The sequence below is a fragment of the Mucilaginibacter flavidus genome, from assembly GCF_024055575.1.
In the GTDB taxonomy this organism is placed as follows: Bacteria; Bacteroidota; Bacteroidia; order Sphingobacteriales; family Sphingobacteriaceae; genus Mucilaginibacter; species Mucilaginibacter flavidus.
Genome location: NZ_JAMXOE010000003.1, coordinates 1 through 115,343 on the forward strand (window position 1 = coordinate 1; position 115,343 = coordinate 115,343).

At 43.3% G+C, this 115,343-nt stretch carries 104 protein-coding genes and 1 pseudogene; 62 read left to right on the top strand and 43 right to left on the bottom strand.

All coding sequences use genetic code 11. The features are described from left to right. Positions 1-129 precede the first annotated feature (129 nt). A pseudogene (locus NAF19_RS07870) lies at positions 130-798 on the top strand (glycosyl hydrolase family 95 catalytic domain-containing protein); the annotation flags it as partial. A 6-nt stretch (positions 799-804) separates the two neighbouring features. Further along, the gene (locus NAF19_RS30920; RefSeq protein ID WP_440347862.1) at positions 805-1,035 is read left to right on the top strand and encodes a glycoside hydrolase family 95-like protein; all 231 of its coding nucleotides are present in this window, start codon (positions 805-807) and stop codon (positions 1,033-1,035) included. Between the two features lie 80 nt (positions 1,036-1,115). On the opposite strand, the gene NAF19_RS07875 is transcribed toward NAF19_RS30920, so the two are convergent. Further along, positions 1,116-1,397 (bottom strand): hypothetical protein, encoded by a 282-nt coding sequence (locus tag NAF19_RS07875; protein ID WP_252789302.1) that lies wholly within the window; start codon positions 1,395-1,397, stop codon positions 1,116-1,118. A 183-nt stretch (positions 1,398-1,580) separates the two neighbouring features. On the opposite strand from NAF19_RS07875, the gene fbp reads away from it, so the two are divergent. From fbp to NAF19_RS07890, 3 genes are all read left to right on the top strand, one after another. Beyond that, complete coding sequence (gene fbp / locus NAF19_RS07880; protein WP_252789304.1) at positions 1,581-2,624, top strand: class 1 fructose-bisphosphatase; 1,044 nt, start codon at positions 1,581-1,583, stop codon at positions 2,622-2,624. Next, positions 2,590-3,852 carry a DUF1015 family protein gene (locus NAF19_RS07885; RefSeq protein ID WP_252789305.1) on the top strand — a complete coding sequence of 421 codons (1,263 nt, stop codon included), beginning with the start codon at positions 2,590-2,592 and terminating at the stop codon, positions 3,850-3,852. Before fbp ends, NAF19_RS07885 begins: the two co-directional genes overlap by 35 nt. 179 nt (positions 3,853-4,031) lie before the next feature. Beyond that, positions 4,032-5,966, top strand: a complete 1,935-nt coding sequence (locus tag NAF19_RS07890) for a PAS domain-containing sensor histidine kinase (protein WP_252789306.1) — start codon at positions 4,032-4,034, stop codon at positions 5,964-5,966. Between the two features lie 119 nt (positions 5,967-6,085). Here NAF19_RS07890 and NAF19_RS07895 read toward each other — a convergent pair whose 3' ends face one another. From NAF19_RS07895 to NAF19_RS07915, 5 genes are read right to left on the bottom strand one after another with little or no spacing between them, the layout of a single operon-like run. Then, the gene (locus NAF19_RS07895) at positions 6,086-6,748 is read right to left on the bottom strand and encodes a 4'-phosphopantetheinyl transferase family protein (protein ID WP_252789307.1); all 663 of its coding nucleotides are present in this window, start codon (positions 6,746-6,748) and stop codon (positions 6,086-6,088) included. Beyond that, positions 6,745-7,002 carry an acyl carrier protein gene (locus tag NAF19_RS07900; protein ID WP_252789309.1) on the bottom strand — a complete coding sequence of 86 codons (258 nt, stop codon included), beginning with the start codon at positions 7,000-7,002 and terminating at the stop codon, positions 6,745-6,747. Before NAF19_RS07900 ends, NAF19_RS07895 begins: the two co-directional genes overlap by 4 nt. A gap of 1 nt (position 7,003) precedes the next feature. Next, on the bottom strand, positions 7,004-8,281 hold the full coding sequence (locus tag NAF19_RS07905; RefSeq protein ID WP_252789311.1) for a beta-ketoacyl-[acyl-carrier-protein] synthase family protein: 1,278 nt from the start codon (positions 8,279-8,281) through the stop codon (positions 7,004-7,006). After that, positions 8,274-8,741, bottom strand: coding sequence for a 3-hydroxyacyl-ACP dehydratase FabZ family protein (locus NAF19_RS07910; RefSeq protein WP_252789312.1), 468 nt, complete (start codon positions 8,739-8,741; stop codon positions 8,274-8,276). Before NAF19_RS07910 ends, NAF19_RS07905 begins: the two co-directional genes overlap by 8 nt. 18 nt (positions 8,742-8,759) lie before the next feature. Then, positions 8,760-9,575: an SDR family oxidoreductase gene (locus NAF19_RS07915; RefSeq protein WP_252789314.1), complete on the bottom strand. Its 816-nt coding sequence runs from the start codon at positions 9,573-9,575 to the stop codon at positions 8,760-8,762. 255 nt (positions 9,576-9,830) lie between these two features. Between NAF19_RS07915 and NAF19_RS07920 the strand changes: the two genes are divergently transcribed. Genes NAF19_RS07920 through NAF19_RS07955 form a run of 8 tightly spaced genes read left to right on the top strand, consistent with a single transcriptional unit; the run spans position 9,831 to position 16,114 of the window. Then, complete coding sequence (locus tag NAF19_RS07920; protein WP_252789316.1) at positions 9,831-10,325, top strand: hypothetical protein; 495 nt, start codon at positions 9,831-9,833, stop codon at positions 10,323-10,325. Positions 10,326-10,337: 12 nt separating this feature from the next. Next, on the top strand, positions 10,338-11,240 hold the full coding sequence (locus tag NAF19_RS07925) for a hypothetical protein (protein ID WP_252789317.1): 903 nt from the start codon (positions 10,338-10,340) through the stop codon (positions 11,238-11,240). 11 nt (positions 11,241-11,251) lie between these two features. Continuing rightward, positions 11,252-12,400 (top strand): dialkylresorcinol biosynthesis protein DarB, encoded by a 1,149-nt coding sequence (darB, locus tag NAF19_RS07930; RefSeq protein ID WP_252789318.1) that lies wholly within the window; start codon positions 11,252-11,254, stop codon positions 12,398-12,400. 9 nt (positions 12,401-12,409) lie between these two features. Next, positions 12,410-12,817, top strand: coding sequence for a flexirubin biosynthesis protein DarG (DarG, locus tag NAF19_RS07935; RefSeq protein WP_252789320.1), 408 nt, complete (start codon positions 12,410-12,412; stop codon positions 12,815-12,817). Beyond that, positions 12,807-13,820 carry a BtrH-related acyltransferase DarH gene (gene darH / locus NAF19_RS07940; protein ID WP_252789321.1) on the top strand — a complete coding sequence of 338 codons (1,014 nt, stop codon included), beginning with the start codon at positions 12,807-12,809 and terminating at the stop codon, positions 13,818-13,820. Before DarG ends, darH begins: the two co-directional genes overlap by 11 nt. Continuing rightward, the gene (locus NAF19_RS07945; protein WP_252789323.1) at positions 13,811-14,572 is read left to right on the top strand and encodes an ABC transporter ATP-binding protein; all 762 of its coding nucleotides are present in this window, start codon (positions 13,811-13,813) and stop codon (positions 14,570-14,572) included. The genes darH and NAF19_RS07945 overlap by 10 nt, the downstream gene beginning before the upstream one ends. Next, the gene (locus NAF19_RS07950) at positions 14,565-15,842 is read left to right on the top strand and encodes an ABC transporter permease (protein ID WP_252789325.1); all 1,278 of its coding nucleotides are present in this window, start codon (positions 14,565-14,567) and stop codon (positions 15,840-15,842) included. Before NAF19_RS07945 ends, NAF19_RS07950 begins: the two co-directional genes overlap by 8 nt. 8 nt (positions 15,843-15,850) lie before the next feature. After that, positions 15,851-16,114 carry a phosphopantetheine-binding protein gene (locus NAF19_RS07955; RefSeq protein WP_252789327.1) on the top strand — a complete coding sequence of 88 codons (264 nt, stop codon included), beginning with the start codon at positions 15,851-15,853 and terminating at the stop codon, positions 16,112-16,114. 127 nt (positions 16,115-16,241) lie between these two features. Here NAF19_RS07955 and NAF19_RS07960 read toward each other — a convergent pair whose 3' ends face one another. The 9 genes from NAF19_RS07960 to flxY form a co-directional block, all read right to left on the bottom strand. After that, the gene (locus NAF19_RS07960; protein WP_252789329.1) at positions 16,242-16,613 is read right to left on the bottom strand and encodes an ApeI family dehydratase; all 372 of its coding nucleotides are present in this window, start codon (positions 16,611-16,613) and stop codon (positions 16,242-16,244) included. A gap of 8 nt (positions 16,614-16,621) precedes the next feature. Continuing rightward, a complete protein-coding gene (locus NAF19_RS07965; RefSeq protein WP_252789332.1) occupies positions 16,622-17,677 on the bottom strand; it encodes a beta-ketoacyl synthase chain length factor in 1,056 nt (351 codons plus the stop codon). Positions 17,678-17,679: 2 nt separating this feature from the next. Next, the gene (locus tag NAF19_RS07970) at positions 17,680-18,879 is read right to left on the bottom strand and encodes a beta-ketoacyl-[acyl-carrier-protein] synthase family protein (RefSeq protein ID WP_252789333.1); all 1,200 of its coding nucleotides are present in this window, start codon (positions 18,877-18,879) and stop codon (positions 17,680-17,682) included. Between the two features lie 8 nt (positions 18,880-18,887). After that, the gene (locus NAF19_RS07975; RefSeq protein WP_252789335.1) at positions 18,888-19,508 is read right to left on the bottom strand and encodes a hypothetical protein; all 621 of its coding nucleotides are present in this window, start codon (positions 19,506-19,508) and stop codon (positions 18,888-18,890) included. A 149-nt stretch (positions 19,509-19,657) separates the two neighbouring features. Beyond that, on the bottom strand, positions 19,658-20,800 hold the full coding sequence (locus NAF19_RS07980; protein ID WP_252789337.1) for a beta-ketoacyl-[acyl-carrier-protein] synthase family protein: 1,143 nt from the start codon (positions 20,798-20,800) through the stop codon (positions 19,658-19,660). Between the two features lie 3 nt (positions 20,801-20,803). Continuing rightward, positions 20,804-21,247, bottom strand: coding sequence for a hotdog family protein (locus NAF19_RS07985; RefSeq protein ID WP_252789339.1), 444 nt, complete (start codon positions 21,245-21,247; stop codon positions 20,804-20,806). After that, positions 21,228-21,956, bottom strand: coding sequence for a flexirubin biosynthesis SDR family reductase FlxB (gene flxB / locus NAF19_RS07990; RefSeq protein WP_252789340.1), 729 nt, complete (start codon positions 21,954-21,956; stop codon positions 21,228-21,230). The genes NAF19_RS07985 and flxB overlap by 20 nt, the downstream gene beginning before the upstream one ends. Further along, positions 21,953-23,503, bottom strand: coding sequence for a flexirubin biosynthesis tyrosine ammonia-lyase FlxA (gene flxA, locus NAF19_RS07995; RefSeq protein ID WP_252789341.1), 1,551 nt, complete (start codon positions 23,501-23,503; stop codon positions 21,953-21,955). Before flxA ends, flxB begins: the two co-directional genes overlap by 4 nt. A 304-nt stretch (positions 23,504-23,807) precedes the next feature. Continuing rightward, positions 23,808-25,100, bottom strand: coding sequence for a flexirubin biosynthesis putative acyl-CoA ligase FlxY (gene flxY, locus NAF19_RS08000; protein ID WP_252789343.1), 1,293 nt, complete (start codon positions 25,098-25,100; stop codon positions 23,808-23,810). A gap of 125 nt (positions 25,101-25,225) precedes the next feature. Between flxY and NAF19_RS08005 the strand changes: the two genes are divergently transcribed. Both NAF19_RS08005 and NAF19_RS08010 read left to right on the top strand, forming a co-directional pair. Further along, positions 25,226-26,140 (top strand): alpha/beta hydrolase, encoded by a 915-nt coding sequence (locus NAF19_RS08005; RefSeq protein WP_252789345.1) that lies wholly within the window; start codon positions 25,226-25,228, stop codon positions 26,138-26,140. A 78-nt stretch (positions 26,141-26,218) separates the two neighbouring features. Further along, on the top strand, positions 26,219-26,473 hold the full coding sequence (locus tag NAF19_RS08010) for a hypothetical protein (protein WP_252789349.1): 255 nt from the start codon (positions 26,219-26,221) through the stop codon (positions 26,471-26,473). 638 nt (positions 26,474-27,111) lie between these two features. On the opposite strand, the gene NAF19_RS08015 is transcribed toward NAF19_RS08010, so the two are convergent. From NAF19_RS08015 to NAF19_RS08030, 4 genes are all read right to left on the bottom strand, one after another. Continuing rightward, on the bottom strand, positions 27,112-27,981 hold the full coding sequence (locus NAF19_RS08015) for an SdiA-regulated domain-containing protein (protein ID WP_252789350.1): 870 nt from the start codon (positions 27,979-27,981) through the stop codon (positions 27,112-27,114). A 147-nt stretch (positions 27,982-28,128) separates the two neighbouring features. After that, on the bottom strand, positions 28,129-29,127 hold the full coding sequence (locus NAF19_RS08020) for a Hint domain-containing protein (RefSeq protein ID WP_252789351.1): 999 nt from the start codon (positions 29,125-29,127) through the stop codon (positions 28,129-28,131). A gap of 153 nt (positions 29,128-29,280) precedes the next feature. Continuing rightward, a complete protein-coding gene (locus tag NAF19_RS08025; protein WP_252789353.1) occupies positions 29,281-30,450 on the bottom strand; it encodes a pyridoxal phosphate-dependent aminotransferase in 1,170 nt (389 codons plus the stop codon). 39 nt (positions 30,451-30,489) lie between these two features. Further along, the gene (locus tag NAF19_RS08030) at positions 30,490-32,076 is read right to left on the bottom strand and encodes a flavin monoamine oxidase family protein (protein WP_252789354.1); all 1,587 of its coding nucleotides are present in this window, start codon (positions 32,074-32,076) and stop codon (positions 30,490-30,492) included. Between the two features lie 259 nt (positions 32,077-32,335). Between NAF19_RS08030 and NAF19_RS08035 the strand changes: the two genes are divergently transcribed. Together NAF19_RS08035 and NAF19_RS08040 are read left to right on the top strand one after the other, a co-directional pair. Next, complete coding sequence (locus NAF19_RS08035; protein WP_252789356.1) at positions 32,336-34,162, top strand: M61 family metallopeptidase; 1,827 nt, start codon at positions 32,336-32,338, stop codon at positions 34,160-34,162. Positions 34,163-34,612: 450 nt separating this feature from the next. Further along, positions 34,613-37,225 (top strand): BamA/TamA family outer membrane protein, encoded by a 2,613-nt coding sequence (locus NAF19_RS08040; RefSeq protein ID WP_252789358.1) that lies wholly within the window; start codon positions 34,613-34,615, stop codon positions 37,223-37,225. Between the two features lie 24 nt (positions 37,226-37,249). On the opposite strand, the gene NAF19_RS08045 is transcribed toward NAF19_RS08040, so the two are convergent. After that, positions 37,250-39,637 carry a GAF domain-containing protein gene (locus NAF19_RS08045; RefSeq protein ID WP_252789360.1) on the bottom strand — a complete coding sequence of 796 codons (2,388 nt, stop codon included), beginning with the start codon at positions 39,635-39,637 and terminating at the stop codon, positions 37,250-37,252. 432 nt (positions 39,638-40,069) lie between these two features. Between NAF19_RS08045 and NAF19_RS08050 the strand changes: the two genes are divergently transcribed. Both NAF19_RS08050 and ppk1 read left to right on the top strand, forming a co-directional pair. Further along, entirely contained in the window at positions 40,070-41,362 is a 1,293-nt protein-coding gene (locus NAF19_RS08050; protein ID WP_252789362.1) for a Pycsar system effector family protein, read from the top strand. Continuing rightward, positions 41,363-43,390, top strand: coding sequence for a polyphosphate kinase 1 (gene ppk1, locus NAF19_RS08055; protein WP_252789364.1), 2,028 nt, complete (start codon positions 41,363-41,365; stop codon positions 43,388-43,390). It begins immediately after the preceding gene. 735 nt (positions 43,391-44,125) lie between these two features. Here the strand turns inward: ppk1 and NAF19_RS08060 are convergent. After that, positions 44,126-44,395, bottom strand: coding sequence for a hypothetical protein (locus tag NAF19_RS08060; RefSeq protein WP_252789366.1), 270 nt, complete (start codon positions 44,393-44,395; stop codon positions 44,126-44,128). A gap of 117 nt (positions 44,396-44,512) precedes the next feature. On the opposite strand from NAF19_RS08060, the gene NAF19_RS08065 reads away from it, so the two are divergent. The 8 genes from NAF19_RS08065 to NAF19_RS08100 all read left to right on the top strand — a co-directional run bounded on the left by NAF19_RS08065 (position 44,513) and on the right by NAF19_RS08100 (position 53,017). Beyond that, a complete protein-coding gene (locus NAF19_RS08065; protein WP_252789368.1) occupies positions 44,513-45,568 on the top strand; it encodes an AAA family ATPase in 1,056 nt (351 codons plus the stop codon). A gap of 137 nt (positions 45,569-45,705) precedes the next feature. Then, a complete protein-coding gene (locus tag NAF19_RS08070; protein ID WP_252789369.1) occupies positions 45,706-46,587 on the top strand; it encodes a DUF58 domain-containing protein in 882 nt (293 codons plus the stop codon). Continuing rightward, positions 46,587-47,561, top strand: a complete 975-nt coding sequence (locus NAF19_RS08075; RefSeq protein ID WP_252789371.1) for a BatD family protein — start codon at positions 46,587-46,589, stop codon at positions 47,559-47,561. The genes NAF19_RS08070 and NAF19_RS08075 overlap by 1 nt, the downstream gene beginning before the upstream one ends. Further along, on the top strand, positions 47,554-48,552 hold the full coding sequence (locus NAF19_RS08080) for a vWA domain-containing protein (protein WP_252789373.1): 999 nt from the start codon (positions 47,554-47,556) through the stop codon (positions 48,550-48,552). Before NAF19_RS08075 ends, NAF19_RS08080 begins: the two co-directional genes overlap by 8 nt. A 3-nt stretch (positions 48,553-48,555) precedes the next feature. Further along, positions 48,556-49,596, top strand: a complete 1,041-nt coding sequence (locus tag NAF19_RS08085) for a vWA domain-containing protein (RefSeq protein WP_252789374.1) — start codon at positions 48,556-48,558, stop codon at positions 49,594-49,596. Continuing rightward, entirely contained in the window at positions 49,593-50,363 is a 771-nt protein-coding gene (locus NAF19_RS08090) for a tetratricopeptide repeat protein (protein ID WP_252789376.1), read from the top strand. Before NAF19_RS08085 ends, NAF19_RS08090 begins: the two co-directional genes overlap by 4 nt. 73 nt (positions 50,364-50,436) lie before the next feature. Beyond that, positions 50,437-52,254 (top strand): BatD family protein, encoded by a 1,818-nt coding sequence (locus NAF19_RS08095; RefSeq protein ID WP_252789379.1) that lies wholly within the window; start codon positions 50,437-50,439, stop codon positions 52,252-52,254. A 4-nt stretch (positions 52,255-52,258) separates the two neighbouring features. Continuing rightward, positions 52,259-53,017, top strand: a complete 759-nt coding sequence (locus NAF19_RS08100) for a tetratricopeptide repeat protein (protein ID WP_252789381.1) — start codon at positions 52,259-52,261, stop codon at positions 53,015-53,017. Positions 53,018-53,180: 163 nt separating this feature from the next. Here NAF19_RS08100 and NAF19_RS08105 read toward each other — a convergent pair whose 3' ends face one another. The 3 genes from NAF19_RS08105 to NAF19_RS08115 all read right to left on the bottom strand — a co-directional run bounded on the left by NAF19_RS08105 (position 53,181) and on the right by NAF19_RS08115 (position 55,720). Beyond that, positions 53,181-54,629 carry a hypothetical protein gene (locus tag NAF19_RS08105; RefSeq protein ID WP_252789382.1) on the bottom strand — a complete coding sequence of 483 codons (1,449 nt, stop codon included), beginning with the start codon at positions 54,627-54,629 and terminating at the stop codon, positions 53,181-53,183. A gap of 72 nt (positions 54,630-54,701) precedes the next feature. Next, positions 54,702-55,166 (bottom strand): hypothetical protein, encoded by a 465-nt coding sequence (locus NAF19_RS08110; RefSeq protein ID WP_252789384.1) that lies wholly within the window; start codon positions 55,164-55,166, stop codon positions 54,702-54,704. 317 nt (positions 55,167-55,483) lie between these two features. Beyond that, entirely contained in the window at positions 55,484-55,720 is a 237-nt protein-coding gene (locus NAF19_RS08115) for a hypothetical protein (RefSeq protein ID WP_252789385.1), read from the bottom strand. A gap of 156 nt (positions 55,721-55,876) precedes the next feature. Here NAF19_RS08115 and NAF19_RS08120 point away from each other — a divergent pair, with 156 nt between their 5' ends. From NAF19_RS08120 to NAF19_RS08175, 13 genes are all read left to right on the top strand, one after another. Next, positions 55,877-57,205 (top strand): MFS transporter, encoded by a 1,329-nt coding sequence (locus tag NAF19_RS08120; protein WP_252789386.1) that lies wholly within the window; start codon positions 55,877-55,879, stop codon positions 57,203-57,205. Positions 57,206-57,222: 17 nt separating this feature from the next. Further along, the gene (locus NAF19_RS08125) at positions 57,223-57,717 is read left to right on the top strand and encodes a cupin domain-containing protein (RefSeq protein WP_252789387.1); all 495 of its coding nucleotides are present in this window, start codon (positions 57,223-57,225) and stop codon (positions 57,715-57,717) included. Positions 57,718-57,819: 102 nt separating this feature from the next. After that, entirely contained in the window at positions 57,820-58,347 is a 528-nt protein-coding gene (locus NAF19_RS08130) for a DinB family protein (RefSeq protein ID WP_252789390.1), read from the top strand. Positions 58,348-58,602: 255 nt separating this feature from the next. Then, positions 58,603-58,734 (top strand): hypothetical protein, encoded by a 132-nt coding sequence (locus NAF19_RS30555; RefSeq protein WP_256484250.1) that lies wholly within the window; start codon positions 58,603-58,605, stop codon positions 58,732-58,734. A gap of 135 nt (positions 58,735-58,869) precedes the next feature. Continuing rightward, positions 58,870-59,853: a YncE family protein gene (locus NAF19_RS08135; RefSeq protein WP_252789392.1), complete on the top strand. Its 984-nt coding sequence runs from the start codon at positions 58,870-58,872 to the stop codon at positions 59,851-59,853. A 437-nt stretch (positions 59,854-60,290) separates the two neighbouring features. Further along, positions 60,291-61,844, top strand: coding sequence for a beta-N-acetylhexosaminidase (locus tag NAF19_RS08140; RefSeq protein ID WP_252789393.1), 1,554 nt, complete (start codon positions 60,291-60,293; stop codon positions 61,842-61,844). Between the two features lie 4 nt (positions 61,845-61,848). After that, complete coding sequence (gene nagA / locus NAF19_RS08145; protein ID WP_252789394.1) at positions 61,849-63,030, top strand: N-acetylglucosamine-6-phosphate deacetylase; 1,182 nt, start codon at positions 61,849-61,851, stop codon at positions 63,028-63,030. Next, positions 63,020-63,805 carry a glucosamine-6-phosphate deaminase gene (locus NAF19_RS08150; RefSeq protein ID WP_252789396.1) on the top strand — a complete coding sequence of 262 codons (786 nt, stop codon included), beginning with the start codon at positions 63,020-63,022 and terminating at the stop codon, positions 63,803-63,805. Before nagA ends, NAF19_RS08150 begins: the two co-directional genes overlap by 11 nt. 130 nt (positions 63,806-63,935) lie before the next feature. Beyond that, positions 63,936-65,348: a glucuronate isomerase gene (uxaC, locus tag NAF19_RS08155; protein WP_252789398.1), complete on the top strand. Its 1,413-nt coding sequence runs from the start codon at positions 63,936-63,938 to the stop codon at positions 65,346-65,348. After that, positions 65,345-66,376 carry a sugar kinase gene (locus NAF19_RS08160; protein WP_252789400.1) on the top strand — a complete coding sequence of 344 codons (1,032 nt, stop codon included), beginning with the start codon at positions 65,345-65,347 and terminating at the stop codon, positions 66,374-66,376. The genes uxaC and NAF19_RS08160 overlap by 4 nt, the downstream gene beginning before the upstream one ends. Next, complete coding sequence (locus NAF19_RS08165) at positions 66,373-67,032, top strand: beta/alpha barrel domain-containing protein (protein ID WP_252789401.1); 660 nt, start codon at positions 66,373-66,375, stop codon at positions 67,030-67,032. The genes NAF19_RS08160 and NAF19_RS08165 overlap by 4 nt, the downstream gene beginning before the upstream one ends. A gap of 20 nt (positions 67,033-67,052) precedes the next feature. Beyond that, a complete protein-coding gene (locus tag NAF19_RS08170; protein ID WP_252789403.1) occupies positions 67,053-68,345 on the top strand; it encodes an MFS transporter in 1,293 nt (430 codons plus the stop codon). 2 nt (positions 68,346-68,347) lie between these two features. Continuing rightward, on the top strand, positions 68,348-68,515 hold the full coding sequence (locus tag NAF19_RS08175; RefSeq protein ID WP_252789405.1) for an alcohol dehydrogenase catalytic domain-containing protein: 168 nt from the start codon (positions 68,348-68,350) through the stop codon (positions 68,513-68,515). 148 nt (positions 68,516-68,663) lie between these two features. Here NAF19_RS08175 and NAF19_RS08180 read toward each other — a convergent pair whose 3' ends face one another. Continuing rightward, positions 68,664-69,482 carry an alpha/beta fold hydrolase gene (locus NAF19_RS08180; protein ID WP_252789406.1) on the bottom strand — a complete coding sequence of 273 codons (819 nt, stop codon included), beginning with the start codon at positions 69,480-69,482 and terminating at the stop codon, positions 68,664-68,666. 74 nt (positions 69,483-69,556) lie between these two features. Then, complete coding sequence (locus NAF19_RS08185; RefSeq protein WP_252789408.1) at positions 69,557-69,781, bottom strand: CDGSH iron-sulfur domain-containing protein; 225 nt, start codon at positions 69,779-69,781, stop codon at positions 69,557-69,559. 219 nt (positions 69,782-70,000) lie between these two features. Between NAF19_RS08185 and NAF19_RS08190 the strand changes: the two genes are divergently transcribed. Then, positions 70,001-70,756: a peptidoglycan-binding protein gene (locus tag NAF19_RS08190; protein WP_252789409.1), complete on the top strand. Its 756-nt coding sequence runs from the start codon at positions 70,001-70,003 to the stop codon at positions 70,754-70,756. A 128-nt stretch (positions 70,757-70,884) separates the two neighbouring features. Here the strand turns inward: NAF19_RS08190 and NAF19_RS08195 are convergent, their stop codons facing one another. From NAF19_RS08195 to NAF19_RS08220, 6 genes are all read right to left on the bottom strand, one after another. Beyond that, positions 70,885-71,568 (bottom strand): arylesterase, encoded by a 684-nt coding sequence (locus NAF19_RS08195; RefSeq protein ID WP_252789410.1) that lies wholly within the window; start codon positions 71,566-71,568, stop codon positions 70,885-70,887. A gap of 161 nt (positions 71,569-71,729) precedes the next feature. Then, positions 71,730-74,285 (bottom strand): ABC transporter permease, encoded by a 2,556-nt coding sequence (locus tag NAF19_RS08200; RefSeq protein WP_252789412.1) that lies wholly within the window; start codon positions 74,283-74,285, stop codon positions 71,730-71,732. A gap of 7 nt (positions 74,286-74,292) precedes the next feature. Beyond that, positions 74,293-74,982, bottom strand: a complete 690-nt coding sequence (locus NAF19_RS08205; RefSeq protein ID WP_252789414.1) for an ABC transporter ATP-binding protein — start codon at positions 74,980-74,982, stop codon at positions 74,293-74,295. Between the two features lie 263 nt (positions 74,983-75,245). After that, entirely contained in the window at positions 75,246-76,616 is a 1,371-nt protein-coding gene (locus NAF19_RS08210) for an acetylxylan esterase (protein WP_252789415.1), read from the bottom strand. Between the two features lie 111 nt (positions 76,617-76,727). Beyond that, entirely contained in the window at positions 76,728-77,345 is a 618-nt protein-coding gene (locus NAF19_RS08215) for a GNAT family N-acetyltransferase (protein WP_252789417.1), read from the bottom strand. Positions 77,346-77,353: 8 nt separating this feature from the next. After that, positions 77,354-78,859, bottom strand: a complete 1,506-nt coding sequence (locus NAF19_RS08220) for a pyridoxal phosphate-dependent decarboxylase family protein (protein ID WP_252789419.1) — start codon at positions 78,857-78,859, stop codon at positions 77,354-77,356. Between the two features lie 150 nt (positions 78,860-79,009). On the opposite strand from NAF19_RS08220, the gene NAF19_RS08225 reads away from it, so the two are divergent. From NAF19_RS08225 to NAF19_RS08260, 8 genes are all read left to right on the top strand, one after another. Further along, positions 79,010-80,458 carry an aminotransferase-like domain-containing protein gene (locus tag NAF19_RS08225; RefSeq protein WP_252789421.1) on the top strand — a complete coding sequence of 483 codons (1,449 nt, stop codon included), beginning with the start codon at positions 79,010-79,012 and terminating at the stop codon, positions 80,456-80,458. A 43-nt stretch (positions 80,459-80,501) separates the two neighbouring features. After that, positions 80,502-80,966, top strand: coding sequence for a DinB family protein (locus NAF19_RS08230; protein ID WP_252789422.1), 465 nt, complete (start codon positions 80,502-80,504; stop codon positions 80,964-80,966). A gap of 118 nt (positions 80,967-81,084) precedes the next feature. Further along, entirely contained in the window at positions 81,085-82,836 is a 1,752-nt protein-coding gene (locus tag NAF19_RS08235) for an ABC transporter ATP-binding protein (protein WP_252789423.1), read from the top strand. Continuing rightward, positions 82,817-84,586 (top strand): ABC transporter ATP-binding protein, encoded by a 1,770-nt coding sequence (locus NAF19_RS08240; RefSeq protein ID WP_252789424.1) that lies wholly within the window; start codon positions 82,817-82,819, stop codon positions 84,584-84,586. Before NAF19_RS08235 ends, NAF19_RS08240 begins: the two co-directional genes overlap by 20 nt. Before the next feature lie 162 nt (positions 84,587-84,748). Then, a complete protein-coding gene (locus NAF19_RS08245) occupies positions 84,749-85,453 on the top strand; it encodes an NUDIX hydrolase (RefSeq protein WP_252789426.1) in 705 nt (234 codons plus the stop codon). Positions 85,454-85,585: 132 nt separating this feature from the next. Further along, positions 85,586-88,480 carry a YVTN family beta-propeller repeat protein gene (locus NAF19_RS08250; RefSeq protein ID WP_252789427.1) on the top strand — a complete coding sequence of 965 codons (2,895 nt, stop codon included), beginning with the start codon at positions 85,586-85,588 and terminating at the stop codon, positions 88,478-88,480. A gap of 89 nt (positions 88,481-88,569) precedes the next feature. Then, the gene (locus NAF19_RS08255) at positions 88,570-92,997 is read left to right on the top strand and encodes a YVTN family beta-propeller repeat protein (protein ID WP_252789429.1); all 4,428 of its coding nucleotides are present in this window, start codon (positions 88,570-88,572) and stop codon (positions 92,995-92,997) included. Positions 92,998-93,278: 281 nt separating this feature from the next. Continuing rightward, positions 93,279-94,295 (top strand): PorP/SprF family type IX secretion system membrane protein, encoded by a 1,017-nt coding sequence (locus NAF19_RS08260; protein ID WP_252789431.1) that lies wholly within the window; start codon positions 93,279-93,281, stop codon positions 94,293-94,295. 136 nt (positions 94,296-94,431) lie between these two features. Here the strand turns inward: NAF19_RS08260 and rpoN are convergent, their stop codons facing one another. Next, positions 94,432-95,904 carry an RNA polymerase factor sigma-54 gene (gene rpoN, locus NAF19_RS08265; protein ID WP_252789432.1) on the bottom strand — a complete coding sequence of 491 codons (1,473 nt, stop codon included), beginning with the start codon at positions 95,902-95,904 and terminating at the stop codon, positions 94,432-94,434. A 156-nt stretch (positions 95,905-96,060) separates the two neighbouring features. On the opposite strand from rpoN, the gene mscL reads away from it, so the two are divergent. Continuing rightward, the gene (gene mscL, locus NAF19_RS08270) at positions 96,061-96,477 is read left to right on the top strand and encodes a large-conductance mechanosensitive channel protein MscL (RefSeq protein WP_252789434.1); all 417 of its coding nucleotides are present in this window, start codon (positions 96,061-96,063) and stop codon (positions 96,475-96,477) included. A gap of 96 nt (positions 96,478-96,573) precedes the next feature. On the opposite strand, the gene NAF19_RS08275 is transcribed toward mscL, so the two are convergent. Then, positions 96,574-97,659, bottom strand: a complete 1,086-nt coding sequence (locus NAF19_RS08275; RefSeq protein WP_252789436.1) for an SGBP N-terminal domain-containing protein — start codon at positions 97,657-97,659, stop codon at positions 96,574-96,576. A 131-nt stretch (positions 97,660-97,790) separates the two neighbouring features. Continuing rightward, a complete protein-coding gene (locus NAF19_RS08280; protein WP_252789437.1) occupies positions 97,791-98,669 on the bottom strand; it encodes a ChaN family lipoprotein in 879 nt (292 codons plus the stop codon). 220 nt (positions 98,670-98,889) lie between these two features. On the opposite strand from NAF19_RS08280, the gene rpmH reads away from it, so the two are divergent. The 4 genes from rpmH to tsaB all read left to right on the top strand — a co-directional run bounded on the left by rpmH (position 98,890) and on the right by tsaB (position 100,527). Beyond that, a complete protein-coding gene (gene rpmH, locus NAF19_RS08285; protein ID WP_252789439.1) occupies positions 98,890-99,048 on the top strand; it encodes a 50S ribosomal protein L34 in 159 nt (52 codons plus the stop codon). A 73-nt stretch (positions 99,049-99,121) separates the two neighbouring features. Continuing rightward, positions 99,122-99,505 (top strand): ribonuclease P protein component, encoded by a 384-nt coding sequence (locus NAF19_RS08290; RefSeq protein WP_252789440.1) that lies wholly within the window; start codon positions 99,122-99,124, stop codon positions 99,503-99,505. Further along, positions 99,502-99,744 (top strand): membrane protein insertion efficiency factor YidD, encoded by a 243-nt coding sequence (gene yidD / locus NAF19_RS08295; RefSeq protein WP_252789442.1) that lies wholly within the window; start codon positions 99,502-99,504, stop codon positions 99,742-99,744. The genes NAF19_RS08290 and yidD overlap by 4 nt, the downstream gene beginning before the upstream one ends. A gap of 96 nt (positions 99,745-99,840) precedes the next feature. Beyond that, on the top strand, positions 99,841-100,527 hold the full coding sequence (tsaB, locus tag NAF19_RS08300) for a tRNA (adenosine(37)-N6)-threonylcarbamoyltransferase complex dimerization subunit type 1 TsaB (RefSeq protein ID WP_252789443.1): 687 nt from the start codon (positions 99,841-99,843) through the stop codon (positions 100,525-100,527). A gap of 160 nt (positions 100,528-100,687) precedes the next feature. On the opposite strand, the gene NAF19_RS08305 is transcribed toward tsaB, so the two are convergent. Together NAF19_RS08305 and NAF19_RS08310 are read right to left on the bottom strand one after the other, a co-directional pair. Continuing rightward, positions 100,688-102,115: a DUF5723 family protein gene (locus NAF19_RS08305; protein ID WP_252789445.1), complete on the bottom strand. Its 1,428-nt coding sequence runs from the start codon at positions 102,113-102,115 to the stop codon at positions 100,688-100,690. A 127-nt stretch (positions 102,116-102,242) separates the two neighbouring features. Next, positions 102,243-103,835: a hypothetical protein gene (locus NAF19_RS08310; protein ID WP_252789446.1), complete on the bottom strand. Its 1,593-nt coding sequence runs from the start codon at positions 103,833-103,835 to the stop codon at positions 102,243-102,245. A gap of 215 nt (positions 103,836-104,050) precedes the next feature. Between NAF19_RS08310 and NAF19_RS08315 the strand changes: the two genes are divergently transcribed. From NAF19_RS08315 to NAF19_RS08340, 6 genes are all read left to right on the top strand, one after another. Further along, a complete protein-coding gene (locus tag NAF19_RS08315) occupies positions 104,051-104,437 on the top strand; it encodes a DUF423 domain-containing protein (protein WP_252789448.1) in 387 nt (128 codons plus the stop codon). A gap of 5 nt (positions 104,438-104,442) precedes the next feature. Then, entirely contained in the window at positions 104,443-106,929 is a 2,487-nt protein-coding gene (priA, locus tag NAF19_RS08320) for a replication restart helicase PriA (RefSeq protein ID WP_252789451.1), read from the top strand. Between the two features lie 7 nt (positions 106,930-106,936). Continuing rightward, a complete protein-coding gene (locus tag NAF19_RS08325) occupies positions 106,937-107,707 on the top strand; it encodes an AraC family transcriptional regulator (protein ID WP_252789453.1) in 771 nt (256 codons plus the stop codon). Between the two features lie 59 nt (positions 107,708-107,766). Continuing rightward, entirely contained in the window at positions 107,767-108,237 is a 471-nt protein-coding gene (locus tag NAF19_RS08330) for an OsmC family protein (RefSeq protein WP_252789454.1), read from the top strand. 68 nt (positions 108,238-108,305) lie between these two features. Then, positions 108,306-108,710, top strand: coding sequence for a GxxExxY protein (locus NAF19_RS08335; protein ID WP_252789456.1), 405 nt, complete (start codon positions 108,306-108,308; stop codon positions 108,708-108,710). A gap of 87 nt (positions 108,711-108,797) precedes the next feature. Beyond that, the gene (locus NAF19_RS08340; RefSeq protein WP_252789458.1) at positions 108,798-109,454 is read left to right on the top strand and encodes a protein-L-isoaspartate(D-aspartate) O-methyltransferase; all 657 of its coding nucleotides are present in this window, start codon (positions 108,798-108,800) and stop codon (positions 109,452-109,454) included. 112 nt (positions 109,455-109,566) lie between these two features. Here NAF19_RS08340 and smpB read toward each other — a convergent pair whose 3' ends face one another. Genes smpB through NAF19_RS08355 form a run of 3 tightly spaced genes read right to left on the bottom strand, consistent with a single transcriptional unit; the run spans position 109,567 to position 112,594 of the window. Next, a complete protein-coding gene (gene smpB / locus NAF19_RS08345) occupies positions 109,567-110,016 on the bottom strand; it encodes an SsrA-binding protein SmpB (protein WP_252789459.1) in 450 nt (149 codons plus the stop codon). A 17-nt stretch (positions 110,017-110,033) separates the two neighbouring features. Then, positions 110,034-111,947 carry an Nramp family divalent metal transporter gene (locus NAF19_RS08350; RefSeq protein WP_252789461.1) on the bottom strand — a complete coding sequence of 638 codons (1,914 nt, stop codon included), beginning with the start codon at positions 111,945-111,947 and terminating at the stop codon, positions 110,034-110,036. Next, complete coding sequence (locus NAF19_RS08355; RefSeq protein ID WP_252789462.1) at positions 111,944-112,594, bottom strand: metal-dependent transcriptional regulator; 651 nt, start codon at positions 112,592-112,594, stop codon at positions 111,944-111,946. The genes NAF19_RS08350 and NAF19_RS08355 overlap by 4 nt, the downstream gene beginning before the upstream one ends. A 129-nt stretch (positions 112,595-112,723) precedes the next feature. On the opposite strand from NAF19_RS08355, the gene NAF19_RS08360 reads away from it, so the two are divergent. Further along, a complete protein-coding gene (locus tag NAF19_RS08360) occupies positions 112,724-113,194 on the top strand; it encodes an Lrp/AsnC family transcriptional regulator (RefSeq protein WP_252789463.1) in 471 nt (156 codons plus the stop codon). A gap of 66 nt (positions 113,195-113,260) precedes the next feature. Here NAF19_RS08360 and ung read toward each other — a convergent pair whose 3' ends face one another. Continuing rightward, a complete protein-coding gene (gene ung, locus NAF19_RS08365) occupies positions 113,261-113,941 on the bottom strand; it encodes a uracil-DNA glycosylase (protein ID WP_252789466.1) in 681 nt (226 codons plus the stop codon). A gap of 76 nt (positions 113,942-114,017) precedes the next feature. On the opposite strand from ung, the gene NAF19_RS08370 reads away from it, so the two are divergent. Then, complete coding sequence (locus tag NAF19_RS08370) at positions 114,018-114,566, top strand: tetratricopeptide repeat protein (protein WP_252789467.1); 549 nt, start codon at positions 114,018-114,020, stop codon at positions 114,564-114,566. A 56-nt stretch (positions 114,567-114,622) separates the two neighbouring features. Here NAF19_RS08370 and NAF19_RS08375 read toward each other — a convergent pair whose 3' ends face one another. Further along, entirely contained in the window at positions 114,623-114,838 is a 216-nt protein-coding gene (locus NAF19_RS08375) for a hypothetical protein (RefSeq protein WP_252789468.1), read from the bottom strand. 120 nt (positions 114,839-114,958) lie between these two features. Continuing rightward, positions 114,959-115,216: a hypothetical protein gene (locus NAF19_RS08380; RefSeq protein ID WP_252789470.1), complete on the bottom strand. Its 258-nt coding sequence runs from the start codon at positions 115,214-115,216 to the stop codon at positions 114,959-114,961. Positions 115,217-115,343: the final 127 nt, after the last annotated feature.

Sequence of the window (115,343 nt, forward strand, 5' to 3'; positions counted from 1 at the left end):
CAATTATCGCTTTTTAAAACTTGAGGGGGTGTGTTTTTCAATATTTACCAAAAAAAGCTTCTATTTAACACAAACCCCATTTTAATTCTATTTTTTATTTTTACCGGACAACAGTGATTTACGAATGATAAAGCCTACCTTAAAAATACTGCTTATCCCATACTAAAAGAAATTTGCCAGTATTGGGAAGATCGGTTAAAAGTGATGCCCGATGGAACATTGATGGTGCCCAACGGATGGTCGCCGGAACATGGCCCGCGGGAAGACGGCGTGATGCACGACCAGCAACTGGTATGGGATCTCTTTCAAAATTATGCAGAGGCCGCAAAAGCACTGGGTATTGATGTTGATTATCAGATAAAAATTGCAGATATGCAGGCTCATCTTGCCCCCAACAAAATTGGCAAGTGGGGGCAGCTGCAGGAATGGCAAGCCGACAGGGATGACCCCGACGATCAGCATCGTCATACATCGCATCTGTTTGCTGTGTATCCGGGACGTCAAATTAGCTTAAACGAAACACCCAAACTTGCTAAAGCGGCGATTATTGCACTGCGGAGCAGGAGTGGTAACTATGGAAAAAATATTAATACACCATTCACCCTTGAATCAACAGTTGGCGATAGCAGGAGGTCATGGACATGGCCCTGGCGTTGTGCATTATGGGCTCGTTTAGGAGATGGCGAAAAGGCGGGCATGATGATTAGAGGGTTACTTACCTACAATACCCTGCCCAACCTCTTTACCAGTCATCCCCCTTTTCAAATGGATGGTAATTTCGGTATAAGCGGCGCAATTGCCGAAATGCTTTTGCAAAGCCAGGCAGGTGAAATACAACTGTTGCCAGCTATTCCAAAAAATTGGGCAACTGAAGGAGCCTTTTATGGGTTTAAGGCACGCGGCGGATTTACAATTAACTGCAAATGGGTTAATGGCAAAGTTATCTTTTATCAAATTTACTCTGAAAAACCTGAAAAGGTAAAGCTCCGGGTAAATGGTCAGCTCAAAGAAGTTTTATCGGAACGATTGAAATGAGCACCAATTTCAAATATGTTTCCAAGGGCATTTGCATTAACGGAGAGTTTGGTTACGCCGGGGGGGGGGATCTTTGCTAGTTACAAGCGGGCGGGCGAAGTTAAGACCGGTACAATAGGTGCTTGAGAGAATGGCCAAAAGTCATTTTCAAATGATGCACTTTCCATAATAAGGCCTCCCGGATTGCCCGGAGGCTTTGCTGTTTTATGGATTTTGTGAGGCAGTTTTTGCGCTGTGCATTTTCCAGATGTTTCAAAATCCACAACATTTGCTGCAAACCCAGTATTCTTTGTTAATAAAGGCCACTTTTTAGACGGCGTTTTGAGGAGAAAAATTCCACCCCCGTTTTTCTGTTTAATCACCTTTTAAATCATTTAAACCAAATATTTAGTTTTTATTTCAATACACTTAGTGTTTATTTAACACGTCATAAATTACAAACTGTTAGCATTATTTTGCTTTATAATTTTGTTTTTTGGCATGTTATCTGCTTATCTTCGCCCATAAACTATATCGAATATTTATGTATATTATACACTAAGCCTATGAAAAACTTCATGACTTTAGGGCAATTTATTATTGAAAAACAGGCCGATTTTCCTTATGCCAAAGGTGAGCTTTCACGCTTGCTGCGCGATATTGGCATTGCCGCCAAAATTGTTAACCGCGAGGTTAACAAGGCCGGTTTAATGGACATTTTAGGAAATGCAGGCAGCACCAACATACAGGGGGAAAGCCAGCAAAAACTTGATGTATATGCCAACGAGCAGTTTATATCAGCCCTAAAAAGCGGTGGTGAATGTTGTATTGTAGCATCCGAAGAAAATGAAGACATTATCCGCCTGGATACCGATGTTTCAAAAAATGCCAATTACATCGTCGCTATCGACCCATTGGACGGATCTTCGAATATCGACGTTAACGTGCCTGTAGGTACCATCTTTTCTATTTACCGCAGGCGTTCGATAGACGGCCCCGCTACTATTGACGATGTGCTGCAAAACGGAACAGCACAAGTGGCAGCTGGCTACGTAATATACGGCTCATCAACCATGCTGGTGTACACCACTGGTAAGGGCGTAAATGGCTTCACACTTGATCCCTCGATAGGTGAATTTTGCCTGTCACACCCAAACATGCAAATGCCCGAAAGCGGGCTTATCTACTCCATAAACGAGGGCAACTATGTCCATTTTCCGCAAGGGGTTAAGCGGTATATTAAATATTGCCAGGTAGAGGATAAAGCCACCAGCAGGCCATATTCATCACGTTATATCGGTTCGATGGTGGCTGACATTCACCGTAATTTAATAAAAGGCGGTATATTTATTTACCCTGTTACAGCTTCGGCACCTAGCGGCAAGCTGCGGTTGGTTTATGAGTGCAACCCCATGGCCTTTTTAATAGAGCAGGCGGGAGGAAGAGCAACCAACGGCGCTTCACGGATTTTGGACATCGATGTCACAGAGCTGCATCAGCGTTCGCCAATTTTCATTGGCTCGGAGCAAATGGTTCGCAAGGCGGAGAGTTTTATGGCTGGGGAATTATTACCGGATGTTAAGGAACACGAAACAGCAAACGCTTTTTAAACAGCTGATGGCAAATATTTACCCATTTAGCGCCATCAGGCCCAGCCCGGTTTACGCCGACCAGTTAGTGTTTACCACCATGCAGGCCGAATCAGTAGCCGGCAATTTAAACAAAAGTGGGGCGCTACCACCGCTTAAAACTTTGTTAGAAACTGTAGCAAGGCAAAGGCCCGAAATACCCGAACTACAGGCGGATGCTTTTGAAGAGGTGAAGAACAAGCTCCAAAGTTTGCTAAGTAACAACAGGCTTTGGCAGGATGCAAAACCCGGCATATACGTTTATGAAATAGCACATAAAAACTACCGCCAAACCGGCATTTGGGCGCTCACCGGTTTGGCGGATTATACAACAGGCAAGGTGAAAATACACGAGCTTACTCTTGACGACAGTGTGCGCAGGCTTAAAAACTACAGGCAACACACAGGGTTGGAGGGTAACCCGGTATTATTAACCTATCCGCCAAGCATGGTAATAAACCGGATAATTGCTGAAACCAGGGAGAAAACGAAAAAAACAAGTTTTGGCAACCGCGAAGCTTTCCACAGGCTTTGGAAAATTGAGGACGAGGCGACAATTAAAAAACTAACAGATGCTTTTGCACAAGTGGATGTTGTGTATGTTGCTGACGGGCATCATCGGCTTAAATCGGCCAGGATGCTGGCGCAGGAACAACAGGCTGCCGGCTTACCGGTGTTTGATACCATCACATCGCTTTATATGGCTACCGACCAATTACGGATGCAGGAATATGACCGCGTGGTATTACCTGCGACGGCGATAGACAAACACGAAGTATTAGATAGGATAATGGAAAATTTTGATGCTAAGCGTATACACGGTAACAAGCCTTTGCAGCCGAAAGAGAAAACCCAAATGGGGATGCACCTGGCAGGCCGCTGGTTTAGCCTGGCGCCGATTATTCCGCCTGCCGGGGAAAATGCTGATAGCCTTGACGTATCGATACTTCAAAACCAGGTTTTGGCCCCCATATTTGGCATCACTGATCCTGGGGCCGACACCCGTTTAAAATGCATTGGCGGCGATAAAGCTATTGAAGAAATACAAGCCTTGCTGGAGGAACACCCGCAAGCAGTGGTCTTTACACTTTGTCCGCTTTCTGTTGAGCAGTTGCTTAAAGTAGCCGATGCCGGCGAGATATTACCCCCTAAGTCAACGTGGATTACACCAAAGGTACCATATGGCCTTTTAATGTTCAGGCATAGTTAACCCCGTTATTTCACCCGCCTCGCACCGTTATTTCACCCCCTGTAAATACCGTTATAATACCCGTTGCACTGCAGATTTTTAGTTTCTAAATTTAACCATTCATTAATTGATATGTTGTTAAACAAAAGAATACCAAATCGCTGCTCTATAAATACTTTAACCTAAACCTTATCACAATTTTGCAAAACTACAGTCCCGAACCGCCATCATTAAACCAAAGCGTCGACGAAAAGCTTTTTCGCCTGCTTGTAGCAAACGTAAAGGATTACGCCATCTTTATGATTGACCCCAACGGCTGCATAATGAGCTGGAACCCCGGTGCAACCAACATTATGACTTACCGCGAGGATGAAATTATCGGCAAGCACATAACCATTTTTTACACCGCAAAAGATGCTGAGAATAACGAACCACGCAATCACCTGAATAAGGCGCTAAAGTTTGGTTCGTTTGAAAGCGAAGGCTGGCGGGTGCGTAAAGATGGGTCGGCATTTTGGGCGAACGTGGTTTTTACCACAGTTTACAACGATGCGGGGCATTTGGCTGGTTTTGCAATAATTGTGAGAGACATAACCGAGCGTAAGTTGCAAGACGAACGGCGCGAAGGACTGCATGCCGAACTGGAAAAGAGGGTGCGGGAAAACACCAAAAAAATAATAACCAACGAACTGCGTTTTCGCAAACTGATCGAAAATAGCTATGACGGTATTACCCTGTTCGATCAAAACCTGCATATTGTTTACCGTAGTATATCGTCGGAAGAGATAACAGGCTGGAGCAATACGGCCCGCGATGGTTATGAATTTACAGGACTCATTCATCCGGATGAAAAAGAACAGGTAGAGCAATTGTTTACCGATTTAATACTGAACCCAAGGGTGCCAATGGTGTGCAGCTTTAGGGTGATGCATAAAAATGGGCACTACTTATGGGTTGAGTGTATTTTTACCAATATGCTTAACGACAAAAGCATTGCGGCCATTGTTTGCAATTTTAGGGATATAACCGGGCGGAAAAATGCCGAGGAAGAAATACAAAAAAAAAATGCGCAGGTGGAAAATATATTAGAAAGCATTACTGACGGCTTTATAGCTTTGGATACCAATTTTTGCTATACTTATGCCAATAGGAAAATCGGCGAAATGCTGGGCTGCACTCCCGAATCTTTGGTAGGACGTAATGTATGGGAAGTTTTCCCGAAAGCAGTTGGCTCGCATACCCACAAGGCCTTTAATGCGGCCATGAAAAAGCAGCAATATACTTGTCACCAGGATTATTATGCCCCCTTGAATCTATGGCAGGAAAATCATATTTATCCTTCGCCTTCAGGCTTGTCAGTGTTTATCAGGAACATCACTGAAAAGAAAATGGCTGAGCTTGAGCGGGAAAAAATTACTGCCGACCTGGTTAAACGCAACAATGACCTGGAGCAGTTTACCTACATTATATCACATAATTTACGATCGCCGGTAGCGAATATAAAGGGGTTGTCGGATTTGCTGAATTGTTTTGACCATGCCGACCCCGATTGTATAACAGCGATCGACTCGCTTGCCCTATCAGTGAAAAATCTCGATAAAGTAATTATGGACCTCAACCAGATTTTACAAACAGGTAACCAGTTAAACGATAAAAATGAGTTGGTATCGCTTCCGGTATTGATTACCGAAATAAAGTCGGGTTTGCAGGATATGATAGCGGCTAACAACGTATCCATCTTCTATGATTTTAGCTGGATTGATGAATTGTATATCCTTAAAAGCTACATATACAGTATTTTTCAAAATCTAATTGTAAACAGCATTAAGTATCGCCGCACCGAGGTCGACCCGATAATCCATATCAGCACTGTGCTAAAAAAAGACAAGGTGATCATCAGCTTTAAAGATAACGGCAAAGGCATCGACCTTGATAAAAACAGCAAACAGTTGTTCGGCCTTTATAAACGCTTTGACCACAGTGTAGAAGGCAAGGGCATGGGGCTTTTTATGGTAAAAATGCAGGTAGAAAGCCTTGGCGGAACGATAAGCGTTGAAAGCGAATTGGGCAAATGGACTGAATTTAAAATAACGTTGCTGCTGGAGAAGGGAGCGTATAAAAGTAAAGCTGGTTAAAATAACCACGGAGTGACAGAGGATGCACAGAGAACACAGAGCCTGTCAGTTTGATATTTTTTCTCTGTGTGCTCTGCGTTTTTCCTCAGTGTCTCCGCGGTTAAAGAAAAGCATGCATATCAACCTCGAAAAGCATAACCAATTATATTTTCATGGTGAGATAACGAAACAGGGACGCTCGTTTCCTCGTTTCCCTTAAACAAGATTGGACAGCCATTTTTATTTTTATCTATCCTGAAATCAAATTCGCCGTAAAGACATTTCATTCTTTCAATTAAAAACTGCCTTACTTCGTTTGATTGGTTTTCATGGGCGGTGTCAGAAACCAGCTTAAATCCCCAATAGACATTTAGGAAATCGTCAGTATCATTAATTACCGTCGATATTAATTTATCATACAATAGTGAGCAGGAGTGGAGCTCGACTTTCCCAAATGTTACAATGCCGGTTAAAGCCGGATATCCGTTAAATCCAGCTCCCTCTTCTGTAATACCATCGAATTTTTCAATGATATAAGCAGGCTGCAGGTGTAATTCTTTAACTACAAACTTTACCGGTGTAAAAACCAAACCGGCGTCATGCCTTTGCAGGAATTTATAGGCCGATTCTTTTATCGACCATAATAACCACACAAAATCTTCGAAAGGTATTCCAGCTAAACTGAGCTCGTTGTAAAGGGGAGTTTCGGACTCAGTGAGTATTTTGGAGTAAAATTTATGTTGATTGGTGCGGGCAGCGTTTATTGCACTTAGTGCTACAATATCGTTACCCGTACTAATCATGCCTTTTCATTTAGTTTTTCGCTTATCACATCAATACAGGTACCTACGTTCACCATTTTATCTGCCGAATCGTAGTCAATTTCGATATCATATTTAGCTTCTGCATCTATAATTATATCAACCAGGTTTGCCGAATTGATTTTCAAATCTTTGATGAGGTCAGTTTGCTCATTGATGCTTGCAAGCATCTCCTTGTTAGTAGTATAGGGCGCAATTACCTTTTTGAGCTCATCTAAAATTTCCGTTCTTGTCATTTTATTTGTTGTATTTACTTAGTATTAAACAGGAGTTCACATCCCCAAAGCCAAAATTTGCTTTAGCTGCAATGTTAACTTCTTTTTTTATCATTTTAACCGGCAGTTTTTCCAAACTTACCAGGTTTGCTATCTCGGGGTTTGGATCCTCAAAATTTATATTCGGATGTACAAACCCGTGCACTATCTGCAATATGGATGCCACAGTTTCAATGGAACCTGCCGCGCTAAGCGAATGGCCTATCATCGACTTCAATGAGTTGGTCAGCGGAAAATCATCCCCGCCCCGGCCCAAAGCTGTTATCCAGTTTTGAATTTCCTGCCTGTCGGCATTAGTTGCGGTTAAATGGCCGCTTATTAAATCAATTTGATCGGACCCGATGCCGGCCATTGACATTGCTTCCGTAATACACCTTACCACACCGGTAGAGTTGGCTGCTGTCATTGTTCCGCCAAGCCTTTGTCCGCCCGAATTGCTCGAACCGCCCAAAACCTCGGCGTAAATGTGCGCGCCGCGTTCCAGCGCAAAATCCAAATCCTCCAACACCAACGCACCCGACCCTGAACCAGGCACAAAGCCACCGGCCGTAATACTCATTGGCCTCGATGCCTTTTCGGGGGTATCGTTAAATTTGCGCGAGAGGACCCGCATCGAGTCGAACGCACCATAAACGTAGGTGTCTACATGTTCTGTGCTGCCCACCAGCATCCGTTTGGCATAACCATCTTTTATAAATTCATAGCCCATTAAAATAGCTTGCGTGCCTGTGGCACAAGCAGATGAATTGGTCACTACTTTATTTCCGAGGCCCAATCTGCCCGAAATATAGGACGTTACCCCGCTATTCATAGCCTGCTCAACTACCCGCGAACCAAGCTTTTTGGCTTCCTTGTTGTCGACCTTGGCGATAACATTTTTCATAGCCTCGGTATCGGCAATACTGTTACCAAAAACACAGCCTGTCTCCCAGCGCGGTTCCTCAGTTTCGCAATCCATTCCTGAGTCGGCCCAGGCATCCATGGCGGCGACTAAGCCGTAACCAATGTTAGTACCTTTAAGCCCGTGAAAAACCACTTCAGAGATATAGTTTTTTGTTTTTAAGCTCTCCCAATCAAAAGCGGGCATACCCGCAACCTGGCAGCTAAAGTTAAGCTCCTGGTAGCGCGGCATAAACTTTATACCCGATATGCCGTTTTGTATAGCATGTAAAAAAGCCGGGATACCTACGCCGTTTGGCGATACTACACCCATCCCGGTTACCACTACACGCTTACCCATTTTTTTTCAAGTCGATATTTTTTATAATCCCCGAAAACATCCCGCTTGCAACTAATTCGTGCTCGCTGTCAAGCATCTCCACATAACATTTTAATTTGCCGAAGCGAAAATATTGCTTTTTAGAAACCACTGTTACTTTTTGCCCCGGTAAAACCATCTTAAAAAAGGATACGTCGGTTGATGTGAGCAGGGGAAATAAATTGTCATCATCGTCAAAATTCAAATCAGTCTCCTTCAAAATTAAAAATATACCTAATACCACCAGGCCAATTTGCGCCATAATTTCAGTGATAATCACCCCGGGTGTTACCGGGTTGCCTGCAAAATGGTCCTCGTAAAAAAACGAATCCTGTTTTAGCGTGTACTCGCCTCTAACCTCGTTTTCACTCAGCAGTGATATATTATCTACAAAACGGAAAGACGATTTATAAGGTAAATGGTTTAATATATGATTGTTCATGTATGCATTTAATTATTACTACCGGCAGTGCTCGCCTCCGTCTGCATGAATAATTGAACCATTTATCCAGGCGGCCTCGTCTGTGCACAGCAGGTAGATAACACCGGCAACGTCATCTGGTTTTGTTAATCTTTTAAAAGGATTACGTTCAGCGCCGATCACTAATAATTTTTCGCTCCCGGGGATCATTTTTAGCGATGCCGTTGCAGTTACGCCGGCTTGTATTATGTTGGTTTTCAATCCATAAATACTAAACTCAACCGCCATATATTTTGCCAGGCTTTCCAGCGACGCCTTAGCGATAGATACTGCTGCGTAACCTTCCCAGTACTTGTGTGCGCCTTCGCTGGTGAGGCCTATAATGCGCCCGTCATTATTAAAAAGGCCGGCATTTAAAATAGATTTTGTCCAATCCAGCAAACTGTTGCTCATGGCGTAGGTAGTCATTTGGATATCGTCAATTGACAAGGTGTTATACGCCTCATCGCCTTTATTACCCTTAATGGTGAGTGGTTTTAAATTACCGCGGGCAATACTGTGAAGCAATAATTTCACGCTGCCTTCAGAAGCGATAGCAGCAAATTCGGTTACAAAGGATTCCCGCGCGGTAGCATCCAACGCATTAATGTTGTACGGTAAAATTTTTACGGAATTGGACTGCGCAATTTGAACGAGCTGTTCTTTAAGAGCTTTATCGGCGGCTTTATTCTCGCGGTAAATAACAGCTACGTTCATACCGTGCTTGGCCAGTTTTTCGGCCGCGGCAAAGCCGAATCCACCCGAACCACCCAAAATAACCGCCCATAAATCTTTAAATTGTAGATGTTTATCCATTAAAACTCCTTAAACCTTTGCAGTTTTAACCTGTCTTTGTTATGTTAACGTTAACTTATTGGGTGCAATACTCCTTAATTAGCCGTCAAAGTAAGCAAAAATAGCTTAAATATAGTGTATGTATTACATATATTATAACAATTGGCGGGCTTGTATGTTACATGTCAGTAACAATTATGGTGGATTTTGGCAAACTGCCAATTTTTGCATTTAATTGAGTTGCCGAAACTTATATTTTATTTATGTTTGATAGCTATGAAAATTGTTTATAAATGGAAAACGGTCTTTGTTTTCCTGTTGATTGCCGGGTTTGCCAAAACAACATCTGCCCAGCAAAAATTTGAAAAAGCCGAATTTTATAAGGTGATGGATGAAGGCAATTTGACGGCTATAAACAGCCAGATTGAAATTGTACAAGCTTCATCATCGCCAAATAAAGAAGGATACGACGGTGCCCTGTTGATGCGTAAGGCAGACAAGGTAGCGGTACCGGGGCAAAAGCTGAAATTCTTTAAGGCCGGCCGGATAAAATTAGAAACGGCATTATTGGCAGACAATGATAATACTGAATACCATTTTTTGCGGTTGGCGATTGAAGAACACGCGCCGAAAATTGTAAAGTATCATTTTGATATTGAAAAAGACAAAGCATTTGTGCTGAAGAATTTCAAAAGCCTGCCTGAATCGGTGCAGCATGCTATCAGAGATTATTGTAAAAAATCAAAAGTTCTGCATGCGGAAGAATTGTAACTTTGTGCCCCAATGAGTAAAAAAGTCCTGGCAATTTACTATACCCAATCAGGCCAGATGGGTGAAATTATTGACACGTTTACCGCCCCGCTTGTTAAAGCCGGCGCCTCTGTCGAAAAAGTACAGGTAAAGATGGTAAATAGCTATGATTTCCCATGGACAGGCAAGCGCTTTTTTTCGGTTATGCCCTCATGTGTGTTGGGTATCCCGGAGCCTATCGAGACCCTGAATTTAAAAGAAACTAACTACGACTTGGTTATTTTAGGCTACCAACCCTGGTTTTTATCGCCAAGCATCCCGACAAATTCTCTGCTGCAAAGTGATGAGTTTAAAGCAATGATAAAAGATACACCGATGGTAACCATCAGTGCCGGCCGTAATATGTGGATAAACTCCTACGTTAGGGTGCGCAATATGATAAAGTATGCCGGTGCGAATTTGGTTGGCAACATCGCGTTGCTGGATAAGCATCCAAATCCCATAAGTTTCGTAACCATTTTTTATTGGATGCTAACCGGCAAAAAAGATAGGTATTTAAATATCTTCCCCAAGCCGGGTGTTTCCGAACAGGATATTGCTGCAACAGCTGTATACGGCGCAACGGTAGCTAGTCATCTTGAAAACGGCAGCTGGGACACGCTGCAGGACGAGTTAATAGCCCAAAAAGCCGTCGAAATTAACTATAAGCTGATGTTTATTGAGGCACGGGCCAAACCGATATTTGCTGTGTGGGCAAAGATTATTGCCGGACGAAAGAACCGCACGCCCTGGCTTAGCGCATTTAAATATTATCTTTTTGTTGCATTATTTTTGGGCGCGCCTGTTTTATTAACGCTCGATGCAATATTTTTAAAACCTTTTTCGTCAAAACGAATTAAACGTAATAAATTAAAATACTTACAAGTAATAAATTAAGATTCCCTAAAATGTCTGATACCAAAGTTTATATCAACCATACCGCTGCGTTTTTCCCAAACGAGCCTGTTTCGAACGACGAAATGGAGCAGTACCTGGGGTATATTGATAATAGGCCATCAAAATCGAAAAAAATTGTGCTGCGCAACAATGGTATAGTAAACCGTTATTATGCGCTTGATAAGGATCACAAATCTACCCATACCAATGCCCAGATGACTGCCGAAGCGGTAAGGGCTTTATTTGATAACGACCCCGAAAAAATGAAAGGCCTCGAATTGCTTTCATGCGGTACTTCGTCGCCCGACCAGATGATGCCGAGCCACGGCGTAATGACACATGGCTGGATACCCGAAGTTGGGGGGATCGAGGTGGTATCGCCGTCAGGTGTTTGCTGTGCAGGGATGCATGCTTTAAAATATGCTTACCTGGCTATTAAATCGGGCGAGGTTACAAAGGCGGTAGCAACGGGTTCGGAACGGTTTTCAGGTTTGTTGGTATCTGAAGTTTTTGAAGAAGAAGCGCAAAAGCTTAAAGAAATGGAAGAAAACCCTTTCATTGCTTTCCAAAAGGATTTTTTAAGATGGATGCTAAGCGATGGCGCATCGGCATTTTTAATGACGGATAAACCAAACGAAGAAGGGCTTTCACTGCGTGTTGAGTGGATCGAGGGCGTATCTTACGCAAACGAAATGGCCACCTGCATGTATATGGGTGGCGAAAAGCAGGAAGATGGCACCTTAAAAGGCTTTATGGACTATACGCCCGAAGAGATCATGACCAAATCCATCTTCAGCGTAAAACAGGATATTACATTGTTAAGTGATAATATCGTACCGCTTGGAGGCAGAAAGATTAAGGAGATATTTGAGAAAAAAGGGCTTGGCGTCGACGATATAGACTACTTTTTACCGCACATCAGCAGTAACTTCTTCAAGAGCAAGATTTACGATATGATCGAGATTTATGGCGGCGGCATCCCTTACGAAAAATGGTTTATCAACCTTTATACTGTGGGTAACGTGGGTGCAGCATCAATTTACCTGATGATTGACGAACTGTTTAAAAGCGGCCGTTTAAAGAAAGGTGAGAAAATTCTTTGCCTGGTTCCTGAAAGCGCGCGTTTCTCATATATGTACGCCATGCTCACCGTTTGCTAAGTAGACCAAATGAAGAAGGATGAAGTGCCACAGGATTTAAGCTCGCTTGGAAAAATTACCAAAGAAGTTTGCTATGCAACGGATAACGATGGTAAATATGTAACCAAGCTAAGCAGCGGCTGGGAGGTAAAAATCACAGCGCTTGATACAGCCTGGAGCGACATTGAAAAACGGATTGCAGCCGCGAGGCAGCAGGTTTTGGAAGGCAAGGCAAGTCCCCTTTTATTTTTTATGGAATACAGGCTGATGGACGTCGCAATTTTAGCAGGCTATACCGGCTTTTGGAAGTGGCAGGTAAAAAGGCATTTAAAGCCGGAAGTATTCAACACATTGTCCGATAATAAACTACAAAAATACGCCGAAGCGTTTAATACAAAGGTGGATGACCTTAAAACTATGACCGTGCATGAAGATTGATTTTGAACATCGTCAGGCTGCACATTGTGAATCGGGCGTAACCAGCAACTTATTGTGGAGTGCATCCGGCGGTAAAATTACCGAACCGCTGGCCTTTGGCATAGGGGCTGGGTTGTTTTATGTTTACGTACCGTTTATAAAGATTAATAATGGCCCGGCGATAGCTTTTCGCACGTTCCCGGGGCATATATTTAAGCGTACCTGCAAATCGCTGGAGATTGCGGTGGTCAGCAAAAAATTTAGCTCGAAGGAAAAAGCTCAAATTTATCTGGATGAGTGCCTGGTTAATGGCCACGCAGTTGGCTGCCAGGTAGGGGTTTACTATTTACCTTATTTCCCAAAAGAGTACCGTTTCCATTTTAACGCGCATAATTTAATTGTTTACGGAAACGACGGCGACAACTATTTAGTTAGCGACCCAATAATGGAGGGGACAAACGTGATGGATAGTTACCAATTGGAAAGGGTTCGTTTTGCAAAAGGTGCGCTATCGCCTAAAGGGCATATTTACTATCCAAAAGAAAATAAAACCATTACCGACGACCAGATAAGGCAGGCCATTAAAGGCGGTATCAAAAAAAATGTATACAATATGTTGAATATTCCCGGCAGCTTTGCCGGCGTGAGCGGCATAAAAAATACCGGCCTTAAAATAAAGAAATGGCGCGATAAGCTTGGGCTGGAGAAAGCCGGCTTGTACCTTGCACAAATGGTGCGCATGCAGGAAGAGATTGGCACCGGCGGTGGTGGTTTCCGATACATATATGGCGCATTTTTGCAGCAGGCAAATATTTACCTGCCTGAAAACGGTTTGTGTGATATATCTCGTATATTCACTAAATCGGGCGATATGTGGCGCACAGCCGCCGTTCATGCAGCGGGGATTTACAAGGGGCGCCTTAGCACCCAGGAAGAATTTAATGCCATGGGCGATTACCTCCTTGAAATTGCAGCAATTGAGAAAACTGCGTTTGAAACTTTAAAGCAAATAAAATGGCGGTAAGCACCCCTTTAGCTATAGATATTGAAAATATTGGTTTTAAATACCCGGGCAATTCCGTGGTGTCGTTTTCTAAGCTGAATTTGCAGATAGCTAAAGGTGAGCGCTTTGGGTTATTCGGCCCAAATGGGGCAGGAAAAACCACGCTCATTAGCCTGATGACGGGCCTGCTGTCGGTAGATGAAGGACATATCAAGCTTTTAGGCCAGGAAGTTGGCAAACATAACAATGCTGTTAATAAGCTGTTTGGCTTTGTACCGCAGGATTTCTCATTTTACCAGGAACTCAGCCCGGTGGAAAACCTGCAGTTTTTTGGCGCCTGGAGCGGTTTAGACAAACAAACCATTAAGCAACGTTCGGATGAACTGCTTGATATTTTAGGACTGGATGAGGTGCGCAATAAACCGGTCGACAAGTTTAGTGGCGGTATGAAGCGAAGGGTTAATTTAGCCATCGGCGTAATACATAAACCTGAAATTATATTTTTAGATGAGCCGACGGTAGGGGTGGATGTGCAAACCCGCCACGCGATTATTGCTTATCTGCTGGAATTGAATAAAGGCGGCACAACGCTGATTTATACCTCTCACCAGCTAAGCGAGGCCGAAGATCTTTGCAAACAAGTTGCCCTGATTGACAATGGCAAAATTATAGCACAAGATAGCTTAGACAAATTAATGGCCGATCATAAGCAGGAAAGCCTTGAACAGATGTTTTTGAACTTAACCGGAAAGGATATAAGAAACGATGTTTAAGTTAAAGGCCACCATAATAAAGGATATCCGCATTTTGCTGCGCGACAAGGTGGGCATTTCGCTGATGTTTGTGATGCCCATTATTTTGGTGGTGGTGGTTACCAGCATCCAGAACAGCACTTTTCAACTGGTTAACAAAAACCGGCTGTCGATACTCATCAATAACAGCGATACAGGGCAGGCAAGCAAACAACTGGTAAAAGCCATCGATAAAATCGGGATGTTTAGGGTATCGCAGGTAAAAGGCCCCCAAACTGAAAAATCAATAACAGAAATTATGCACCAGCGAGATGCGATGCTGGGTGTTATTATTCCTGCAAATTTCTCCGCCCGGGTTTCGGCAAAATCAAAAAATATTGCAGGCAAAGCACTAACAAGCTTTGGGCTGCAGGGCGATACGGTAAAAAAAGTTTACGATGTTGACCCGTTAACCTTGTATTATAATCCTATTCTGCAGGAATCAATCAGGCTATCGGTAAAAGGCGCAGTAGGTAGTGCCTTGCAACTTGTTGAAAGTCGGGAGACTTTAAGGAGCCTCTACTTTTCTATCAATGAAAAGCAACTGCCCGAAAGCCTTGAAAATGAAATGCTGAATAACAAAACTGCGATTAACGAAATCGCAGTAAGTAAAGACGGCACACGCATCACCCCGAACGCTACCCAACACAACGTGCCGGCATGGACTATTTTTGCCATGTTTTTCATCATTATGTCCTTAGGCGGCAGCGTAGTAAGGGAGAAGGTAAGCGGCAGTTTTATCCGTTTAAAAACATTGCCTACTAATTATATGGTTGGCCTTTTATCCAAACAGATAGTTTACCTGCTGGTTACAATTTTGCAGGCCGCCGTGATATTCTCAATGGGTATCTGGTTGTTCCCGTTTTTTGGGTTGCCGGCGCTCAATTTACCGTCCGACTTGCTGGCGTTAGTAATTGTTACCATAATTTGCGGCTGGTGCGCGGTTAGTTATGCCATTTGTGTGGGCGTATTTGCCGATACGCAGGAACAGGCTAATGGCTTTGGTGCGGTATCGATAGTAATACTGGCGAGCATAGGCGGTTTAATGGTGCCGAGTTTTGCCATGCAGGGCTTTTTTAAGTCGGCGGCGGATATTTCGCCGATGCACTGGTGTTTACAGGCCTACTACACTTTATTCCTCGAAGGTGGGAAATTAAAGGATGTTGTAAACAATATCATACCTTTGTTTATTATTACACTTGTGTTTCAATTTGTAACCTTTATCGGGTTAAAACGAAAGAATTTAATATAATTGCCTCAATGGAGACCACAGCACTCAAAGAACAACTAAAAACCCAAATCATAAAGTTTTTAAACCTTACCGACCTTACCCCAGTCGACATAAAAGACGATGAGCCACTATTTGGCGATGGCCTGGGACTGGATTCCATTGACTCTCTCGAACTTATCGTACTGCTGAAAAAAGAATACGGCATAGATATCCGCGATCCACGTGAAGGCCGCAAAGTGCTGGTTGATGTGGCTACCATGGCGGATTATATCCAGGAACATTCAAGCAAGTAATTTTTTGTCTTAAAATTTTGTTTTTGCGAGTGAGGAACGAGCGTGGCAATCTCGTCGCAATGCATGGCCGCCATGTATAGCTATGAAGTTGCCTCCGCTAATCATCGGGACGCGGTGACAAAGTTGATTAAGTGCAAATGAAACTGCCTTGGAATTTAAAACAAACCCGATCTCCATCAACCAACTTAGCATTTACATTAATCTCATCGACGATTAATTTATAGTCAATTTTCAACAGAATAGCATTTGTTGCTGCCGGGACAATCATCCCAACAAATTTTAAATTACCCGCTTTTTTAAGCTGAACGGAATATCCAAGAGCGCTTTCTAAAACATCTTTTACAAGCTGTAACATACAAGCTCCCGGCACCACCGGCTGTCCGGGGAAATGACCTTTAAAAATAGAACTGCCGGGGTTGATGGATAAATTAGTTTTTATAACCCCATCTGTATGGATTAAGCTGTCTACAATAAATAAATCATCATTTCCTGCCGCCATGTCCCCAATTAAATAGCTGAAACCAGCATTAATGAATGATATTTATTTTGATAGTGGTTGTATAGCAATATTTTTTTCGAGGTAGCTGTAAACTCAGGGGTTTGCAAAACAGCCTTGGGTACTACTCCTTTTTTTACAATGTTCGCTGCCAACCATAAGGCAAATGTTGATGCCACAGTATATTCACCACAAAGGTGTTTGTAGGCGGCTAAAGTGGTGTTTTTAAACAGCGAATCGCAAACCTGGGTATAAACAGCATCATTCCTGGTGTCGCCGTTTTTGCCGGTTATCACAAGGTCAATATCCGCAGCTGTTAACGAATGCTCGTATAAAAATGCGGTAATGCGCTTTTCAACGTCGGTCGGTTTATAAAAGAACGTGTGTCCCAGCAACTCGGCCTGGTTGTCTGCCGATGCTTTATCTGTTAGCAGGAAAAAACCCGCACCTTCGCCGCCAATGGTTCCTTTTGTGTTATGGTCGTATAACGACAGATTGGTCACAGGCTCCCGCTTGTATAAACCCAAACGGGTTAAAACGGTAAAGCTGGTGTCCACCATTTCTTCGGTTCCACCCACCAGGATATTGTCGGCTTCCTGCTCAATTAAAAGCATAGTTGCATCAAGCAGTGCACTTTCAAACGACATGCCCTTGTGCACAAACGTGTTGTTATAGGCATGGCATTGCAGCATCAGCGCTATTTGAGCAGCTACTGTATTGTGGGTTGATTGTATAAAGGCGGTAGGGGGAAGCAACTCTTCTTCCTGTTCAATTATGCGGGTTAAAAAGGTAACGGTATCTTCCATGCAGCCAAACGCCGTACCGGTGATTATGGCGCCGGGCATTTCAACATTGCCGTTTATCAAGCATTCTTTTGCTGCAGATACGCCCATTTTTATCACATGGCTCATCCGCCGTATTTGCTTCGGATCGATGAACTTTTTATAATCGGGTTCAATGGCCCTTAAACGTGTCCCTTCATATTCAACAACGTCTGTTAAAAAGCCCTGGTTGCCAAAAGTATTTTGTGCCGATATACAGGCCGATGAGCGGATATATACTTTCATGGTTAAACTGCTGAAAATATTAAAGATGTACAATTGCCGCCAAAGCCAAACGAGTTCGACATTACGTGCTTTATATCCTGTCCTTTTAAATATTTTGTTTCAGGTTCAAATGGCAGGTCGCTTATCCTGGTCTTAAACCGCAGGTTAGGATAAATTAATCCGTGTTTGATAGACAATACGGAGAACACCGCCTCAATACCGCCGCTTGCACCCAGTGTATGCCCGGTAAATGATTTAGTCGAGCTTACAGGTGGGTAGTTTGGATCGAATAACCGCTTAACTGCAGTACCTTCAGCGCTGTCGTTATTTTGAGTGCCGGTACCATGCAGGTTAATGTAACTGATATCGGCCGGTTGCAAGCCGCTTTTTGCCAGCGCGCCTTTCATAGCCATGTATGAGCCGGTACCCTCAGGCGACGATGCTGTTTGGTGGTAAGCATCGTTGCTGTTATTATAGCCGCTTAGTTTGCAATAAGCAGGGTTGGTTAGTGTTTTTGCTACCTTATCCGAAACCAATACTACGTAACCGGCACCCTCGCCAAGATTTAATCCTTCGCGGTGCTCGTCAAACGGTTTGCAAAACTCTTTGTCCAGTATCATTAATGTATTAAAGCCATTTAACGTAAACTTGGTAAGGGCATCAACTCCACCCGCCACTGCTACGTCCAGCATGTTGTTTTTTATTAGCCTGGCGGCATAAAAAATAGCGTTGGCCGATGATGAGCAGGCCGTGCTGATGGTAGTCATAAAATCGGTAATGCCCAGCTGGTCGGCCACAATCTCCGTCATGCTGCCGCACTCGTGGTCGAACACGTTTTTCAGTTTGCCCTTGCTGTTATCGGCCAAAAACTCCACGAAAAAATCTTCGCTTTTATCCATACCGCCAACCGAGTTAGCCGAGACAAAGCCGGTGCGCAGCTCCTTTAAGTTTGGGATTGCGGCATCGTTTAATGCTTCGCGTGCTGCAACCAGGCTCAGCAGTGCTGTGCGGCTGTTGTGGGTGGTTGGCCCTGTAACAGCAATCAATTCCTCATCGGTTAATTTAACCTCGGCTACGGGCAGCTTATGGCGGTGTATGGTATTAAGCAAAGTAATCTCCGCCATGCCGGCTTCACCGCGTTCGAACGCAGCAAGGTGTTCCGTTACATTATTCCCTATCGCCGAAATTACACCCACACCTGCCACGTAAACTGATTGACTCATATAGCTATTTAAATAGTATTAAAAATGCTGTCTATATTTTCAGGCGAAAATAATAAAGCTTGTTCATTTTTTTTCTTTTCAACCAAAAACAAGGTTGCTTTGTAATCCTGCCCCAAAACATCGGCCCAGCCACAAATACAGGCTTGCAAAATATCATTGTCGAGCAGATAATTTACCTGTTGCGCTATAAAAGCTGCGTCGAATTTTTCCTGTATGAAAAAAGCATGCTCGCCTTTAAAATTATTCCTGATACAAATTTCTCCAATAACGATGTTGGGCAAGGTGTAAACAAATACGGAAGGGCTCGGGATATCACTTATGGTATCGAAATACTTGAGGTCGTTATCCAAACTTGAGTTTGAATTGGTCAAAACTACACCAATTTCCTCCGGTTCATAATTAAATCGTTCGAAATCGTCTTTCAATAATATTTCAGCCGTGAGCCAGCCCAGTTTGCCTAAATTATCCATTTTATAAAATTTTGGATAATTGAAGTGGAAGTGCTGGTAAACCGAAAGCAGAAATGCTGTAATATCAGTCCCCGGGTTTTTAAATAGCGTTATACCATTTTTATTTACCGCATTTTTGGCGATGGTGCAGGTGGATGATAAGTATTTGTTTGTTGCCAATTTTTATCTTGCTTATTTTCTGAACTGGGATTTTTCACCAGTTGTTTTATTTTTTAAGGCGTTCAGGATGGCTTTGCCGTTAAACTGATTTAAAGATTTACAGGATGCATTTTTTCATCATGATAATCTGTTAATCCTTTAATCATGGTTCATTTTCCAATTATCACCGCCGCATTACAGCCCCCAAACCCTGATGCTGTTTTAATAAAATTAACAGCATCAATTTGCAATGGAGATGTACACACGTTTACCTCGCTGGTTACGCCATTTTCTGCAAAGCCCAAAGTGGGTATCACCAGGTTCTCTTTTAATGATTGTATAAAAACAATAGATTCAATCAAACCCGCTGCGCCTAAAGTATGCCCGTAATATCCTTTTAAACTATTTAATGGGACCGATTGCAAGCCCGATAGGGCCAGAGCACTTGCTTCCATCTCATCGTTATAAACGGTAGCCGTGCCATGTGCTGATATAAAATCAATATCAGCTACGGCCAACCCTGCGTCGCTCATTGCTTGTTTCACTGCTTGCGCCAGCCCTGCCCCGGTGCGTGACGGCCCCGAAATATGGTTGGCATCATTGCTTACCGAGCCACCCTTGACTTTAATACTACCTTCAAATTTCTTTTGGGTGGATAGTATGATTGTTGCCGCTCCTTCGCCCAAATTCAACCCGTCACGACTTTTATCAAAAGGCCTGCAAACCGCCGGACTAAGTGCCTGGAACGATTGAAAGCCTGAAACTATAAACTTCGAAATAACGTCGGCCCCGGCTATCACAACGTTTTCATATTGACCAGCCTTTAACAAGCGCATACCAGTTATAATTGACATTACACCCGATATGCAGGCATTGGATATAATGATGGATTGGTTTTGAAAACCAAAATATTCTGCTACCAGTTTTGCGGACGCTGGCATTGCTATTCGTTGCTGTAATGCCGGGTTGTTTTCTTCTGTTTCCAGCAGGCTGATGTTGCCTTTTGTACTGGAGATTATTAAAACTGTTTTCTTTTCTTTTGGGTCGATGCCGCTATCGATTAAAGCATCGGCAATGGAGGCGATAAGCAGTTGTTCAAATTTTGTATAACCTTCGCCGGATTGGAGAAACCGGGCATTTTCATCAAATAATGAAGCATAAAATGGAATAGGGGATAAGTTTGCGTTGTTATGTTGTTTTACTCCCGATACACCATTTTTAAGCTGCTCAAAGTTCTCGGTCGTAGTTTTACCCAGCGGCGATAAAATGTTATCAGCAACTACAAAAACATCATGCTCACTAATCTTGCTCATAATTTATTCATCGCCTATAAATACTTTCATTTCGCATTGCGCCAGTAAATTGCCATTATGCCAAACCTTTCCATCAATTACGGTAACATTAAATATTTGGTTTTGTATAGTGATTTCGGTTGTTAACTCGTTGCCAACTTTGGGCAGATCAAAAACCTCGAAATCTTTAACAGCACCAATGTAGCCCGTCTCAACAGGTTTATTGTCTTTTTGTGCCATGTACCCCGCACGTAAAGCCGCAGTTTGCGCTATATTTTCCATCAATCCTGCTTCCTGGAAAACGCCGTTCTTCGCAAATACATTGTCGCGGTCAATTGTAAAACTGCTTTTGGTTGTCAATTCATCGGCATAAAGCAACTTACCCACCATTACAAAAGGTGCTTTTTGCGGAATAAGCGCGCGTATATCTTCAACCGGTAAGCCCATATCAGGAATATAAGCCCCCATTTACCGAAAGCACCTGCCCGGTTATATAAGAAGCATCAGGCGAGGCCAAAAAGGCCGCTGCATGTGCCACTTCCTCAGGCAGGCCAAAACGGCGGGCAGGAATAATCATTTTTAATTCTTTTTCATCAAGTCCTTCAGTCATGTCGGTTTTAATAAAACCGGGAGCAATTGCATTTACGGTAATTCCCTGCCGTGCAATTTCCTGCGCCAAGGCCTTGGTAGCGCCAATAACCCCGGCCTTTGCAGCCGAGTAATTGGTTTGTCCGGCCAGGCCCTTCAGGCCCGAAAGTGAAACGATATTAACTATTCGCCCGTATTTGTGGCTGAGCATGCTGTTCAAAACCAACCGGGTTACATGAAAAAAGCTGTCGAGGTTGGTTTTTAAAACATTGTCCCACTGCTCTTCGGCCATCCAGGCCATCAGGCTGTCGTCGCGGATGCCGGCATTGTTTATCAGTATCTCGATGTATTTATCTTTGTTGGCTTCAATCCAGCCCCCAAGCGTTTGTTTTATCTGTTCCCTATCGGCAACATCAAATGGCATCAGTTCGCCGCTGCCTCCTTGGTCTTGTATGGCGACCAAAGTTTTATTAGCCTCATCGATATTGCTTTTATAATTTACCAGCACATGGTAGCCCAAAGCCGCCAGCTTTAAGCAGATTGCCCTGCCTATGCCACGTGAGCCGCCGGTAACCAGTGCGCATTTCATTTGGAAAAGGATGTTATGTGGTCTGCTGATTCAAGAAAAGTTTTAACCCTTTCCAGGTCCTTATATTTTGGTGCATCCTCAATAAATACCGGGAATATCGCCCTCACTTCATCGTATAGTTTGCGTGATATAGTCGATAGCTTATCCTTGCATTCCAAATAATCTATCGCCTGTAAAATCGTCATCAGGTGGATGCCCAGCACCTCGAAGGAGTTATCGATAACCCTTTTAGTCATCAATGCCGCATTGCAACCCATACTTACTATGTCCTGGTTGTCGTTGTTGTTAGGTATGCTGTGCACATACATCGGGAACGATAAAGTTTGGTTTTCGGCGGTAGTGGAAGTAGCCGTAAACTGCATACCCTGCATACCAAAATTTAAACCCAGCACGCCAAGATTTACAAATGGTGGCAGCTTTTGATTCAGCTTGGCATTCAGTAGGTAATTTAACTGTCGTTCGGCCAGCATCGATACACGGGTCATGGCAATTTTTAATTTATCCATCTCCAGCGATACATAATCACCGTGAAAGTTACCGCCGTGGAAAATATTGTGGTTTTCATGGTCAATCACAGGGTTGTCGTTAACCGAGTTCAATTCATTTACAACCGTATTTTCAACCTGTGCGATGGTGTCATAAATAGGCCCTAAAATCTGGGTTACACAACGCAATGAATAATATTCCTGCACCTTATCCTCAAATATTTCATAGTCAAGGTTGTCGGGGTTGTATAAATGTTCTGAGCGGTCGCGTATCATTTTGCTGTCTTTCAAAATATCGCGCATCATGCCTGCGATAGCGTTTTGGCCGACATGGCGTTTTACCACGTTCAGTTCATGAGAATAATGATCGTCAAACGCTTCCACAATCTCGTTTATCATCGCCGAAAACAACACCGACCAGTTCAATAGTTTTTTAGCCTGTATGATATTGAGCATACCAATGCCTGTCATGGCCGAGGTACCGTTCAAAATAGCCAGCCCCTCGCGTATGTGAATAGACAGCGGTTTAATATTGAATCTGTTGAAGATATCCATCGTTGGATGAACGGCATCTTCAAAAATTACTTCGCCCTCGCCAATTAAAACCAGGCCAAGGTGGGCCAGTTGCACCAAATCGCCGCTGGCGCCCACACCGCCGTGTTCGAAAATACAGGGTGCAATGTCTTTGTTAATTAATTCTTTCAGTAACTCAACAACGTCGGTATGCACGCCTGAATATGCCTGCATAAAGCTGTTTAACCGGGCAATCATTAAAGCTTTGGATAGCTGTGCAGTCATCAGCTTGCCGCTGCCCGATGAATGGCTGCGGATAAGATTGTATTGTAGCTGCAATATATTATCCTCGCTAACCTTGTACTGCGCCATCGGCCCAAAGCCGGTATTTATCCCATAAATCAGCTTGTTTGACGAGAATTGTTTAAGGAACTCGAAGTTGGTGTTAATTTTATTTAAAGCGGCTGAATCGAGTGTAACCTCGTTTTTTTTAAATATCAGTTCAGAAAAATCGTTTAAAGAAAGAGGACTTTGTCCAACATGTATCATGGGCAAAAATTAATGTTTTGTCAGGGTGAATAATAATCCGCTAAAGTATAAAATATATGCAAAACGGGTTAATGTAAACTGCAATAACACCTGGAATGGGTTAAGGTTTTAGGTATTTACACTGGCAACGCGCAGGGGTGGTACGGCAACGGCAATAAGTTAAGGAAACCAGCAGTATTTAGCCCCCTCTAAATCTCCCCCGGTAGGGGAGACATTAGCTTCGCTCATGGCATTTTTCTTCAAATCCTTCCGCTAACCAGCGGAGAGGATTATTACATGAGGCCTTCGCCGTTTAGGTGGGGCTTCACGCCCGTTTATCAATAAATTTTATCGCTTTCCTGCTTGCCTCGCTGAATTGTATTTTCTGTATCTCTTCAGCAGTCACATATTTTATATGCGGACTAACGCGTAGCCTTGCCTGCAAATAAGCGCGTATCCGGTGATCGCATTCGTCCGTCAATTCGGCAGGCACAACGTATAGCGATACCTGGTCCATACCGATATCGTTTGATGATACCTCAATAACAAAATCCCTGATTTCTTCGCGCTCATTTAACAGTTCGAAAAGCGCCGGAGGGTATAGGGTAGTGCCTTTAAACTTAATCATCTGTTTTTTACGACCCATAATGGGCGAAAGTCGCAATGTTGTGCGGCCGCAGGTGCAGGGTTCGTCACTATATGTGCAAATATCCCCGGTTTTGTACCGCAGCAACGGCATGCCTTCCACGCCTAAGGTGGTAATGGTTACTTCGCCGGGCGTGCCGGGAGCCACCTGCTGGTCGTTTTCGTCAAGTAACTCAACAATAACCAAATCGGCCTGGTTATGGCCCCCCTTGCCTGCGCCACATTCTGTAAACGCGGTTTGCATTTCGGTGGAGGCGTAGGTTGAGTATAGCTTAATATCCCAACTTTCGGTGATTTTCCGGCCGAGGATGTTTAACGTAAAATCATTGTTTCGGATGTTCTCACCAATACAAACGGCCTTTTTTACCGAAGTTGAGTTGATATCGATGCCGCTATCATTTGCAAACTGGATCAGTTTTAAAATAAACGATGGCACGGCAACGATGGCAGTAGGCTTCAGCCGCTGGATGGTCTCCCACTGTAATGCCGGTACGCCCGGCCCAAGGCGGATTATACCTGCGCCAATTTTGCGAATACCCAGGTAATAAGCAATTCCGGCCATAAACTGCCTGTCGAGCGTGAGCATCAACTGATAAGTATCATCGGCGGAGCCATCAGCACATAAAAAAGAATTATACTCGTTATATGCCAGGCGGTTAAGGTCGTTTTCGGTTAATGCAATGGTTACCGGCCGGCCCAGTGTACCTGATGTTGAAGTATATTCAATGATTTTACTGCGCGGTACGCATAAAAAGTCATCGTTCTGTTGTTGCAGGTCATCTTTCGCAGTGGTTGGTATGGCACTGATATCAGCCAGCGTTTTTATGTTTTTTATGTCGATGTTGTGTTTTGCAAACAACTCCTTATAAAACGGGGAATTTTGGCTTACATAAGCTAAAAGTTCATGTAGTTTTTGCTGCTGCAAATGCGTTATTTCGTGCGAATGTTGATTGCTTTTCGTGACGATAGACATTGTAATGGTAGTTGTGTCCAAAATTAAAAAAAATGTGTTATGGATTGTTATATAAAGCCATAGGTATTAATATTGTTTTGCACTAACAAAACAACCGTCAGCCACAATTGTAACGTATATCAGTTATGACTATTAAACAGCCCTTATTAATTGCCGGTATATTTTGCATTTCGATTACCGCGAATGCCCAGGCAGTTAAATATAAAGATATTGTATTTGGTGGCGTAAAAACTACGAAAGACTTAAGCTACGACGGAAGCGATTCCACAGGCAAAAATAAAGCTCACCTGTTTGATTTATACCAACCCGAAGGCGACGAAACAAAAGGCCGGCCATTAATCATTTGGATGCACGGCGGTGGCTTTAAATTTGGCTCCAAAGCCGACAAAAGCGCCCAAATATGGAGCAAAACGTTTGCCCAACGGGGGTATGTTTGCGTATCCATAAACTACACCTTGAGTAAGAAACTGCCGTTTTTGAATTTCGATGAATTGAAGCGTAGCTGCTATTATGCCGTTTTGGATGCAAAAAAGGCGGTTGCCTATTTTAAGCAACATGCTGCCGAATATCACATTAACCCCGACAAAATTATATTAGCGGGCAATTCGGCGGGAGGGATGATAGCCCTTCAAACAGCCTTCGCCACTAATGCCGAACTTGCAAAATTTGCGGGCGTGCCCGAAGTTGATGCCGGCAAAGCTGAATTGCTAAAGGTTGAGGGCGTAATTAATTTATGGGGAGGTATTTTCAGGCTAAATTGGCTGAAAAACGCCCGTGTACCGGTGGTAAATATTTACGGCAGCAACGATGGTATAGTTGCACCGGCACACAAAGACACATCGTTATATGGCGGGAAAGATGTTTACGAAAGGGCAAAAACTTTAAACATAACAACCGGCGTGAAAGTTTTTGAAGGTTACTCGCACGAGCTTCGCAAGCATTTCAACCCTATTTTCTCCAGCGATAAGGGTACGCAACAACGCTGGCTTGAAGCCGGGCAGTTTGCGGCTGATTTTATGTACAACAATTTGTTTAAGTAATATCCTGCGCTATACCGTTTTCAAAACATAATTGTACATTTAACGTTATAAAAAACAATCATCATTAACCACTAACACATGAAATATTTAAAAATTTTAGTTGTGGCTTTGGTTTTAACTTTCAGCGTTGAATTTTCGCATGCAAAATCAATGACATTGACAGTTACACCAACGTATTTACAAATACGCAGGCCACCACCGCCGCCACCGCGCCCGCCAATACGGTTCCGCAGGCATCATCGCAGGCACCACGCAAGGATTCATATCCGTTTGCCAAAGCCGCCGCCGCACCCACCGGGTCCGGGGCTGCCGCCTCCACCGCCGCATCCGTGAGGAAAATAAATACAAAAGCCCTTCATATTGTTTGAGGGGTTTTTTGTTTGTCAGTAAACCTGGTTGTATTTTCCCAAATCTATCGCAGGGTCGTTACCCGGTTTTGGGCGCGACCTTATTTTAACTTGAGTTCGCTATAAGAATTTATGTTAAATATATAAATATCTGACTATGAGTATGTTTCACAGCGTTCCGGGTGTTCCGCTTGCAAAAATGGAACGCCCTATCCAATAAAAATGTTCTTTTGAACCTCGCTCTCACGATAATTACCGGGACTAACAGGCGTTTTGGGTGGGGCGCAAGTATGTTTAACCCGGGCTTATATTAAATTAATGTTAAATTTATGTATTAATATATGTTAGATATATAAATATTTGATAATGAGTGTGTTTCATAGCGTTCCGGGTGTTCCGCTTTTAAAAATGGAACGCGCTGCCCGATAAGAATGCTTTTTAAATCCAATCTCGCACGATAATTATCGGGACGACCAGGCGTTTGCGATGGGGCTGCGGGAAATTTATATCGAACTCACCTTATTTTAATTAGCGGGTTATATAAGTAGAAAAAGACCTGAACACAGCTTTTTTCAGAGCGATGGGTTTTAAACCAAACGCTATAAATGTAAAATTTGAGATATATTACTTTTTAAAAGCAAATTTCAGCACATTTCCCATCCGCAACTTATCGCCTTCGTTTGATATGTAAAGGTTGTTATCCTTATCAAAAGCAATGCCTTCCGGTTGACCAAATACCTGCGGATTTAACGGGTGCACCTCTTTAATCTCCCAGTTTGCACCGGCAACTATCAACATTTTATTTACTGACGACAAAATGTACCAATCGCCGGTCAGCGGACTACGACTAAGCCCGGACGGGTGGAATGTTATTTTCTTTTGGCCTGTCAGCTTCTCTATCTTTTTAACATCAATTACTGACTGCTCCGCGCTTGTTAGTGTCCCGTCGGCTGCAAGTTTCAACGTAAACACGGTGCTGGTTTTGCTGCTTTTTTCAATACTGCAATGTTTGCACAGCACGTATACTGATTGTGTGCTATCATCAGCAAACATTCCTTCATATTCGCCCTGCGGAAGCAAACCTTCCCATGCTCTGGCGTCGGCTGGCCGGTTGCTTTTTACCGACTGCAGCGGGAAAGTAAATAATACGCCGTCGCTGCGCAGCATAATCACCTGGCCGTTGTTGATAGCAACGTCCTCATAGTCGCCGCTTTTGCCAAATTTATAGCGCAGCATGTCCTTGTTACCGGGCTTGAAATAAAAGAGCGAACCCTTTTCATCCTGTTCGGCGTACATTGTATCAGCATTGCCTTTGTTAAATGCTATACCGGATATCTCGGTCAATTCATCCGGCAACTCATATTTTACGGGACGGGTTAAATCGTAACCTTTTGGACCGGGGCTTTTACTTTGTTGTTGCCCGGTGCAGTTAATGAGCAGTGCGCAAGTAAGCAATAGCAAACAAAGGTATCCCGGCATTAATGTATTTTTCATATTAGGTATACCGCTAATTTAAGGAATTGTTTAGTTAGGGGCCTTGCTTTGTTGAGCCGCGGAACGCAAAGAAGGCATAGGAAACGCAGGAATGTTTTTTCTCCGCGCTCCTATGCCTTCCCGCTTATTTTCGTGGGAAAATTGAAGCTACTTCTGCATTACCATTACCCCATTCAGCACCAGCGTACTGCCGCCATCAGCTTCGATGTTGTAAACGTTTTGCATTCCGCCCGCATGTTCGGTTTTCCTTAATACGGTAAAGGTTTCATATTTTCCTTTTTGCTCGTTAAGGCATAACACTTGTTGCCCAACAGCAACCTCACCGATTTTGAAGCTGCCCTGTTTGGTAAGCATTGGGTGATTAGGTGTTGCTTTTAGCACTTTAGTATTCAGGTTGATGTTCAAGCCCGCCGCTGTATGCTCTTCTTTTGCCGATACCAGCACCAGCTCAGTTATAGCATAGTTCTTAGCAGCGTGCACGGTGAGCTCTTTTACTTTTATTACCGATGATTTGTTAGTAGCCGGGTCAACAGTAATAACTTCATCACCGCTTTTTACATCTTTTATCAGCTTTTTGGCGCCGTTGCTCATGGTGATTTCTTCATCGCCCGGGAAGCAGATATCGTTGCCATAAGTTGCGGCTTCTTCCTTCATATCTTTACCGTTGTTCAGCACTTTATACTGTTGGAAAGCCATTTCTTTCGACAAGACGTATGACAACTTCAAGATAAAGTTTTTCTCAACCTTATTAATGTCGTCAATATCCTGGAAGTATTTTGCCCATACTTTGGCATCAGCGGTAAAGTCCGGAACAAGGGCCTGGTATTTTTTGCCGGTTTCGCTGGTGTAAAACACCATCAGACCAATTTCCTGCATACCCTGTTTGGCAACAAGTTTATAAAGGTCAACTCTTTTTTTGAGGCCGTCGCCACCGGTTATAAAATAGGGCTTACGGTTTTCATACCGATCGAGCACATAGGTATTGTCAAATTTCACGTAGGTGTCTTTGTCCAGATCGGCAATGGTGTAGGTTAACGCTTTGTTATATTCATCCAGGGTCAGCGGGCGTGGGTTAGGGGTAGCTGTTTGCGCCCTGGTGAATGATATGATTAGTAAAAAAGATAGTGTTAGTAGTAGGTTACGCATATTGTATTATATAAAAGTCTCCTTGTCATTCTGAACGCAGTGAAGAATCTTATACGCTGGACAAACACGCAGACAAGTATGGCGCATATTTATCAATCGTAGAAGATTCTTCGCTTTGCTCAGAATGACAAAAAGGGTGAAAGTTTTGTTAGATTAAGATAATTGTTTAAACGCATCGGCAAATGCTTCCATTTCGTCCATGCGGCCGATGCTTACGCGGCACCAGTCGGCGCCATTTAGCTTCCAATTGCGCACACCCACACCGCGTTTCATCATTTCGCCCACAAACTTGTTCCCATCCATTTTTAGGGGAAACATAACGAAGTTAGCTGAGGAAGGAATATATTCGTAGCCTTCCTTTTTCAATACCGAATAAAGGTATTCTTTCGAAGCTACCATCTTTTTCGCTGCATCTTTCATATAATCAGTTTCCTGGTATGCTGCAGTTGCAGCAGCTAATGTGGTTGCAGAAAGATTAAACGCGCCGCCGGTATAAATAGAAAGGGCGCGTATGGTGTCAGGCTGTGCTACTAAGTAACCACAGCGCAGCCCGGCAAAGCCGTATAATTTACTGAATGTACGGGCTACGATGATATTTTGCCCTGATTTTACACCGCCTATTAATGTAGTCCCCTGTGGGTCTGGCAGATAGTCAATATACGCCTCGTCAACAAAAACCATTGTTTTTTTAGACACGCGTTCGCAAAATGCTTTCAATTTATCAGTGTCGACCACCGTGGCCGTTGGATTGTTGGGATTGCAAATGTAAACCAGGCCGGTATTGTCGGTTACTTTTGCCTCCATTGCGTCAAGGTCCAGTTTGTATTCGCTGGTTAGGGGTACCTTAACCCAGTTACCGCCGTGTAGTTTTGCGTGGGTTGGCAGGTCATCGTACGATGGGTCACCCGTAATAATATCTTTCCCGCCTTTGCTGAAGTGCATTGCTGAGGCGAGCAACAGGGCCGATGAACCGGCATCCATCATGATGTTGTTTTGATGAATACCTTCAAAGGCAGCAATTTTACCCGACAACACGCCCATCTGCATAAAAGCATATTGGTAACTTAAATCAAGAGAGTCGGTTATTGCTTTTTTAGCTGCAGCTGATGGCCCGAAGGGGTTTTCGTTGGCAAGCAACCTTGCTTTCATTACCGCTGGGGCTTCCAATATCGCGGATTGGTCGGTTACCCGTTTAAAAGGAATGATTTTTTTTACCAGCGGCATTGCGGCCAGTTTGTTTATAGTACCCGCTGCCAGTGCCAGTCCCCCGGCCATCAGGGCGCTGGATTTTATCCAGTTTCTGCGGTTAATTGAATTTGCCATTTTCGTTGATTTTTTATGAGTTTTCAGTCAGTTTATTATTTATTTGTTTGTGCCGGGGTATGTTACCCTTTGGTCGGTCACGCGCGCATGTATGTCGGTAACCACACTCCGCGCCGATTCAAACGCACCGGCCATCCACGCGTTTAAATAGGTTAAGTGCTCGCCGGCAAAATAAACCTGCTTATCAGGCTTTAATAATATCGGGTATTGGTTTTTACGGGTTTCGTTGCTGTAAACCGCCCATCCGCCTAAATTGTATTTGGTTTTATGCCAGCTTACCGAAAACGAGCTTTCAAATTCTGCATCATATTGCGGGTGCACCAGCCTTCCTTTTTCCAGCGCTAGTTTTTCACGGTCAGCGTAGCTTAATTCGCCGGTGCGCTGTGCCTTTTCATTGAAATTATAGTAACCCAGCAATATCCCTTTTTTACCGAGATAATCGTATGACGGGTAAAAAATCTGCGTTAAATCGTTATTGGTATGGGTAATGCCGCCGTAAATGTGATCGTCTTCTTCCCAAAACCGGCGTTTAAACTGTAGGCCTATCTTGCCGGTTTGCATGTAGCTGATGTAGTCTATCGCGCGGCTCACATCGCCCGAGAAATTATTATTTACATTGCTCAGCACAGGCAAAGGCAGTGTGCAAATGCAAATATCGCCCTGTAAAACATGTTCGCCCTGCGCATCTCTATAAGTCACTTTTACACCATTGTCGATATTGGTAATATTGGTCACCTCGGCGCCAAGCTTTAAACTTTGAGCCACCTTTTTTTCCAACGCCTTAGCAATCTGGTCCATGCCGCCAATGGCCTGAAACATCGTCATTTGCAACTCGTAGGTATATTCGGCCACATTATAAAAATCCGGATCAAGCAGGCCGGATTGTATCATGGCTGCGAGTTTATGCGGGTCGGCAATTTTACCCGGCTTGTCGCCGGCACCCGGCGATTCAATATAACCACGCCTTGCTGATGCTTTGTACAGTTTATCCGGGTCGAGCCCACCTTCGGCCATTAAATATTCAATAACCTTTTCTGAATCTTCTTTAGTTAAACCAGTATCTAAACTGCTATGGTCAATACTTTTGGCAAGTAATTCGCTCATATACCCGCGTATGTCATTATGCACCTCGCGAACGCGGATTTTTTTGTTGGATAGGGGGCCTTTACCTTCGGCGAAGTAGTAGGAACTTTCGTTTACATTATTATAGACCTGTAAAGGGATACCAAATTCTTTGCAATAATGCAGGGTAAGCTGGTGATTATGTGGTATGCGTGAGGGGCCGGCGTTAAAGTACTGGCCATCGTCAAAGCGGGCGGTGAGTGTTGGTTTGTCTGTTTCGGTATTGGTGCTGCCATTGCGTACGCTCCAACATCGGCCGCCGGCGCGCTCGCGGGCCTCCAGTATGGTGCAGTTGTATCCTAGTTTGTTAAGCTCGTAAGCGCAGGTCATCCCGGCAAGACCGCCGCCTAAAATGATAATTTTTTTGCCGTTACCGCTCCCCGTTAAGTTAAATGCATGTGCAGGCGCGGCCTTTAGCATGCCTAAAGCCAGCATTGCAGGATAAGCGCCCCCCGCCAGCATTGCGCCCTTACTTAAAAAATTTCTCCTGGTAATTGTTTCCACATCAAATAGCGATAGTTCTGGCTGTTATTATAGCCTTAAATTTATGTTATTTTTAACAAAGCGCCAATTTTGTTGATAAAATTTGCCTTTGTAAATTATTATTTGGCCATTTTTTAAATGCTATTTAATAGCAGAGGTAATTTTTAGTGATAGTAAGATAGAATTCAGTTATAATTTGTCACACTGCGTTTTGTAATTTTAACCTTACAACAATTCCTGTTTGTTAATTAACCTGTATATTGGTTTAAATCCACAATTTATGATTAACTATTACCCATTCATCAACTTGAAAAAGGCTTTCATAACAACTTTACTTGCGATAGCTTTAATAAGTGCAGCTTCGGCCCAGCAACCGGGGCAAAAATGGCATTACAGCATGTCGGTTGAGCCTGCTACCAAAAAGTTGCACGTTAGCCTGGAACTTACCGGCAAGCTGCCTGATACAGTGGCCTTCAAAATGCCAACCTGGACCACCGGGTATTACCAGTTCATGAATTTCGGCAAAAGCGTATCCGATTTTATTGCCACCGATGAAAGCGGCAAGGCTATCGACTTTAAGCATCCCGACCAAAACACCTGGAAGGTAGCCGTATCCGGTAATAAAGTTATAAAGCTTAAATATGATGTGGAGGCTATCCGCAATTTTGTGGGCGGCAATTATGTTGACACGGCGCATGCCTACCTTTCGCCAGCCGGTATTTTTATGTACGGCGATAAAAATATTTTGCAGCCGGTAACGGTTAACGTCCAACAATACCCCGGGTGGACAAGGATCGCCACCGGCCTCGACCTTGCAGGCAGCGATTCGACCCAATTTAAGGCGCCTGATTTTGATGTGTTGTACGATGCGCCAATATTAATGGGGAAACTGGAGAAATTGCCAGGGTTCACGGTAGAAGGTATCCCTCACGATTTTATCGGCTATAAAATGGGAATTGCTGATAAGCAGGGATTTATGGACGATATGAAAAAAATTATCGAAGTGGGTTTGGGCATCATTGGAGAAATACCATATAAACATTACGTGTTTTTAGGTACAGGCCCCGGCGGTGGCGGTATTGAGCACCTTACTTCAGCCTCCGTTGCTTTTACCGGCAATGGCTTAGATAAACAGGCAGGTAAAATGCGGCTGTACAGCTTTTTGGCACACGAGTACTTCCATACGTTTAACGTAAAGCGTATCCGCCCCATCGAGCTTGGTCCGTTTGATTATGAGAAGGGCAGCAAAACCGAAATGCTCTGGGTGTCTGAAGGGTTTACGGTTTATTACGAGTATATCCTGATTAACAGGGCAGGTATTACCAATGGCCTGGAAATGCTTGGTCAGTTGCGCGCCAACCTGCTTAATTACGAGAAAAAGCCGGGCCACCTGTTTCAATCAGCCACGCAGGCTAGCCTTGAAACCTGGAGCGACGGGCCGAACGGGAGGGTTGCCGACGAGTTTAACAAAACTATATCCTATTACGATAAGGGCCCTGTGCTGGGTTTGATGCTTGATTTAAAAATAAGGCACGAAACCAAAAATGCCAAAAGCCTAGATGATGTAATGCGCAAACTTTATTATAGCTACTTTAAAAAGCTTAAACGCGGCTTCACTCCGCAGGAATTCAGGCAGGCGTGCGATGAAACCGCCGGTATTAAACTGGATGAACTGTTTGAGTACGCATCAACCGTAAAAGAAATTAACTACCATCTATATTTTGCCTATGCCGGGCTTGATATCGATGACGCCTGGAAAAAGCAGCCGGGCGCCTGGAACGGCATTACCGCTAAAACGCAAAAGGATTCGTTGTTTGTAACGGCGGTTGAGTATAAATCACCGGCATGGGAAAGCGGTGTACGGGTTAAAAGTAAGATAATCAGCATCGACGGGCAACCGGCTACCCTGGCTGCATTGCAGGCTTTATCAACAAATAAAAAAGCTGGTGATGCGGTAACCATGGAGATAGAGAAAAAAGGAAAAGTTGAGCAAATAAAAATCACGCTCGAAACAGAAATGTCGCGTAGTTTTGAAATAAAACCAATGGACAATCCTGACGAATTACAAAATGCCATTTACAAAGGCATTTTTGAAGGCGGACATTAAGCCTGAAATATTACGTTTAAAAACGCCTGGTCCGCTTATTTGCGGGCTGGGCGTTTTTATTATATCCCGATGAATTTTCGTGATAATTGGTAGCAATTAACGAAATGTCGTTACAATAAAATTAGTATTTATATTTTAAGGTATTGATAATGAACTATTTAAAATTTTGGTAGCATTATTGTCTCCGTCAATCGTCTTTGTAATTAAACAACGATCAAAATTTTTTAGCTATGGAACATTTTATTTATATTTTCACAAGGATAGTATTGTTTGCCTGCATCACCGTAATCGGTTATTTATTTGCCGTTCCCGAGAAGGGCACTGCGGATGACTGGGATATTTAACAGCGTAAAACGCATAATTACCCACATATTTTAATAATTATGCTAAACTGATAGCCGTTTTTGCTTATTTTGTTACCGGTTACAAGTAAAAAAGTAACATCTACCCATGAACTTTATGCTGATACCATTTAATGGTGACAAATGGCGAATATTAAAGAAATGCTTGCGCGCAGCATTGCTCGTCACGATAAGTTTTGACGGATTTTCGCAGGCGCAGATAAAAAATGACAGCATTAAAGTAGCCGTTCAACCCGGATACGATAGTGTTAGCGGTTTTCACCGTTTCCTATTAGGAGAAAGCTACCGGAAATTGTGGGCCGAACTGATTAATATCAAGATATTTCATTTAACACGGGAGAAAGGCGGGCTTACTATTGAACAGCGTGGCGGCGGTATGCAAACCAAATCGTTGCGCCTTAAAGATGCCGCCGGTCAGGAATGGGTTTTGCGCACCATTCAAAAATATCCCGAAAAAGTATTGCCTCCTAACCTTAGGGCAACTATCGCAAAAGACATTGTGCAGGACCAGATATCGGCCGAGCACCCGTTTTCGGCACTGGTAGTTCCGCCGTTGGCTGAAGCCCTCGGCGTGCCGCATGCCAGCCCACAGATTGTTTATGTGCCCGATGACCCTGCATTTGGCAAGTATCAACAAGACTTTGCCAACCAGGTTTTTTTGTTCGAGGAGCGTGAACCACTGGATGCGGAAAAGACTGACAATACAGGTAAGGTCCAAAAAAAACTCCATGAAGATAATAACACCCGCGTTGATCAAAGCTTGTTTTTAAGGGCCCGATTACTTGATTTTTTACTGGGCGACTGGGACCGTCATGAAGACCAATGGCGCTGGGAAAAGAAAGAAGATAACAATGGTGGCACCGTATATGAGCCCGTGCCCCGCGACCGCGACCAGGTTTTTTACGGCACAACAGGCGCTATACCTTGGTTTGTTTCGAGGCATTTGCTGATGTCGAAATTTCAAAGTTTTAACGACCATATACGAGCTATAAACCGCTGGAATTTGAACGGGCGTAATGTTGACCGTTATTTTTTAAACGGGCTAAGCGAGCAGGATTGGGAAACGCAGGTAAAATACGTACAGGATAAGTTGAATGACCAGCTCATAAACGAGGCGATGAAAAAAATGCCGCCGAATATTTACCGGCTCTGCGGTGCCGAACTCACTCAAAAGCTAATAGCCAGGCGCAATGTATTGATGCAGCAGGCTTTAAAATATTACAGGTTTATATCACAAACAGTTGAAATTCCAGCGTCAGATAAGCGCGAGCAGTTTGACATTACCAACCAGGAAGATGGTAAAGTTGCCGTTAAGGTTAACAAAATAAAAAAGAGCGGCGAAGCGGGGCAGATAATTTACCAGCGGACGTTTGACCCAGCAGAGACCAGCGAAATAAGGCTTTATGGCCTTGGTGGCGAAGATGTTTTTTTGGTGCATGGCGATCATCACTCTTCAGTTACGGTACGGATGGTTGGTGGCGACGACAATGACACATTTACTTTCGATAAGGATATCAGCGGTAAGGGCAACAGGTATGTATATGACAGAACCGACGAAAAGAATACTTTGCCTTTGAGCTCTCAGGCACACATGCGTACTTCGACTGATACGGGTGTAAATAAGTTCGACAGGAAAGATTTTAAATACAATTTTTTACAGCCACTGATATTAGGCAGCTACAACAGCGACTACGGGCTTCAGTTAATGACCGATTTTATTTACCAGAAACAAGGTTTCAGGAAAGACCCTTATGCTTTCAGGCAAAGCCTGATGGTTAACTATGGCTTTGGTGCAAATTCGTTATTATTAAATTATAATGGCGAGTTTAAACAGGTTTTCGGAAAGAGTGATTTGGTAATTAATATACTTTCAAAAGGGCCTAACTACCAGAGTTACTTTTTTGGCCTTGGCAACGAAACACAGTTTGTTAACGCTGGCGATAAAAAGCGCGAATATTACCGCAACGTTTATAATTTTTTAAACGCCGATGTAAGGGTGCGGCATGTTTATGACAATTGGACTGTTAGCGGCGGCGTTATAGCACAATACTACAATGGGGATGAGGAAAGTAACCATAATCGTTTTTTAAATGATTACAACATACTTTATCCCAATCAAAAAGTATTTAAAACCGAAAGCAATCTGGGCTTCATTGCCGGGCTTAAGCTTGATACCCGCGACAAAGGCATAATACCGCATAACGGAATTCTATGGAATACAACCGTTAGCGGATTAAAGGGACTTAACGAGGGCGCACACAGCTACGGACAGGTGACGACAGATTTTAGTTTCTTTTTAAACCCGGATAAAGACTCTGTTTTTGTGATAGCAAATCGCATTGGCGGCGGCACCACTATTGGCAACGCTTCATATTATCAGCAATTACAGTTAGGCGGCATACAAAACTTGCGTGGATTTTATAGCGGCCGCTTTACCGGCAAAAGCATGGCCTACGATAATTTTGAAGTGCGCCTGAAATTGTTCGATTATACATCGTACATATTACCTGGTACCTTTGGCCTTGTTGGTTTTAACGATGTGGGACGTGTTTGGACGCCCGGCGAATCATCAGGCCAGTGGCACGATGGCTATGGTGGCGGGTTCTATCTTATCCCTGCGCAATTGATTTTAGTGCAGGCAGTAGTCGGCTTTTCAAAGGATGGAACTTACCCGTATATTTCGGCGGGGTTTAGATTTTAAGTCAGGACGAATTTGATTGTTGCGTTAAGAGGTTTCAATTGCGGCTAGGTTTAACTGTTTATACAACTCTTCGTAATTAAAAGTCACTTCAATTGGTCTGTTCTGGTTGTGCAATACTGCAACTCTTATGGCCTTTAAGCCCGAAACGCCCTGCAAGTCTTCCACCTCAAACTCCTCAATTTTGGAGGCAAGTATGCCTTTGTCCTGTAGCAGGTTTACATATTTCATGTAATCCAGCTCTTCTTCAACTTTTGAGAAAATGATGGTTATTTTATTCTGCTGGGTTATCCGCTCCCTGGTGCCTTTGATGTAGGCCTTATCGATGCGTTTTTTTATAACCTCGTATCGAATGTTATAGGCTCCGTCAATATCGAAATGTTTTTCATCCATCCGGAAGCGGATTGATATCGGGGTGCTGAATATTAACACCAGTGATGTAACCCCAAGCGGGTAAGGCAAGGTTTTTTTAAGCCGGTATTGTTCAAGTGCCATTTCGCATAATACCAGCAACTGCCAAAGCCGCAAATGTTCTAAATGGGTGGCATTAAACTGTTGGGTTGGAGCAATTGAATCGCCTACGTATAAATTATGTTCAACACCATCTGTTTTAAACCGTTCGTAATAATGCGGAAAGTAGGCCTGTACTTCGGCTTGCCGATTATCCAGAATATCAATCAGCTTTTCGTTTATAAGCGTCAGGGTAGTTTCATAATTATGGCGGTTAGCATAAAAGTCACCGGTTAATTTATCAGTGTGTTTAAAATAGTCTTTAACCTGCCTGGCAATAACTTTTGTATGCTTTTTGTTCTTTATTAATAACGGGTGGATATGTTCTCCCAGGTAATGCTCAATTTGCTGCTCGCTGTCCGCCTTAATGCCGGTAGAAAGGTCTTCAATGAAGGACTTTAAATCCAAAAGTTGTTGTTCGGCATTGGTAACGCAGTTGCTCTGTTGCAGCTGTTCAAACAACGAGACTAATACGTTAAGCTGGTTAATTAAATCGTTGGTGACACTCTGGTTACGTGTAACTGATGAATCCTTAATATCAATCTGGCCATACAAGGGGTACACATCATGAAACACAATTTCTTTAGGGTGATAATCCTTACCTGCATTTTTACTGCGGATGTATTTCATGGCCTCATCCCTAAATTTCCAGTTTACACTTGGGTGCAGCACCGTGTAGTTTTTTTGGATAACTGCCTGTACCTGGTTTTGCAGATCGGTTACTTTGCGATAAATAGTATCCACTATAAACGGCATTACAATTTCCAGCTTTTTGGCATTAACGCTGTTAAGGTCGCGCGTACGTTTTGATACAAGCTCCAATACGCCCAACAACATTCCGTTTTTAACAATAGGGGCCAGTATAAAGCTTCGAATATTCTGTGCTGTAAAATGCTGAGATAATTTACTATCGGGATTGGCTGCAGCAAATTCTGGCAAATCGGTAACCGCCAGTGTTTTGTGCTTTTTTACCAGCGTTTTATATGAGCTGGATAACAACATTTTCTGACAGTCGGTATCGGTCCTGCCTTCAAGCATATAGCTTTTAACTTTTTGACCGAATGACGTATGAATAAATCTATCGTTTTCAGCATCAAAAGATGTAAAGCCAATGTGTAGGTCGGGTATTTTAAATATCGACCTGAATATGGTTTCCAGGCTCCCCTGTAATTCCGATGAATCAACGTCGGCCAGCAAATTGCCTTTTAAGCTTGAAACTGCATTTTCTACCGTTGCGTCAAACAACGTCATTATGCCAAAGCCGTTCAATTGCCAGCTGTTTGGAGGAAATTTTTCTTTCCACAAACCCAAATCGTCATAATTGTCCATCAACTGGTCAATTTCATCTTTGTTTAGCATTTTAGCTTTTTCAGTGGGCAGTATCTCTAAAAAGTCGGCGTTGTACAATATCCGGTAGTGCTTTACTATTCCATCGGCTGTTGGTATATCGTAAAAAAGTGGCTTGCCAAAATCAAGGCGGGTACCGTAAAATGCATTAAGGATAATGCAGCAGCTCATTATGTAAAACTGGTGCTCATCAAAATCACGGATGTTAAATTCAAACTGCGTGCCGGCAGCCTTAAGTATGTTTTTAAAACGCTCGGTGTAATTAAAAGTAAGGCCGAGGTAGGGGATGCTTACTGCTTTTATTTCATTAAGTGAAAGTATTTGCGGAAATAAATCGGTCAATAATTCAGCAATCAATGCTTCGTTGTTGTTGATCTGGTCAATGCTTTTTATACCCTCTCTCAGTTCGGGGAACTGTTTGATTTTTTTTAAAAGCAGTTTAGCCTTTTTTGTTTCTGTTCCGTTTTTTTTTGCCGCAGTTTCCTCCAGCCTTTCAATTATTTTATGAAACGAAAGATTAATTTGAAACGGATTATCTGCGAATTGCGGGAATAACATAAACTTAACTAAGTATTACAACAAATTTACCAAAAATTTGCCCTTTAAGTAACTAACGTAAAATTAGGTAAGTGCAGACGAATGGTTTATTACATTAAATACACTTTCAGTTTAAAATAACTTAACGGAGAGGTACTTAGTTTTATTTTTTTATAAACATAAGTGTCGCTGCCGATACTTTGCCCTGTACTGCACACGCAGCCACATCTGCAAAGATGATTAGGCGCGAACATCACTTAAACAAATTTTACTTATTAATAGTTGTATCAATAATGTCAGCGCAAAGTTTTTATTGAAAAATATAGCTATGCAATAGGGTATTTGGCACATTTTTGCAGACGGATTACTTATTTTTACGTCATTAAGCAAGTTGCCATTATTTAAATCAACCACAAATAAAAGCTAATTTGCGCTACAAACTATCGGCAAATCATGAATTACCAGGTACTACTTGAACAGGCACAGGATTATGTGCTAACGTTTTATAAAACGCACGATACATCAAACTTGTTTTACCATAACCGTAACCATACCGAGGATGTTGTTGCCGCTGCTATAAAAATCGCCAATCATTACCAGCTAAGTGATGAGGACTTTTTCATAGTAACCGCAGCAGTTTGGTTTCATGACCTTGGGTATATGGTTGATATTGCAACCCACGAAGAAAAAGGTGCCGCCCTGGCAGTTGATTTTTTTACCGAACAGCATGTTGACACAAAACTGGTGGGCCTGATAGAAAACTGTATAATGGCAACCAGGATGCCACAGGCGCCCAATACCTTACTCGAAGAAATTGTTTGCGATGCTGATTTGTTTCACCTCGGTACTGATGAGTTTAAGGACAAAGACAAGTTGTTGCGTAAGGAAATACAGTTGCTGTACCATGTTGAAATAAGCAAGGAGCAATGGTATGCAAAATCAATAAAGTTTTTAGAAAGCCATACCTACCACACCGATTTTTGCAGGCTGTTGCTGAATGCTACCAAAGAAGAAAACGTGGAGTACCTAAAAAAACGACTGGCCAGGGAGGAAAATGAACAGGCTAAGGAAGAAAAAAAAGGTGCCCCACAGGAAATGAAATTTGATACTACCATTGTTGAAGATAACAACATGGCACATAAGCCCGGCGATGATAAGCATGATACCGGCAAAAAGAAAGTTAAGGACGAGGACAAGCCCGAAAAAGGGATTGAAACCATGTTCAGGATCAGTTCAAGCAACCACCAGCGGTTAAGTGATATGGCCGACAATAAAGCACATATTATGATTACTGTTAATTCAATTATCCTTTCGGCGGTGTTAAGCTTATTGTTACGCCGGTTAAGCGAATACGGATACCTGGTGGTGCCAACTTTTATTTTACTGGCCGTTAGTTTACTCGCCATGACGTTTTCTATCTTGTCAACCCGGCCATCTATACCATCCGGCGTTTTTACCAGGGACGATGTCGACAGTCATAAGGTTAACCTGTTGTTCTTTGGTAATTTTTATAAAGCTACGCTTGATGATTACAACTACGGCATGCAGAAAATGATGCTGGATAAAGACTTTTTGTACGGCAGTTTGATAAGGGATGTGTATGCCCAGGGTGTTGTTTTGGGTCGTAAATATCGCTTATTGCGGATAGCATACAACATTTTTATGTTTGGCCTTATAATTTCGGTTATAGCATTTATTATAGCCGCTGCTTTTTTTGGCAAATTACCCACCAGTCCAGCTAACTAAATGGAACAACGGCGTTATTTTAACCGCGATTTAAGCTGGCTGTATTTTAACGAAAGGGTGATGGAAGAGGCTGCCAACCCTGGCGTTCCACTTTTGGAACGCATAAGGTTTTTGAGTATATTCTCTTCAAACCTCGATGAGTTTTACCGCGTGCGCATGCCAGTTTTACGGGCGCTTCAAAAAATAGGCGAAAAGGACACTAATGCTATTGATGCCGATGAGCGACGTGGCATTTTAAACCAAGCCAGGGAATTGATAAATGCCCAGCAGGAACGCTTTGGGCAGATATTGCGGCAGCAGCTGATACCGGCATTTAAGGACGAAAATATACACCTGCTTTATAACGAGCCATTTCCGGATGTAGTTAAGGATGCGGTAAAAGAATATTTTTTGTCGGAAGTATTGGCGTTTCTGCAGCCTGTAAAATTAGATGAAGATCATTTCTTTTTCCCGGAGAACAACAAATTATATTTCGTGGTAAATTTACTGTCGGACGCCCGAAAAGAAGAGATATTTTTTTTAAACATTCCTTCTGATGAGTTGCCGCGATTTTTTACTCTTAAAGCTGACGAAACAACCTATATTGCTTTTTTAGATGACATCATAAGGTATAACCTCGACAAGGTATTTTCCGGAGCTAAAATAAATGGCTGCTACAGCATTAAGATAACCCGCGATGCCGAACTGGATTTAATGGATGAATATCCGGGCGACCTTTCGGAAGAAATTGATAAACAGCTTAAAAAGCGTGACTTTGGCCTCGCAACCCGATTTCTGCACCAGGCCGATATCCCATTGCGCACCCTTCAACTGATAACACGCAGGCTCGACCTGCAAAGCGCTAATGCCACAGCAGGGGGAATGTATCACAATCTGAAGGATTTTTTTGGGTTACCTGTTAAAAATTCTAAACTATCTTTTGATGATTGGAAGCCGGTAAACCGTAAGGGATTGAGCCAGCTTGCAAGCGATAGCAGGGACATGATTATCCATACACCTTACCAGAGTTATCACTCAGTACTGCGTTTTTTTAACGAAGCGGCGATAAACCCCGATGTTAAAGAAATCTATATTTCGCTTTACCGGGTGGCTAGTAATTCGCGCATTGTAAATGCATTGATCAGTGCAGCAAAAAACGGCAAGCACGTGCAAGTGATGGTTGAATTGAAAGCCCGGTTCGATGAAGCCAACAACCTGAAATGGGCCAAAAAAATGAAGGATGCCGGGGTTAAAATTGTTTACAGCGTAAATGCGCTTAAAGTACATGCCAAAATAGCCGTGGTGAAAACACTGAGAAACGGGCGCCTGGTTTATTCGGGTTTGCTGGCTACGGGTAATTTTAACGAAGCGACTGCTAAATTTTACACCGACCATGTGTTGTTTACCTGCAACCGCGATTTATTGCGCGAGATGGAACTGGTATTTATATTTTTAAGCAAGCGCAAAAAACCGGCAGACGAAAACCTGGTTGAATTTAAGCATTTGCTGGTTGCACAATTTAACCTGCAAGCCAAATTTATTGAACTTATTGACAGAGAGATAGCGTTCGCAAAAGCGGGCAAACCTGCAAGCATCATTTTAAAAATGAATAACCTGGAAGAGCGGGTGCTGATAGATAAGCTTTATGAAGCATCGCAGGCGGGAGTTAAAATTCAGATGATAGTACGTAGCATTTGCTGTCTGGTGCCGGGTGTTAAAGGCATGAGCGAAAATATCACCATCCGGCGTATTGTAGACCGCTACCTGGAGCATGGGCGAATATTTATTTTTAACAACGAAGGTAAGCCTGACGTATTTTTAGGCTCAGCTGATTGGATGAACAGGAATATTTACCACCGCATCGAGGTGTGTTTCCCGGTATACGACGAGGACATAAAACGGGAAATTATAAAAATCGTCGCGCTGCAATTGCAGGATAATGTGCAGGCAGTTGCCCTAAATCAGGAATTACAAAATGTACCGTTAGCAAAAGATAAGCCGGAGATGCAGGCACAGCGGGAGATCTACAGGTTGTTATCAGGGAATTAAAACAATTCCTCTTTCAGGCTTCCCCGCGCGGTTTTTTAGTTTTTTCATAAACCACACTCTGGCGAGGTCATTTACGGCAATGGCCTGTTTTGTATATCATCCATAGCGATTAGTATCGCCTGGTTTGCATTCTCACCGATAAAAAATGCATTTAAGTAAACAGTCGGCACAATCTAATAGAGATTTACGGCCAGGCCGGTCAGTTCAACGGGTAAAATATCACCTGTTTGGGGTATTTTTATCACGCCCGATATACCCGAGTTTTGCTGTTGAAAAAACGGTAAAACTATTTAAGGGTGATAGTTTGGTAAAAAGCTAAAAACCGGGAAATATTTTGGGGATAATTAGCCGCAATATTGCGCAAAGCCAGGTTGCACTTAGCGCGGACTACCAAATTATAGTATTGTGGATAACTTTTTGCATGTTAATTACGGGGCAATTATTTCGGTATCCGAAATTCAAATGTTGTTTTAAAACACTTTCGACGAAGATTTAAGAAATTTATACAGCCGCTACAGCAACATTGATATTTACCTAGTGTTAATATAAAATGAACTTGGTATGATTTTAGTATATTATTGTTTAGTTAAACGCTCCCTAATCGTTTTAATGTAATTGTTTTAATAGAATGGCGCGCTGAAGAAAGCGGCCTGATGGTGATATTTTTTTATAAATTTATTTATGAGCACAAGATTTAGGTTTGTTTATTTGTTAATTGCTTTTGTTGGATTAGGGTTACTTGGTTATCTTGCTTTCGACACATACCCCTACATAAATTTTGGTCACATACTGCTGGTAACGAGTGGCGATATGGTATTTTTTTTCCTCGCTTATAAAACATACCCGGCATAAAAATCCATACTTTTGCAAAATATTGTTTACAACCGGTACCGTTCCCGGTAAGTATTTGAATAATATTTTCCACAAATTTGTTGATAAGCTGATATTCGATATGATGGCACGCTGTAATAGTGTGCCATTTTTACTTTTTAGCAATGTTTGCATAGGCCATTACAGCCATAATGCTAATTTTAACAAATTTTAACATTTATCTCCCACATTTTAGTGGCAAAAAATTCAGTATCTGTTTAAGTTTGCCTACCAAAAAATAATAATCATTTAATGGAAGAAATAAATAGTAATACAGGGCATACCGCAACTGATGCCGTAACAGGTAACACTTCGTACTCGATGGACATCAGGGCGCTGAACGAAATGATTCAGAAAGAGAGCGCGTTTATCGATATCCTGAAAATGGAGTTGGATAAAGTGATTGTAGGCCAAAAATATATGGTGGACCGCTTACTGATTGGTTTACTGGCCGATGGGCACATCCTTTTGGAAGGTGTACCCGGTTTGGCAAAAACGCTGGCTATAAATACGCTATCAAAAGCGATACAGGCCGATTTTAGCCGCATACAGTTTACACCCGACTTGTTGCCCGCCGATTTGCTGGGCACCATGATCTACAACCAGAAAAAGGAAGAATTCATAGTGCGCAAAGGTCCGCTGTTTTCGAACTTTATATTGGCCGATGAGATAAACCGTGCGCCGGCAAAGGTGCAAAGCGCATTGCTCGAAGCGATGCAGGAACGCCAGGTTACCATTGGCGATAACACTTTCCCGTTGCCAACGCCGTTTTTGGTGTTAGCTACCCAAAACCCGATTGAGCAGGAGGGAACGTACCCATTACCGGAAGCACAGGTTGACCGCTTTATGCTTAAGGTCGTTATCGGATATCCTAACAAGGAGGAAGAGAAGCGTATTATCCGCTCCAATATTGCTCCCCAGGGTATGTTAAAGCCGAACGCTGTGGTTAAGCCGGAAGACATTATCAGGGCACGTAAAGTGGTGCGCGAGGTCTATATGGACGAGAAGATTGAGCAATATATTATTGATATTGTTTTTGCGACCCGGTACCCCGACCAATACAAACTGGCTAACTATAAAAACCTGATCAGCTTTGGGGCATCTCCAAGAGCTAGTATAAACCTGGCCCTGGCTGCAAAGGCCTATGCCTTTATTAAGCGCCGTGGCTATGTGATACCTGAGGATGTGCGGGCAATTTGCCACGATGTTTTGAGGCACAGGATAGGATTAAGCTACGAAGCCGAAGCCGAAAGCATGACATCGGAGGATATTATTACCGGGATATTGAATTCGGTAGAAGTACCTTGATATAGAGTCAAGAATCAAGAGACAAGATTTTAAGATCAAGAGAAAGTATGGGGAGTCGGGGCTAAGTATCAGGAAAGGAATAAAGAAAATTTTTCCCGTCTTGATTCTTGACTCTTGGCTCTTGAATCTCAATAAAAATGGCGCGAGACACAAAAGAGCTGTTAAAAAAAGTACGGAAGATAGAGATAAAAACCCGCGGGCTGAGCAATCACCTGTTTTCGGGCGAATACCACTCTGCCTTTAAGGGGCGTGGTATGGCTTTTAGCGAAGTACGCGAGTACCAGGTAGGCGACGAGATCCGGACCATCGACTGGAACGTAACCGCTCGTTTTAATCATCCTTACGTAAAGGTGTTTGATGAGGAGCGTGAACTTACTGTAATGCTGTTGATGGATGTGAGTGGGTCAGAAAACTTTGGTACACAGGCCCAGCAAAAGCAGGATTTGGCTACCGAGTTGTGTGCGGTGCTGGCATTTTCGGCTATTCAGAATAATGACAAAGTAGGCGTGATATTTTTTAGCGATAAGATTGAGAAATTCATTCCGCCCAAAAAAGGCCGCAGCCACATTTTGATGATTATACGCGAGCTGATTGATTTTACACCGGAGAACAAAGGAACTAATGTTGCCGAAGCATTGCGGTATTTTACAAGTGTGATAAAAAAGAAATGTACGGCATTTATCATGAGCGATTTTATGAGCCCGGCTTTTGAGAACGAGCTGAAAATCGCGAACAAAAAACATGACATTATAGCCCTTAGGCTATACGACAAACATGAAGAAGAATTCCCGGATTTAGGGCTGATACCTATTAAGGATGATGAAACAGGTGTTATAACCTGGATAAACACAGGCGACCCAAAGGTGCGCACCGCTTACAAAGCCGATGCCTTGCGAAGAAACGCAGCCTTGCGCGATGTTTTTAGCAAATCGGGAGTAGATGCAACGGATATAGGTACCCACGAGTCGTACGTAAAACCTTTAATGACATTGTTTAAAAAACGGGGAAAGAAAAGGTAATGAAGAATAGATGTTTTTATAGTTTCCTGGTTTTAGTATTGCTTACAGTGGGTATCGGTTTTAAGGCCCATGCGCAAAATATAACTGTCGAGGCTAAGTTGGACCAACCAACCATCCGCATTGGCGACCAAACCAATCTGCGCCTGGTTGTTCATCAGCCTGCAAAAGAAAAAGTAAATTTTCCGAAACTGATTGATAGTATAGGTGGCAAGCTGCAGATAGTTATTATAAAGCTGGATACGGTTTTTGACAAAAACGATCACAACCTGGCCACGGTAACCCAAACGTATACCCTCACCTCGTTCGACCAGGGGAGCTATACTATACCTTCTTATGCTATTGGCTCCTCAGCCGGTGTGCTAAAAACCAATGAGTTGACTTTGATGGTGCAAACTGTACAGGTTGATACTACTAAAGCTATTTATGATATCAAGCAACCGCTGGCGGTATCCTATACGTTTTTCGACTGGCTGAAGGACCATTGGGTGTGGGTGGTGCTTGGCTTGGTCGTAGTAGCCGGGGGTATTTATTTAATATGGTATTTACGCAAACGGCCGAAAGTTGAAAAACCTGTGGTTGAAATTAAACCTGATGTTCCACCGCATGCTATCGCCATAAATAAATTGCAGCAACTACGCGATAAAAAATTATGGCAGCAGGGCGCTATAAAAGAGTATCACAGTGACTTGAGCGATATTTTACGCGAATACCTTGAAAAACGCTATGTGATAAAAACCCACGAGCGCACCACCGACGAAATATTTGCTGCGTTAAAATACATGGATATTGCCAATGATTATCGCATAAAACTTACCCAGGTATTAATATTGGCAGATTTGGTGAAATTCGCAAAGGAAAAACCATTGCCGGTTGATAACGAACTGAGCATGGAAAACGCACTAACCTTTGTGCTGAAGACACAACAGGCGCCGTCAATGCCTCAACAGGCGGAAGGAGGGAGTGCCGGTGTTTAAAGGAATTGAGTTTGCCCACCCGGGGTTTTTCTGGCTGTTGCTACTTATCCCGGTAACTATAGCCTGGTACATATGGCGCGAACGCAAACTGTATGGTTATTTAAGCGTATCCGCTGTGAAAGGGTTCTCGCTACCCCAAAAAAGTTTAAAACCAATGTTCCGGCACTCTGGCATTGTGCTGCGCAGCCTTGCTTTGGCAGCATTAATAGCAGCGTTAGCCCGGCCGCAATCATCATTAAGCTGGCAAAACAGCACTACCGAGGGTATTGATATTGTAATAGCATCAGATATTTCAGGCAGTATGCTCGCTGAAGATTTTGAGCCAAACAGGATGGAAGCCGGCAAAAACATTGCCATCGATTTTATAAAAAATCGCCCCAACGACCGCATTGGATTGGTAATCTTTAGCGGCGAGAGCTTTACACAGTGCCCCCTTACTATTGATCATGATGTTTTGATAAACCTGTTTAAGGATATTAAAAACGGAATGATCGATGATGGTACCGCCATAGGTATGGGTTTGGCCACGGCCGTTAACCGGCTTAAGGAGAGCGATGCCAAAAGTAAAGTTGTTATTTTGCTTACTGACGGTTCAAATAATACCGGCTCCATTCCGCCAATCACCGCTGCCGAAATTGCCAAACAGTTTAACATAAGGGTTTATACCGTTGGCCTTGGCACCAAGGGCATGGCGCCATACCCGGTGCAAACACCAATGGGGATACAGTACCAGCGGGTACCGGTTGATGTTGACGAGGTTACGCTTGGCAAAATTGCCGACATAACAGGCGGTAAATACTTCAGGGCTACCAATAACAGTACCCTGAAAAATATTTATGAACAGATAGACAAGCTGGAGAAAGCCAAAATTGATGTTACCCAGTATCATAAAAAAACGGAGATGTTTTTACCGCTTGTGGTAATTACGTTGCTGCTTTTATTGTTGGAGTTTGTTTTGAAAAATACAGTGCTTAAGGGGGCCTTAACTTAAAATATGCTACGTTTTGCACATATAGAATATTTATGGGGATTATTATTGATCCCGGTTTTCATCCTGCTTTTTATTGCAGTAAGCAGGTGGAAAGTAAAAGCTGTAAAATCATTGGGCGACAGGAATGTGGTAAACATGATGATACCCGATGTGTCATTTTCGCGTCCATGGCTAAAGTTCATCTTGTTTGCCATTGCCTTTGGTTTCCTTGTAATTGGCGCTGCCGATCCGCAGATAGGCTCGAAGATGGAAGAGGAGAAACACAAGGGCGCGGATTTAATGATATTGCTTGACGTATCAAACAGTATGCTTTCGCAGGATCTTGCGCCTAACCGCCTGGAAAATGCCAAACGTGCCATTGCCCAACTGATTGACAACCTGCATGGCGACCGTATCGGTATCATTGTTTTTGCCGGCGAAGCTTATGTACAATTGCCTGTCACCACCGATTACTCGGCGGCTAAGCTGTTTTTAAATACCATTAATACCAATATGGTGCCAACTCAGGGTACTGCTATAGGTTCGGCGATAGAATTGGGCGTGAAATCGTTTGATTTTAAAGATGGAACAGGCAAAGCCATGATAATTATTACCGATGGCGAAAACCATGAAGACGATGCCGTGGCGGCAGCGAAAGTTGCTACCGAAAAAGATGTTACGGTTCACGTTATAGGAGTAGGTTCGGCAGATGGTGCGCCCATACCTATTTACCAAAACGGTAAGCAGGTTGGTTTTCATACTGATAGCGCCGGTAAAACCGTTGTAAGTAAGCTGGACGAAACTATGGGCAAAGAAATTGCCGCAGCCGGTAACGGCGCTTATGTACGGGCTACTAACGCCAACAGCGGGTTGGGAATTGTGATGGGCCAGATTGAGAAAATTCAGCGGAAAACCGTAGATACCAAAAGTTTTAAGGACTTTGAAGACAGGTTCCAGATCTTCCTGGCGCTGGCTTTTGTGCTATTGATTATTGAATTTTTTATATCGAACAGGAAGAGCCAACGCTTGAGCAATTTGAAGCTATTTGAGGTAAAAAAAACATGAAACAGTTAATTATCATCATATTATTTTTATTGCCAGGTGGTTTACTTTTTGCGCAGCAGGAAAAGAGCCTGGTAAAAGACGGTAATAAGCTTTACGAGGAAAAGAAATATACCGAGGCGGAGGCTAATTACCGAAAATCGATACAGAAAAAGAAAAATACCGAGGGCGATTTTAACCTTGGTGACGCTTTGTACAAACAGAAAAAGTTCGACGAGGCGGGCCAGCAATTTAACCAGCTGGGCAGCACATCGGGTAATAAAGCTATTGCCGCTAAGGCTTATCATAACCTGGGGAATTCGCTTTTGGAAAATAAAAAGCTGGAGGAAAGTATTGATGCCTACAAAAAGGCATTAATTAACAATCCGAAGGATGACGAAACCCGCTATAACCTTGCCTACGCACAGGAAAAACTGAAACAACAGCAGAAACAGGATAAGGATAACAAGGACAATAAGGATAAAAAGAACAACAAAAACCAAAAGGATAACAAAAACCAGGATAAAAAAGACGACAAGAAGGACGATAAAAATAAAGACAACAAAAACCAGGATAAGAACCAGGACAAGAAAGACGATAAAAAGGACGAGAATAAGAACGGCCAGGATAAAAAGGATAATAAGGACCAGCAACAGCAGCCCAACAAGCTATCGAAAGAAGATGCCGAACGAATGCTTGATGCCCTGAATAACGACGAAAAACAAACCCAGGACAAGTTGAAGAACAAAAAGCTGAAAGGGGTAAAAACGCATATCGAGAAGGATTGGTAATTAGTGATTAGAGGTTAGAAAAAAAGCCTTAACTAATCTCTAATCTTCGGTCTCTGATCTCTATACAAAATAAATGAAACTAAAGTACTACATATTAACCTTATTACTGTTTTGGGAAGGTGTTACCTTCGCCCAGGAGGTGAAGTTTACTGCTACGGCCAGCAAAACTACTGTGGGCACTGGCGAGCAGTTCCAGGTTGATTTTTCGGTAAATGGTAATGCTGAGGGGTTTAATCCGCCGGCGTTTAGCTCGTTCCAGGTATTGTCGGGGCCGAACGTGTCTTCAAGTATGGAATCGATAAACGGGCGCACTACGGTTAGCAGTTCCTACAGCTATATTTTAATGGGTGCAAAGATTGGTGATTTTACCATTGGCCCTGCCTTCATTGTAGTGAATGGCAAAACCCTCACCAGCAGCGCAATAAAAATAAAGGTTGTTAAGGGGCAGCCAGTGCAACAACAGGCTGGTCAGCAAAGTACAGGCGGCGAGCCGCAGGTGCCCATGGGCAACTCCGGCGCGTTATCGAAACAGATATTCTTAAAGGCGGTGGTTGATAAAGACAATGTTTACCAGGGCCAGCAGCTTACTGTTAGTTTCAGGCTGTACACCCGTATCGGGATTGATGATAGCCGCCTTGACAAGGTGCCTGATTTAACCGGTTTTTGGAACGAGGATATTAAAAACCCGCAGCAACAGCAGCAGGTGCAGTGGAAAGTGGAAACTTTAAAAGGGTTAAAATATAATACTGCTGATATCAAGCAAACTATCTTGTTCCCCGAACATTCGGGGAATATTACAATTGACCCATTTGAAATGACGTTTTTGGTACGCCAGCCTGTACATTCCAACGATATAATGGACCAGTTTTTTGGTGGCTCGTTCCAGCAGGTAAAATATAAGGCCAAAAGTACGCCGGTGGTCATCCATGTAAAACCTTTGCCCGATGCCGGCAAACCCGATAGTTTTACCGGGGCGGTCGGCACGTTCAGCATAGAGTCGTCAATTGATAAAACTGAATTAAAGGCTAATGAACCGTTAAATTACCGGGTGAAAGTTACCGGTGCAGGTAATATCAAGCTGCTTAAAACAGTAAACACCAACTTTCCGGCTGATTTTGAGAAGTACGATCCCAAAATTTCGGACACCACCAAAGAGCTTATTACCGGCGTTACCGGCAGCCGTATTTATAACTACCTGCTGATACCACGGCACCAGGGTGACTACAATATAGACCCCTTAAAATTCTCTTATTTTAACCCGGCAAATAACCGTTACGTAACGCTAACCGCAAAAGGGTTTAAAATTAAAGTTAATAAGGGCGTTGCCGAAAGCAATGTAACCGCGCTGGCCGGCGCCGACAAGCAAGACCTTAAAATGCTGGGTAAAGATATCAGGTATATTAAAACAGGTGACACAACCTTGAGCCAGCCCGGCGACGGATTTTTTGGTTCGGCTGTGTTTTATGTTTTGCTAGCGCTGGGGCCTATTGCTTGTATCGGCGCATTTAATTACCGTAACCGTATGTTGAGGCTCAATAGCGATATTGTTGGCGTTAAAAACAGGCGTGCAGCCAAGCTTGCCGCCAAACACCTGGCCAATGCACAAAAACAATTACAGGCCAATAACACATCGGCATTTTACGAGGACACCTTTAAAGGGCTGTATGGCTATCTAAGCGATAAACTGAATATCCCTTATGCAAACCTTGATAGGGCAACCATCGCTTCGGCTTTATCTGCGAGAATAAATGATGAACCACTGGTTAACCGCGTGCTGGAGACGTTAGATCTATGCGAAATGGCCCGGTTTGCCCCGGTAACGCATATCTCAAAACAGGAGGTGTTTGAAAAGGCAAAAGGCATTATAGGTGATATTGAAAATAAGATTTAACACGATGAAGAAGGCATTATACATTTTCATTGCATTTGTTATCCCGTCGGTTTGTTTTGGGGCCGAGAATGTGCAGGCACTTTTTGCGAGCGCAAACGCCAGTTACGCCAAAGGCCAATACCAGGAGGCGGTTAAGGCCTATCAAAAGATAATTGACGCCGGCTACCAATCAGCTGCTTTATATTTTAATATGGGCAACGCCAGCTACAAAAATGGCGACGTTCCGTCAGCCCTGCTTTATTATGAAAAGGCGCACAAACTCTCACCGGGTGATGACGATATCAATTTTAACATAAAATTTGCCAACCTTAAAACCACCGATAAAATTGATGAGGCCCCGGAGTTTTTCGTTACCAAATGGTGGCGCGGATTTATCCTTGGTATCTCGGCCAATGCGCTTGGCTGGCTCAGCGTTTTGCTGATATTGCTGGCATCGGGGATATTAATACTTTATTTTTTTACCACATCTGTCAGCATCAAAAAGGCTTCCTTTTACGGGGCGATGTTATTCTTCATCTTTGGTATATTCGCGGTTTTTATAGCGGTTATGCAGGTGAATTATTTTAACGGGCACCGCGAGGCTATTGTGTTTAGCCCATCAGTTACGGTAAAAAGTGGTCCGGTTGAAAAGGCTGGTGCCCTGTTTGTTATCCACGACGGCACAAAAGTTAACGTGTTGGACGATAACAACGGCTGGCTGAAAATTAAGTTGGCAAACGGGAGCGAGGGTTGGATCAAAAGCGGGGACGCCCGGGAAATATAGCAGTGTTTTGGTAGCAGTGCGTTCCATTTTTCTACATGGAACACCTGGAACGCTGTGAAACGTATTGATTTTCAATTTGTTCCATTTTGTATTTATTTGCCGGAGCCAACTTTTTGGTCAGCCCCGGCAAAAGCAATAGTGAAACAAAAGCATAGTTCCTCAACTAACTCACCCCGGCAATCCCTTTTAATGCCGAAATAGACGGAAGCAGAAAATAGGCTGTCCCCCTGGTAACAACAAATTGCGGCAAGCCCGGATTGGCGCTTGCAGGGTCGGGCACAACCACCGGTGTACCATCTGCCATTGGAATGGTAAACGCGGGGTTCATATTGCTCGGTACCGGGCTTGTCGGCCGGTTGGCTATCAACCCATCCTGCGGTGTTGGCGATTTCGGGTAAACCGGGCTAAAATTATTCATATTTATCCAGCCATAAAGCGTTTCAAATTGGGCGTTGATATCGCCGCAAAGAAATAAGCCGATCAGGCCACGATCATCGCTGGCATTGTACTCATGCAGGGGGGCGCCGTAAGCTACGCCACGCCTTATTATACGGGGAACAATTGTAGAACCTGCCACTTTAACACCCTCATCGCGCGGGTTAGCTACCCTGGTATGTGCCGAAAACGGGCATTTTAATCCCTGCATATCGGTAGCTTTGTAACCAAATTCAGTGGCCTTTGAGGTGCTGTGCTGCGGTTCATCCGGCGACAAAACTAACGGTGAACCGTTGCGCCAGCGGCCGTTCAATTTGGCGGCCAGCCATTCAACCGTATAATCTTTTGGTTTGCCTATGATCGGGGCCACCCTTTCGGCCTCCGTTTCCAAAAAGCCGTCGAATGTTGCAACATCCTGGTAAAGCACCCGGAAGGCATTGTAACAGCCATTATTAGCGAAAACGCCTTCGGGGCCTGTAATTGGCCCGGGTATAGGCGCAGGCAGCTGGCTGTATCCAATTAAAAAATTGTTAAGGTCGGCCTGGTCAGTACCTGTAGGATTATCATCCAGGTCAGGCTCATCTATCGAATCCCGGTAGCGAAAATGGATGTAATCCGACGGAATCATGGGGTATTGCTCCAGGCGACCGGTTGGGCTGTTTAATGGCAGCAGTTCTGTGACTGCGCCATTGCTGCCATTTGCAGCCGCTGTTATTATGTCGGTAATATTTGTCTGCGCATCAGGATTCATTGCGTAGGCATGTACCACGCAATGGATAGCCGTATTTGCAAATTTTTGGTTCCACCACATGTTAGGAGCTCCGGCCCCGTAGTCCATCAGCGACTGTTGGGCGGCTTTGCTGCTCCAGGGCCCCGTGTAAAAAGTAAAAGGGAAGGCTGTAATATTGAGGTCGGGCCGTACTATAGTAATGCCCCCGGCAGTAAGGCCAATGTTTAGCATTATTTCGGGCTTAACTGCGCCCCAGTCTTCTGCGTTTCTGAGGTACGGCATTAGTGCCTTAAAAAAGCTGCTGATATTGGGCAGGTCGGCCGGTGCTGAACTGAACTGGTACAGCATGTGTACCGAGCAGGGGTGGGTGTAACCGCGAATGATGAGCCCCTGGATATCGGCAAGATCTGGCTGTGTTGGCGGCGTTGTTGATTCGGAATATTGCATGATGGATAAGGTTTTAGGAGGTTAAAAAAGAGCCGGGTAAAACCCGGCCCTTCTACTTTTTATGGATGGGTATTATGAATTAGGCGGAAATGCTTCGGTTATTTGCTCAACCGATTGAGGGTAGGCATAATAAAGATCGGCTGGTTCGCTTAAATTATTAGCCAGTATAAAGTTTGAGAAAATTGTATAAGTAATGGTTGACGGGTCATCGGGATTAAACCCGGCGGGTGGATTAAGGGCTATTGTAGCCAGGGTAATAAATGCCGTTTTAACGCCGCCACCCGGTTCATCCCAAAAGGCTTGCAGGTACGAGTTCATGTTGCCATCAAATTCTGTTATTACCAATACCCCTAAAATTCCAGCGGCATTGGTGTTAGGCACCAGCGCTATCCGGGCGTAATGAACTATCGCCATGGCATCAAGATTTGCCTTGGTGGTAGGATTGTTAAAGTACTGGTACATGTTTTGGGCTGTTTCCTGTGCGCTGGCAGTTTGCAGGATAGGCACATACAGGGTTAGTGGATTTACGTTTTGCATGATAAGGTTTGTTTTTTTGCCTACTCTTTGATCCCGTTTTCGGCACCCCGGGTTGTTTTATATTTTATAATAAAGCCGCTCCGGAAATTGTAAATACCGGCGACAGTTTATATTTAAATAAAAAAATAAATTATGGCTATTGTTGTTTTTCTAATTGTGTAAAGGTTAGGTAGTAGTGGTTAACTATCACCAAATATAGATAAATAAGTTTCGTATTTCCTACTAAAAAAAGCGGGCGCAACAAAATTAATTTGCTGCGGCCGTTTGCTGCTTTAGAATTGTTTAGGCTGGTATTTTATTCGCCCCAAAACTTGTTTTCAAGGTCCTCGTTTGCCGTAAAAACTCGGGCAACTGGCGTTTTTGTCGCCGTGCAACAGCAACACAGGTATGCTTATTTGTTTTAGCTCTTCGAGTTGGTTAGTTCTGTAGCAGGTGTTCCTCATTTCAACTGCGGCCCGTGATGATGCCTGCGTGGTAATTTCCTCAGCCCAGCTTTCATCGCCCGAGCAGGCTTTGCAAACACTAAACCATGGGCGAGAATAAAATTGAGCCAAGAATCAAGAATCAAGAGCCAGGAGTCAAGATAGAAAGTGAGGTGGAGGGGAATGGACAAGGATGAACAACAAACGAAAATAATTCTTACGTCTTGGCTCTTGATTCTTGACTCTTGGTTCTCTTCTCCCTAAATTTTATATATTTTTAGCGCCTGAATGGAAGAGAAAAATAATAAGAAAACCATCTGGGCATGGTGCATGTTCGATTGGGCCAATCAATCGTACAATATGGTTATCACATCAACTATATTTCCGTCGTACTTTGTTGCGGTAACTGCGAATGCTAAAAACGGCAACATGGTAACTTTTTTTGGGCATAAATATGTAAATACGGTACTTTCAACTTACGTATTGGGCTTATCGTACTTAATTGTAGTGGCCATATTGCCCATACTTACGTCGATAGCCGATTACCGTGGCAACAAAAAAATATACCTGCAAATGTTTACGTGGGTAGGTAGTTTGGCCTGCGCCGGCCTTTTCTTTTTCGAAAAAAACAGTCCGCTCGAGATTCCGATGATTTGCTTTGGCCTGGCTTCAATAGGTTACTGTGGAGGGTTCGTGTTTTACAACTCTTATCTTCCCCAAATTGCTACTATTGATCAGCAGGATGCCGTTAGCGCTAAGGGATTCATATACGGCTTTATTGGCAGTGTGGTAATGCAGCTGATTTGCCTGGTGGTTATACTGCAGCCAACGTGGTTTGGTATTACCGAGGTGGAATGGTTACCGGCGCGAATATCATTTTTGCTGGTGTTTTTTTGGTGGATAGGGTTTGCCATTATCCCCTTTAGACGATTACCCAAGGGCACCCCGAATGCGGGCTCTCATAACTATAATGTTTTAACCGGCGGATTTAAAGAACTTGCAAAAGTGTTTGGTAAAATAAAAAAGATGCCGCTGCTGAAACGCTTTTTATCTGCATTCTTTTTTTATTCAGTGGGTGTACAAACCATTATGTTGGTGGCTGCCAACTTCGCAGCTAAGGAACTTCATATACCCGAAACTAATCTTATTGCAACTCTATTAGGTATACAGCTTTTGGCAGTCGTGGGTGCCCTCGTTACCTCAAAATCATCTGCCAGGTATGGTAATGTAAAAACACTTATTGGTTTGGTCACCGTTTGGACGATATCCTGCTGTTGCGTTTATTTTGTAACCAATGCCAACCAGTTCTATATAGCAGCCTTTGTTATCGGCCTGGTATTAGGAGGCGTGCAATCGTTATCACGGTCAACCTATTCAAAATACCTGCCTGAGAACATTCCTGATACAGCATCCTATTTTAGTTTTTACGATGTTACCGAGAAAATATCGATAGTAGTGGGCTTATTTTGCTTCGCTTTTGTTGAAGCCCATACCAGTACAATGCGTAACTCGGCCCTGGCGCTTGATTGCTTTTTTGCGGTAGGTTTATTTTTATTGGTGGCATTGATGCTTGCCGAAAAAAGAACACCCAAGGCTGATATTGAGGTACCGGTTTAACTTTTTAATACACAATCATGGAAAACAGAACCGCCGCTTACTGGATAACCCACCTGCAACTACAACCGCACCCGGAAGGTGGCTTCTATAAAGAAGTTTTTCGTTCCGGAACTGAAGTAATGCGGCCGCCATCATTGCTCCCAAAAAAAGCCTGTACTTCTATTTATTATTTACTGGAAGGTGCCGATTTTTCCGGTTTCCACCGCATTGCATCAGATGAGATCTGGTATTTTCACAAAGGGTCGCCTTTACATATTCATGTTATTGATGAAAATGGGGAATATGTGATAAACGAACTTACCGATGAACCTACCGGCAACCTATCAGTTGTTGTAAAAGCAGGCTTATGGTTTGCTGCCGAAATACCCTCGAAAACCGATTTTACCCTGGTAAGCTGCGCAGTAGCACCCGGATTTGAATTCGATGAATTTGAAATGGGCGGAAAAGGCCGGTTAACGGGTTTATACCCGGAACATACATCAATTTTTGACAGGCTGTGCCGTGCTGAATAGAAAAATTAGATACTTTCACTTTGTTAATTTGCTTAGCTTTACATCATATTTGCCGCAAATACTATAAACATTATCGCTAACCAATCAATAAAACTTTAAACCATGAAAAAATTATCATTAGTACTAACCCTGCTGGTAACGTTTGCCTGCAGTTCAGTTTATGCCCAATTTACACAGGCACAGCTTGTGGGCGAATTTACACGGGCAAAAGCCTACACCAAAGCTTATCTTGATGCAATGCCCGAAGACGGATACGCATTTAAGCCAACGCCCGAAATGCGCAATTTTGCACAGCAAATGCTGCATTTAGCGGATGCGAATTATTTTTTCTGCTCTACAGCAAGCGGTAAACCAAGCCCGCTTGGTAAAGGTGTATCGGTTGAAAAAACCGGCGCCCAAACAAAAGAAGCAACTACCAAAGCCGTTATGGACAGCTATGATTTTGCAATCGCTTCTTTACAGGGCGCGACAGATGCCCAACTGCAGACAACCACCAAGTTTGCAGGTAAGGATATGACCAATTTTAGCTTGTTCGGCAAAGGGTTCGAGCATCAAACCCATCACCGCGGACAAACTACAGTTTACCTGCGTTTAAAAGGCGTTACGCCGCCACAGGAGATGTTATTTTAAATTTGAACTAGACTTTATAAGAAAGCCCGGCTACGTAAAGCAGCCGGGCTTTCTTATATCCAGATGACAAAGTGAATATTTTTCTATACACAGCGACTGGCTCAATAAACAGCGAATTCTCTGATTTCTGACGTATTCCCCAGCCCTTCCCGGCAAAAAAATAATGCCGGGCCGTTTTTTGAATTTTTGACGCTCAAGCACCGGCAATGGCACAATGTTAGCATTGTACCAAACAACAACTAAACAATATAACCTATGAAAACTTCAACAAAAACCACCGTAATATTAAAAGCAATAGACCTTGAGTTAAAAGCATTATTGCAGAAGGACCTTGAGATTTTTAAAATGCAGCGCACCAAACAGGCTCCCATAAAACAGGCGGCCTGACCATCATATACATCTACCTATGCGAAAAGAGTTCCTGTGGAACTCTTTTTTGTTTTAAAGGATTTTTGCCACGCGCAGCATCGGTATAAAAGTCAAAATATTTTTATATTTATACCACCACTAACAATTATCGCCGTGAAAAAAATATTACTTTTTGCCTTCTTAATCTATAGCACCTGGGCTACCGCCCAGCCAAAGCTGCTGGTTGCCGTTCAGCAATACCGCGATTCGGTGGTGATGTTTAATTTAAACAACAACATAAAAACCGGGCAGGTGCGAATCGGCTTTAAACCGCACGAAATAACATATGATGCCGCCACCAAAAAGTGTTTTGTAAGCAATTTTGGGTTGGAGGATTACGATTTAAAAATCGGTCATACCGGCAATATTATAAGTGTGATTGATCCTTTTGCGGGCAAGGTGGTTAAAGATATTTATACCGGTGCAGATACCAGTATTCACAATGGTCCGCATGGTATAAAAGAAAGGCCCGGCAAATACAGTGAGCTTTTTGTTAATACGGAAATAGGGGGCGACACGATGCACGTGTTCAACACCAAAGGCTACAAATTAAAAAGAACATTTGCGTTGCCCAAAGGGGCCCACAATTTTACATTTTCGGCTGATGGAAAAACTTTATGGCTGATGGCTGGTCAAAACGGAGTTTACAGCCTTAATCCCGAAACCGGCGCCGAACTGCAGCATACACCGCTGACATCGCCGGTGCGAGGCCTGCTTGTGGCAAAAGACTGGATAATCGCGTCCTGTAAAAACGAAATATATTTACTCTCAAAAACAGATTTATCCATAGTAAAACATTTCGATAACCTGCAGCTTAAGGTTGGACTAATATTATACTCAAATATCACCGATGACCAAAAATACATCCTGGCCCCCGCGCCGTTCGATAGCCTGGTCTTAGTGATAGATGTTGCCACAGCTCAGGTGATACACCGCATAAAAACAGGTGATACGCCTATAAATGTACAGGTTGACGGCACCAAGGCCTATGTTTCGCACGCCAAAGACGATTATATTGCTACTATCGACTTGAATAATTTTACGTCTTCAAAAATATTGAAGGCATTTGGAACGAATGGGTTGATGGTGATAAAATAGAGGCGGCTTTTTTAACCACAGAGGCCGCTGAGAAGCCACAGAGAAAACTGAGCCTGTCAATTCAATAAAATATTTGGCTCTGCGACCTCTGCGTTTTCCCTCTGTATCTCCGTGGTAAAATTAATCAACATATCAAACTCCTGATAAAAAAGTAAAGCAGGCTTGGCCTTGCGCTATACCTGCTTTGTAATTAACTACTAACCGACAGTTAAAAAATCCTGTAAATTAGTTTAAAATATAATAAATATACATTTAATATAATAAATGTATTAATAGTTAATTATAGATGTAAATGAGTTGTTCTCAGCCTGTAAAATCAATAAAAACCATCAAACACTTTTGTCACAATATTTAAATATTAGGGTTATCGCAGGTATTTTTATTATTTTCGGAATGCCGTAAATTTTATAAAACCCATCCTTCAATCTGCCGGTAATATGTTTAAAAAAGGCATTCTTATCTTTATTATTTCACTGGCTGCATGCTTTAAATTAAATGCGCAAAATAGCGCTGCAGCACCGAATCCATTTATGGTAAAAGGTTTCCACATCGACCTGCGGATACAGGTTATGACTATGGATGCACTTAAAGCCTTTGCCTTAAAATTAAGCCGGCAGGGCATTAATACCATCATAATGGAATGGGAGGGTACCTATCCGTTCGAAAAGCACCCGCTTATCCCTAACAGGTACGCATACACTAAGAGCGAGGTTGCCTCGTTTATTAAATATTGTGCTGATTTAAAGATAGATGTGATTCCGCTGCAGCAAAGTTTTGGCCACGTGGAGTACATTTTGCGGAATGAAAAATATAAAGACTTTCGCGAAGATCAAAAGGATTTCTCGCAGGTTTGTCCATTGCAAACCGATCTGGACAAGGCCTTATTTACCGATCTATACACTGAACTGGCAGCCACCCATCCCTCAAAATACATCCATATCGGCGGCGACGAAACCTATTTGCTTGGTCATGATGAACGCTGTAAGCTGAAGGCCGCTAAAGAGGGCAAATCAAAGCTGTATATCGACTACATAAAAACGCTTTGCGATATCGTGATCAAACTTGGCAAAACGCCGGTGCTTTGGGCCGATATAGCTTTGAAATATCCCGATGCCATCAAGCTGCTGCCAAAACGCACGGTGTTTATCGACTGGAACTATGGTTGGGATATGAACAACTTTGGCGATCACCAAAAATTGATGGCGAGTGGTTACGAGATCTGGGGCTCGCCGGCGTTACGTTCATCGCCCGATAATTATTTTTTAACCCAATGGGAAAAGCACTTTAAGAACATCCGCGACTTTGTTCCCGCCGCGGCAAAACTGGGCTATAAAGGTATTGTAATGACGTCCTGGTCAACATCAGGACAGTATTCGGCAGTGTTTGAGTCGGAGGAACAATTGGCCGAGGTGTATGCTATACGGCATGTGTATCCGTTAAGCGGTTTTAATATCCTGGTTGATGCCTTTAACGAAAGTATAAACAAGGCCGGACCGTTGAATATAGATGAATTTATAGCTAAATATTGTAAAAATAAATATGGTTTTGATGCAGAGCAGTCGGCAAAGTTTTGGCAAGCCCTTAAAACTACACCCTATGAAATACGGAATGGTCGCGTACTTTCAAAACAACCGCTTACTATTAAACAGGTTTTGGATAGTACCAAATCGGCACTCGATGTACTTTACCAGCTAACACCCGATGCAAATAAAAACGAGTTTGAGCATTACCGGCTCATGACCGGTATCCGCGTAAATTATTTGCAGCTCGAATATATTTTGCAAAAGGCAAATGCCCCCGATTTTACAGGCGAAATGGTGCCGGGGATTTTACAGGAATTGCGAAATTTAATGATGAGCGAAGATGTGGTTGATATGCACTTTACAGAGCTCAATAAAAACTTTCTCAATGCGTCAGAGCTGGAAGCCGAAAACAATTTGAGAAATTTGAGAACGCGGTTATTGTACGACCGTTTATCAAGAAAAAAATAATCGGGTGGAGCAGCTTAAAATAACAAATGGCAGGGTAATAACCCCTGGTGAAGTTATTGAAAACGGAACAGTCTTAATTACCGACGGATATATTACCGCTATTGGAGCGGGCAATATTGATGCGCCGGGTGCCAAGGTCATTGATGCTGGTGGCAAGTATATTTCCCCGGGGTTTATCGACATCCATATCCATGGAGGCGGCGGTCACGATTTTATGGATAACACTGTGGGCGCATTCTTAGGGATTGCAGAAACCCATGCCCGCTACGGCACCACGGCGATGTGCCCCACTACGCTTACCAGCAGCAAAAAAGATTTGCTGGAAACGCTGCGTATTTATGAATTGGCCGATAAACAAAATACACAGGGGGCACAATTTATCGGGATGCATTTGGAAGGTCCGTATTTTGCACTTAACCAATGTGGCGCACAGGACCCGCGTTACATCCGCAACCCCGACCCGGAAGAATATAGAGAAATACTTGCAGGCACCACCGCAATTAAACGCTGGAGTGCTGCACCGGAGTTACCTGGTGCAATTGATTTTGGCAAATACATAACTGAGCGTGGCATCCTGGCGGCAATAGCCCATACCGATGCCATTTACGAAGACGCGTTGCTTGGTTTTGAAAACGGCTATACTTTGGCAACGCACCTGTATTCGGGGATGCTGGGCGTAACCCGGCGCAACGCCTACCGCTATGCCGGTGTTGTTGAAGCTGCTTTTTTAATTGATGATATGGACGTGGAAATAATAGCCGATGGAATACACCTGCCGCCGCCTTTGTTGAAACTGGTATACAAAATAAAAGGCGCCGGCCGCACTGCATTGATTACCGATGCCATGCGCGCTGCCGCCATGCCACCCGGCGAAAGTGTTTTAGGCAGCTTAAAAAATGGGCTGAAAGTTATTGTGGAAGACGGCGTAGCCAAACTGCCCGACAGGAGCGCTTTTGCAGGCAGCGTTGCTACATTTGACAGCCTTGTGCGCAATATGATAAAACATGCTGACCTGCCACTGTTGGACGCTATCCAAATGGCAACATTAACGCCGGCAAGGATAATGAACGTTGCAAATAGAAAAGGCTCGATTGAAATTGGCAAGGATGCGGATATTGTAATTTTTGATGAGGACATAAATATTGAAAAGACAATTGTGAAGGGAAAGGTGATTTATGAACGATGACCGTGGTAGAAACATGATGCCCCGCATCCTGGAAGATAATCCAAACGCATATGTTTATTCAAACAGGGCAGAAATGGGCAGCGCTGCCGCCGAAATGGCTGCGCTAAAAATTGCCGGGCTGCTAACTCAGCAACCTTTCGTAAATATCATTTTCGCAGCTGCACCCTCGCAAAATGAATTTCTATCAGCATTAACAAAAAATGAAACCATCGATTGGCAACGGGTAAATGCCTTCCATATGGATGAATACATCGGCCTGCCACCAAACGATGCGCGGACTTTCGCATCATTCTTGAAAGAAAAAATATTTGACAGCCTGCCGTTCCATACGGTAAACTACATTAACGGGAATGCCGCCGATGTTGCAATTGAATGCGAACGTTATGCTGCGTTATTAAATGAATATCCCACCGATATAGTTTGCATGGGCATCGGCGAAAACGGCCATATTGCCTTTAACGATCCACCCGTAGCCAATTTTGACGATCCGCAGCCAGTAAAAGCGGTAACCCTCGATGCCGAATGCAGGCAGCAGCAGGTTAATGATAAATGTTTTGATACGCTGGATGAAGTGCCTACCCATGCCATAACGTTAACCGTACCCACGCTGATGGCGGGCAAATATATTTATTGTATGGTGCCGGGAGAAAAAAAGGCAAAGGCAGTTTATAATACGTTAAGAGCGGAAATTAATGAAAATTGCCCGGCAACTATTTTACGAAGGCACGCAAACACTATATTGTTTTTTGACGAGGATAGCGCACAATTGTTGTAAAAAACTACTTGTGTGAGCTAATTTCGCCTTTGTTTGGGATAAACCCGCGATAAAAAGTATATTGCCCCTGCAAAACAAAAAATGCATCAAACCTGTGGCCTGCACCCCAATTGGCAGGCATATTTAACAAATGAAAAGTTTTTTAAACGAAGATTTTTTACTCGACACCAAAACTGCGCAGCGCTTATACCATGAATATGCTGCCGCCCTGCCCATTATTGATTACCATTGCCACCTGCCGCCCGACCAGATTGCCGACGATATTAATTTTGAAAATATCACCCAAATCTGGTTAAATGGCGACCACTACAAATGGCGGGCAATGCGGGCAAATGGTGTTAATGAAAGCCTTATTACGGGCAATGCAAGCGATCGGAAAAAATTTGAGCAATGGGCGGCAACCGTGCCTTATACCTTGCGCAACCCGCTTTACCACTGGACGCATTTAGAGCTGCAACGATATTTTGGTATCAACGAACTACTATCCCCGGCCACTGCCCGCAAGATATATGACGAGTGTAGTGAGAAACTGAAATCGCCGGAATACAGCGTGCATAGTCTTATCAAAAGCCATAATGTCGAAGTAGTTTGTACGACGGATGACCCGTTGGACAACTTAAATCATCATAGAAAAATAAGTGGAGATGGGTACAGCGTAAAAGTTTTACCTGCTTTTAGGCCTGACAAGGCAATGGAGGCCGGTGATGTGCATATGCTTTATACATATATCAGCAAACTGGAAACTCAAAGCGGAAACGCCATTTCTGATTTTAATGACTACCTGGCGGCATTAAAGAAACGACACGACTTTTTTGCCGAAAATGGCTGCAGTCTTTCAGATCACGGCCTGGAGCATTTATATGCCGAGAAATATACGGAAGATGAGGTAAAGCAAATTTTTACCAAAATAAGAAAAGAACAAACGCTGACGCCTCACGAAATAGAGCAGTTTAAATCGGCTATGCTGCATAATTTTTCGGTTTGGGATTATGAGAAAGGCTGGGTGCAGCAATATCATCTTGGGGCATTACGCAACAACAATACCCGCGCGCTTAGCGAGGCCGGTCCGGATACCGGGTATGATTCGATGGGAGATTTCAGCCAGGGCAGGGCACTTTCGAAATTTTTGAATCGTCTCGAGGCTGATGGTAAGCTTACCAAAACTATCCTGTACAACCTTAACCCGGCAGATAATGAGCTGATAGCAACCATGGCCGGTAATTTTAACGATGGTATAACACCCGGCAAAATGCAGTTTGGTTCGGCCTGGTGGTTTCTCGATCAAAAGGACGGGATGATAAAGCAAATAAATGCGCTATCGAACATGGGGTTGTTGAGCAGGATGGTTGGCATGCTGACCGATTCGCGCAGCTTTATGTCGTTTCCGAGGCACGAGTACTTTCGCAGAATATTGTGCAATTTATTTGGTAATGATATAGAAAACGGCGAATTGCCAAATGACATAAAATGGACGGGCAAAATCATCAGCGATATTTGCTATTACAATGCTAAAAACTATTTTGATTTTGATAAGGCAAAATGAGCGGGATATTTAACAAACAACACGGCAAAATATTATCCTTCGGCGAACTATTGTTACGCATAACGCCCGATGCCGATGGGGCATGGCTTACCGACAATCAATTGCCGGTTTATGTGGGCGGTGCCGAATTGAACGTAGCAACTGCTCTTGCTTTGTGGGATTTGCCGTCATCGTATTTTACAGCGCTGCCGGATAATGGCCTGTCGGCACAAATAATCAAACATCTTACCGATAAAAAAATAGATACCTCACCGGTTTTTTATGGTGATGGCAGGCTGGGCTTGTACTTTTTAACCAGCGGGCAGGATTTAAAGCATGATGCTTTAATTTATGACCGCGCCGGTTCGGCATTTGCCAATCTTAAACCGGGGGTAATTGACTGGGATAAAGTGCTGCGGGATGTAAGCTGGTTTCATTTCAGCGCAATATGCCCGGCCATTAGCCAAAATGTTGCTGACGTTTGTTTGGAAGTTTTGCAGGTGGCGTCAAAAAAACAAATAACTATTTCATTAGATTTAAACTATCGTTCCAAACTATGGAAATATGGTAAAAACCCAGTTGAAGTGATGCCACAACTCGCAAAATATTGTGATTTGATAATGGGTAACGTTTGGGCCACCGAAACCATGCTTGGTATTCCCGTTGAGCCGAACATCCATGAATCGGGTCAAAAAAGTATCTATTTAAAGGAAGCGCTGAATTCATCTGAACATATTACACTGCAATATCCAAGGTGTAAGGCTGTCGCTAACACGTTTAGATTTGATGCTTCATCTGAAATTAATTATTACACAACATTATTTACCGGCGGAGACTTTTACAGTTCGCACGAATATCAGTCGGATAAGGTGGTAGATAAGGTGGGCAGCGGCGATTGTTTTATGGCGGGAATAATTTATGGATTTTACAACCAGGCCAGCCCCACCGAAACCCTTGAATTTGCAACGGCAGCCGCATTTGAACAATTGTTTGTTAAAAGTGATGCTACCGATAAAACCGTTGATGAAATTAAAACCGCAATAAGATGAAAATAAAAAAAGCCGTTTTGAGCAACATACTTGCGCAGGGTATGCTGCCGCTGTTTTTTTATGAAGATGCTGTTGTAAGCCTCGAAATAATAAGTACGCTTTACAAAGCGGGCGTACGGGTAATTGAATACACCAACAGGGGAAAAGAAGCGCTCGACAACTTTAAGGCGATAAAAAAAGTGGTTAACAAGGAAATGCCGGGACTGTATTTAGGTATCGGTACAATAAAAAATGTATCGGATGCAGAAGCATTTATTGACGTTGGGGCTGATTTTATTGTTTCGCCGATAGTAAACCCGGAAGTGGCAAAAGTTGCTCACAAACATAAACTATTGTGGATACCCGGCTGCATGACACCGACCGAAATTTATCTCGCCCAAAAAAACGGCGCCGATTTGATAAAGATATTCCCCGCAAATATATTAGGTCCGGCTTTTATCAGCTCGGTTAGGGAGTTGTTCCCGGGTCAGCTGTTTATTCCAACAGGCGGAGTTGAAATGAATGCCAAAAATATAAGTTCGTGGTTTCATGCCGGGGTAGGTGCGGTAGGCATGGGCAGCAAGCTGATTACTAAAGAAATACTTGAAAAACGCCAATACGACCAATTATACAACGATACCATTAAAGCCATCGAGATGGTAAAGGCCGCCATGTAAATAAACCTAACGCCATAATTATGAACGATGCTAAACCAGGTAATTACAGGTGGGTAGTAGTTGCACTGTTATTTTTTGCTACTACTATTAACTATTTAGACAGGCAGATAATAGGCTTGTTGAAACCAACCTTAGCTGCGCAATTTAATTGGACCGAGATCGACTATAAAAACATAGTAAAAGCCTTTACCGCGGCCTATGCTATAGGATTGCTGGTTTTTGGGAACTTTATTGATAAGATAGGCACAAAATTAGGGTTGACCATCTCCGTAATTATTTGGAGCGTAGCGGCAATGCTCCATGCCGCTGTTAAAAGTACTTTTGGATTTGGTGCGGTGAGGGTTGGGTTGGGCCTTGGCGAATCTGGGAATTTTCCATCGGCCATTAAAGCGGTTGCGGAGTGGTTTCCCAAAAGAGAGCGGGCGTTTGCCACTGGTATCTTTAATTCTGGCGCTAATATTGGCGCTGTAGCTGCACCGATACTTGTTCCTTGGATATTAGGAATTTATGGTTGGCAAATGGCTTTTTTGATTACCGGCTCTATCGGGTTTATCTGGCTTGTTTTTTGGCTGATTTTTTACGAAATTCCTTCAAAACATAAAAAAGTAACTGCTGCTGAATATGAGTTTATAAACAGCGATGTTGATGAAGTTGTGGTGCCTTCGGATGTTGGAAAAAAAGTAAGGTGGGTTCAGCTTCTTGGACTAAGGCAAACATGGACGTTTGTGGTTGGTAAGTTACTAACCGACCCCATATGGTATTTCTTCTTATTCTGGCTGCCTTCGTATTTTTCAAGCACCTTTAAACTCGACCTTACCAAGCCAAGCCTGCCTTTGGCTATAGTTTACACTGCAACAACAATCGGTAGTATTGGCGGGGGCTATCTTTCCTCATGGCTGATAAAAATCGGCTGGCCGGTATTCAGGGCGCGTAAAACGGCCATGCTTATTTTTGCCTTTTGCGTAGTGCCGATCATTGCAGCCCGCTTTGCCACCAATATTTGGCAGGCCGTCGCCCTGATTGGATTGGCCGCTGCGGCACACCAGGCGTGGAGCGCCAGCATCTTTACTACGGCCTCTGATATGTTCCCAAAAAGAGCTGTTAGCTCAGTAGTTGGTATCGGAAGTATGGCTGGTGCTATCGGCGGATTCTTTTTCCCTGATGTAATCGGATATATTTTGCAATCAAACAAGGATGCCGGTCATATTGTTGTAGGTTATAATATAATTTTTGCAATATGTGGCTGTGCTTATCTGCTAGCATGGGTACTCATGCACGTATTGTCGCCCCGGATGAAAAAAGTCGAGCTTTAAAAATGAAAACACTGGTTTGTACCACTCCCGGAACACTTGAATACAAAACCACAGAAAGGCCTGTTTTACAAAAAAGGCAGGCTATTATAAAGGTAAAACGCATTGGCATTTGCCGTACCGATCTGCATGCTTTCGAAGGAACCCAGCCATATTTTGAATACTATTATTAGGTTTTTGTAATTTAACCAAAATAAAAGTATCTGATAATGAGTGTGTTCCATAGCGTTCCGGGTGTTCGGCGCAGAAAAATGGAACGCTTGCATCATCATTAAAACTAGTGTTCTTTATTTTTTCTCCGTGTTCTTTGTGGTTAAAAACTCACAACGACGTTTCCGAATAACTTATCCCCTCCAAAAAATCCAACACCACTTCATTAAACTCATCCGGGTGTTCCAAATTTGGCATATGGCCGGCATCTTCAACAATTACCAGCTTACAATTTTGTAGTTTTTCCTGCATTTCTTCGGCTTTGGCAACCGGGGTAAACTCGTCCTGGCGACCAACCACAACTAAAGTAGGTACGTTAACAGATGGCAGCACCAAGTTTAGGTAATCAATCCTTTCCGCACGGGCGCGCAGGGCAGTTGCAGCACCCTTTGGTAAAGTTGATTTCATCATTTTAATCACGTACGCCGCAACTTCAGGCATCGTTTTAACGTGTTCGCGCAGTATCATTTTAAAAATAGCGTCATCGGCGTAAAAATCCATACCTTCTTTTTCCAAACGGTCGGCCGTGTCGTAGCGGATCTGCTTGGCTTCGGGTGTATCCAAGCTTGCAAATGTATCGGCCAGTATCATGCTTTTAACCCGTTTTGGCGCCTGCCTGAAAATCTCCATAATAAACTGCCCGCCCTGTGAGAGTCCCGCAAGATGGAAGTTTACTATACCTAAACTATCCATTAAGGCAAGCATATCCGTTGCATAATCCTCAAACCGGGAGGTGTCGGATTTTGGCAGCGCAGTTTTACCGTATCCGCGTAAATCGGGTGCAATAACCTGGTATTGCTTCGAAAAGGCGTCGATTTGCGGGTCCCACATTGTATGGTCGAAAGGATGACCATGTACCAGCAGGAGGGGTTCGCCGGTGCCTGTTACTTTATAAAAAAGGTTGATATTATTGACTTTTGCGGTAGGCATGGGTGGGAATTTAAAGTATAACATCAATAAGAATTACGAAGTTTTCTAAACTTCGTAATTCTTTAGTCATTAAACTATACTTTCTTTGGAGGCAAATCGAACGCAACAGCATTGTGCTCAAAATGCCCTTTGTGCGAGCCATCACAAAATGGCTTATTGGCCGATAAGCCGCAGCGGCAAATAGATACAATCGTACGGCCCTGCAAGCCGTATTCGTTGCCTTGCATATCTACAATTTCAAAATCGCCCTCAATTTTTACCGAACCGTTGTTGTTTATGGTAAGTTTAGTTTTTTCCATGGATTATTGTTTTGTGCGAAAGTAATAATCCTTTGCTGGTTATGGCGAATTGATGTTTATATAAATGGAATTTAGTTAGCGACACGAAGCCCCCGCCTTATAACATCTGGTTTTTTTGCGCTGAAATACATAATAAAATACCGTTAAAAAACGGGGCAGATAAGTCGTGCATAATTTTTAATTTAGCATATAATTAAACCGACACCTTTTTACTGAAATATGAATTACCCCGGCCATTCCGTTAAACAGCAGGCTTTTAATATAACGGCTGTTAAAGCCATTCAGCATCAACTAAACAAAAAGGGTTGTGGCCCGGTTGATATTGATGGCGATTTTGACCACAATACTCACTACGCGGTCATGCTTTTTCAAACCCGTTTTACCGATTGCTTTGGCAATCCCCTGAAAATTGATGGAATTGTTGGTCCTGTTACGTGGTCGTCATTATTTAGCAACAGGAATGTTAAAACGATTACAAGGGCACCTAATACCCTGCTGGCTGCAGTTTTGGATGTTGCGAGATCACAGCTGGGAATAAAGGAGTTTTCTTCCGGCGGCAATGATGGCTCCACGGTAACCAAGTACCATGACGCTGCGGGTATTCGGCATGGGCAATGCTGGGCTATGGCTTTTGTTTACTGGTGCTTTAACCAGGCCAGTATACACCTTGAAGTTTCAAACCCATTGTATAAAACCGGCGATGTGTTTGAAACCATAGTTAAATCAAAATGTAAAATAATTACGCCGAAGGATGCAAAAATTGATGCAGGACGAGTGTTGCCGGGGCAAATATTCATTATTTCTACAGGCGGCGGTCATAGCCATACCGGGTTAATCGAAAAAATTGAAAATGAAATGCTGATAACTATCGAAGGCAATATAAGCCACCAAAATACCTGCGATGCCATCGGCGTTTTCAGAAGAACCGGCCGGATGATTGAATCAATTAATACCGGGTTTATAGAGTTTGAGTAGGGAAGAGAGCCAAGAATCAAGAAGCAAGAGCCAAAAGTCAAGAACCAAAAGTCAGGAACTAGGAGTAAAAAAAAGAAATAGCCCTTTCTTTTCTTGGCTCTTGATTCTTGGCTCTCAATTCTTAACCACTATTTCAACAAAACTCCCTGCAGCACCTGCCAAACATTATTCCCTACAATTTTGGCGCCTTCGGCAGTGGGATGGATGCCATCTTTTTGGTTGAGAGATGGCACTCCGCCTACATCTTTTAGCAGAAATGGCATGAAAGTCATATTGTTTTTTGCAGCCAGTCCCGGGAAAATGGCTTTAAAGCTGTAAGCATATTTGCCACCCATATTTGGCGGCACCTGCATACCAAGCAATACCAATTTAGCATTTGGATATTTGGCCTTTACGGCATCAATTATTGCCTGCAGGTTTTCCATTGTTGCAGTTACAGGGATGCCGCGCAGGCCATCATTGGCACCCAACTCAAGCACAAATACGTCAACTTTTTGTTTTAAGATCCAGTTTATGCGTGCTTTGCCACCTGCCGATGTTTCGCCGCTTACGCCTGCATTTACCACTTTGTAATGCAGCTTTGCCTCGTCTATCTTATTTTGAACCACACCCGGGTAGGCTTGTGAAGGATCGGGCAAGCCATAACCGGCTGTTAGGCTGTCGCCAAAAAATAATACTACTTTATCGCCGGATGTTGAATCAGGTTTGGCAGCAGCTGTTGCCTGTGTTTCTGCAGGTGTTGCCTTCTTATCTCCGCATGATGCAAAAAGTAAAGTGGCGGTTAGTAAGCAGATGATATTTATTCTATGCATTTTTTTAAAAAATATTCGCCTGATAATACAGCGGTATCATAGCGATGGGTTTAAAACCCATCGCTATATTTAAAATTTTCCTCCCCGGCATTTCAAGTATACACACCTGAGCGGTTCGTTTGTTTTTAATCTTCAAATCGCCACATCATCAAATCTTCAAATCAATTTCCCCGTAATATTTCCAGCGGCGGTTTATTCAGCACGCCCCGGCTGTTTAACAGGCCGATAACAATGGTTAATAACGATATGATGAAAAATAATAGTATAGCCGGCAGCCAGTTAATGGTAAATGGTATCTCGAAACTGTATTTTGCCAATGCCCAGCTACCCGCCGCAGCTATAAGGATACCTGTTAAAGCCGATAACATCCCTAAAAATAAATATTCTAAAGCAGTTATGGCAAATATTTGTTTCCGGCTGGCGCCAAGGGTACGCAGTAAAACGCTTTCCTGGATGCGCTGGTATTTGCTGATGCGCACCGACGCGATTAATACCACAATGCCGGTAATGATGCTAAAGGCGCTCATAAAGCGGATTACGTAACCGATTTTATCGAGCAGACCGTCAACTATACTTAATACCAGCCCTAAATCGATAATGGAAACATTTGGGAACCTGCGCACTACCGATTGCTGGTATTGTGCCGATACTTTGGCCGAAGGTACGTGAGTTAGCAGCACATGAAATTGCGGCGCATCCTCCAAAATCCCAGTTGGGAAAACTACCTGGAAGTTGGTTTGGATTTTGTTCCAGTTTACCTGCCGAACGCTGCTCACAATAGCGTTCATGCTCACCCCCTGCACATTAAATACCAAATGGTCGCCAACATTTACATGGTTACGTTTAGAAAAATTATCCTCGATGGATACTGGGATTTCTTTTCCGGGGTCGGCTTTGCCCACCCAGTCGCCTTTAATAACTTTTTCCGTTGCGCTTAGCGAGTCGCGGTAGGTAACGCGGTATTCCCAGGTAAAGGCGCGTTCGGGTATATTAAGTTTAGGGTTCTTTATCACGTCGGCCAGTGTATGGCCATTAATTTTGTCGAGTCGCACAGCTACAATTGGAACCTGCTGTATCACAGGCAAATGCTGTTGTTTGGTTAGCTGCGCAATATCCTTTTGCTGACTGGTTTGAATATCAAACAAAATCATGTTCGATTGATTGCCACTCGATGATAGTTTTACCTGCCCCATTAAAATGCTTTGGATAAAGAACAACGTACAAATAAACGCTGTACTTAAACCGATGGAAACGATCAGTATTATGGTTTGATTATTCGGCCTGTACAAGTTGGCAAAGCCCTGGCGAAATAAATAGCCCCAGGTACTTTTTATAAACAGCCGCATCAGCTTCATTAACAACCAGGCGATAAAGGTTAATATCAAAAATGCGATGGATATACCGATAGTGAAGAAAATACTGCCCAGCCAGCTATCGAGCTGGAAATAAGTAAAGGTGACCACGAAGCCGACTATCAGCAGGTAAACCAGCCACCTGAAAGGATCGCGCAGCAGGTTAACTTCGTCGTAATTGATGCGCAGCGTATTAAGCGGCGAAATGTTGCGGATAGATATCAGCGGTAACAGTGCAAACAATACTGAAATGATGATACCTAACAAAACGCCCTGGCCTATTGCCAGCCATGATATATCGGTTGAAATGGTAATTGGCAAAAACTGCTGCATTACCGATGGTAAAACATGCTGTATGGATGTGCCCAGCAAAGCCCCCGTAACAGAACCAATAATGCCTATACCAATGATCTGGATTAAATAAATTAGGAACGCTTCTGAAGCCTTTACCCCGAGGCAGCGCATAATGGCTATAGAGGCAATTTTTTCGCGGATATAAATATGGATTGCACTTGCCACGCCAACACAGCCAAGCAGCAACGCAATAAAACCGACGAGCGATAAAAACCGGGTTAAATCGCCAAAGGCGCGGCCGGTATTTTCCTTGCGGATCTCGACAGTTTCGATGCCCATTTGGACTTTTTCCAGCTTCGGCTCTATGGATTTTACCACTTTGGGTATATCTACTGGCTTATCGTACTTGTAATAAAAACTGTAGTTAATGCGGCTGCCTTTTTTTGACAGGCTGGTTTGCTCTAAATATTGTAGAGGGATATAGACGATTGGCGCTACACCCGAAGATATGCCGGTTTGGCCGGGTGCTTTATCCAATATGCCTGCAACTAAAAAAGTAACCTCACCCACCTTAACCGAGTCGTTTACGCGAACGTTGAATTGTAAGGCCAATATCCGATCGATCAAAGCTTTTTGGCCGTTTTTAAAATCTGTCCCGGCCTGCACAGGCTCAGTTTCCAGGCTCCCGTAATAGGGGAACTCGCCTTTTAAGGCCCTTACCTGTACCAGTCTGGTACCCTGCGTTTTTGGGAAGTAAACCATGGATGGAAAACTTCGTTCTTCCGATCTTCTGTCGCCCAGCGAGGCCAGCAATGGTTCCACAGTAGGATCCACAGTTTTGCCGCCAGATACCACCAGGTCGGCGCCAATTAATGTGGCAACTTGTTTGTCAATATCGTGTTGAAGATTGTACCTGAACGAGTAAATAGCCACCAACGCAGCTATACCGAAAATAATGGCCGATATAAACAGTAGCAGCCGCGACCGGTTTTTGCGGCTATCCCTTAAAGCCATATTAAACAGCCAGCGGATATTTATTTTTCTTTTGGTGATGTTTGGGTTGTTTTCCATCGCCGGATTATGCATTTGCGGTTAATTCGTCGGCCACCAGTTTGCCACCTTTTATGCGAATGATACGCTGAGTTTTTGCGGCAAGCTCTAAATCGTGCGTTACTACAACCAGGGTAGTGCCAGCCTCTTTATTTAAATCGAACAGCAGCTTCACCACTTTTTCGCTGGTTTCGGCATCAAGGTTGCCGGTTGGCTCGTCAGCAAATAAAATACGCGGCGCATTTGAAAATGCCCTGGCCAACGATACACGTTGCTGCTCACCGCCCGATAGCTGGGTAGGGTAGTGGTGCCCGCGATCGCTCAGGCCAACTTTATCCAGTAAATCCAAAGCCCGTGCACGAATGTTTTTTTCGCCACGCAATTCCAAAGGTACCATCACATTTTCTAACGCTGTGAGGGTAGGCAGCAACTGGAAGTTTTGAAAGATAAAACCAATGTATTGGTTACGTACCTGTGCAAGTTGGTCCTCGGATAACTTGCCAAGGTTAATGTTGTTTAACTCAACTATGCCAGACGTTGCTCTGTCCAACCCCGCGCAAAGGCCGAGCAGTGTTGTTTTGCCGCTGCCGGACGGCCCTACAATAGCATTGGTTGAGCCAGCCGCCACTGTAAAGTTTATATTATCAAGCACGGTGAGGGTGCGCCCGGCGCTTTGATATGTTTTTGTAAGATTCGAAATATGAAGAATAGTATCCACTGCTGCTTTTTTTCTGTATAGATAACTAAAAAAAGCAATTGTTACTTATTGGGTTGTTAAAATAAGTTGTAAGGGTTGTAAAGGTTGTAAATGTTATAATTGGATGACAGTTGGGTGGTGAATGGTGAGTAGAGAATGGTGAGTAGTTAATGGGATGACATAGGCTACCTATGCAAAATCTTTAAAAAGCTCTCTATCTCTTCACCGGGCTAGTCCGATGTTGACCACTCACTATTCACCTAATCAGCTACTCACCTCAAAAACTACCACAACCCAAAGTAATCCCTGGTATACAGCGTTTCGTAGCGGTAATATTTATCACCCACTTCATGCCCAAGATCTTTAAATACAAACAGTTTCTTTTTGGAGTTGATGTTGTTGTATACTGCGTACGAGTTATTTGGTGGTACAAAGGGGTCCAGCAAACCTATACCCATTACCACCGGGCAGGTTATGGTTGTAGCAAAGTTTTTTGTATCGTAATATTGCAGGTTATCAAGCACCTTACTAAATGTTAGATCGGCGGCGACGCTGGCATATTTTTTCATGTAATTGATGGGCCATTCAACGGCGCCACGGTCCATATTATAAATGTCACTCAAAAACGGGTTCTGCGGGGCGCAAATGGTTACCCTTTTATCGAGAGCCGCGGTAGTGATAGATAAATAGCCACCCATACTGCCTCCGGTAACAGCAACACGGTCGTGGCTAAGTTCGGGCCGCGAAAAAACAAAATCAACAGCGCGGATGCAATCCATAATAATGCCGCGCATTATATACTTGTTTTTATCCTCGAGGCCGGCAACAATGTAGTCCTCACGGCGCATATCGAGATCTTTTTTGCTTAACCCTTGTCCGCGAGGGTCGAGACCGACAAAAGCCATGTCATCGTCGCGCCCCATCAGCGGTATGTTGGTAGCCTGGTAGCCAGGCAGCATTATTAAAACCGGAAAGTGCTGATATTTTTGATGATGCTCGGGTTCAGTCAACCACAGGTAAACGGTTTTGTTACCGTACGACTTCATCTCAATTAAAAAAACTTTCCGTTTGTCTTTTTCCAGCTCCGGCTTTTCGGTCACCTTAAAATTTGGTTTTACTTTGGCAAGCTGGGCTTTGGTGTCCTGCCAAAATTTGTCAAAGTCGGCAGGTTTTGAATAGGCTGATCTTATTTCTTCGGGGCGGATGCCAAATACGCGGCGGGTTGTATCGTCATAGTCGCTTACATTTATCATGAAGTTCACTTTGTAAAACCCGCTCTTTAGTTCGGGCATTGTAAAATCATAACTATGCGAACTCCGGCCGGCCAGGGAAATATGTACAGAGTCGGTACGCAGGATTTTATTAAACTGGTCAGTAATTTGGTATGATACCTTGCCCGATTGTGTTGTGCCGTAATTGTTGTTTACCAGGAAAGTATAGCTGGCCGTTTTATCAAAAATGGCGTCTCTACTATGAGCGGTTAACTCAGTTGTTACGTCGCTGACGCTGTTTTTAGCTGCGGCCTTGTCTATATCCTTTTTTTCGTTTTTTTGCGCACGGGCAATATTGCCCGCAGTAAGCAGTATTGAAAGAACCAGGAATAAGGTGTAAAATTTTTTCATTTGTCCGCACACATAGGGCAATATTGGTGCCATCGCCCCGATTTAGCAGACGTCAGATAATGTTAGCTGTGCGGAGGATGATCGGCATCTGCCATAGTCGCGGGTTAATATCCCAAATGTGCAATTATTTCCACAACAAAACCCTTAAAAAATGCTGTTAGGAGCCATTTTACTTTTTATCAATTGCTTTACCCGTCCTTCCCATTCATGCTTTAAAACGCTTAGTACTATCGAATCGCGGCGACCACCTTCCTGCAATGGCATGTTGTTGCGCAATATACCTTCGGGTGTGCAGCCAATGCTTTTCATGGCGGCAATGCTGTGTTTGTTACGTGCATCGGCCCTGAATTCAACTCGCAAAGCATTTAAATCGTCGAACGCAAATTGCAGCATCAGGTATTTGCAATGCTTATTCAACCCCGTACCCCTGTACTTTTGGCCGTACCATGTATACCCAAGTTGAACAGTTTGCCAGGCAGGCAGTATGTCATAGAAACGGGTACTGCCAGCATAGCTTTGGGTTTGTTTATCAAAAACAATAAATGCGTATTCTCTGCCTGCAGCGCGGTTATCCAGCGCATCTTTAATATAACGGCGCATGCCATCCTCGCCGCGTGCACTTAAATACGAGTATTTCCAGGTGTCAGGCTCGTTCAAAGCAAAGGGTAACAGGTTGTCGTAGTCGCTTTCCAGTAAGGGCCTTAGCAATACGCGTTCATCTTCTAAAATATATTCGGCGTTTAAATCGTAATTCAAAGTCATGTCAGGTGTTATTTACTGGTCAAAAAATCAAACTTAAATAATTTAGCTTCGTGCTCTTTTATAAGCTCCCGGCCAATCTCAATAGTGGCGGCAACCATTTGGTCCAGGTGCATGCGGCGCGTTCGGTGATTAGTAATAGCAGCGCGAATAGCGTATTTGCCATGCTGTAAAGTGTTTGATGGCACAGCAATTCCCCGTTCCTGCATGCGCATTAGCAACTCCTTGTTCAATATATTTAACTGGTCATTATCAAGGTTGCCAGGGTTGTACCTGTAGCAAGCCACGTTCATGTTTACGGCGGCCAGCAATTCCAGTTCGGGGTGCTGTTTCACCTGTTCGCCAAGGTAAAAAGCCTGGTCAATGTTTTGGGCGATCATGGCGGCGTATTTGTCCACGCCATGTTCTTTCAGGCTCATCCAAACTTTCAGCGCTTTAAACCCGCGCGACAGCTCCATGCCATAATTTGATAATGTCTCAGGTCCGCCGGCAATGCCCCTGTCGTGTGCAGTTAAATAATTCACTGCATTAGCAAAAGCTGCGCGGTGAGTGGCAGCATCTTTAAACAATACGCAACCAACTTCATATTGCATATACATCCATTTATGCAGATCGAAAGCTACGCTATCGGCCTGTTCTATGGCTTTTAATTTTTCGCTGTAAGCAGGCACCAGTTTAGCCAGCGCTCCAAAGGCGCCATCAATATGCAGCCAGATGTTTTCGTTGCGGGCTATTGCTAATAGTTTATCCAACGGATCAATCGCGCCAGTATTAACCGTGCCGGCATTGCCGATAATGCAAAACGGTACCAAACCGTTGGTTTTGTCGTCACGAAGGCTGGCTTCGAGCGCGTCCACATCAATTTCAAAATTCTCATTTACCGGTATTTTTCTCAATTGCTCGCTACCAATTCCAATTACTTCGGCGGCTTTGTTTACGCAGTTGTGGGTTTCGCTGCTGCAATAAGCAGTTAGTTTACCTTCGGCTACATACACGCCCTTGGTTTTGCAATTTGCAATAACGGTGTTACGCGCTACAATAAGCGCTGTAATATTGGCTATCGAACCACCGCTCACCAGCATGCCGCTGCCTTCCGCTGGATAATTCATCAACTGTTTACACCAGTTTATTACCTGTTTATCAACGTACATGGCACTTTGGTCGCCTATGGTAACATTAGCGTTCATAATACCAGCGAGCAGGTCGGCAAATGCCCCCATAGGGGTGCCGGTACCTTGTACCCATGCATAATAGGCCGGGTGGATGTTCCCGCCATGATAAGGCATAATGTTCTTTTTAAACTCGTCGTAGATCTCAAAGATATTTGCAGGCTGATGCGGAACAGCCTTTTGAAACTCTTCCTTCACCTCCTGCGGAATTGGCTGCCATGCGGGCCCATCGCCTATGTTTTTTAAATATTCAACCATATCGTCAATCAACTGATGTCCGAGGGTTTTAAAATCGTCCCAATTTTCGGGGTCTAATCCAATTTCGGGCTTGTTATCTGCGTGGTTCATATAAAATGTTTACGGTACAAATTTGGATCAATATTAGTTGATAAAACAGATGCAGATTTGTTATTTTTGTACATGACAGATTTGGTTATGAGATTTTGCTAAGTTCTCGTAATCAACCCAAATAAAAAATCTGATTGTTGCTATTATAACATGATTGATAATTTACGCACATCTGCCGCTTACGACGAGGACTTTTTGTACATGCAAATTGCCGACAGGCTAAGTAGCCAGATAAAAGGCCGGGTTTTAAAAACCGGGGAGAAGCTGCCATCGGTACGGGCTTTGAGCCATGAGCAGGGAATAAGCCTTAGTACTGCTTATAAAGCCTATGTGCAGTTAGAGATTAAGGGGCTGATTGAAGCACGTCCAAAATCAGGTTACTATGTTCGATACACACCGGCGCGTTCATTTGACGACGTAAAGAAAGAAACCACAGTGACCGAACCGACAAAATTGGGTGTGGATGATATGATTGCGATGGTACACCGCCATTTTTCTGCTGACGGTATAGTTAAATTATCGGTGGCGTCGCCTGCGCTATCATTATTGCCACAGGCCAAGCTCAGCAAATCAATGGTCGAAGCTATCCGTATCAGTGCCAATAGCTGCATCAGTTACGAGGGGGTGCAGGGTAACGAGAACTTAAAAAAACACATCGCCCGGCTGGCCTTTGGCTGGGGCGGAAATATTTTGCCAGATGACGTTGTTACCACACAGGGTTGTATGGAGGCCCTGGTGTTTTGCCTTAGGGCGGTAACCAAACCCGGCGATGTGGTGGCAATCGAGAGCCCTACCTATTTTGGCATATTCAGCACCATACAAACCCTTGGACTGAAAATAGTTGAAATACCCACACATCCAATCGAGGGCCTGGACCTTGATTTTTTGGCAAATGCTATTGATGAGCAGCAAATTAAAGCCTGCCTGTTTGTGCCTACATTCAGTAATCCACTGGGCTATTGTATGACGAATGAAAGGAAAAAGAAGCTGGTGGACATGTTGGCAAAAAAGCAAATCCCGCTGATTGAGGATGATATTTATGGCGAAATGTATTTTGGCAAAACCAGGCCGCGTACCTGTAAAAGTTATGACAAAGAGGGCTTGGTGATGTTCTGCTCATCAGTATCAAAAACACTGGCCCCCGGTTACAGGGTGGGTTGGTGTATGCCGGGCAGGTTTAAAAAACAAGTCATCAATTTAAAATTGATGCATTCTCTTTCGTCGGCATCGCCAACACATGCAGCAATCGGCCATTTTTTTGAAACCGGCCGCTATGACCTGCATATGCGCAACCTGCGCAAAGCATTGTACACCCAATGTTTGCGGTATACGCAGGCGGTCACTGAATTTTTTCCGGCTGATGTTAAGGTAAGCAGGCCAGATGGAGGTTACGTGCTATGGATTGAGATGGACAAAAAAATAGATGCGTTTGAACTTTACACGCGGGCAATAGCTTACAATATCAGCATATCGCCGGGACAAATTTTTAGTACCGACAGCCGGTTTACCAACTTTATCCGTATAAGCTTTGGCGCCCCCTATAGCCCGGAAATTGAAAAATCATTAAAGACATTGGGGCAGTTAATGAGTAAATTTTAAGATACATTCTAACTATCTTTGGTAAACTTTGTTATAAAGTTCTATGATTCAATCCTCACTTACGCACCGTTTAAAGGACCAGCACCGGGCCATAACCCCCATTATTATAAAGCTTAACGACAGGCAAATACAGCATCATGTTATAAAAGGCAAGTGGAGCATACACGAGCAAATTGCTCACCTGGCCAAATATCAACCGGTTTTTATCGACCGTATCCGCAAAATATTGATGATGGATAACCCGGAATTTGAAAGGTATAGCGCGGAGGACGACGATGGATTTGAAATATATTGCGCGTTTACCACCTACGAGCTGCTTAAAAAAATAAATACCGACCGGGAAATAATTTATAACCTGGTAACCAAGTTATCGCCTGATAAACTGGACCGGACCGGCGTTCACCCAAAATTCGGTAAATTGAACATAGTTGAATGGTCTGAATTTTTTGTGCTGCATGAGGCGCATCACTTGTTTGCCATTTTCCAGATGACGCATACTATGAAGTAGCCCCGGGCAAAATTTCTTTCTTTCAACAAAATTATTTCTTTCGGCAATTGTCTGCATGTTAAATAACAATTCATTGTTATTTTTACCCACCCTTATTGTGTAAAAAAATCAAGAGCTTATGCCAGACGATAAACCAAAACCACCCGGTATTTTCAGCCTGCTGAAACCATATTCGGGTTTGGTATTTATGCTGATACTGTTTGCTATATTTAGCAACAGTGCTAACCTTTGGCTGCCAAAAATCATTTCGCACGGTATCGACGATTATATCCACAGTATGATGCAGCGTGTGCATTTTGATACATCGCCGGTTATTATCAAGTTTTCGCTGGCAGTTGTGTTCATTTTTATCTGCTCATTCTTTCAAAGCGTTATTCAAACTTATACATCTGAAAAAGTGGCGCGCGACCTGCGCTCACGGTTATCAGACAAAATATCGCGCCAGAGCTATGCCTTTGTTGAGACGGCTAATCCATCAAAATTGCTGACAAATCTTACTGCCGATGTTGATTCAATTAAGCTTTTTGTTTCACAGGCGCTGGTATCAATAGTATCATCAGTATTTATAATTGTTGGCGCCAGTATTTTACTGCTAACTATCAACTGGAAACTGGCGCTGTGTGTTATAGCTATTATCCCAATTATAGGCGGCACATTTTTCTACGTGTTAAAAAGAGTGCGGGCATTGTTTATGAAAGCCCGCGAGGTTATCGACTGGCTAAACAAGGTGATAAACGAAAGTATTTTAGGAGCGGCGCTGATACGTGTTATCAATTCGCAGCAACTGGAGTTTGATAAGTTTTTGCAGGCTAATACAAAAGCTAAGGATTTCGGCATGTCGATTTTGCGGTTGTTTGCAGGGTTAATCCCGGTTATTACTTTTTCGGCCAATATTGCCACTTTGAGTATCCTGGCTTTAGGGGGCCATTTTGTTATAAACGGAACCATGACATTGGGAGATTTTGGGGCCTTTTATAGTTACCTGGCCCAATTGATATTCCCTATACTGGTTATCGGCTTTATGAGCAACATCATAGCGGCAGCCACGGCATCTTTTCAAAGGATAAATACGGTCTTAAATGCATCCGACAATATTGAAACTGGCATAGTAACCGAAACTCTAAAAGGTGATATTCTGCTTAATGATGTTTCGCTGGTGTACGGGCAAAAACCGGCGCTTAAAGATATATCGATAACTATTAAGGCGGGTGCTAAAATTGCCATAATAGGGCCTACGGCTGCTGGCAAAACCCAGTTACTTTACCTGCTCACCGGGTTGATAAAGCCAAACGGCGGTAGTATTTTGTTTGATGACAGAACGATTGATGAATACAATAGCGAATCGTTCCACAGCCAGGTGGGTTTTGTTTTCCAGGACAGTATCATCTTTAATATGAGTATTCGCGAAAATATTGCCTTTAGCGATACGGTTACTGACGAATCGTTGCAAAAAGCTATTGAAACTGCCGAACTGAAAGAGTTTATAGATAGCTTACCTGATAAGCTGAGCACCATAGTTTCGGAGCGCGGCTCCAGTCTTTCGGGCGGACAGAAGCAGCGGATCATGCTGGCTAGGGCGTTGGCGATAAATCCCAGGGTTTTATTGCTGGATGATTTTACCGCACGAGTCGACGGAAATACTGAAAAGAAGATATTGGCCAATGTGCAGAAGAATTACCCAGGCCTAACCTTGCTTTCGGTTACCCAAAAAACAGCCTCGGTTGAACACTACGACCAGATAATTTTATTAATGGAGGGCGAAATTATTGCAAGCGGTAAGCATGACCACCTGATGAAGACCAGCCCCGAATACGTACAGATATATAACTCGCAACAAAGCACCAGCAATTATGAACTACAACCTAAATGACCTGCAGGCCAAGGCGCCCAAGTCATCAACCTGGTCGTCGCTTGGTAAATTGCTGCAGCTGATATCGCACGAAAAGAAAAACCTGTGGCTGGCGTTGATGACCATTTTGGTAACATCAAGCATTAACCTGGTTGGTCCGCTGATTATTGGCAGAACCATTGACGATTATATTTTTGTGCCCCACAAAAACTATCATGGCGTACTGGTAAACTGCGCGATATTGTTTTGCCTGTACCTGGTATCGTTGGTTTCCAGCTATGTACAAACTATGCTGATGGGCGGGGTAGGGCAGCGCATGTTGTTCACGTTGCGTAATTCCATCTTTAATAAATTGCAATTGCTGCCGGTTGGTTTTTTCAATCAAAACAAAGCCGGCGATTTGATATCGCGTGTAAACAATGATACCGATAAGCTTAACCAGTTTTTTTCGCAGCAGTTGATGCAGTTTATCGGCAGCATCGCCACTATGACGGGCGCGGGTATATTTTTGCTGTCGATAAATATCAAACTTGGTTCGGCTACGCTGATACCGGCAGTGGTGATTTTACTGTTCACAAGCATCACATCGGCATGGGTAAAAAGCAAAAATGCCAGGAACCTCAAAAGCGTTGGTGGAATGAGCGCTGAAATACAGGAAAGCCTGAATAATTTTCGGGTTATTATTGCCTTTAATCGCCGCGATTATTTCCGCAAAAAGTTTGATGAAGCAAACCAGGAGAATTATAAAACAGCAATTGGCGCTGGCATAGCTAACAACTCGTATGTGCCGGTTTATGCATTGTTATCGAGCTTTGCGCAGATAATAGTGTTTGCCTATGGTATTTATTTGTTTTCGCGCGGGGAAATTGGCATCGGTTTGGTGGCTGTTAGTTTTGCATCATATGCCAATAATTTTTATAACCCATTACGTCAGTTGGCGGCATTGTGGACAGGTTTCCAAACGGCTATGGCCGGGTGGGACAGGATTGCGCAAATATTATCGCTGGAAACCGACCTGGTAAAAGTTGAAAAAACCATACCCGAAACGGCAGCACCGTTACTCGAATTCAGGGATGTGTATTTTGGATATGATGACGACAAAGAGATACTGCACAATATCAGCTTTAAACTGGAGCAAGGGAAAACTTACGCGCTGGTGGGTCCGACGGGTGGGGGCAAAACAACAACAGCATCTCTTATTGCCCGCCTGTACGACCCGAATAAAGGTATGGTACTGCTTGAAGGTGCCGATATCCGCTCATTCGACCCAACTGAGCGCACTAAAAAAATTGGCTTTATTTTGCAGGAGCCGTTCCTGTTTACCGGCACCGTGCGCGAGAATATTTTATACGGTAACGAACTGTATGTAAACCATACAAACGAGCAATTGGAAGAGGTAATAAAAGAAGCTAACCTGGGAACCCTGCTGGCCATTTTTGAAAGCGGCCTGGATACTAAAGTACTATCGGGCGGCGACAGCATCAGCCTGGGCCAAAAACAACTGATAGCGTTTATGCGGGCCGTATTGCGTAACCCCGACTTGCTGATTTTGGATGAGGCTACCGCCAACATAGATACCATTACCGAAAAATTGCTAAGTGACATTTTAAATAACCTGCCCGCAACAACTACAAGGGTAATAATAGCCCACCGGCTAAACACTATCGAGAATGCTGATGAAATATTCTTTGTAAACTCAGGCGAAGTAATCCGCGCCGGGTCGTTTGACCATGCGATGGATATGCTGTTGCAGGGGAAAAGGACGAGTTAAGTTTGAGTCGGGAAAGTCAGTAAAGTCGGGAAAGTCAATAAAGACGCAAGAAAGTTGATCTAATAACTTTCCCGACTTTCGGTCTTTCGGACTTTACTTAATTTCGGGACTTTCGGACTAAAAAAAAAATCCCTACACTTGTAAATAAACTATAAACCGATTATGCAGAGATATACTGGTCAAAAACGAATTTTAGTTGCTACAGATTGTATAATATTCGGATTTGACGGATGGAACTTAAAGCTGTTACTGGTACAGCGTAATATTGAACCTGAGAAAGATAAATGGAGTTTAATGGGCGGCTTTATCCAGCCCTCCGAATCGCCGGAAGATGCGGCAAACCGCGTTTTGGAATTGCGCACAGGATTGAAAGATGTTTATATGGAGCAATTCCAGGTGTTTGGCAAACCAGACCGCGACCCTGTTGAACGTACTTTGTCAATTGCATATTTCGCCCTTATCGATATACATCAATACGAAAAAGAGATAAACGATGAATACCACGCTGAGTGGTTTTTATTGGACGAAATGCCTGAACTGATATTTGACCACGCTGAAATGGTTAAGCTTGCCCAAAAGCAATTGCGTTATAAGGCTGCGCTCCATCCCATATTATTTCAATTATTACCCGAGAAATTTACTATACCTCAACTTCAGGCACTTTACGAGGGAGTTTATAATACCACTTTCGATGACCGTAACTTTAGCCGAAAACTATTGTCGACCGGCCTTTTGGTTAAGCTGAACGAGAAAGATAAATTTTCCTCAAAAAAAGGCGCGTTTTATTACAAGCTCGACCAATCACATTATGCGGAAAACTTCGAACGGTTTTTGAATTTGGTGCCCAATCCCGACAAGTTTTTTTAAGGCTTCACGCTGAAGGTGCTGAAAATCAAACGCTAATTATTAAAAAAGATATCAATTTTAGCGTTTATTTGAAGGGAAAATACAATCTTTATGTCCCCTTAAGGATTTACCTGAATGTATTTATCCTAAGCCATGAGGAGCCTTTTACAAAGTATTATTACTGTATTCCTGGTTTGCACACGTATACTGGCATGGGCGCAATCCCCCCAGACGGTAAATAACGGGCAGCAAACTCAGCCCGTAGCTTTTCCGCAAGGATGCGTTTATAACTGGACAAACGATAAACCAGCCATTGGCCTGCCTGCAAGCGGTACAGGCGATATAGCGTCATTCACTGCCAGTAATACCGGTACCTCCCCGATTGTTGCTACAATTAAGGCGACGCCGGTGCCATTGGGATATGCGTACATAAGCAACCAAAATTCAAACGACGTTTCGGTTATCAGCATTGCCACCCATGCAGTTGTTAAAACCATTAGTTTACCGGGACAACTAAACCCCTTTGGCGTTGCTGCTACTCCTGACGGCAGTAAAGTATACGTAACTAATGTTGGTTCGGGCACCGTATCTGTAATAAGCACAGCAAGCAACACTGTAATAAAAACTATTACAGTGGGCGCCGGCCCGTTTGGTATTGCTGCAAGTCCCAACGGTACTACGGTGTACGCCATAAATAGCAACAGCGGCACCATTTCTGTTATAAATACTGCAACCGATGCTGTAGATGCAACGATAAACGGTTTAATTACACCGCAGGGAACTTGCGTTAGCCCCGATGGAAAATGGCTGTATGTTACCAATGCAAGTGGCAACGCAAGTCTTTACATAGTTAACACAGCTACCAACACCGTCGATTTTACTATACCACTAAACGGGACAACCAACGGTGGAATAGCGATAAGCCCCGATGGCAACACATTATACATTGCCAATAATGCTCCAGGTACTGTAACGGTTTTTAACACCATCACTAAAACCGAAACTAAACTTATAATAGGAGTAAGCGGGCCGTACGGCGTAACTGCACGTCCAGATGGCAAACGGGTATATGTTGCAAACAGTTTTACAAAAAAGGTATCTGTAATTAACACCGCCACCAATATCATTATAAAAACTATCAATACCAGTGGTATTCCGTTTGGAGTATCAGTTAGTACCGACGGTAAGGAATTATATGTGGCAAACCATGTCTCCAATAAAGTTGATATTATAAGTACAGCTACAAATAATGTAATAACCTCGGTAGATGTAGGAAGCGACCCGCTTTCGTTGGGGATATTTACAACCAGTATAGGCTGTAACGGCCCGCCTGTTACATTTTCAATTTCAGTGAATCCTACTGTGCCAACAATTATTGCAGGGCCCGTAACCGGGTCAATTTCGGCTTGTGTTGGTACTGCGTCTGCAAGCCCGGATATCCAGCAATTTACCGTAACTGGAAGCGATTTAACGGCTGGGATAAAGGCAACAGCCCCCGCGAATTTCCAGGTGTCGCTTTCGGCAAACAGCGGTTATGGCAGTAGTGTGTTGCTAAACCAGTCAGGCGGGAAAGTGGCGAATGTGGTGGTTTATGTCCGTTCTGCGGCTACAGCCACCGGCAGTATTTCAGGCAATGTGGTGCTGAGCTCGGCGGGTGCGGCTGACCAAAATGTAGCTGTTAGCGGCACGGTAAATGCGTTGCTGACAGTTGACCCGGTAACAGATAAAATTTACTACAATGGTGATGTTACAAGCCCGGTAGTATTTACCGGCACGGCCGGTAAATTTAACTGGACCAATGATAAACCGGGAATAGGGCTGCCTGCAAACGGCATAGGCGATCTGCCCTCGTTTACCGCCGTCAATACCGGAACTACCCCTGTTATTGCTACAATTAAGGTAACGCCTTTGCCAACAGATTACGCTTACGTGGCCAACCAGGGGTCAAATATGATTGCCGTTATTAATTGCACTACGCATAAGGTAATTAAAACTATAAATGGTGGTTCAATACCTGTTGGCATAGTGACAAGTGCTGACGGAAAAAGAGTATATATCGCAAATAATGACGCCAGTACGGTTTCGGTAATTAACACTGCCGATAACACATTATTAACCTCGATCCCTGTAGGGAATAGCCCTTACGGCATAGCTATAAGTCCGGATGGCACCCGGGTATATACGGCAAACTCCAACGCTGCTTCTATATCAGTGATTGAAACACAAAATAACAGTGTTATCACTACAATACCCAATCTGCCCAGCATTATTTCGATAGCTGTAAGCCCTGATGGTAAGTGGGTGTACGCGGCAACAGAAGGGAGCCCTAATGCGGTGTATATTATTAACGCATCAACTAATGTACTCGATTCAACCATACCTCTCGGTTCTTCTTATAATTATGGCATGGTTATAACACCTGATGGTAAAAGCCTCTATTTTACAAACAATCAGAATAGTTCTGTTACCCGGGTGAACCTGGCCACCAAGACGGTATCGTCCATCCCGGTTGGCGCCGGGCCGTATGGTATTGCCATTAACTCCACGGGCACCAGGGTGTATGTTGCCTGCAGCCAGGCAAACGAAGTGGATATTATTAACACTGCCAATAATGCTGTTATAAAAACACTGCCTGCCACGGGCTCCCCTTTCACTGTATCGGTAAGCAGCGACGACAAAGAGTTGTATGTAACCAACCGTTCCGCTAATGCCGTTGACATATTTAACACTACCAATTATAGCAAGATAACCACCATTACAGGTCCCGCCTTTAATAACCCGATGTCGTTGGGCAGTTTCATAAGCAAGGGGCCGGGATGCCCGGGGCAGCCAATTACATTTAAAATTACCGTAAACTCAAAAACTACACAAATAACCGCAACAGCGGCAACAGGCACCATTTCGGCATGTGAAGGTTCGCCGTCAGCTAGTCCCAATATTCAGCAGTTTACGGTCTCGGGAACCGGTTTGACGGCCGGGGTAACAGCCACAGCTCCTACAGGTTTCGAAGTTTCGTTGTCGCTAACAGTGGCTACGGCAATAGTGTAATAATAAACCAGTCAGGTGGGCTTGTAACAAATATTGTAGTTTATGTTCGTTCTGCGGCTTCTGCAACCGGCAATATCGCTGGTAATGTGGTGCTAACTTCTGCAGGCGCTACCGACCAAAGGGTTGCCGTTACCGGGACAATAAATGCGTTGCCGACCGTAAATAAACCCGGCGATGTAACATACATAAATGGTGACCTTACTACAGTAATAAACTTTGCCGGCACAGGCACCACATTTACCTGGACAAACGATAAACCGGGGATTGGCCTGCCCGCAAACGGCACTGGCGATATTCCATCATTTACGGCTGTAAATACCGGGCCAACGGCAATAACGGCCACCATAAAAGTAACGCCGGCAAATGCTACAGGATGCCCCGGTATACCGCAAACGTTCACCATCAAAGTAAATGCGTCGCCTGCAATTACTGCTACCGTGGTTAGCGGCAGCATATCGGCCTGTGTGGGTACAGCCTCGGCAAGCCCCAATATTCAGCAATTTACAGTTTCGGGAACAGGTTTAACAGCTGGAATAACTGTCACGGCACCGGCCGGTTTTGAAGTGTCATTGTCGGCAAACAATGGTTTTAGCGGCGCAGTTACGCTAAACCAGTCTGCTGGGAAAGTAACCAATGTGCTGGTTTATGTAAGATCGGCGGCTTCGGCAGTGGTAGGGCCTATTTCGGGTAAAATTACACTCGCTACGGCAGGGGCAACAAATTTAACAGTAGAGGTGAGCGGAACAGTCAGCGCGTTACCTGTTGTGGACCCGGTGGGCGACAAAATATACGTAAATGGTGATATTACTACTGCTGTTAATTTTACAGGAACAGGTAATATATTCCATTGGGTTAATGACACACCGGCAATAGGACTCCCGGCGAGCGGAACAGGTGATTTGCCCTCGTTTACGGCTGTTAATGTCAGTGGATCTCAGCTTAAAGCCACTATTACCGTAACACCGGAAACTAAAAAATATGGCTACGTTACCAATGCAAATGATAACACCGTTTCAGTTATTGATATTTCTACCAATAAAGCCGTGGCGACAATACCTGTTGGTAGTAATCCGGTAAGGATCACTATTTCGCCCGACGGCAGCAGGGTATATGTTACTAACGAAAGCTCTGATGATGTTTCGGTAATAAATACATCAACAAACAGCGTAATTAATACAATTCCCGTAGGAGGAGTACCATCTGCAACGGTAATAAGTTCCGACGGCAGCAAGCTATACGTTGCCAATATATACGATAATAACATTTCGGTTATTAGCACAGGCAGCAGCAGCGTTGTGAAAACCATCCCGGCAGGACTAACACCCTTGGGTGTTGTGCTGAGTAACGACGGGAAACTCTTGTATGTATCAAATAATGGTGAGAACGATTTATGGGTGATTGATACGGCAACCGGTGCATTAATTGACAATATACCGGTGGGAAAGCAGGCCGAGGGCATCGCGATGAGCAGAGATGGTAATTGGGTTTATGTATCAAATTTTCAGGATGGAACCATTTCAGTAATTAATACGGCGACTAATAAAGTAACGGCAACCTTGCCTATAGGCAGTAATCCATCAGCCATCACTGTTACTCCTGATGGTAAATTGTTGTATTCAACCAGTGACCTCGATGATAAAATTTTAGTAATTGATATAGCGTCCAAACAAATTGTTAAAACAATTACAGTGGGTACAAAGCCCTGGGGTATGTTATTGAACCGCGACGGCAGCTTACTATACGTTACGACCCCCGCGGATAATACGGTTTTAGTTATCAATACAGCCACCAACCAGGTGGTAAATAAAATTCTGGTGGGGGCTGCGCCCAGCGCATTCGGTACCCTTGCGGTGCCGGGGGCCGACTGCCCTGGCATTCCGGCTACTTTTACAATTACAGTTAACGTCCAAACCCCTTCAATTACACACAGTGCTGTAACTGGCACAATAATTGCCTGCGCCGGCTCGCCATCTGCCAGTCCCAACGTCCAGCAGTTTGCAGTTTCGGGCACTGCTTTGACTGGCGATATAACTGCTATGGCTCCCATTGGATTTGAAGTTTCACTCTCGGCAATCAGCGGCTTTACTAAGAGCGTAACCCTGGCACGTACGAACGGCAGTGTTTCAAATGTTGTGGTATATGTAAGATCGGCCGACTATGCGATAGGGAGTGTTTCAGGCGATGTCGATTTATCAACTCCAGGAATACCTACTCAAACGGTTCCCGTTAGGGGTCTTGTAAATGCCTTACCAACGGTTAATGCAATAGGCAATCAAACCAAACAAGATGGCGATGTCACCGATGCCATTAGTTTTGCAGGCAGCGGAAACCAGTTTAGGTGGACCAATGATAAGCCGGGGATCGGCTTGCCTGCGGCTGGTTTGGGCGACATTGCCGCGTTTAAAGCTATAAACACCGGTGCAGCCGATATCACAGCCACTATAACCGTGACACCGTTAAAACTCGGGTACGCATATATTCCTGACCTGCAGTCAAACGATGTTTCGGTAGTAAGCCTGGCATCTAATTCGGTGATAGCTTTTTTGCCGGTCGGAAATCACCCTATCGGCGTGACGATTAATGCCAGGAACAATCTAATTTACGTTACAAACGCCGATGGTTCAACGGTTTCAATAATCGATCCGGCCACAAATACCGTTAAGGGGGCTATTCCGGTCGGGAGTTCACCATATGGTATAAAATCAAATGCGGATGGCAGTTTACTGTTTGTTGCAAGTTTAAACGGCAATAGTGTGGCGGTGATTGATGTTTTAACCAATGCGGTAATACATACTATAGTCGGCTTTACAGGGCCCATTGATGTTGCCGTGAGCCCCGATGGTGGCACCCTGTATGTATCAAACAATAGGTCGACCACGGTATCAGTTATTCGCATAGCTGACTATACCCTTCAAAAAACGATAAATGTGGGCGAGGCTCCTTTTGGACTGTGTTTTAGCCCGGATGGCAGCAAGTTATATGTCGCCAATGAAACCTCGCGTGATATTTCGGTAATTAACACCGCAACGAATACGGTTTCAGGCACCATTACGGGCAACTTCTCTCCCCTTTACCTGGGGATCAGTCCCGATGGCAGCAGGCTATATATTCCAAATGTAGCATCTACTAATGTTTCGGTGGTAAATACAGCTACAAATGCTGTAGTGGCCACTATTGAAGGATTTGGGCAGCCAACGGGCGTGAACGTTAGCCCCGACGGGAAATTTGTTTACGTTACCAGCCAGAGTGAAAATAAGTTGTCGGTTATTGATGCTGCAACAAACACTGTATTTAATGAGATCCCAGTGGGGAAAGACCCCGCAGCCATTGGAACCTTCCTGAGCCCGAGCCCTGCGTGTGATGGCCAGCCGGTAACATTTACTATAACAGTAAAAGCATCGCTGCCGCCGGCTATTACTAACGACCAGCCGCCAAATGGCGTCAATACTATTTATGGCACGCCTTCGCCGGTAACATCGTTTACAATATCAGGCAGAGATATGAGGGAAGGTATCAAGGTTACCCCGCCAGCGGGTGTTGAAGTAAGTACCGATAATATCAATTTCAGCAATACCATCACTGTGGGCGCCGCAGGCACAATTGCTCCGACTACAATTTATGTGCGATTGGCAAAAACCACGCCGGTTGGCTCTTACGGGGGCTCTATAAGCCTGGAGAGCACAGGCGTAAATACTATTTACCCTCAATTGCCGGTAAGTTTAGTTAGTCCGGCACCGCTTACGGTAATTGCAAATGCCAAAAGTAAGAACTATGGCATCTTGCTTGCCGGTGCACCCGGCTCGGCTGATTTTACTGTTGCCGGCTTGCAGAATAGCGAAACCGTCCAAACCGTAACCATTACGTATGGACAGGGCTCAGCGGCAACCGACCCGGCAGGGACCTACGCAGGCTCAGTAACACCTGCAGACGTAACCGGCGGGACATTTGACCCGAAGAATTATGCAATTAGCTATATGAATGCTGATCTTACTGTTAATAAGACGCCATTGACAATAACAGCTGATGATAAAATCAAAACTTATAAAGACCCCAACCCAGCGCTTACCTTAACTTACAGCGGGTTTGTAAATAATGAAAGCCCCGCACAATTAACATCGCTGCCGGTTGTTTCGACTATTGCTGACGAAACATCCCTTCCGGGAAAATACACCATTTTAGTTTCCGGGGCTGCTTCGCCAAATTATGATATTGCTTTGGTAAACGGTGTGCTTACGGTTTTAGGAATAAACGTGCCGTTAAAAATCCCAAACACTTTTACCCCCAATGACGATGGCATAAATGATACCTGGAACATCGCCAATATCGACAGTTACCCAGGTTGCATAGTAAATATTTACAACAGGTGGGGGCAAAATGTATTTTCATCTGTTGGTTATGGCAAATCGTGGGATGGCAGGTATAAAGGGACATTGCTGCCTGTTAGTACCTATTACTATATTATCGATCTTAAAAATGATAGCAAACCATATTCAGGCAGCATTACAATTATAAGGTAATGCAGCAAAACAGGTTTACAAGTGAGACATTAATTGTGGTGTTAAATTGGTGAGTTTTGTTGCATAAAAGATTAATTTTTGAAAATTAACCTTAATTAAAAATTAAAATAACGCGCAGGTATATACAAGGGATAAGGAGAAAAACTATATTCGTATATTGGTTGCATTGTGTATCGCTTGATTTGAACGATATTAAGCGTACTACCAACCTAACTATAGCAATAACTTTAACGTAAACACGTTCGTAGCAAAAACGGCTTTTATAGAACCATTATATATTAATGAAAAGAATTTTATACTTATTGTTCGTTTTTATTTCATGCTTACAATTGGTATCGGCCCAGCAAAAGCCGCAATACACACAGTATGTATTTAATAACTACCTGTTAAACCCGGCGGTTGCAGGTATTGAAAATTATACCGATGTTAAAGCAGGTTACCGCAGCCAGTGGACTGGTTTGCAGGGGGCACCTGTTACCAGCTATTTAACTATCAGCGCACCGCTTGGTTCCAACTTTTTAAATGGCGATGCTACGGCATTTCCGGCTACTGGTGGCATAAACCCGTCGAGCAGGCTATACACGCAAAACTATATGGCTGCTGAGCCGCACCACGGCATAGGCGCCAGCATAATTAGTGACCAGGCTGGCCCGATAAATCAAACAACTTTTAATTTGTCATATGCTTATCACCTGGGGCTTGCTGCCAACTTAAACCTTGCAGTAGGGGCATCAGCAGGATTTAACCATATCAGCCTTAATACGGCCTTAATAACGCTTGAAAATCCGCTTGATCCTGCGATAAGCAACGGCAACAATAGCCAATGGAAACCTGACCTAAGTATTGGTACCTGGCTATATTCGTCGACTTATTACGTTGGAGCATCGGTGCAGCAGCTTATACCGCAAAACCTTTATTTTAGCTCGAGTAAAGCGTATAACCAAAGCAAAACGGTGCCGCAGTATTTTTTAACAGGTGGGGTTAAGGTTTTTTTAACTGATGAAATAACGCTGCTGCCATCTTTTTTGATAAAGGTGATTCAACCTACACCAATCACTTATGATTTAAATGCCAAGTTTTCATTCAGCGATAAATTCTGGTTTGGCGGATCGTATCGTCACAATGATTCATTCGGCGTGTTGGCCGGCGTAAACGTCAGCTCATTTATAAATATCGGCTATTCGTATGATATTACCACATCAGCCTTAAATACTGTAAGTAATGGTACCCACGAAATTGTGATTGGTTTGTTGCTTAACAACAGGTATAAGGTTACTTGTCCGCAGCACCTTTTTTAAGAAGGCCCCCCAGCCCCCTAAAGGGGGAGTAAAAGAAATTCAATACGATATAACTTGCCAGGTTTTCAAAACTTGGCAAGTTGTCTTTCGTAATGCAAATCAAAAACTCCCCCTTTAGGGGGCCGGGGGGCTTCGACTACAGTTCCTTTCTCAACCTTGCAACAGGTATATTCATCTGCTCACGGTATTTGGCTACGGTACGGCGGGCAATGTTGTAGCCGGCATCTTTAAGTATTTCGGTAAGTTTTTCATCGGCCAGGGGATGGCGTTTATCTTCTTTACCTATATGTTCTTCAAGTATCTTCTTAACTTCTTTATTTGATACTTCCTCACCACTTTCAGTCTGTATAGCCTCGGAGAAAAAGGACTTAAGCAGGAACGTCCCGAACTCAGTTTGCACATATTTTGAATTGGCAACACGCGAAACCGTCGAAATATCCATATTAATACGATCGGCAATGTCCTTCAATATCATCGGTTTCAGGTTCTTGTCGTCGCCGGTTAGGAAGAACTCGTATTGATATTGCATTATAGCATTCATGGTTTTTAACAGCGTTTGCTGGCGCTGCTTAATAGCATCGATAAACCATTTTGCCGAATCGAGCTTTTGTTTTACAAACTGAACGGCCTCTTTTAACTTCTTATCCCGCTGCGATGCTTTGTCGTAATGCTCAAACATCTCCTGGTACGAGCGGCTCACCCTAAGTTCGGGAGCGTTTTTTGAATTGAGCGTCAGTATCAGTATCCCGTCGTTGTTTGAGATATGGAAATCAGGTATCACCTGCATTTGCTTGGTATTTACCTCGTTCGAGTCGCCGGGTTTTGGGTTAAGTTTCAGAATTTCATTAACAACTGCCTTTAATTCAGCAGATGTCATGTTTAGCGATTTTTCAAGCTTATCGTAATGTTTGCGGGTAAACTCGTCCAGGTAATGTTCAACTACCATCATTGCTTTTTTTACGATGGGGTCGCCTTCTTTTTTTCTTAGTTGTATTATCAGGCATTCCTGCAGGCTGCGGGCGCCAACGCCGGCAGGGTCAAAAGTTTGTATTACCTTCAGCATATCTTCAACCTCTTCATCTTCGGCAAAAACATTTTGTGAAAATGCAAGGTCGTCAGTAAGTGAAGTTATCGGACGGCGCAGATACCCGTCATCGTCGAGACTGCCTATGATCTGTTTACCTATCCTGAAGTCTTTATCCGAAAGAGGAAGTAAATCAAGCTGCTGCTGCAAGCTTTCAAAAAATGAACTTTGTACTGCAATAGGGATCTCTTTGCGCTCATCCTCGTCGTCGCCATTCTGGTCATAACGCGACCCATATTCGTTTACGTTATCTTCCTGCAGGTAGTCGTCAATATTGAACTCATCAGGCTCGCCTTTCTCTTCGTCACCATTATAAGTATCTTCTTCCGGGTCGCGGTCGGGGTAGGCTTCTTCAGGTTCGTTTAAGTTAGTAAGGCTTAAATCTTCAAGGGCCGGGTTCTCCTCCAATTCCTCTTTTATACGGGTATCTAATGATACGGTAGGCACCTGCAGCAATTTTATAAATTGTATCTGCTGTGGCGAGAGTTTTTGTAAAAGCTTTTGTTGAAGATTCTGTTTTAACATAAATTAGACTGGGGTCAAAAATACACCAATTACTTTAACTAAAAAATAATTAAGATAAATGGCGATTGACATTGGTGTTAAATGCCAAAAAAAATATTTTGTTTGTACGGCAAGTAAATTTATTTGTTACTTTAGGTCAACCAAAAATCAGGGCATATGGCTATAATCAAAGAGTTTAAAGAATTTGCCATGCGTGGCAACGTTGTCGACTTGGCTGTCGGCGTTATTATTGGCGCGGCTTTCGGCAAAATTGTTACTTCGCTGGTAACCGATGTTATTATGCCGCCTATTGGGTATGTAACCGGCGGGATTGATTTCAAAAACTTAAAGGTGATGATTAAGCCCGGTGATCCGACAAAAAAGATTGCGGATGTATCGATTAATTACGGCAATTTCATCAATACCTTTATCGAATTCCTTATTATCGCGTTTTGTATTTTTATGGTGGTAAAGGCTATTAATTCATTGAAAAAGCCTGAAGAAGCACCAGCACCTGCACCGGACCCGGGGCCAACCAAAGAGGAGGTTCTGCTTACCGAGATAAGAGACTTATTGGCAGCCGGAAAGAAATAACAAAACCTGTTCATCCTAAGATACAAAATATTGCGTCATTAAATAAGGCAAATTGAAACTGATTCAATTTGCCTTTTAATTTATGCTGATTTGTTTTTATTGACCCCGCGCATCGGGTATTGGTTTAGTAATGCTGTTAACTTTTAAATGCGTGGTTTTAACAACTTTTCCTTTTGGCGCAACAATAATTGCATAGGGCCACCAGATATCTGTCGCAGCTTTAATATCACTGCTTACGTAGTACCTGTCTTGCCCCAAATACTGACCTGGGGTAACTGTATTGTATTTTAATCCACGTGAATAAGGGTCATAAACTTCAAGATAGGTGTTGTCGACGGTTTGTTTGTAGCCTTTAACCAATAGAAAATGACCCCAACCAGTTCCCGACGTAGGGTAAAATTTCTGTGTATGCTGATATGCCAGTGAATTAAATGGCACCGAATACATATCAAGGCATAGTATTACCAGGTATCCTTTATCAATGCTTTCGGCAACCTGACCTGCTACATTTACTAAAGTGTCGATTTTGCTGTTAACGCCATTGTTATTTAAGTACTGCTGTATGTTTGAGGTATACCACCAGCCGCCAGACGGCAATATCTGCTGACGTGCATCAGCTGGTTTTTTATTAAAGAAGGGATCGGCCCATTTAATGGCCATGGTGGCAACTGTTGGCCCACAATTTATGGCCTGGAAAGGGCTGCCGTCAAACTGGTCGTAATAAAAATCATAGTTTTTATTTAGGCTGGTGCCGCCCTGCGTTATTCCGCCAACCCCAAAGTATTGAAGTTCTGTTTGTAGCACTATCGTAAACGATGTATGGCGCACGTTATCGGGCGAACTAACCGTAAGTACCGGTTGACTGGTAAGATCAATTACGGCGCTGCCGGCAACCGCTGTACTGTTTACCGTTGCATTAACATTAGCGGCTAATGTATACGTTGCAGTAAGCATACGTATATCTACACCATCGGGCATTGTTGCCGTGATAGTATTTGTAAGTGTGTCTATTACTGATGGTACCAGCTCGCCATTAATGGAAAAGCTTACCAATCCTTTTTCTAAGCTATGATTTACGGGTAAATGTGTGGGCGATTCTCCGGCGTTTTTAGAATCTTTTTTACACGAGGAGTTTAAAAGCAGCCCAAAAACCAACGCAAATAAATAAGCGATTTTCTTCATATAGAAAGGTTTATAAATCAAAACTACTAATAATTTAGTTTGAACTAGGAAAATTTAGCCTATATTATTTAACCGGAGATGCAAAGAAGGCGCGGGCGGCAACATAAAAACAGAATAGAAGTGCGCCAGCCTTAAAACGTCTTGGGCAATTTAGGGTCTGTCAATATAATATAGTCGCCTTTGGCGGTAAACTTGCTCCAATCGGGGTTGGCGAAGTTGTCATCGGCGTAGGCGGCAATGTTTAATATGCGGATGTTTGGTGCATACTTTTTTAACTGCGCGGCAGTGCCCAGCTTTTCTTCGCTGTGAAAACCGCCATTTACCTGGAATATTTTGAATCCATGATGTGCCTTATAAGTCTTTGCAATATTGTAGCCCATAGTGGCGTCCCAAAGGTTTTGCGCCTGGAATACTTTTGATTTGTTTACAGCTTCGTGTCCACCCATCACCTCAACAAATTTGTCGTAGTAGATTCCGGTAGCAGTATCAATAGGTAATGGCGGTAAAAAGGCTTTCCCGGTTGCGTCAAGCTGCTGCAAGCTGGTAAGGCCAAGCCGGTTGGTCATGTTAACATAGCGTGCGGGGGCGTTGGCGGCTGTAACAGGTATGTGATTGGCTTTTGCCAATTCTATCATTGGCCTGTAGTCTTTATAATTTTTCCAGGCCCGGGCTTCGGTAATAAAGTTCTTCTCACGTATAAAACCTGCAAGATATTCGTTCAAGGGTATTTGGCAATCGGTTTCAAACATTTCCATCGATAAGGCCACCGTGCCCGGATATTTATCAGCCAGTTTTTTGAACATGGCCTGCTCGAGGTAATGTCCGGTGGAGTCATTATGTTCTTCGCCAAAAAATAAGACATCGGCTTTGTTCATATCAGCTGCAATTTCATCAAGCGTAACAATTTTTTGTTTTGAAGAGCTGTAAATTTTGTAGTGGGTTGATAGTGAATCCTGGGCTAGAATACAAAGGGGGAGGAGAAAGAAGATAATGGATAGTGATAGTTTCATTTTTAGCTGATTGAGTTGACTAAGTTGGATTATGTTGATTAAGATTAAATCTTTCCCACCTTTATTGTCATGCAATATATCAAACGATAACAACTTAATCAACCTATTGAACCCAATTCAATGTCACCAAAACTAAAAAGCAAAACAATATTTGAAAAACTACAAAAAATAACTACATTTGCGCTCTTGTTTTAAAAAACGACGAATAGAATAAATAGCCATGAAAAGAACGTTTCAGCCCTCACAAAGGAAAAGAAGAAATAAACACGGGTTCCGTGAGCGCATGTCAACTGCTAACGGCAGAAGGATTTTAGCTGCAAGAAGAGCTAAAGGCAGAAAAAGATTATCTGTTTCTGACGAGGGTAGCCATAAGTCATAATCCGGTTGCTTAGCCCGGATAGGGGGCTCCTGGCCGGTTATGTACTTAAATTTCGGTTCAGTTATCAGCAACAATGTATACTTTTAAGAAAGAAGAACGGTTATGTAATAAAGGGCTTATTGACAAGCTTTTTCATAACGGTTCTTCTTTTTTATGTTATCCTTTCAAAGCATCGTGGCTGCTTATTGACGAGCCCATGCAATTTCCTGCGCAGATTTTATTTTCGGTATCAAAGAGGCGCTACAAGCACGCTCACGACCGTAACTTAATAAAACGGCGTATGCGCGAAGCCTACAGGTTAAATAAACAACAGCATTTGTATGATGCACTTAACAGTGCCAGTAAAAATATCGTACTATCTGTTGGATTTATAGGCAAGGATATTGCTGAATATGATTTTGCTGAAAAAAAGATGTTGAAGCTTTTAACCCAGCTTTGTGCCGAAATTACTAAATGAAGGCCGTAAGCAATTTATTGAAACTTATAGTTGGGTCAATATTCGTCGTCCTTATAAAAATATACCAATATTTTATTTCGCCGCTAACCGGGGCATCCTGCAGATATACGCCAACTTGTTCGCAATATGGCGTTGAGGCCATAAAAAAGCATGGTCCGTTTAAGGGCGGATGGTTAACTTTGAAACGTATTGCCAGTTGCAATCCCTGGGGTGGGCACGGGCACGACCCTGTACCTTGATGAAGAGTCCGAAGTCTTGAGTCTTAAGTCTTTAGTTTGAAAGGCTGTTTTTGACGCGAGACTTAGGACTCAGGACTTAAGAATTTCGACTACAAAATGATACTACAAATAGAAACTGCCACCGCCTCATGCTCCGTTGCTTTAGCAAAGGATGGTAATGTTTTGGGCTTTAAGCAGGTTAATGGCCGTAATTTACACGCTGAGGTAATAACACGGTTTGTTGAAGAAATTATTACCGGCGCAGGTTTTTCATATAACAATCTGGACGCTATTGCCGTGAGCTGTGGGCCAGGCTCGTACACAGGCTTACGTATAGGTATATCAACGGCAAAAGGCTTATGTTTCGCGTTGGATAAGCCACTTATTGCTGTTGAAACTTTATCCGCTATGGCTGAGGGTGTTGCCGGGCTGGATGTATATAGCAACCAGACCGACCTGCTGCTATGCCCCATGATTGACGCCCGCCGCATGGAGGTCTACACCGCTATTTTTAACATCAATGGCGAAATCATAAAGCCAACTGCAGCTGAAATTGTTGATGAAAACAGTTTCGCTGATATTTTGCAGAATAACAAAGTGTTGTTTTTTGGCGATGGTGCTGAGAAATGTTTCAATGTTTTAAAGGCACACCCTAACGCTTTATACCTGCCCGATTTTTTAAACTCAGCTACTCACCTTACCAAAAAAGCTGCCGAAAAGTTTAACAACGGTAATTTTGAGGATGTCGCTTATTTTGAACCTTATTATCTTAAAGATTTTATTGCAGGTAAAAAAGCTTTGTAGGAATTTCGGATTTGGGACTTTCGATTTTTCGCGTTTGTTTGTTTTCAACGGCTGCTCAAGAGGGTTTCGCATTTAATTTGTCTTTTTCATTCCGAAATTGGCATTTCGCAATCCGAATTTAATAAATCTGAAATCGAAAATCTGACATCCAAAATCAAAACTAGTCGTTTGTCTTAAATATTCTTCCCCACAGCCTGCCTAAAAAACCTTTTTCGCCGGTTGGGATGGAACTGGCATTCATTGGGTGCTCAATAACCGGGCCTATCTTGAGCGCAAAGCCAAGGAAGAAATCGGCTCCCGAAAATGAAAGGTTACTCTGGCTTGAAGATTTGCTTAATGCACCCTTAATCACACTGGCGGTTTGCCGGCCCCTGTCACTACCAATGTAGAAATCAAAATTGGGTGTTTGATACATAAACTGCCCGCCGATACCAAATAATTTCAGATCGTTATAGGTAGTTGTTACAGTAACGGTGTAGTTTTTATACTGAACCGGGTTAACCAGGGCACCGATAAAACCAGGGTAAAATAACTGTTTAGATGCTATAAGCGTTGGCATATACCTAAAAGTTTTATTATCGTCAATCCAAAACTTCTGGTTAACACTAAGTTCGGCCCGGCCATCAATTGGGGTGGTAAATGATGTTTGTGAGACACCGCCGTGAGTAATTCGCTCAACCTCATCGTATATATTCCCTTCACGTTTATTCGATGAAAGGCCATTTATAGTCGAAATGTCGTCGAAAGCATAAATATGAGAGCGGCCACTCCAATGGATATAACCAAAATCTTTGATATTACCCTGTATGATAAAGCCATCTTCCGTCCGGTAGGTTGCGCCTAACGAAATTGAAGCGCCCGGGTTTCTAAACGTAGGGAGGTAATCGCGCGGTACCAGGTGCCCCGGGATATAGCTGGAATAATACACTCCACTTAAGCCTAAAATAGCCGAATCATTGGGTTTATCAAGCACAATTTGGGAATGATTAATGTGCAGTTCTTCGTATTGTATCCCCATTAACACACTGAGTTTTGCGCCCAAAGTAAAATGTTTGTTAATTCTTTCCTTATAAGTGAAGCTAACCTGGTGATATGATTGAAAATAATAGCTATCATTAAAAATATCAGAATAGTTGTTGGCTTTGAAACTGCCTGGGCCATTTAGTATCGCCATGGATTCATCGGTGAATACACCAGCGCCTTCAGCTTTGGTTTGGGCTGCAAAACCGAGCTCTACGTCGCCGTTGAGGCTCGAGAACATCTTAAACATTAACAGGTATGCATTAACGTGCACATCCATGTGGTTGAATTTGCCCTGGCCAATCAGTAATGACGAATTGTTGTATTTGTTAGCAAACGCACGGCTTTTTAGCGTTGCCTGGGCATCGCCGGTTATAAAAAAGTTGGCGTTGAAAGTTGGCAGTAGGAAGTTTGATGCAAACTGTTTGCTTGAGTCCGTAATGAAGGCTTTTTGCGACGGGTTTTCAAACGAGTCGTACAGGCTGCCGGTATTGTACTGGGAAAACTGTTGACCAAAGATTTTAACTGAGAACGATAGCAGCAAAAAAATAAATAAAATTTTCTTCATATAGCTCGCGATGCCGTGGCTTTTATATACGTTTTAAAGATAAACTTCCGAACTCACTATTAAAAATAATATTAATAATTAAGCCTTTTTAACGGAAATGAAAATGTATTGTTGTATTAAACAATGTCTATTTTAACTTATTACTGACAGTATCAGTACTTAGCCGCATACAAAAATTAGTATTAAAATTTTTGTCAACCGTCGTGAACTGGAACGAGGCCGCATAAAAGTCTTTCCAGCCGGGACCTAGCGATTTAAAATCATCGTAAAAACTTGTATTCATGTCACGCTCAAAAATTGGTTCCGCGTTTTTAAAATGCATAAAAAATGCAACGTTACTTTGAGCGGCCAGCAAGTTATTAAACTCGTTGTACTGTCCGTTTTTACTTAAAAATTTGCGGTTGATGTATATATCCGAAAAGCTTTGCAGTTCGACATTACTGTTTGCAAGCACCAGGTAATTATCAATCACCATAAAATACGGCCTTTTGAAAATACTGAAGGCATCACCCAATAGAAAAAACGGTAATTTTTCGTAACTCAACATGCCTGTCGTTTCGTTATTCGTGGTGCTTAAAGCGGTAAGAACTAATTTAAGCTTCGAGCCATCTTTTACTGATATGATTGCAAACTTTTCGAAATAACGGGTTGTAACAATTGCAAACTCGTTACCCAGCAAATTATCAAAATCGGTTTTTATCCTGATAGCCGTTTCAGTTTTTATCTTGTTGAAAAGCTTATCCCTTTCGGCTGCAAGGCCTGTTTTGGTTTGCCAGTCGTAAAGTGTGGCGCCAAATAATATTGGGTTTGATACCGAAAAATTAGTACTGTAGGCAGTTGTAGAAGGAAAGATCTCGTTTAAATGATTAACTACAGGCTGTTGGTTTGTAAACAGGTTTAAATAACTCGACGGGCCATTGTTTTGAACTTTTGTTGATCCATTAAACATAATGGCATCGCTGCGGTAGTTTAAGCTTAAAGCGGCTAGCGCAGGTAATTGTTTGAAATTTTTAAAAATGTCGGTGTTTCGGTTTTTAAAAAGCTGTTCAAATAAAGCGGGAAACTGGTTGTAATTTATGTACAAATTGGCTAACGAATTATTCCTTTGCTGCTCGGCTAATAAAACAAAAGTTTGTGCACCCGCTTTGTTTTTATGCGAGGCGCTTTGGTCAATCAAATCTTTCGAAAAGCTGCCGGAAAAAATATTATCGCCTTTATTAATGATATAAAAACGTTTTTTAAGGGCGCTTGTATAGATATTATAGCCCGACCTTCCGGCGGCACGGATTGGCGTTATCAATAGCCCGTTGTGTGGTTGTTTGGACAGTTCGTCAAATACCGAAGTCTCAAACTTAACTGACGGAGCCATCGTGAGTAACAAATCAATCCCGTCGGTTTTTGAAAGATGCAGGGAGACAAATATGTTTTGTGCTGTGAAATACGGGCTTAAGGTGGTGTTTTGGAGCAGGACTTGTCTTAAAGTATCCAATTGCCCCAGTTTTTGCTCCCCTATTATTGCTGCAAATAACTTACTGCCCTTGAAAATATCATAGAACCCCTTCTCGTTATTAAATTCAAAAATCAACGATGCATCATCGGGAATCAAATGCATAACCTGGCTGGTGCGACTGCCAGGCGGGTTTAAATTTTTAAAATAAACAACCGTTACATACGCAGTAGCCGCCAATAAAATTAGGGTAATAATTATTTGCTTTTTCATTGCGCCTTGCTGTGCAAATGTATGTATTAACAGTTGGCAAAGGTTGCAGTAGTTATAAACGTTTAAACATTGGGTTAAGTTGGAAGGGTTGTAAATGTTGTAATAGTTGAAAACGTTAAAACTATAACAACGGCAACCTTTACAACAACTACAACTTCTAACAGCCATTACAACTTTTTCCATCCATTCTGATTAACTTAGCTGTTTAATAAGGCATGAAGAAGAAAATATTTATTACGGCCTCAATATTTGGGGCCATTGCAGTAATAGCCGGGGCATTTGGTGCTCACGCTTTGCAGGGAAAATTAAAGCCACAGGATTTGCATGTGTGGGATACAGCTGTGCAATACCAATTTTACCATGTATTTGCTTTGCTGGGCCTGGCAGGGCTTAGCCGGTACCAAACCCGTTTAATAAAAGATTGTTACTATCTGTTTTCGGTGGGTATAATATTATTTTCAGGCTCTTTATATCTCCTTGCTGCACGCGAGTTAATTGGCTGGGAATGGCTGAACGTAATTGGCCCGGTGACCCCGATTGGCGGAGTGCTTTTTATCGGCGGATGGATTACCATGGCTGTAGCTGCCTCAAAAAACAAATAATTTAAATGTTAGAGTTTGCCGAAGCCCAGTTTACCGACCGTGAAACACTTTTTGTTGAGGTGATTTTGCCTTTGGCTATCGCAAAAAACTATACCTATCGTGTGCCTTACGAAATGAACGATGCTGTTGCGGTAGGCAAAAGAGCAGTGGTTCAATTCGGCAAAAGCAAGCTTTATACAGCAATAATAGCGTCAATAGGCAAACTGGCGCCCGAAAAATACCAGGCGAAGTATGTTATAGAAATATTAGACGATCGTCCGGTTGTAACTGCTGAACAGTTGAAGTTTTGGTACTGGATGTCGGATTATTATATGTGCACGCTGGGCGAAGTGATGAACGCAGCCCTGCCGTCGGCATTAAAACTGGCCAGCGAAACAAAAATTGTACTGAACAAGGAGTTTGAAGTCGACCGCACCGAGCTGCATGATAAAGAGTATCTGATTGTGGAGGCGCTTGATATACAGCCCGAATTAACTGTAAGCGATATCGCAAAACTGCTGGGCCAAAAAACAGTGATGCCGATATTGAAATCGTTGTTTGAGAAAAACATTATACATATTTCCGAAGAAGTTAGCGAACGATACAAACCGCGTACCCGGAGCTTTATCACTTTGAACCCGGTTTATCAAAATCAGGACAATTTGAGAGACTTATTCGGTATTTTAGAGAAACGAGCACCCAAACAGGCTGATGCGCTACTGGCTTATATCAAACTCGCCCGTCATCAAAAAAGCATAACAAAAAACGAACTGATTGAAGAAAGTGGTGCAGGGGCTGCCAGCATTAAATCGCTGGAAGAGAAGGATGTTTTTTTTATTGAAGAGAAAAATGTAAGCCGCCTGTTTTTTGAGGAAGACGAGCTTTACAGCAACTTCGAACTGAGCGAACAGCAAAATACTGCCCTTATTGAAGTTAAAGACCATTTTAAACAGATGGACGTAGTGCTGCTGCACGGGGTAACCTCATCGGGTAAAACGCAGATATACATCAGGCTGATTGAGGAAATGATAAACTCGGGCCGCCAGGTGTTGTATTTATTGCCGGAGATAGCACTGACTACCCACATTATTGAACGACTGCGGGTTTACTTTGGGGCCAGCATCGGTATTTATCATTCCCGGTTTAATGATAACGAGCGGGTGGAGGTTTGGCAAAAGGTTATCATTGGCGAATACAAGGTACTGCTTGGTGCACGGTCGGCGGTGTTTTTGCCTTTTGTTGATTTGGGGCTGATAATTGTTGACGAAGAGCACGAAACGTCGTACAAGCAATTTGACCCGGCGCCGCGCTACAATGCCCGCGACGCGGCTATCTTTTTGGCCAATATGCACAAAGGCAAGGTGTTGCTGGGGTCCGCCACGCCATCGTTTGAAAGTTATTATAACGCAAGGATAAAAAAGTACGGCCTGGTTGAACTAACCGAAAGATATGGCGGCGTAAAGCTGCCCGAAATTGAGGTGGTAAGTATAGCGGTAGAAACCAAACAAAAGACCATACAATCGCACTTTACCAGCGTGTTAATGGCTGACATTAACGCCGCGCTCGAAAAAAAGGAGCAGGTTATCCTGTTTCAAAACCGCCGCGGATATGCGCCGTTGCTGATGTGTAAAATATGCGCCTATACACCTAAGTGCATCAACTGTGATGTTAGCCTTACCTACCATAAAAGCAGCGGCAAGCTGCATTGCCATTATTGCGGCTACAAGGACGATGCTCCTAATATTTGCCCGGCATGTGGTTCGACTCATTTGGAATACAAAGGTTTTGGCACCGAAAAAGTGGAGGACGAATTGCTGATGATTTTGCCTGAAGCGCGCATACAGCGTATGGATTTGGATACCACCCGCTCGCGTAACTCGCTACAAACCATATTGAATAACCTGGAGGAAAAAAAGATTGACATACTCGTGGGAACACAAATGGTGGCCAAGGGTTTAGATTTTTCGGACGTTACCGTTATTGGTATCATCAACGCCGATAGCTTGCTGAAATTCCCGGACTATCGCGCAAACGAACGCAGCTACCAGATGCTGGCACAGGTGAGTGGCCGTGCCGGCCGCCGCGGCAAACAGGGCAAGGTTGTAATACAAACGTACGACCCAAGCCACCGCGTGATAAAGCAGGTAATTGAAAACGATTATAAAGATCTTTATTTTACCGAAATGGAAGAGCGCCGCAGTTTTAAATACCCGCCGTTTTACCGCATCATCAACTTAGATATTAAGCATAAGGACCCTGAGATTGTGAATAACCAGGCCATTTACCTGGCCAACGAACTGCGCAAACAGTTCGATGATAGAGTGATAGGGCCTGAATCGCCGCTGGTGAGCCGGATACGGAACTACTACATAAAAACCATTATGCTTAAGTTTGAAAAGGATGCGGTATCCATTAACAAAGCAAAAACTATTGTCAGGGATGTGATAACCCAGTTTCAAACAACCAAACTAAGCAAAGGCAGCGTCGTTCAGCCAGACGTCGATCCGTATTGATGCAGGTATGAAAAAGGAACAGGTAAGCTATCGCAAGATATTTGATTCCGAAATTTTTGAAGGAGCACTTTCTTCCCATATTTACCCATGGCATTTTCACGATACCTATACGGTGATTATTATTGATTCAGGTGCCATGAAGTATGTTTTCCGGGACGACGAGGTTGTGGTTAACGCAGGGCAGGTTTTTATAATAAACGCTTTTGCTGCCCACTACAATGGCGTGCTAAATGATATTGATTGTAATTACCGGGTGATGTTTTTGCCTGTGCGGCTCTTTAATTTAAAAGAAGACGTTAAGCGTTTTACATATTTTGATAAGTCGGTGAGCGCCAAAGGTTATCGACCAATAGGCGCATTATATGAAAAACTCAAAACGGTAGGGCGTGAAGCTGCTTACATCACCATTACTAAAAAAATCACCGGTGAATTACTGACCGGCCTTGAGCATAAAACCGGAAGCCTGGTTTTAAACGACAGAGTTGAAGCAGCCGTACTTTATATCCATCAGCATATCGATGAAAAGTTAACAATTGCCCAACTGGCTGATGCATGTAATATCAGTCATTTTCATTTTCAGCGAGTATTCAAATTAGCAACCGGGCTTACCGTGAACGCTTATATTCAGCAATGCAGGATGGAACGCAGTCGCGAACTTTTGCGCGAAGGTATTAAACCCGTTGCTACTTCGCTTGAGTCGGGCTTTTTCGACCATAGTCATTTTCATAAACAGTTTAAAAAGATGTATGCCCTGACCCCGGCACATTTGGTTAAATAGCATTCTTTTACAAGATTTTCTTTTTTCTGCACGATACCTTTGTGTAAATATTTTTATTTATGAGCGAGCATAATTATAAAGCCACTATCACGTGGACGGGCAACGAAGGCAAAGGCACGGCCGGCTACCGCGAGTACCAGCGCAGTCATATTGTTAAAGTTGAAGGTAAACCGGAAATCCCCGCCTCGTCCGATCCCTCATTTCGCGGCGATAAAACCAGGTATAACCCCGAAGAATTGCTACTGGCCTCGGTTTCATCGTGCCACATGCTCTGGTACCTGCATTTATGCAGCGTAAATGGGGTTATTGTAGTTGAATACATCGACCAGGCAACAGGTGTTATGATTGAAGCCGCCGATGGCAGCGGGTATTTTAAAGAGGTGACTCTTTATCCTAAGGTTACCGTAAGCAATGAGTCGATGATTGAAAAGGCTAATGAATTACATCATGAAGCTAATAGGATGTGTTTTATTGCTAACTCGGTAAATTTCCCGATACTGCATAGTCCGATAACACGATTTAAGGATTAAAAGATTTACAGGATTAGTTGAAACACGATAATTTTCTTAGTTTTCGCGATATCTTTTAAACCTTATTAATGACAAACGATACCAACGAATTGACCCACAAAATTATCGGGTGTGCAATGAAAGTGCACAATGTACTCGGAAGTGGTTTCCTGGAAGTTATTTACCAAAAAGCTCTGGCAATCGAAATGAGAAAGGCAGGATTACCTTTCGAACAGGAAAGGGAATTCTCTATTTTTTATGATGGTGAATTGATTGGCTCAAGGAGGGTTGACTTTTTTGTCGCTAATGTGTTGATGCTGGAATTAAAAGCTCGTCCACAAGTGGAAAATATACATAAAAATCAAGCCATAAACTACCTTGAAGTGCATCGCATAGCCGACGGCCTGCTTATAAATTTCGGCGGGCCAAGCTTAGAATTTAAAAGAGTCTACAATAAAAAGCTCGTGACACCAGGTGAAAACCCGATTGTGTAAAGAAAATAAATCTGAAAATAAACCAATTATAAACCCTGCATCCTGTAAATCCTAAAAATCCTTAAATCGTGTTAACTTAGCGTCGAAATGGCCTACAAGTATATCGACAATTATCGCGAGAAAGGTGCCCGCAAAAAGCTGGTTGAAGAATTAAAGAAAAAAGGAATTGATGATGAAAACGTGCTGCAGGCAATCGGTAACGTTAAACGCCATTACTTTTTCGATGAAACTTTCTGGAATCAGGCTTATAAAGATATTGCCTTCCCAATAGGCGAAGGACAAACCATATCGCAGCCTTATACTGTTGCCTACCAAAGCCAGCTATTGCACATAAATAAAGGCGATAAAGTGCTGGAGATTGGTACCGGCAGCGGTTATCAAACTTGTGTACTGTTAGAACTTGGCGCAAAAGTCTATACTATAGAGCGACAGGAAAAATTGTACAATCATACCAGGCAGGTATTGCCACACATTGGTTACAAAGCAAACTTTTTTGTGGGTGATGGCTCCATTGGAATTGCCAAACATGCGCCTTACGATAAAATAATCGTCACGGCCGGCGCACCAACCGTTCCCGACGTGTTGTTAAAACAATTGAATATCGGCGGCATACTGGTAATCCCCGTAGGCGATGAGAAATCGCAGAAAATGGTTACCGTGCTAAAAGTTGCCGAGCACGATTATGAAAAGATTGTGCTGGATACCTTCAGGTTTGTGCCGCTGGTAGGGGATAAGGCCTGGTAGGCGGTGGCCCCCTAACCCCCTAAAAGGGGGAACGAATATCGCTTTTACAAGTAAACTTTGTTAATGTCAGCCACGCTAATCAAAAACTCCCCCTTTAGGGGGCTGGGGGGCTCTACCTTTTCATCGCTCTATCCATTTCCACTTTAGTATCCCGTTCTTTCAGCGTTTCGCGTTTATCGAAAGTCTTTTTACCCTGGGCCAGGCCGATTTCTAATTTGGCAAAGCCCCGGTCGCTGATGAAGAGGGCAAGTGGCACTATGGTTAAGCCTTTTTCTTCGCCGCGGGTTTGGAGTTTTTTGAGCTCTTTTTTGTTGAGGAGTAAAATACGGTCGCGTTTGGCTTCGTGATTGTAAAACGATCCAAAGCTATATTCGGCAATGTGCAGGTTGCGTACGTACAGTTGGTTATCTATAAAAGTGCAAAAAGCATCGTTAATGTTCGCCTTTCCATCGCGGATAGATTTAATTTCGGTGCCGAGTAACTTTATACCCGCGGTGTATTTGTCAAGTATGTGGTACTCAAAATAGGCTTTTTTATTCTTTATGTAGATATCCTGGTTCATCACTGCAAATATGCAAATTATTTCAATGATGAAACTTTGGGTGGTTTAACAACCAGCACAGGTACGTTAACCTTATGGCGCACCGAATTTACCGTTGTGCCGAAAATTAAATCTTTCAAAGCCTTATGCCCATGCGAACCCATTACTATAAAATCAACTTTATTATTATTGACGAATTTGGCTATTTCGCTGGCTGCGCTGCCGAAGCCGATATGTGGTTTGGCATGGTAGCCAAGGTCGGCTAGAGTTTTAATGTATATCTCCAGGTTATCCAAATCGCTTTGGGTTTCGTGGTCCATCACCTGGCCGCCGTAATAGCGGGCGCCAGCTGTCTCAACAACGTGTATCAGCGTATATTTCGCTCTTTTTCCGCCCTGCATTATCGCATTGCGGATGCATTCGGTATCATTATTGGAGAAATCGATGGTGACTGCTATGTTGTGATAAACAATGGGTGCCAGATCGGTAATTTTAGATGCCAGTCCGTGCGGTACACTGGAAGGCTCGTCGTTATGCTTGTACAATATCGGCCTAAAGAATACATACAGCAACAACAGGCCTATCCCTATTACCAATGGTGTTACCAAAGCGTATATCCAAACTGCTGCTGAGGGAAATTCTCCTATCCAGTCACCAATTTGATCGACCACTAGTTTTGCGTTTAATGCTACTATCAAAATAGCACTTGCCCAGGCCAACACTTTTACTTTCAGACTGATCGCAAATTTGCCCATCCGCTTACGGTTTGACGTAAAGTGAATCAGCGGGATAACAGCAAAACCCAATTGCAAACTCAATACCACCTGGCTTAAAATTATCAGGCTGCCCAGGCCACTTTCGCCGAAATAGACAATGGTAAATACTGCCGGCACAATAGCCAGCACGCGGGTTAACAAACGGCGCAACCAGGGTTCAATACGGAGGTTGATATGGCCTTCCATTATTATCTGCCCGGCGAGTGTGCCCGTAATGGTTGAACTTTGGCCTGATGCAATGAGCGCAATAGCAAAAAGGGTGGGGGCAATCTTTCCAAAAATATGTTCGAGCAATTTGTATGCATCCTGTATTTCAGCAACTTTAAAGTAGCCGTTCTTAAAAAATGCAGCCGACGCCAGTATTAGGATAGCGGCATTTACAAAAAATGCGAGGTTAAGGGCGATAACAGTATCAAACAGGTTGAATTTGATAGAAGATTTAATACCGGCGTCGGTCCTGTTTATTTGCCGTGTTTGCACCAGTGACGAGTGCAAATAAAGGTTGTGGGGCATAACCGTAGCACCAATTATCCCTATGGCGATGTATAACATGCTTTGGCTAATCTTGTCGCCTTTAAACAGGTTGGTTGGGATAAAGCCTTTTGCAATACCTGCAACATCGGGCCCCACAATAAACATTTCAACCAAAAAGGCAGCGCCGATTATAAATATCATCGACATGATAAACACTTCCAGCTTACGCATGCCCTTGTTCATCAAAAATAGCATCAGCACAGTATCGGTGATTGTTAATGATACGCCCCAAAGCAGCGGTAGATGGAACAGCAATTGCAAGCCGATGGCCATACCGATAATCTCGGCTAAATCGCAGGCGATGATGGCTACTTGTGCGAGAATATACAAGCAGAAGTTTACAAACCTTGGATAGGCATTTTTTGAAGCCTGCGCCAAATCAAGCCCGCGTACTATGCCCAGTCGCGCACTTAACGATTGCAGCAGCAAGGCGATAAGGTTTGATGCAAACAACACCCAAATCAACTTATATCCGAAAGCACTACCACCGGCAATATCAGTTGCCCAGTTGCCCGGGTCCATGTAGCCTACACTTACCAGGTAGGCGGGCCCTAAAAATGCCAGCACCTTTTTCCAGCCTGTTTTGCCTTCGGGGTTTATAGAGCTATGCACGTTAGCTAACGAATGGCTGTCGCTACTCATAAGGTTATCAATAAATTGTTTGCTACTTCGCGGCTTATTTGTACCGTTTTGTTTTCCATCTTTAACACCATCGAGCGGTCGAATTCAATAATATCAGTTACACAAATTTGTTTTCCTATAGTCAACCCCTGCTTTTCGAGGTATTGCAAAAAGGCAGGGGAGTGGTCGCGAACCCCGCAAATCACCCCGCCAGCATTAACATCAATTGCCGAAACTGGTTTTAAATCGTGCGTTTTAAATTTGCCGTCGCAATCTGGAATCGGGTCGCCATGCGGGTCGTATTTGGGAAAACCCATAAATTTATCCAGGCGGTCTATCAATTCATTTGACGAGATGTGCTCCATCTCTTCGGCCATTTCGTGCACTTCATCCCACTTAAAGTTTAATTTCTCTACCAAAAAAAACTCCCATAGCCGGTGCTTGCGAATAATGTTGATGGCTATTTTCTCGCCTGGGGCAGTAAGCGTAACACCCTGGTAAGGTGTATAGTTAATCAATTCCTTTTCGGCAAGCTTTTTAAGCATATCCGTTACCGACGATGCCTTGGTATTCAGCAACGCCGCCATCTGGTTTGTACTTACACTTTCGGCATTAAGCGACAGGTGATAAATGGATTTAAGGTAGTTCTCCTCGGCTAAAGTATTCATTTATACAAATCTAATAAAAAATTTAGACAAACCTAAATATTTTATTAAAAAAGAATTTATTTCGGTTAAAGCTGTTTTTTTAAGAATTTTATTTTGTGAATTAACTAAAATTATATATTTGCATGTAATATGGGTACCGAATTAGATAAAACAGATCTGCAAATATTAAAGATATTGCAGGCAAACGGAAGGATAACCAACCTGCAATTGTCAAACGAGATAGGGCTGTCGCCCGCGCCAACTTTGGAGCGTGTGCGTAAGCTTGAGAATGCCGAATATATAAAGAGTTACCATGCATTGGTTGACGAGGAGAAGCTGGGCCTGGGCATTAAAACCTTTATACAGATATCGCTTGATTTTCACCAGAAAAACACCATCCAAACATTTTTGGACGAGATACAAACTATAAAAGAAATTACCGAGTGCCACCACGTAACCGGCCAGTGCGACTTTTTATTGAAGGTTTATGTGCGCGATATAAAATCGTACGAGCAACTCATTATGGAAAAAATAAGCCGCATTACCGTGGTAAAAACATTCCAAACCATGATGATTATGTCGACCAGTAAAAAGGAGCCAATAGTGCCGCTGGAGTATTAGCCCCCCGGCCCCCTAAAGGGGGAGCACAAATCGAGAGATTGTCAATAACGTTCCCCCTTTAGGGGGCTAGGGGGCCACCTGCCAGTCAATCGGCGCCTTCCCCTCTTTTTCCAATATAGCATTCACTTTTGAAAACGGTTTCGATCCAAAAAAACCGCCGTAGGCCGAAAGCGGCGATGGGTGCACAGATTTTATGATATGATGTTTTTGGGTATCAATTAACTGTGCTTTAGCCTGCGCGTAACTGCCCCAAAGGATAAATATCAGGCCGGTTTTTTCGTCGGATAGTTTTTTAATTACGGTATCTGTGAAATTTTCCCAGCCTTTTTTCTGATGCGAGCCGGCGGTGTTGGCCCTAACAGTTAGCGTGGCGTTGAGCAGCAGCACACCTTGTTTGGCCCAGCCGGTTAAATCGCCGTGATTGGGGACTTTAAAGCCGGGGATATCTGTTTCAAGTTCCTTGTAAATGTTTCGCAATGATGGCGGAGGCACAATACCTTTTTGTACCGAAAATGATAAGCCATGCGCCTGGTGTTCGCCGTGATAGGGGTCTTGTCCTAAAATAACAACTTTAACTGCATCGGGCGGAGTGGTGTTAAAAGCGTTAAAAATATCCGCGTTTTTTGGGTAAGTTCTATAACCGGCATCCCGCTCTCTTTGCAGGAATTTTTTAAGTTCGGCCATGTAGGGCTTGTCAAATTCATCGTGTAAAAGGTTAAGCCAGCCGGGCTCAAGATTTGCTGCCATAAATATTAATATAGATGTTGCTTAAGCGTACAAATTAACGGATATTTGCGTGCTAATTTATAGTTTACAAAATAAGATGTCGAACATAGTAAGGTTAATTATTGCCTGCGGGATAATGGGTGCTGCCATAGCACTGTGTGTTTTTGGTTTTTGGGGATGGGGAATATTGGTGTTGTTTTTAGGCGGATTTGTGTTGCTTAGCTACTTTTTTAACGAAAACATGATTATTGCGCAATGGTTTTTGCGTAAAGAAAAATCGGAAAAAGCTGAAGAGTGGCTGTTGAAAGTGACTGATTACGAAAAACAGCTGAATAAAAAGCAATGGGGTTATTATAATTTGCTGATCGGCTTAATAGAGTCGCGCAAGGCGCCTTTAAAATCTGAAAAATATTTTAAGAAGGCGCTATCGCTGGGTATGAAAATGTCGCACAATACCGCACTGGCCAAATTGAGCCTGGCTGGCATAGCTATGGCTAAGCGCAATAAGCCTGAGGCAAAACGCTATTTGGAAGAAGCAGCAAAGGATGATAAGAACAAGTTGCTTGCCGACCAGATAAAGATGATGAAGGCGCAAATGGGACAGATGGATAAACAAGTAGTACGAGGCGGATATCGCCAATTTTAGTAATAAGGCTAAGGAATAAAAAATATTTAAAAACGCCCCGAAATTTCGGGGCGTTTTTATTTTTCCTCAATCGAGCTGAAATAATCAGGCTCGGACGAATGATTTTGATTAGTAGCATAGTGCCTGTCGGGAGTGCCATAACTGTGTTCCTCAGTTGGGTTAGCTACTTCAACCATTTTTAACAAGCTGCGGATAAACGACAGGTTAAAGTTGCTCCTGTTTAGTTTTATCAGGTATTCATTTTCGGTTATTTCTAATATTGAGTTAGTCATTTTTTTACGGATTATTTTGCATGATAAAAGTAATCAACATAATAAATGCCAAAGTTCTATTTAAATTATCCTTTTATTAAAGAATTGTTAATAAGCTATGTTAACTTAAGGTTATTAAGTTTAAGTTTTATAATAATTTGTTAAAAATAGTCCTTTTTGGAATGCTGTTTTTACCCCGCCGCTGTAACGCTTTGATGTATTTTGCCGGAAATGGATGACTTTTTGTACAATTCTGTTTTTTGAGACGGTGGTATTGATTGTTTCGTTTGCGCCCTGGTTGATGACCATGGCAGGGTAAAGTGCTGACACCATTTTGTCAGTACTTTTCGCATTTTTTACCGTTGCAGATATAGTAAAAATCACGTGTACGTTACGCAAACATGCTTTTTAGCAATCGGGCGCGACTATTTGCTGTTCCACCCTGTTCCTTATGTTCCACTGTGAACAGCAACATTTCTATTCTTTCTATAATCGTTATATTTACCTGCCCAATGTCCCTATAATT

Excerpts from the sequence above, each read along its gene's own strand:
- NAF19_RS08005 (WP_252789345.1), top strand. The coding sequence starts at position 25,226 with ATGACTATTAAACAGCCCTTATTAATTGCCGGTATATTTTGCATTTCG.
- NAF19_RS08010 (WP_252789349.1), top strand. The coding sequence starts at position 26,219 with ATGAAATATTTAAAAATTTTAGTTGTGGCTTTGGTTTTAACTTTCAGC.
- NAF19_RS08225 (WP_252789421.1), top strand. The coding sequence starts at position 79,010 with ATGATTGATAATTTACGCACATCTGCCGCTTACGACGAGGACTTTTTG.
- NAF19_RS07895 (WP_252789307.1), bottom strand. The coding sequence starts at position 6,748 with ATGATTAGTACGGGTAACGATATTGTAGCACTAAGTGCAATAAACGCT.
- NAF19_RS08165 (WP_252789401.1), top strand. The coding sequence starts at position 66,373 with ATGAAAATAAAAAAAGCCGTTTTGAGCAACATACTTGCGCAGGGTATG.
- NAF19_RS08190 (WP_252789409.1), top strand. The coding sequence starts at position 70,001 with ATGAATTACCCCGGCCATTCCGTTAAACAGCAGGCTTTTAATATAACG.
- smpB (WP_252789459.1), bottom strand. The coding sequence starts at position 110,016 with ATGAACCAGGATATCTACATAAAGAATAAAAAAGCCTATTTTGAGTAC.
- NAF19_RS08085 (WP_252789374.1), top strand. The coding sequence starts at position 48,556 with ATGCTACGTTTTGCACATATAGAATATTTATGGGGATTATTATTGATC.
- NAF19_RS08210 (WP_252789415.1), bottom strand. The coding sequence starts at position 76,616 with ATGGCACCAATATTGCCCTATGTGTGCGGACAAATGAAAAAATTTTAC.
- NAF19_RS30920 (WP_440347862.1), top strand. The coding sequence starts at position 805 with ATGCTTTTGCAAAGCCAGGCAGGTGAAATACAACTGTTGCCAGCTATT.
- darB (WP_252789318.1), top strand. The coding sequence starts at position 11,252 with ATGTCTGATACCAAAGTTTATATCAACCATACCGCTGCGTTTTTCCCA.
- NAF19_RS08350 (WP_252789461.1), bottom strand. The coding sequence starts at position 111,947 with ATGAGTAGCGACAGCCATTCGTTAGCTAACGTGCATAGCTCTATAAAC.
- priA (WP_252789451.1), top strand. The coding sequence starts at position 104,443 with ATGTTAGAGTTTGCCGAAGCCCAGTTTACCGACCGTGAAACACTTTTT.
- NAF19_RS07945 (WP_252789323.1), top strand. The coding sequence starts at position 13,811 with ATGGCGGTAAGCACCCCTTTAGCTATAGATATTGAAAATATTGGTTTT.
- NAF19_RS08180 (WP_252789406.1), bottom strand. The coding sequence starts at position 69,482 with ATGCCTACCGCAAAAGTCAATAATATCAACCTTTTTTATAAAGTAACA.
- NAF19_RS08120 (WP_252789386.1), top strand. The coding sequence starts at position 55,877 with ATGGAAGAGAAAAATAATAAGAAAACCATCTGGGCATGGTGCATGTTC.
- NAF19_RS08065 (WP_252789368.1), top strand. The coding sequence starts at position 44,513 with ATGGAAGAAATAAATAGTAATACAGGGCATACCGCAACTGATGCCGTA.
- NAF19_RS08245 (WP_252789426.1), top strand. The coding sequence starts at position 84,749 with ATGCAGAGATATACTGGTCAAAAACGAATTTTAGTTGCTACAGATTGT.
- NAF19_RS08230 (WP_252789422.1), top strand. The coding sequence starts at position 80,502 with ATGATTCAATCCTCACTTACGCACCGTTTAAAGGACCAGCACCGGGCC.
- NAF19_RS07915 (WP_252789314.1), bottom strand. The coding sequence starts at position 9,575 with ATGGATAAACATCTACAATTTAAAGATTTATGGGCGGTTATTTTGGGT.
- NAF19_RS08130 (WP_252789390.1), top strand. The coding sequence starts at position 57,820 with ATGAAAAAATTATCATTAGTACTAACCCTGCTGGTAACGTTTGCCTGC.
- NAF19_RS07910 (WP_252789312.1), bottom strand. The coding sequence starts at position 8,741 with ATGAACAATCATATATTAAACCATTTACCTTATAAATCGTCTTTCCGT.
- uxaC (WP_252789398.1), top strand. The coding sequence starts at position 63,936 with ATGAAAAGTTTTTTAAACGAAGATTTTTTACTCGACACCAAAACTGCG.
- NAF19_RS07955 (WP_252789327.1), top strand. The coding sequence starts at position 15,851 with ATGGAGACCACAGCACTCAAAGAACAACTAAAAACCCAAATCATAAAG.
- NAF19_RS08175 (WP_252789405.1), top strand. The coding sequence starts at position 68,348 with ATGAAAACACTGGTTTGTACCACTCCCGGAACACTTGAATACAAAACC.
- NAF19_RS07950 (WP_252789325.1), top strand. The coding sequence starts at position 14,565 with ATGTTTAAGTTAAAGGCCACCATAATAAAGGATATCCGCATTTTGCTG.
- NAF19_RS08075 (WP_252789371.1), top strand. The coding sequence starts at position 46,587 with ATGAAGAATAGATGTTTTTATAGTTTCCTGGTTTTAGTATTGCTTACA.
- NAF19_RS08375 (WP_252789468.1), bottom strand. The coding sequence starts at position 114,838 with ATGACTAACTCAATATTAGAAATAACCGAAAATGAATACCTGATAAAA.
- rpoN (WP_252789432.1), bottom strand. The coding sequence starts at position 95,904 with ATGTTAAAACAGAATCTTCAACAAAAGCTTTTACAAAAACTCTCGCCA.
- NAF19_RS08340 (WP_252789458.1), top strand. The coding sequence starts at position 108,798 with ATGGCCTACAAGTATATCGACAATTATCGCGAGAAAGGTGCCCGCAAA.
- darH (WP_252789321.1), top strand. The coding sequence starts at position 12,807 with ATGAAGATTGATTTTGAACATCGTCAGGCTGCACATTGTGAATCGGGC.
- rpmH (WP_252789439.1), top strand. The coding sequence starts at position 98,890 with ATGAAAAGAACGTTTCAGCCCTCACAAAGGAAAAGAAGAAATAAACAC.
- NAF19_RS08330 (WP_252789454.1), top strand. The coding sequence starts at position 107,767 with ATGAGCGAGCATAATTATAAAGCCACTATCACGTGGACGGGCAACGAA.
- NAF19_RS08020 (WP_252789351.1), bottom strand. The coding sequence starts at position 29,127 with ATGCGTAACCTACTACTAACACTATCTTTTTTACTAATCATATCATTC.
- NAF19_RS08310 (WP_252789446.1), bottom strand. The coding sequence starts at position 103,835 with ATGAAAAAGCAAATAATTATTACCCTAATTTTATTGGCGGCTACTGCG.
- fbp (WP_252789304.1), top strand. The coding sequence starts at position 1,581 with ATGAAAAACTTCATGACTTTAGGGCAATTTATTATTGAAAAACAGGCC.
- NAF19_RS08200 (WP_252789412.1), bottom strand. The coding sequence starts at position 74,285 with ATGGAAAACAACCCAAACATCACCAAAAGAAAAATAAATATCCGCTGG.
- NAF19_RS08015 (WP_252789350.1), bottom strand. The coding sequence starts at position 27,981 with ATGAAAAATACATTAATGCCGGGATACCTTTGTTTGCTATTGCTTACT.
- NAF19_RS08250 (WP_252789427.1), top strand. The coding sequence starts at position 85,586 with ATGAGGAGCCTTTTACAAAGTATTATTACTGTATTCCTGGTTTGCACA.
- yidD (WP_252789442.1), top strand. The coding sequence starts at position 99,502 with ATGAAGGCCGTAAGCAATTTATTGAAACTTATAGTTGGGTCAATATTC.
- NAF19_RS08280 (WP_252789437.1), bottom strand. The coding sequence starts at position 98,669 with ATGAAACTATCACTATCCATTATCTTCTTTCTCCTCCCCCTTTGTATT.
- NAF19_RS08305 (WP_252789445.1), bottom strand. The coding sequence starts at position 102,115 with ATGAAGAAAATTTTATTTATTTTTTTGCTGCTATCGTTCTCAGTTAAA.
- flxY (WP_252789343.1), bottom strand. The coding sequence starts at position 25,100 with ATGTCTATCGTCACGAAAAGCAATCAACATTCGCACGAAATAACGCAT.
- NAF19_RS08160 (WP_252789400.1), top strand. The coding sequence starts at position 65,345 with ATGAGCGGGATATTTAACAAACAACACGGCAAAATATTATCCTTCGGC.
- NAF19_RS07885 (WP_252789305.1), top strand. The coding sequence starts at position 2,590 with ATGTTAAGGAACACGAAACAGCAAACGCTTTTTAAACAGCTGATGGCA.
- NAF19_RS08095 (WP_252789379.1), top strand. The coding sequence starts at position 50,437 with ATGAAACTAAAGTACTACATATTAACCTTATTACTGTTTTGGGAAGGT.
- flxA (WP_252789341.1), bottom strand. The coding sequence starts at position 23,503 with ATGATACATGTTGGACAAAGTCCTCTTTCTTTAAACGATTTTTCTGAA.
- NAF19_RS08040 (WP_252789358.1), top strand. The coding sequence starts at position 34,613 with ATGAACTTTATGCTGATACCATTTAATGGTGACAAATGGCGAATATTA.
- NAF19_RS08050 (WP_252789362.1), top strand. The coding sequence starts at position 40,070 with ATGAATTACCAGGTACTACTTGAACAGGCACAGGATTATGTGCTAACG.
- NAF19_RS08170 (WP_252789403.1), top strand. The coding sequence starts at position 67,053 with ATGAACGATGCTAAACCAGGTAATTACAGGTGGGTAGTAGTTGCACTG.
- NAF19_RS08335 (WP_252789456.1), top strand. The coding sequence starts at position 108,306 with ATGACAAACGATACCAACGAATTGACCCACAAAATTATCGGGTGTGCA.
- NAF19_RS07980 (WP_252789337.1), bottom strand. The coding sequence starts at position 20,800 with ATGAGCAAGATTAGTGAGCATGATGTTTTTGTAGTTGCTGATAACATT.
- NAF19_RS08220 (WP_252789419.1), bottom strand. The coding sequence starts at position 78,859 with ATGAACCACGCAGATAACAAGCCCGAAATTGGATTAGACCCCGAAAAT.
- NAF19_RS07920 (WP_252789316.1), top strand. The coding sequence starts at position 9,831 with ATGAAAATTGTTTATAAATGGAAAACGGTCTTTGTTTTCCTGTTGATT.
- NAF19_RS08060 (WP_252789366.1), bottom strand. The coding sequence starts at position 44,395 with ATGCAAACATTGCTAAAAAGTAAAAATGGCACACTATTACAGCGTGCC.
- NAF19_RS08045 (WP_252789360.1), bottom strand. The coding sequence starts at position 39,637 with ATGTTATTCCCGCAATTCGCAGATAATCCGTTTCAAATTAATCTTTCG.
- NAF19_RS07985 (WP_252789339.1), bottom strand. The coding sequence starts at position 21,247 with ATGGGGGCTTATATTCCTGATATGGGCTTACCGGTTGAAGATATACGC.
- NAF19_RS08070 (WP_252789369.1), top strand. The coding sequence starts at position 45,706 with ATGGCGCGAGACACAAAAGAGCTGTTAAAAAAAGTACGGAAGATAGAG.
- NAF19_RS07905 (WP_252789311.1), bottom strand. The coding sequence starts at position 8,281 with ATGGGTAAGCGTGTAGTGGTAACCGGGATGGGTGTAGTATCGCCAAAC.
- NAF19_RS08355 (WP_252789462.1), bottom strand. The coding sequence starts at position 112,594 with ATGAATACTTTAGCCGAGGAGAACTACCTTAAATCCATTTATCACCTG.
- NAF19_RS08140 (WP_252789393.1), top strand. The coding sequence starts at position 60,291 with ATGTTTAAAAAAGGCATTCTTATCTTTATTATTTCACTGGCTGCATGC.
- mscL (WP_252789434.1), top strand. The coding sequence starts at position 96,061 with ATGGCTATAATCAAAGAGTTTAAAGAATTTGCCATGCGTGGCAACGTT.
- NAF19_RS08090 (WP_252789376.1), top strand. The coding sequence starts at position 49,593 with ATGAAACAGTTAATTATCATCATATTATTTTTATTGCCAGGTGGTTTA.
- NAF19_RS08100 (WP_252789381.1), top strand. The coding sequence starts at position 52,259 with ATGAAGAAGGCATTATACATTTTCATTGCATTTGTTATCCCGTCGGTT.
- tsaB (WP_252789443.1), top strand. The coding sequence starts at position 99,841 with ATGATACTACAAATAGAAACTGCCACCGCCTCATGCTCCGTTGCTTTA.
- NAF19_RS07900 (WP_252789309.1), bottom strand. The coding sequence starts at position 7,002 with ATGACAAGAACGGAAATTTTAGATGAGCTCAAAAAGGTAATTGCGCCC.
- NAF19_RS08290 (WP_252789440.1), top strand. The coding sequence starts at position 99,122 with ATGTATACTTTTAAGAAAGAAGAACGGTTATGTAATAAAGGGCTTATT.
- NAF19_RS08025 (WP_252789353.1), bottom strand. The coding sequence starts at position 30,450 with ATGGCAAATTCAATTAACCGCAGAAACTGGATAAAATCCAGCGCCCTG.
- DarG (WP_252789320.1), top strand. The coding sequence starts at position 12,410 with ATGAAGAAGGATGAAGTGCCACAGGATTTAAGCTCGCTTGGAAAAATT.
- NAF19_RS07960 (WP_252789329.1), bottom strand. The coding sequence starts at position 16,613 with ATGGCGGCAGGAAATGATGATTTATTTATTGTAGACAGCTTAATCCAT.
- NAF19_RS08260 (WP_252789431.1), top strand. The coding sequence starts at position 93,279 with ATGAAAAGAATTTTATACTTATTGTTCGTTTTTATTTCATGCTTACAA.
- NAF19_RS08105 (WP_252789382.1), bottom strand. The coding sequence starts at position 54,629 with ATGCAATATTCCGAATCAACAACGCCGCCAACACAGCCAGATCTTGCC.
- NAF19_RS08235 (WP_252789423.1), top strand. The coding sequence starts at position 81,085 with ATGCCAGACGATAAACCAAAACCACCCGGTATTTTCAGCCTGCTGAAA.
- ung (WP_252789466.1), bottom strand. The coding sequence starts at position 113,941 with ATGGCAGCAAATCTTGAGCCCGGCTGGCTTAACCTTTTACACGATGAA.
- NAF19_RS08195 (WP_252789410.1), bottom strand. The coding sequence starts at position 71,568 with ATGCATAGAATAAATATCATCTGCTTACTAACCGCCACTTTACTTTTT.
- NAF19_RS30555 (WP_256484250.1), top strand. The coding sequence starts at position 58,603 with ATGAAAACTTCAACAAAAACCACCGTAATATTAAAAGCAATAGACCTT.
- NAF19_RS07970 (WP_252789333.1), bottom strand. The coding sequence starts at position 18,879 with ATGAGTCAATCAGTTTACGTGGCAGGTGTGGGTGTAATTTCGGCGATA.
- NAF19_RS08370 (WP_252789467.1), top strand. The coding sequence starts at position 114,018 with ATGTCGAACATAGTAAGGTTAATTATTGCCTGCGGGATAATGGGTGCT.
- NAF19_RS08360 (WP_252789463.1), top strand. The coding sequence starts at position 112,724 with ATGGGTACCGAATTAGATAAAACAGATCTGCAAATATTAAAGATATTG.
- NAF19_RS08035 (WP_252789356.1), top strand. The coding sequence starts at position 32,336 with ATGATTAACTATTACCCATTCATCAACTTGAAAAAGGCTTTCATAACA.
- NAF19_RS08185 (WP_252789408.1), bottom strand. The coding sequence starts at position 69,781 with ATGGAAAAAACTAAACTTACCATAAACAACAACGGTTCGGTAAAAATT.
- NAF19_RS08125 (WP_252789387.1), top strand. The coding sequence starts at position 57,223 with ATGGAAAACAGAACCGCCGCTTACTGGATAACCCACCTGCAACTACAA.
- NAF19_RS08315 (WP_252789448.1), top strand. The coding sequence starts at position 104,051 with ATGAAGAAGAAAATATTTATTACGGCCTCAATATTTGGGGCCATTGCA.
- NAF19_RS08275 (WP_252789436.1), bottom strand. The coding sequence starts at position 97,659 with ATGAAGAAAATCGCTTATTTATTTGCGTTGGTTTTTGGGCTGCTTTTA.
- NAF19_RS07965 (WP_252789332.1), bottom strand. The coding sequence starts at position 17,677 with ATGAAAGTATATATCCGCTCATCGGCCTGTATATCGGCACAAAATACT.
- NAF19_RS08240 (WP_252789424.1), top strand. The coding sequence starts at position 82,817 with ATGAACTACAACCTAAATGACCTGCAGGCCAAGGCGCCCAAGTCATCA.
- NAF19_RS08215 (WP_252789417.1), bottom strand. The coding sequence starts at position 77,345 with ATGACTTTGAATTACGATTTAAACGCCGAATATATTTTAGAAGATGAA.
- ppk1 (WP_252789364.1), top strand. The coding sequence starts at position 41,363 with ATGGAACAACGGCGTTATTTTAACCGCGATTTAAGCTGGCTGTATTTT.
- NAF19_RS07925 (WP_252789317.1), top strand. The coding sequence starts at position 10,338 with ATGAGTAAAAAAGTCCTGGCAATTTACTATACCCAATCAGGCCAGATG.
- NAF19_RS08110 (WP_252789384.1), bottom strand. The coding sequence starts at position 55,166 with ATGCAAAACGTAAATCCACTAACCCTGTATGTGCCTATCCTGCAAACT.
- NAF19_RS08150 (WP_252789396.1), top strand. The coding sequence starts at position 63,020 with ATGAACGATGACCGTGGTAGAAACATGATGCCCCGCATCCTGGAAGAT.
- flxB (WP_252789340.1), bottom strand. The coding sequence starts at position 21,956 with ATGAAATGCGCACTGGTTACCGGCGGCTCACGTGGCATAGGCAGGGCA.
- NAF19_RS08325 (WP_252789453.1), top strand. The coding sequence starts at position 106,937 with ATGAAAAAGGAACAGGTAAGCTATCGCAAGATATTTGATTCCGAAATT.